This window comes from Paenibacillus sp. BT-177 (genome assembly GCF_025846815.2).
Classification (GTDB): Bacteria; Bacillota; Bacilli; order Paenibacillales; family Paenibacillaceae; genus Paenibacillus; species Paenibacillus polymyxa_C.
Map to the genome: position 1 here is coordinate 57,672 of NZ_JAOYTP010000002.1, position 115,343 is coordinate 173,014.

Annotated in this window: 116 protein-coding genes, 4 pseudogenes and 1 riboswitch (2 of these 121 cut by a window edge); of the genes and pseudogenes, 33 read left to right on the forward strand and 87 right to left on the reverse strand. The window is 43.0% G+C overall.

Annotated elements, in window-relative coordinates:
* The 3 genes from sufD to OIU26_RS06355 form a co-directional block, all read right to left on the reverse strand.
* Window positions 1-294, reverse strand: partial view of a Fe-S cluster assembly protein SufD gene (gene sufD / locus OIU26_RS06345; protein ID WP_264216295.1) — the beginning only. Its footprint begins 1,011 nt before the window's first position; only the first 294 of its 1,305 coding nucleotides appear in the window; the start codon lies at window positions 292-294; the stop codon falls past the left edge of the window.
* Between the two features lie 23 nt (window positions 295-317).
* Window positions 318-1,100 carry a Fe-S cluster assembly ATPase SufC gene (gene sufC, locus OIU26_RS06350; protein WP_013370290.1) on the reverse strand — a complete coding sequence of 261 codons (783 nt, stop codon included), beginning with the start codon at window positions 1,098-1,100 and terminating at the stop codon, window positions 318-320.
* A 386-nt stretch (window positions 1,101-1,486) separates the two neighbouring features.
* Window positions 1,487-1,957, reverse strand: coding sequence for a Dps family protein (locus OIU26_RS06355; protein WP_014599598.1), 471 nt, complete (start codon window positions 1,955-1,957; stop codon window positions 1,487-1,489).
* Between the two features lie 307 nt (window positions 1,958-2,264).
* On the opposite strand from OIU26_RS06355, the gene mtnK reads away from it, so the two are divergent.
* Both mtnK and mtnA read left to right on the forward strand, forming a co-directional pair.
* Window positions 2,265-3,497, forward strand: a complete 1,233-nt coding sequence (gene mtnK, locus OIU26_RS06360) for an S-methyl-5-thioribose kinase (RefSeq protein WP_264216296.1) — start codon at window positions 2,265-2,267, stop codon at window positions 3,495-3,497.
* A complete protein-coding gene (gene mtnA / locus OIU26_RS06365) occupies window positions 3,494-4,603 on the forward strand; it encodes an S-methyl-5-thioribose-1-phosphate isomerase (protein WP_264216297.1) in 1,110 nt (369 codons plus the stop codon). Before mtnK ends, mtnA begins: the two co-directional genes overlap by 4 nt.
* A 45-nt stretch (window positions 4,604-4,648) precedes the next feature.
* Here mtnA and OIU26_RS06370 read toward each other — a convergent pair.
* The 17 genes and pseudogenes from OIU26_RS06370 to OIU26_RS06450 form a co-directional block, all read right to left on the reverse strand.
* A pseudogene (locus OIU26_RS06370) lies at window positions 4,649-5,646 on the reverse strand (IS3 family transposase).
* Window positions 5,647-5,785: 139 nt separating this feature from the next.
* Entirely contained in the window at window positions 5,786-6,088 is a 303-nt protein-coding gene (locus OIU26_RS06375) for a YunC family protein (protein WP_017425931.1), read from the reverse strand.
* A gap of 196 nt (window positions 6,089-6,284) precedes the next feature.
* Window positions 6,285-6,833, reverse strand: coding sequence for an RNA 2'-phosphotransferase (locus tag OIU26_RS06380; protein ID WP_264216298.1), 549 nt, complete (start codon window positions 6,831-6,833; stop codon window positions 6,285-6,287).
* Between the two features lie 306 nt (window positions 6,834-7,139).
* On the reverse strand, window positions 7,140-7,391 hold the full coding sequence (locus OIU26_RS06385; protein WP_264216299.1) for a hypothetical protein: 252 nt from the start codon (window positions 7,389-7,391) through the stop codon (window positions 7,140-7,142).
* Window positions 7,392-7,809: 418 nt separating this feature from the next.
* Window positions 7,810-8,058, reverse strand: a pseudogene (locus tag OIU26_RS06390) (WXG100 family type VII secretion target); the annotation flags it as partial.
* 112 nt (window positions 8,059-8,170) lie between these two features.
* Complete coding sequence (locus tag OIU26_RS06395) at window positions 8,171-8,494, reverse strand: hypothetical protein (RefSeq protein WP_264216300.1); 324 nt, start codon at window positions 8,492-8,494, stop codon at window positions 8,171-8,173.
* 198 nt (window positions 8,495-8,692) lie between these two features.
* The gene (locus OIU26_RS06400; protein ID WP_264216301.1) at window positions 8,693-8,971 is read right to left on the reverse strand and encodes a hypothetical protein; all 279 of its coding nucleotides are present in this window, start codon (window positions 8,969-8,971) and stop codon (window positions 8,693-8,695) included.
* A gap of 18 nt (window positions 8,972-8,989) precedes the next feature.
* The gene (locus tag OIU26_RS06405) at window positions 8,990-10,162 is read right to left on the reverse strand and encodes a hypothetical protein (RefSeq protein WP_264216302.1); all 1,173 of its coding nucleotides are present in this window, start codon (window positions 10,160-10,162) and stop codon (window positions 8,990-8,992) included.
* A 64-nt stretch (window positions 10,163-10,226) separates the two neighbouring features.
* Window positions 10,227-10,958 (reverse strand): YiiX/YebB-like N1pC/P60 family cysteine hydrolase, encoded by a 732-nt coding sequence (locus OIU26_RS06410; protein WP_264216303.1) that lies wholly within the window; start codon window positions 10,956-10,958, stop codon window positions 10,227-10,229.
* Window positions 10,959-12,089: 1,131 nt separating this feature from the next.
* A complete protein-coding gene (locus OIU26_RS06415; protein WP_264216304.1) occupies window positions 12,090-12,266 on the reverse strand; it encodes a helix-turn-helix domain-containing protein in 177 nt (58 codons plus the stop codon).
* A 38-nt stretch (window positions 12,267-12,304) separates the two neighbouring features.
* Complete coding sequence (locus tag OIU26_RS06420) at window positions 12,305-12,574, reverse strand: hypothetical protein (RefSeq protein ID WP_264216305.1); 270 nt, start codon at window positions 12,572-12,574, stop codon at window positions 12,305-12,307.
* A complete protein-coding gene (locus OIU26_RS06425) occupies window positions 12,546-12,686 on the reverse strand; it encodes a hypothetical protein (protein WP_264216306.1) in 141 nt (46 codons plus the stop codon). The genes OIU26_RS06420 and OIU26_RS06425 overlap by 29 nt, the downstream gene beginning before the upstream one ends.
* A 1-nt stretch (window position 12,687) precedes the next feature.
* Entirely contained in the window at window positions 12,688-13,299 is a 612-nt protein-coding gene (locus OIU26_RS06430; RefSeq protein ID WP_264216307.1) for a hypothetical protein, read from the reverse strand.
* Between the two features lie 33 nt (window positions 13,300-13,332).
* Window positions 13,333-13,869 (reverse strand): 3'-5' exonuclease, encoded by a 537-nt coding sequence (locus tag OIU26_RS06435; RefSeq protein ID WP_264216308.1) that lies wholly within the window; start codon window positions 13,867-13,869, stop codon window positions 13,333-13,335.
* Between the two features lie 65 nt (window positions 13,870-13,934).
* Window positions 13,935-14,246, reverse strand: a complete 312-nt coding sequence (locus OIU26_RS06440; protein ID WP_013370248.1) for a hypothetical protein — start codon at window positions 14,244-14,246, stop codon at window positions 13,935-13,937.
* Between the two features lie 423 nt (window positions 14,247-14,669).
* Window positions 14,670-14,921, reverse strand: a complete 252-nt coding sequence (locus OIU26_RS06445; RefSeq protein WP_264216309.1) for a hypothetical protein — start codon at window positions 14,919-14,921, stop codon at window positions 14,670-14,672.
* Between the two features lie 345 nt (window positions 14,922-15,266).
* Window positions 15,267-15,812, reverse strand: a complete 546-nt coding sequence (locus OIU26_RS06450; RefSeq protein ID WP_264216310.1) for a hypothetical protein — start codon at window positions 15,810-15,812, stop codon at window positions 15,267-15,269.
* A gap of 128 nt (window positions 15,813-15,940) precedes the next feature.
* Here OIU26_RS06450 and OIU26_RS06455 point away from each other — a divergent pair, with 128 nt between their 5' ends.
* On the forward strand, window positions 15,941-16,264 hold the full coding sequence (locus OIU26_RS06455; protein ID WP_264216311.1) for a DUF3139 domain-containing protein: 324 nt from the start codon (window positions 15,941-15,943) through the stop codon (window positions 16,262-16,264).
* A 54-nt stretch (window positions 16,265-16,318) separates the two neighbouring features.
* Here the strand turns inward: OIU26_RS06455 and OIU26_RS06460 are convergent, their stop codons facing one another.
* From OIU26_RS06460 to OIU26_RS06470, 3 genes are all read right to left on the reverse strand, one after another.
* Window positions 16,319-16,648: a hypothetical protein gene (locus OIU26_RS06460; RefSeq protein ID WP_264216312.1), complete on the reverse strand. Its 330-nt coding sequence runs from the start codon at window positions 16,646-16,648 to the stop codon at window positions 16,319-16,321.
* Window positions 16,649-16,886: 238 nt separating this feature from the next.
* Window positions 16,887-17,129: a DUF1871 family protein gene (locus OIU26_RS06465; protein ID WP_264216313.1), complete on the reverse strand. Its 243-nt coding sequence runs from the start codon at window positions 17,127-17,129 to the stop codon at window positions 16,887-16,889.
* 217 nt (window positions 17,130-17,346) lie between these two features.
* The gene (locus OIU26_RS06470; protein WP_264216314.1) at window positions 17,347-17,820 is read right to left on the reverse strand and encodes a copper amine oxidase N-terminal domain-containing protein; all 474 of its coding nucleotides are present in this window, start codon (window positions 17,818-17,820) and stop codon (window positions 17,347-17,349) included.
* Window positions 17,821-18,036: 216 nt separating this feature from the next.
* Between OIU26_RS06470 and secA2 the strand changes: the two genes are divergently transcribed.
* Together secA2 and OIU26_RS06480 are read left to right on the forward strand one after the other, a co-directional pair.
* Window positions 18,037-20,313 (forward strand): accessory Sec system translocase SecA2, encoded by a 2,277-nt coding sequence (gene secA2, locus OIU26_RS06475; RefSeq protein WP_264216315.1) that lies wholly within the window; start codon window positions 18,037-18,039, stop codon window positions 20,311-20,313.
* 669 nt (window positions 20,314-20,982) lie between these two features.
* Window positions 20,983-22,227 (forward strand): copper amine oxidase N-terminal domain-containing protein, encoded by a 1,245-nt coding sequence (locus OIU26_RS06480; protein WP_264216316.1) that lies wholly within the window; start codon window positions 20,983-20,985, stop codon window positions 22,225-22,227.
* 1,123 nt (window positions 22,228-23,350) lie between these two features.
* Here the strand turns inward: OIU26_RS06480 and OIU26_RS06485 are convergent.
* From OIU26_RS06485 to OIU26_RS06550, 14 genes and pseudogenes are all read right to left on the reverse strand, one after another.
* Window positions 23,351-23,470, reverse strand: a pseudogene (locus OIU26_RS06485) (DUF1805 domain-containing protein); the annotation flags it as partial.
* A gap of 195 nt (window positions 23,471-23,665) precedes the next feature.
* Window positions 23,666-24,142 (reverse strand): RNA 2'-phosphotransferase, encoded by a 477-nt coding sequence (locus OIU26_RS06490; RefSeq protein ID WP_264216318.1) that lies wholly within the window; start codon window positions 24,140-24,142, stop codon window positions 23,666-23,668.
* A 447-nt stretch (window positions 24,143-24,589) separates the two neighbouring features.
* Window positions 24,590-24,754, reverse strand: coding sequence for a hypothetical protein (locus OIU26_RS06495; protein WP_155271686.1), 165 nt, complete (start codon window positions 24,752-24,754; stop codon window positions 24,590-24,592).
* Window positions 24,755-24,903: 149 nt separating this feature from the next.
* Complete coding sequence (locus OIU26_RS06500; RefSeq protein ID WP_264216319.1) at window positions 24,904-25,683, reverse strand: hypothetical protein; 780 nt, start codon at window positions 25,681-25,683, stop codon at window positions 24,904-24,906.
* A gap of 701 nt (window positions 25,684-26,384) precedes the next feature.
* The gene (locus OIU26_RS06505) at window positions 26,385-26,789 is read right to left on the reverse strand and encodes a hypothetical protein (protein WP_264216320.1); all 405 of its coding nucleotides are present in this window, start codon (window positions 26,787-26,789) and stop codon (window positions 26,385-26,387) included.
* 160 nt (window positions 26,790-26,949) lie between these two features.
* Window positions 26,950-28,320 (reverse strand): helix-turn-helix domain-containing protein, encoded by a 1,371-nt coding sequence (locus OIU26_RS06510; protein ID WP_090736018.1) that lies wholly within the window; start codon window positions 28,318-28,320, stop codon window positions 26,950-26,952.
* A gap of 449 nt (window positions 28,321-28,769) precedes the next feature.
* On the reverse strand, window positions 28,770-30,101 hold the full coding sequence (locus OIU26_RS06515) for a helix-turn-helix domain-containing protein (protein WP_090739123.1): 1,332 nt from the start codon (window positions 30,099-30,101) through the stop codon (window positions 28,770-28,772).
* A 223-nt stretch (window positions 30,102-30,324) separates the two neighbouring features.
* Window positions 30,325-30,780, reverse strand: coding sequence for a GNAT family N-acetyltransferase (locus tag OIU26_RS06520; RefSeq protein WP_264216321.1), 456 nt, complete (start codon window positions 30,778-30,780; stop codon window positions 30,325-30,327).
* Between the two features lie 100 nt (window positions 30,781-30,880).
* On the reverse strand, window positions 30,881-31,555 hold the full coding sequence (locus OIU26_RS06525; RefSeq protein WP_264216322.1) for a VOC family protein: 675 nt from the start codon (window positions 31,553-31,555) through the stop codon (window positions 30,881-30,883).
* A 273-nt stretch (window positions 31,556-31,828) separates the two neighbouring features.
* Window positions 31,829-32,173 (reverse strand): hypothetical protein, encoded by a 345-nt coding sequence (locus OIU26_RS06530; RefSeq protein WP_264216323.1) that lies wholly within the window; start codon window positions 32,171-32,173, stop codon window positions 31,829-31,831.
* Window positions 32,174-32,405: 232 nt separating this feature from the next.
* Window positions 32,406-33,581, reverse strand: a complete 1,176-nt coding sequence (locus tag OIU26_RS06535; RefSeq protein ID WP_264216324.1) for an MFS transporter — start codon at window positions 33,579-33,581, stop codon at window positions 32,406-32,408.
* 74 nt (window positions 33,582-33,655) lie between these two features.
* Window positions 33,656-33,967, reverse strand: a complete 312-nt coding sequence (locus OIU26_RS06540) for an ArsR/SmtB family transcription factor (protein ID WP_014599587.1) — start codon at window positions 33,965-33,967, stop codon at window positions 33,656-33,658.
* 139 nt (window positions 33,968-34,106) lie between these two features.
* Window positions 34,107-36,155: an iron ABC transporter permease gene (locus tag OIU26_RS06545; RefSeq protein WP_264216325.1), complete on the reverse strand. Its 2,049-nt coding sequence runs from the start codon at window positions 36,153-36,155 to the stop codon at window positions 34,107-34,109.
* Window positions 36,152-37,147 (reverse strand): ABC transporter substrate-binding protein, encoded by a 996-nt coding sequence (locus tag OIU26_RS06550; RefSeq protein WP_013370192.1) that lies wholly within the window; start codon window positions 37,145-37,147, stop codon window positions 36,152-36,154. Before OIU26_RS06550 ends, OIU26_RS06545 begins: the two co-directional genes overlap by 4 nt.
* Window positions 37,148-37,319: 172 nt before the next feature.
* Here OIU26_RS06550 and infC point away from each other — a divergent pair, with 172 nt between their 5' ends.
* From infC to OIU26_RS06565, 3 genes are all read left to right on the forward strand, one after another.
* Complete coding sequence (gene infC / locus OIU26_RS06555; protein WP_264216326.1) at window positions 37,320-37,835, forward strand: translation initiation factor IF-3; 516 nt, start codon at window positions 37,320-37,322, stop codon at window positions 37,833-37,835.
* A gap of 156 nt (window positions 37,836-37,991) precedes the next feature.
* On the forward strand, window positions 37,992-38,762 hold the full coding sequence (locus OIU26_RS06560; protein WP_264216327.1) for an ANT(4')-I family aminoglycoside nucleotidyltransferase: 771 nt from the start codon (window positions 37,992-37,994) through the stop codon (window positions 38,760-38,762).
* Window positions 38,763-39,200: 438 nt separating this feature from the next.
* Window positions 39,201-39,749 (forward strand): hypothetical protein, encoded by a 549-nt coding sequence (locus OIU26_RS06565; RefSeq protein WP_058829284.1) that lies wholly within the window; start codon window positions 39,201-39,203, stop codon window positions 39,747-39,749.
* A 105-nt stretch (window positions 39,750-39,854) separates the two neighbouring features.
* Here OIU26_RS06565 and OIU26_RS06570 read toward each other — a convergent pair whose 3' ends face one another.
* Entirely contained in the window at window positions 39,855-40,238 is a 384-nt protein-coding gene (locus tag OIU26_RS06570; RefSeq protein WP_040101759.1) for a DUF423 domain-containing protein, read from the reverse strand.
* A gap of 219 nt (window positions 40,239-40,457) precedes the next feature.
* On the opposite strand from OIU26_RS06570, the gene OIU26_RS06575 reads away from it, so the two are divergent.
* The 3 genes from OIU26_RS06575 (at window position 40,458) to OIU26_RS06585 (ending at window position 43,596) form a co-directional block, all read left to right on the forward strand.
* Window positions 40,458-40,931: a hypothetical protein gene (locus tag OIU26_RS06575; protein ID WP_025676418.1), complete on the forward strand. Its 474-nt coding sequence runs from the start codon at window positions 40,458-40,460 to the stop codon at window positions 40,929-40,931.
* 32 nt (window positions 40,932-40,963) lie between these two features.
* Window positions 40,964-41,815, forward strand: coding sequence for a DegV family protein (locus OIU26_RS06580; RefSeq protein WP_058829282.1), 852 nt, complete (start codon window positions 40,964-40,966; stop codon window positions 41,813-41,815).
* A 155-nt stretch (window positions 41,816-41,970) separates the two neighbouring features.
* Complete coding sequence (locus OIU26_RS06585) at window positions 41,971-43,596, forward strand: S-layer homology domain-containing protein (RefSeq protein WP_107733906.1); 1,626 nt, start codon at window positions 41,971-41,973, stop codon at window positions 43,594-43,596.
* A gap of 70 nt (window positions 43,597-43,666) precedes the next feature.
* Here the strand turns inward: OIU26_RS06585 and OIU26_RS06590 are convergent, their stop codons facing one another.
* Window positions 43,667-45,256 (reverse strand): amidohydrolase, encoded by a 1,590-nt coding sequence (locus tag OIU26_RS06590; protein WP_264216328.1) that lies wholly within the window; start codon window positions 45,254-45,256, stop codon window positions 43,667-43,669.
* A 47-nt stretch (window positions 45,257-45,303) separates the two neighbouring features.
* The gene (locus OIU26_RS06595; RefSeq protein ID WP_264216329.1) at window positions 45,304-46,002 is read right to left on the reverse strand and encodes a 4'-phosphopantetheinyl transferase superfamily protein; all 699 of its coding nucleotides are present in this window, start codon (window positions 46,000-46,002) and stop codon (window positions 45,304-45,306) included.
* Between the two features lie 226 nt (window positions 46,003-46,228).
* Between OIU26_RS06595 and OIU26_RS06600 the strand changes: the two genes are divergently transcribed.
* The gene (locus tag OIU26_RS06600; protein ID WP_264216330.1) at window positions 46,229-47,695 is read left to right on the forward strand and encodes an RICIN domain-containing protein; all 1,467 of its coding nucleotides are present in this window, start codon (window positions 46,229-46,231) and stop codon (window positions 47,693-47,695) included.
* A 108-nt stretch (window positions 47,696-47,803) separates the two neighbouring features.
* Here OIU26_RS06600 and OIU26_RS06605 read toward each other — a convergent pair whose 3' ends face one another.
* Both OIU26_RS06605 and OIU26_RS06610 read right to left on the reverse strand, forming a co-directional pair.
* The gene (locus OIU26_RS06605) at window positions 47,804-48,319 is read right to left on the reverse strand and encodes an acyl-CoA thioesterase (protein ID WP_014599583.1); all 516 of its coding nucleotides are present in this window, start codon (window positions 48,317-48,319) and stop codon (window positions 47,804-47,806) included.
* A gap of 99 nt (window positions 48,320-48,418) precedes the next feature.
* Window positions 48,419-48,967, reverse strand: coding sequence for a helix-turn-helix domain-containing protein (locus tag OIU26_RS06610; RefSeq protein ID WP_264216331.1), 549 nt, complete (start codon window positions 48,965-48,967; stop codon window positions 48,419-48,421).
* 279 nt (window positions 48,968-49,246) lie between these two features.
* On the opposite strand from OIU26_RS06610, the gene OIU26_RS06615 reads away from it, so the two are divergent.
* The 3 genes from OIU26_RS06615 (at window position 49,247) to OIU26_RS06625 (ending at window position 51,881) form a co-directional block, all read left to right on the forward strand.
* On the forward strand, window positions 49,247-50,485 hold the full coding sequence (locus tag OIU26_RS06615; protein WP_040101765.1) for an MFS transporter: 1,239 nt from the start codon (window positions 49,247-49,249) through the stop codon (window positions 50,483-50,485).
* Between the two features lie 344 nt (window positions 50,486-50,829).
* Entirely contained in the window at window positions 50,830-51,555 is a 726-nt protein-coding gene (locus OIU26_RS06620; RefSeq protein ID WP_264216332.1) for an AzlC family ABC transporter permease, read from the forward strand.
* Window positions 51,552-51,881, forward strand: coding sequence for an AzlD domain-containing protein (locus tag OIU26_RS06625; protein WP_264216333.1), 330 nt, complete (start codon window positions 51,552-51,554; stop codon window positions 51,879-51,881). Before OIU26_RS06620 ends, OIU26_RS06625 begins: the two co-directional genes overlap by 4 nt.
* Window positions 51,882-51,923: 42 nt before the next feature.
* On the opposite strand, the gene OIU26_RS06630 is transcribed toward OIU26_RS06625, so the two are convergent.
* The 8 genes and pseudogenes from OIU26_RS06630 to OIU26_RS06665 form a co-directional block, all read right to left on the reverse strand.
* A complete protein-coding gene (locus OIU26_RS06630) occupies window positions 51,924-53,645 on the reverse strand; it encodes an ABC transporter ATP-binding protein (RefSeq protein ID WP_264216334.1) in 1,722 nt (573 codons plus the stop codon).
* 24 nt (window positions 53,646-53,669) lie between these two features.
* Complete coding sequence (locus tag OIU26_RS06635; RefSeq protein WP_264216335.1) at window positions 53,670-54,254, reverse strand: response regulator transcription factor; 585 nt, start codon at window positions 54,252-54,254, stop codon at window positions 53,670-53,672.
* Window positions 54,244-54,843, reverse strand: coding sequence for a hypothetical protein (locus tag OIU26_RS06640; protein ID WP_155742255.1), 600 nt, complete (start codon window positions 54,841-54,843; stop codon window positions 54,244-54,246). The genes OIU26_RS06635 and OIU26_RS06640 overlap by 11 nt, the downstream gene beginning before the upstream one ends.
* 231 nt (window positions 54,844-55,074) lie before the next feature.
* Window positions 55,075-56,334 carry a radical SAM/SPASM domain-containing protein gene (locus tag OIU26_RS06645; RefSeq protein ID WP_264216336.1) on the reverse strand — a complete coding sequence of 420 codons (1,260 nt, stop codon included), beginning with the start codon at window positions 56,332-56,334 and terminating at the stop codon, window positions 55,075-55,077.
* Between the two features lie 17 nt (window positions 56,335-56,351).
* On the reverse strand, window positions 56,352-57,044 hold the full coding sequence (locus tag OIU26_RS06650; protein ID WP_264216767.1) for an ABC transporter ATP-binding protein: 693 nt from the start codon (window positions 57,042-57,044) through the stop codon (window positions 56,352-56,354).
* Between the two features lie 242 nt (window positions 57,045-57,286).
* Window positions 57,287-58,021 carry an ABC transporter permease gene (locus OIU26_RS06655; protein ID WP_165081493.1) on the reverse strand — a complete coding sequence of 245 codons (735 nt, stop codon included), beginning with the start codon at window positions 58,019-58,021 and terminating at the stop codon, window positions 57,287-57,289.
* Between the two features lie 14 nt (window positions 58,022-58,035).
* Window positions 58,036-58,506 (reverse strand): ABC transporter permease, encoded by a 471-nt coding sequence (locus OIU26_RS06660; RefSeq protein ID WP_238791042.1) that lies wholly within the window; start codon window positions 58,504-58,506, stop codon window positions 58,036-58,038.
* Window positions 58,488-58,703: pseudogene (locus tag OIU26_RS06665) on the reverse strand (response regulator); the annotation flags it as partial. The pseudogene OIU26_RS06665 and the gene OIU26_RS06660, both read right to left, overlap by 19 nt.
* A gap of 163 nt (window positions 58,704-58,866) precedes the next feature.
* On the opposite strand from OIU26_RS06665, the gene yhbH reads away from it, so the two are divergent.
* Both yhbH and OIU26_RS06675 read left to right on the forward strand, forming a co-directional pair.
* Window positions 58,867-60,033, forward strand: a complete 1,167-nt coding sequence (yhbH, locus tag OIU26_RS06670; RefSeq protein ID WP_264216337.1) for a sporulation protein YhbH — start codon at window positions 58,867-58,869, stop codon at window positions 60,031-60,033.
* Window positions 60,030-61,472: a SpoVR family protein gene (locus OIU26_RS06675; protein WP_264216338.1), complete on the forward strand. Its 1,443-nt coding sequence runs from the start codon at window positions 60,030-60,032 to the stop codon at window positions 61,470-61,472. The genes yhbH and OIU26_RS06675 overlap by 4 nt, the downstream gene beginning before the upstream one ends.
* Window positions 61,473-61,539: 67 nt before the next feature.
* On the opposite strand, the gene OIU26_RS06680 is transcribed toward OIU26_RS06675, so the two are convergent.
* The 4 genes from OIU26_RS06680 to OIU26_RS06695 all read right to left on the reverse strand — a co-directional run bounded on the left by OIU26_RS06680 (window position 61,540) and on the right by OIU26_RS06695 (window position 65,336).
* On the reverse strand, window positions 61,540-62,724 hold the full coding sequence (locus OIU26_RS06680) for a WD40 repeat domain-containing protein (RefSeq protein WP_264216339.1): 1,185 nt from the start codon (window positions 62,722-62,724) through the stop codon (window positions 61,540-61,542).
* Between the two features lie 125 nt (window positions 62,725-62,849).
* Window positions 62,850-64,433 carry a sensor histidine kinase gene (locus OIU26_RS06685; protein ID WP_264216340.1) on the reverse strand — a complete coding sequence of 528 codons (1,584 nt, stop codon included), beginning with the start codon at window positions 64,431-64,433 and terminating at the stop codon, window positions 62,850-62,852.
* Window positions 64,430-65,116, reverse strand: a complete 687-nt coding sequence (locus tag OIU26_RS06690; protein ID WP_264216341.1) for a response regulator transcription factor — start codon at window positions 65,114-65,116, stop codon at window positions 64,430-64,432. The genes OIU26_RS06685 and OIU26_RS06690 overlap by 4 nt, the downstream gene beginning before the upstream one ends.
* The gene (locus tag OIU26_RS06695; protein WP_264216342.1) at window positions 65,109-65,336 is read right to left on the reverse strand and encodes a protein aroM; all 228 of its coding nucleotides are present in this window, start codon (window positions 65,334-65,336) and stop codon (window positions 65,109-65,111) included. The genes OIU26_RS06690 and OIU26_RS06695 overlap by 8 nt, the downstream gene beginning before the upstream one ends.
* 396 nt (window positions 65,337-65,732) lie before the next feature.
* Between OIU26_RS06695 and OIU26_RS06700 the strand changes: the two genes are divergently transcribed.
* From OIU26_RS06700 to OIU26_RS06730, 7 genes are all read left to right on the forward strand, one after another.
* Entirely contained in the window at window positions 65,733-66,434 is a 702-nt protein-coding gene (locus OIU26_RS06700) for a response regulator transcription factor (protein ID WP_165081481.1), read from the forward strand.
* Complete coding sequence (locus OIU26_RS06705; protein WP_264216343.1) at window positions 66,431-67,792, forward strand: sensor histidine kinase; 1,362 nt, start codon at window positions 66,431-66,433, stop codon at window positions 67,790-67,792. Before OIU26_RS06700 ends, OIU26_RS06705 begins: the two co-directional genes overlap by 4 nt.
* Window positions 67,793-67,814: 22 nt before the next feature.
* Complete coding sequence (locus OIU26_RS06710; protein ID WP_264216344.1) at window positions 67,815-68,408, forward strand: PepSY domain-containing protein; 594 nt, start codon at window positions 67,815-67,817, stop codon at window positions 68,406-68,408.
* Between the two features lie 115 nt (window positions 68,409-68,523).
* Complete coding sequence (locus tag OIU26_RS06715; RefSeq protein WP_058829268.1) at window positions 68,524-69,075, forward strand: PepSY domain-containing protein; 552 nt, start codon at window positions 68,524-68,526, stop codon at window positions 69,073-69,075.
* 206 nt (window positions 69,076-69,281) lie between these two features.
* On the forward strand, window positions 69,282-70,292 hold the full coding sequence (locus tag OIU26_RS06720; RefSeq protein ID WP_013370149.1) for an aminoglycoside phosphotransferase family protein: 1,011 nt from the start codon (window positions 69,282-69,284) through the stop codon (window positions 70,290-70,292).
* A gap of 18 nt (window positions 70,293-70,310) precedes the next feature.
* Window positions 70,311-71,207 (forward strand): phosphotransferase, encoded by an 897-nt coding sequence (locus tag OIU26_RS06725; RefSeq protein WP_264216345.1) that lies wholly within the window; start codon window positions 70,311-70,313, stop codon window positions 71,205-71,207.
* Window positions 71,208-71,447: 240 nt separating this feature from the next.
* Window positions 71,448-72,314 (forward strand): arylamine N-acetyltransferase, encoded by an 867-nt coding sequence (locus OIU26_RS06730; protein ID WP_264216346.1) that lies wholly within the window; start codon window positions 71,448-71,450, stop codon window positions 72,312-72,314.
* Between the two features lie 195 nt (window positions 72,315-72,509).
* Here the strand turns inward: OIU26_RS06730 and OIU26_RS06735 are convergent, their stop codons facing one another.
* Together OIU26_RS06735 and OIU26_RS06740 are read right to left on the reverse strand one after the other, a co-directional pair.
* On the reverse strand, window positions 72,510-73,532 hold the full coding sequence (locus tag OIU26_RS06735; protein WP_264216347.1) for a globin-coupled sensor protein: 1,023 nt from the start codon (window positions 73,530-73,532) through the stop codon (window positions 72,510-72,512).
* A gap of 248 nt (window positions 73,533-73,780) precedes the next feature.
* Window positions 73,781-75,676: a PrkA family serine protein kinase gene (locus OIU26_RS06740; RefSeq protein ID WP_013370145.1), complete on the reverse strand. Its 1,896-nt coding sequence runs from the start codon at window positions 75,674-75,676 to the stop codon at window positions 73,781-73,783.
* 282 nt (window positions 75,677-75,958) lie between these two features.
* Here OIU26_RS06740 and OIU26_RS06745 point away from each other — a divergent pair, with 282 nt between their 5' ends.
* The gene (locus tag OIU26_RS06745; protein ID WP_264216348.1) at window positions 75,959-76,792 is read left to right on the forward strand and encodes a DUF2161 family putative PD-(D/E)XK-type phosphodiesterase; all 834 of its coding nucleotides are present in this window, start codon (window positions 75,959-75,961) and stop codon (window positions 76,790-76,792) included.
* 18 nt (window positions 76,793-76,810) lie between these two features.
* Here the strand turns inward: OIU26_RS06745 and OIU26_RS06750 are convergent, their stop codons facing one another.
* Complete coding sequence (locus OIU26_RS06750) at window positions 76,811-78,064, reverse strand: PLP-dependent aminotransferase family protein (protein WP_264216349.1); 1,254 nt, start codon at window positions 78,062-78,064, stop codon at window positions 76,811-76,813.
* A gap of 48 nt (window positions 78,065-78,112) precedes the next feature.
* Window positions 78,113-78,769 (reverse strand): response regulator transcription factor, encoded by a 657-nt coding sequence (locus tag OIU26_RS06755; RefSeq protein WP_013370141.1) that lies wholly within the window; start codon window positions 78,767-78,769, stop codon window positions 78,113-78,115.
* A gap of 271 nt (window positions 78,770-79,040) precedes the next feature.
* Between OIU26_RS06755 and OIU26_RS06760 the strand changes: the two genes are divergently transcribed.
* Both OIU26_RS06760 and OIU26_RS06765 read left to right on the forward strand, forming a co-directional pair.
* The gene (locus tag OIU26_RS06760) at window positions 79,041-79,448 is read left to right on the forward strand and encodes a hypothetical protein (RefSeq protein ID WP_013370140.1); all 408 of its coding nucleotides are present in this window, start codon (window positions 79,041-79,043) and stop codon (window positions 79,446-79,448) included.
* Entirely contained in the window at window positions 79,445-80,512 is a 1,068-nt protein-coding gene (locus OIU26_RS06765; protein WP_264216350.1) for a phosphodiester glycosidase family protein, read from the forward strand. The genes OIU26_RS06760 and OIU26_RS06765 overlap by 4 nt, the downstream gene beginning before the upstream one ends.
* A gap of 99 nt (window positions 80,513-80,611) precedes the next feature.
* Here OIU26_RS06765 and OIU26_RS06770 read toward each other — a convergent pair whose 3' ends face one another.
* The 12 genes from OIU26_RS06770 to OIU26_RS06825 form a co-directional block, all read right to left on the reverse strand.
* Window positions 80,612-80,860 (reverse strand): AbrB/MazE/SpoVT family DNA-binding domain-containing protein, encoded by a 249-nt coding sequence (locus tag OIU26_RS06770; protein WP_014599574.1) that lies wholly within the window; start codon window positions 80,858-80,860, stop codon window positions 80,612-80,614.
* Between the two features lie 376 nt (window positions 80,861-81,236).
* The gene (gene trmL, locus OIU26_RS06775; RefSeq protein ID WP_025676392.1) at window positions 81,237-81,701 is read right to left on the reverse strand and encodes a tRNA (uridine(34)/cytosine(34)/5-carboxymethylaminomethyluridine(34)-2'-O)-methyltransferase TrmL; all 465 of its coding nucleotides are present in this window, start codon (window positions 81,699-81,701) and stop codon (window positions 81,237-81,239) included.
* Between the two features lie 244 nt (window positions 81,702-81,945).
* Window positions 81,946-83,037 (reverse strand): 3-phosphoserine/phosphohydroxythreonine transaminase, encoded by a 1,092-nt coding sequence (gene serC, locus OIU26_RS06780; protein WP_013370136.1) that lies wholly within the window; start codon window positions 83,035-83,037, stop codon window positions 81,946-81,948.
* Window positions 83,038-83,306: 269 nt separating this feature from the next.
* The gene (gene glnA, locus OIU26_RS06785) at window positions 83,307-84,731 is read right to left on the reverse strand and encodes a type I glutamate--ammonia ligase (RefSeq protein WP_216976305.1); all 1,425 of its coding nucleotides are present in this window, start codon (window positions 84,729-84,731) and stop codon (window positions 83,307-83,309) included.
* Window positions 84,732-84,997: 266 nt separating this feature from the next.
* Window positions 84,998-86,041, reverse strand: a complete 1,044-nt coding sequence (gene aroF / locus OIU26_RS06790) for a 3-deoxy-7-phosphoheptulonate synthase (RefSeq protein WP_264216351.1) — start codon at window positions 86,039-86,041, stop codon at window positions 84,998-85,000.
* A 266-nt stretch (window positions 86,042-86,307) separates the two neighbouring features.
* Window positions 86,308-87,264: a 4-hydroxy-3-methylbut-2-enyl diphosphate reductase gene (locus OIU26_RS06795; protein WP_014599573.1), complete on the reverse strand. Its 957-nt coding sequence runs from the start codon at window positions 87,262-87,264 to the stop codon at window positions 86,308-86,310.
* Window positions 87,265-87,375: 111 nt separating this feature from the next.
* Complete coding sequence (locus OIU26_RS06800; protein WP_013370130.1) at window positions 87,376-88,854, reverse strand: sensor histidine kinase; 1,479 nt, start codon at window positions 88,852-88,854, stop codon at window positions 87,376-87,378.
* 1 nt (window position 88,855) lies between these two features.
* Entirely contained in the window at window positions 88,856-89,545 is a 690-nt protein-coding gene (locus tag OIU26_RS06805) for a response regulator transcription factor (protein WP_013370129.1), read from the reverse strand.
* A gap of 150 nt (window positions 89,546-89,695) precedes the next feature.
* The gene (locus tag OIU26_RS06810; RefSeq protein ID WP_025676389.1) at window positions 89,696-91,279 is read right to left on the reverse strand and encodes a S1C family serine protease; all 1,584 of its coding nucleotides are present in this window, start codon (window positions 91,277-91,279) and stop codon (window positions 89,696-89,698) included.
* 196 nt (window positions 91,280-91,475) lie between these two features.
* Window positions 91,476-91,784, reverse strand: a complete 309-nt coding sequence (locus OIU26_RS06815; protein ID WP_013370127.1) for a hypothetical protein — start codon at window positions 91,782-91,784, stop codon at window positions 91,476-91,478.
* An 85-nt stretch (window positions 91,785-91,869) separates the two neighbouring features.
* Window positions 91,870-92,445, reverse strand: a complete 576-nt coding sequence (locus OIU26_RS06820) for a 3D domain-containing protein (protein ID WP_064963904.1) — start codon at window positions 92,443-92,445, stop codon at window positions 91,870-91,872.
* Between the two features lie 61 nt (window positions 92,446-92,506).
* Window positions 92,507-93,388 carry a putative sporulation protein YtxC gene (locus OIU26_RS06825; RefSeq protein ID WP_025364455.1) on the reverse strand — a complete coding sequence of 294 codons (882 nt, stop codon included), beginning with the start codon at window positions 93,386-93,388 and terminating at the stop codon, window positions 92,507-92,509.
* Window positions 93,389-93,627: 239 nt separating this feature from the next.
* Here OIU26_RS06825 and OIU26_RS06830 point away from each other — a divergent pair, with 239 nt between their 5' ends.
* The 4 genes from OIU26_RS06830 to OIU26_RS06845 all read left to right on the forward strand — a co-directional run bounded on the left by OIU26_RS06830 (window position 93,628) and on the right by OIU26_RS06845 (window position 96,892).
* The gene (locus tag OIU26_RS06830; protein WP_263560104.1) at window positions 93,628-94,023 is read left to right on the forward strand and encodes a hypothetical protein; all 396 of its coding nucleotides are present in this window, start codon (window positions 93,628-93,630) and stop codon (window positions 94,021-94,023) included.
* A 198-nt stretch (window positions 94,024-94,221) separates the two neighbouring features.
* Window positions 94,222-94,716, forward strand: a complete 495-nt coding sequence (locus OIU26_RS06835) for a cation:proton antiporter regulatory subunit (protein ID WP_017426654.1) — start codon at window positions 94,222-94,224, stop codon at window positions 94,714-94,716.
* Between the two features lie 4 nt (window positions 94,717-94,720).
* On the forward strand, window positions 94,721-95,947 hold the full coding sequence (locus OIU26_RS06840; protein ID WP_264216352.1) for a cation:proton antiporter: 1,227 nt from the start codon (window positions 94,721-94,723) through the stop codon (window positions 95,945-95,947).
* An 84-nt stretch (window positions 95,948-96,031) separates the two neighbouring features.
* Window positions 96,032-96,892 (forward strand): YitT family protein, encoded by an 861-nt coding sequence (locus tag OIU26_RS06845; protein WP_264216353.1) that lies wholly within the window; start codon window positions 96,032-96,034, stop codon window positions 96,890-96,892.
* A gap of 334 nt (window positions 96,893-97,226) precedes the next feature.
* Here the strand turns inward: OIU26_RS06845 and mqnC are convergent, their stop codons facing one another.
* From mqnC to metA, 4 genes are all read right to left on the reverse strand, one after another.
* Window positions 97,227-98,360 carry a cyclic dehypoxanthinyl futalosine synthase gene (mqnC, locus tag OIU26_RS06850; RefSeq protein ID WP_264216354.1) on the reverse strand — a complete coding sequence of 378 codons (1,134 nt, stop codon included), beginning with the start codon at window positions 98,358-98,360 and terminating at the stop codon, window positions 97,227-97,229.
* A 341-nt stretch (window positions 98,361-98,701) separates the two neighbouring features.
* Entirely contained in the window at window positions 98,702-99,880 is a 1,179-nt protein-coding gene (locus OIU26_RS06855; protein ID WP_264216355.1) for a PLP-dependent transferase, read from the reverse strand.
* Entirely contained in the window at window positions 99,877-101,061 is a 1,185-nt protein-coding gene (locus OIU26_RS06860; RefSeq protein ID WP_264216356.1) for a PLP-dependent transferase, read from the reverse strand. The genes OIU26_RS06855 and OIU26_RS06860 overlap by 4 nt, the downstream gene beginning before the upstream one ends.
* Window positions 101,062-101,185: 124 nt before the next feature.
* The gene (metA, locus tag OIU26_RS06865; protein ID WP_040101786.1) at window positions 101,186-102,103 is read right to left on the reverse strand and encodes a homoserine O-acetyltransferase MetA; all 918 of its coding nucleotides are present in this window, start codon (window positions 102,101-102,103) and stop codon (window positions 101,186-101,188) included.
* 117 nt (window positions 102,104-102,220) lie between these two features.
* A riboswitch (SAM riboswitch) is annotated at window positions 102,221-102,347 on the reverse strand.
* Between the two features lie 549 nt (window positions 102,348-102,896).
* Between metA and corA the strand changes: the two genes are divergently transcribed.
* A complete protein-coding gene (gene corA / locus OIU26_RS06870) occupies window positions 102,897-103,832 on the forward strand; it encodes a magnesium/cobalt transporter CorA (RefSeq protein WP_013370115.1) in 936 nt (311 codons plus the stop codon).
* 157 nt (window positions 103,833-103,989) lie between these two features.
* On the opposite strand, the gene OIU26_RS06875 is transcribed toward corA, so the two are convergent.
* The 12 genes from OIU26_RS06875 to OIU26_RS06930 form a co-directional block, all read right to left on the reverse strand.
* On the reverse strand, window positions 103,990-104,997 hold the full coding sequence (locus tag OIU26_RS06875) for an HRDC domain-containing protein (RefSeq protein ID WP_264216357.1): 1,008 nt from the start codon (window positions 104,995-104,997) through the stop codon (window positions 103,990-103,992).
* A gap of 164 nt (window positions 104,998-105,161) precedes the next feature.
* A complete protein-coding gene (locus OIU26_RS06880) occupies window positions 105,162-106,040 on the reverse strand; it encodes an ROK family protein (protein ID WP_172800007.1) in 879 nt (292 codons plus the stop codon).
* A gap of 219 nt (window positions 106,041-106,259) precedes the next feature.
* Window positions 106,260-107,156: a 5'-3' exonuclease H3TH domain-containing protein gene (locus OIU26_RS06885; RefSeq protein ID WP_264216358.1), complete on the reverse strand. Its 897-nt coding sequence runs from the start codon at window positions 107,154-107,156 to the stop codon at window positions 106,260-106,262.
* A gap of 72 nt (window positions 107,157-107,228) precedes the next feature.
* A complete protein-coding gene (locus OIU26_RS06890; protein WP_040101789.1) occupies window positions 107,229-107,594 on the reverse strand; it encodes an arsenate reductase family protein in 366 nt (121 codons plus the stop codon).
* 44 nt (window positions 107,595-107,638) lie between these two features.
* Entirely contained in the window at window positions 107,639-108,598 is a 960-nt protein-coding gene (locus OIU26_RS06895) for an RluA family pseudouridine synthase (protein WP_264216768.1), read from the reverse strand.
* 21 nt (window positions 108,599-108,619) lie between these two features.
* On the reverse strand, window positions 108,620-109,183 hold the full coding sequence (locus OIU26_RS06900; protein ID WP_013370109.1) for a cob(I)yrinic acid a,c-diamide adenosyltransferase: 564 nt from the start codon (window positions 109,181-109,183) through the stop codon (window positions 108,620-108,622).
* An 18-nt stretch (window positions 109,184-109,201) separates the two neighbouring features.
* Window positions 109,202-109,771: a hypothetical protein gene (locus tag OIU26_RS06905; RefSeq protein ID WP_264216359.1), complete on the reverse strand. Its 570-nt coding sequence runs from the start codon at window positions 109,769-109,771 to the stop codon at window positions 109,202-109,204.
* A 100-nt stretch (window positions 109,772-109,871) separates the two neighbouring features.
* Window positions 109,872-110,078: an aspartyl-phosphate phosphatase Spo0E family protein gene (locus OIU26_RS06910; protein WP_013370107.1), complete on the reverse strand. Its 207-nt coding sequence runs from the start codon at window positions 110,076-110,078 to the stop codon at window positions 109,872-109,874.
* Between the two features lie 114 nt (window positions 110,079-110,192).
* Window positions 110,193-111,404: an aminotransferase class I/II-fold pyridoxal phosphate-dependent enzyme gene (locus OIU26_RS06915; RefSeq protein ID WP_081317831.1), complete on the reverse strand. Its 1,212-nt coding sequence runs from the start codon at window positions 111,402-111,404 to the stop codon at window positions 110,193-110,195.
* 12 nt (window positions 111,405-111,416) lie between these two features.
* Window positions 111,417-111,917, reverse strand: coding sequence for an Lrp/AsnC family transcriptional regulator (locus OIU26_RS06920; protein WP_013370105.1), 501 nt, complete (start codon window positions 111,915-111,917; stop codon window positions 111,417-111,419).
* Between the two features lie 143 nt (window positions 111,918-112,060).
* Entirely contained in the window at window positions 112,061-112,447 is a 387-nt protein-coding gene (locus tag OIU26_RS06925) for a spore coat protein (RefSeq protein WP_025676375.1), read from the reverse strand.
* A 32-nt stretch (window positions 112,448-112,479) separates the two neighbouring features.
* Window positions 112,480-112,716 carry a hypothetical protein gene (locus OIU26_RS06930; protein ID WP_013370103.1) on the reverse strand — a complete coding sequence of 79 codons (237 nt, stop codon included), beginning with the start codon at window positions 112,714-112,716 and terminating at the stop codon, window positions 112,480-112,482.
* A 114-nt stretch (window positions 112,717-112,830) separates the two neighbouring features.
* Here OIU26_RS06930 and OIU26_RS06935 point away from each other — a divergent pair, with 114 nt between their 5' ends.
* The gene (locus OIU26_RS06935; protein ID WP_264216360.1) at window positions 112,831-114,069 is read left to right on the forward strand and encodes an FAD-dependent oxidoreductase; all 1,239 of its coding nucleotides are present in this window, start codon (window positions 112,831-112,833) and stop codon (window positions 114,067-114,069) included.
* 68 nt (window positions 114,070-114,137) lie between these two features.
* Here the strand turns inward: OIU26_RS06935 and OIU26_RS06940 are convergent, their stop codons facing one another.
* A protein-coding gene (locus OIU26_RS06940; RefSeq protein WP_264216361.1) for an MFS transporter crosses the window boundary here: on the reverse strand, window positions 114,138-115,343 show its 3' portion. Its footprint extends 48 nt past the window's final position; only the last 1,206 of its 1,254 coding nucleotides appear in the window; its start codon lies beyond the right edge, outside the window; the stop codon is at window positions 114,138-114,140.

A 115,343-nucleotide genomic window follows, 5' to 3' on the forward strand; every position in this document is an offset into this window, starting at 1 on the left:
CGCACCGGAGTTGCGCTGGATGATCAGACCGCCCTCCTGTTGTTCTTTGACCAGATCAGCAATGGCTGCAGGAACCTGACCTACAGATGCAATGACCTCGCTCAGTTTATGTTGACCGTAATCGTTTAAATTCCAACGCTCGATTTTTGTTTTTTCAAATACCGGAAGCTCCAGTTGGCCTGCAAGCTCAAGTGCTTTTTGTCTGTCTTCGGCTAGCCAAGTTGGCTCGCCTTTACGTTCGGACAGAACACGCAGTTGCTCGGAATCTACCGGAAGGATTGTTTGTGTTGTCATCAGTTTTCCTCCTCGCTTCCGGCTTACGCCTCTTGTCCTACAGTTTCATCAACGATACCCAGCTCTTCCTTGATCCAGTCGTAACCGTCCGCTTCCAGACGCTCTGCAAGCTCAGGACCACCGGATTTAACGATACGTCCTTGCATCATCACGTGTACATAATCTGGTTTAATGTAGTTCAACAGACGTTGGTAGTGAGTAATCACAAGGAAGCCACGGTCTTCAGAACGCATAGCGTTTACACCGTTAGCTACAATTCTCAAAGCATCGATATCCAGACCGGAGTCAATTTCGTCCAGAACGACAATTTTCGGATCAAGCATCATCATTTGCAGAATTTCATTCCGCTTTTTCTCACCACCGGAAAAACCTTCGTTCAGGTAACGGTGAGCAAACTCAGGATTCATTTCAAGCTCTTTCATTTTGCTTTCCATTTGGCGGATAAACTTAATCAGGGAAATCTCTTGTCCTTCTTCACGGCGTGCGTTGATTGCACTACGCAAAAAGTCGGAGTTTGTTACCCCTGCAATTTCACTTGGATACTGCATCGCCAGGAACAATCCTGCACGTGCACGCTCATCCACTTCCATATCCAGCACGTCTTCTCCATCCAAAGTTACTTTGCCATCTGTGACTTCATATTTAGGATGACCCATCAAAGCAGATGCGAGTGTACTTTTACCCGTTCCGTTAGGACCCATGATAGCGTGGATTTCTCCGCCCTTCATTTCGAGGTTAATACCCTTCAAAATTTCTTTACCTTCAATGGTCGCTTTGAGACCTTCAATCTTAAAGTTTGTAGCCATATTCGCAATACCCTCCAAAAAATGTAGTGTGGTGTCGAAATCAGAAAGTATATTTAAACAGGGGAGCCCCCTGATTTCAAGCAATATTTAAAAATTTATTTATAATCATTCTAAACTGATTCTCAATGATTCTCAAGTTATTTTATAATAAATATCTTTAAGGGTGCAACCAACAGACACACGTTATCCAACTTTCTTCATAAAATGTTCATCCTACCAAGCGCACAAATGACTAAATACATCCTGCGAATGATTATATAGTTATAGTGTAGTACAAAAAACCATGGGATACATCATCTCTTTTTTAGCCATAAAAACGCTACTGACAGCATGCGTCAGTAGCGTTTTACATGTAAAGGGTTATTTTAGAACGAAAGCTTGAGGAGTTAGCCCAAATAAGAGCGCAGCATCCACATATGTTTCTCCAGATCCGCTTTATAACCGATTAGCAAATCTGCAGTAGGCTGATCGGAATTACTTTCCGCCAATTCGATACCTTCCTGAAACTCCTCACATATAGTCGCAAAATCCTCGATCAAAGTTTGTACCATCTTAGGAGCATCTTCATTGCCAGTGGCCTCGTCAATTGAGGACAGCTCTAGGTATTCCTTTAATGTTGCAGAAGGAGAACCTTTCAAGGCGAGCAAACGCTCGGCAATCTCATCCATTTTCAATGTCACTTCATTGTATAATTCTTCGAATTTAACATGGAGTGTATAAAAACTGGAGCCTTTCACGTACCAGTGATAGTTATGAATTTTCACATATAACACATTGAGGTTAGCGACTTGACGGTTTAAAAGTTCCTCCACCGATTTGGTTTGCGTATTTTTCGAGTTACTTGTTGTTTTAGCCATCATAAATCCCTTCCTTTTTCATCAAATTGACTTTCAGAAGCGTTTACGTATCCATCACCGTCACTGCTGACGGTAAGACGCCAGCGGGCATTTGAGTATCACCTGCCGGACGTCTGTTTCATATTTACCCTTTCTATACAGAGACGAAACAAAAAGAAGAGTTCTCTCTTTTCCAATCCATCATAAAAAAAATATACAAAAATTCAGTGATTTTCGTTATACTTTCTCTATCCTATCAAAATACTTGGTTTAATATTGTGATATTTTTTTAACATTTACATGTGCACAATTTACGGAGGTGACCTCATTGTCCAAATATCATCCCTTAACGACCGAAGAAGCAATCGAATTCGTGAAGAACATCCCCGGATTTTTCAGTCAGGAAGCCCAGCTGGAATGCCGAGAAATCGGTGATGGCAACTTAAATCTGGTTTTTCATATTACAGATTCCAAATCTAATAAGAGTATCATTGCCAAGCAGGCACTTCCCTATGTAAAAATTGTGGGTGAATCCTGGCCGTTGTCGCTGGATCGTGCCCGTATTGAACGTGAGGCACTTCAGCAGGAACACCAGCTTTGCCCCGAATTGGTTCCTGCGGTACTGGGCTATGACGATGAGCTTGCGCTAACCGTGATGGAGGATCTTAGCTCACACACAATCATGCGCAAGGGACTAATAGAAGGCAACACATATCCCCTTTTTGCTAATCATATTGGGGAGTTTCTGGCACGCACGCTCTTTTTCACCTCAGATTTAGGCATGAATCAGCAGGATAAAAAAGAGCTGGTTAAACGCTTTATTAATCCTGAACTTTGTAAAATAACTGAGGATCTGATTTTGGATGAGCCCTACCGGTTTTCAGATAATAACAACTATGGTGTGTACATTGAAGACGAAGCAGAGGCACTCCGTACAGATCAGGTGCTTCACCTGGAAGTGGCCTTACTGCGAGAAAGGTTTATAACACGAACAGAAGCACTGCTACACGGCGACCTCCATACAGGCAGTATTTTTGTAACGGCTGAATCGACTAAAGTCATTGATCCTGAATTTGCCTTCTACGGACCCATGGGGTTTGATATCGGAGCAGTCATCGCCAATCTGCTGTTGAACTACGCAGCACAGCCCGGATGGACTTCTGGCGAGAAGCCCCTAAAGGAAAAACGTGACTGGCTTCTGGAGACTGCCATTCAAGTATGGGAGCAGTTTGAAAGCAGGTTCCGTACACTGTGGGACGAGCACGTCACCGATCATTTGGCACGAACGCCCGGATATCAGGACTTATATCTCCAGAAAGTGCTGCAAGATACGATTGGTTTTGCAGGGTGCAAAGTGATCCGCCGGATCATCAGCCTGTCGCATGTGGCGGATATCGATACCATTGCCGATCCTAATATCAAGGAAGCTGCGGAACGTCTCGCGTTAGCGATCGGAAAAGCCCTGGTTCTCTGCAATCGCAAGCTTCATTCAATTCGGGAGCTGAGGGATATTGTCCGGACAGCAACAGCGATCCAAACTAAAGGAGCATCACGAATATGAGTGAAAATAAAGAATGGACGCCCGCATCCTCCCGAGAAGCATCTGCGACCGGACAGCCTCTATCTTCGCTGGTGTGGAAGGGTAACCACTTGTCCATGCTGGATCAGCGTCTACTGCCCGAAACGATAGTCATGCTGGATTTATTCACGACCGAGGAAGTATGGGAGGGCATCCATGCCATGAAGGTACGGGGTGCCCCCGCCATCGGGATGGCTGCAGCCTACGGTGTTGTGCTGGGCGCTATCTCCTATCGCGGCAACGACGCTGCTGGATGGCTGGAGCATGTACACGCAGTGTGCGGACATTTGGCTACCTCACGGCCGACTGCCGTAAATCTGTTCTGGGCTCTGGACCGCATGAAGAAGCGAGCCGGCGAACTTGTCACAGAGGCTGAGGTAAGTCAGATCGAAGACTGGAATGCTGGGCTGGAGCGTGAAGCTATAGCCATTCAGGCGGAGGATGAAGAAGTTTGTCGCCAAATCGGTATTCATGCATTACCTCTGTTCGAGGACGGGATGGGCGTACTCACTCATTGCAATGCAGGCGGCTTGGCAACAGCCAAATACGGAACAGCGCTCGCGCCTATGTATTTAGCTCAGGAGAACGGTATCCACCTGAAAGTATTTGCTGACGAAACTCGCCCCGTATTACAGGGTGCGCGTCTGACCGCCTTTGAGCTTCAGCAGGCAGGCATAGATGTAACCTTGCTCTGTGACAATATGGCAGGCATGGTGATGTCCAAAGGATGGGTGCAGGCGGTCATTGTCGGCACAGACAGAGTCGCTGCTAATGGGGATGTGGCCAACAAAATCGGCACCTATAGCCTGGCAGTGCTGGCGAAAGCGCATGGTATACCTTTTTACGTTGCTTCGCCACTATCTACCATTGATTTACAGACCGCTACAGGCGCAGATATTCCGATTGAGGAACGTTCTGCAGAAGAAGTTACCGAGAGCTTTGGTAAAAGAACTGCCCCTCAAGGCATCAAAGTTTACAACCCGGCTTTCGACGTTACACCTCATAAGTACATTACCGCCATCATTACCGAAAAAGGAATTGTCCAAGCTCCCTTTAGCGAGAACCTCACCGCTTTGTTTGCCGATTAATTGTGGTCATACCCCTGTCAAGTAGACAGAACTAAAAAGACATCTTTAAGCAGCAACCGTTTCTCGGTATTCAATCGGGGAACGGTTGTTTAATTTTTTCTGAAATCTATTTTCATTATAAAAAGAAATGTACTCCTGTACGTGTTGTTCTACCTCCGCTAGGGTTCCGGGTTTCGTTAAATAAATCTTCTCTGTTTTAAGATGGGAGAAGAAGGATTCTATACAGGCATTGTCTAGGCAATTTCCACGCCTTGAATGGCTCCCAAGTATTCCAAGCCGCTTAAGTTTGCGGTTAAACGGCTTGGAGGTATACTGAAAACCCTGGTCTGAATGGAGAATGACACCCTCCATGTTCACGTTCTTACTTAGAACGTCTAGCGTCTCGCTAACTAGAGCAAGGTCATTTCGTTCCGAAAGACGCCAAGCCACGATTTCATTGTTAAACAGATCTTGAATGACAGAGAGATATACAAACCGCTCTCCAGCTCGTATGTATGTAATATCGGTAACCAGCTTGGATAAAGGAGCATCTGCCTGAAATTGTCGATCTAATCGGTTGGCATTTACCACAGATGCCTGTTTGCCAAAGAAGCGCCGCTTCTTTCGAATGACGGAACGGATCCCTAATTTCTTCATTAGGCGGTACACCTTTTTGTGATTGACCAAGATACCTTCTCTACGTAAAGCAACGGTCATCCGCAGATAACCAAAATAGGGATGGATCCGGTGGATCGACAACATATGCGATTCCAGAAGCTCTTCTTCTTGCTTACGCTGCTGGGTTGTTTGCTGAGTCTTTCCCCATTTATAATATCCTGCCCGAGAAACATGGGCTAATTCAAGTAACCATTTCAACGAATGTCGTGTTCGCATTCCCTCAATAATTTCAAACCTCGCTTCTTTCCTCGTCACTCCTTGTGTAGATTTGGATACTGCTTTTTTAAATATTCACGAATACTCATATGTTCTTCGTTCACCAACCGGACTGCCTCCATCTTTACATCTAAGGAGTATTGCCGGAATGATTGTCCCTTTTTAGCCATGAAAAATCCCCTCCGTTCAACAAGATTAAGTCCATCTTAACAGATGTCTTTTCTCTCTTGTCTACTAGAAGGGGATAATACCAGTAGCACCCGGTTTTTTAATTTTTTTGCTTTTATCCAACAACTATTACTAGGCTTCCTACACCAATTTTAATAGTGCTTCATAGCCTGGCATCCCTGGCTTAATTCCAAGTTGCTCGGCTTCAGTCGTCACTGACTCCATCGGTGCTTCCAACAGTTCCTTTAATGTTTTTACCCCCACAGCTCGTGCAGCAAGAATTTTCCGATCCGCCAGCCGTTCATTGAGCAATCCGACATCCAGCGCACCACACATGATGTAACCACGGGAGTTAGAGATCGTCAATAGCGTTGTTTTAGGCAGTTTGACCTCGACTCCGATAAATGTATGCTCACCCACTTGAATGGGTTCCATGTGTATCATGGTTATTACATGCACCTCCTCTTTGTTCATCCGGGATATTTTATGCGGCATTTGCGGGTAAGTGTGGACACCCGTGGATACATTCAAAATATTAGGAGGGGAATGTATGTACAGTAAAATAGACGATAGCAAAAAGACCAGACGAATTTTTTCTCATCTAGTCTCGGTGATCATCGTTAACGGTCTGGGTTACGCTTTATTCAAACTTTTTTAAGTACTGTGGCGGCACAAGGTCGGCAAGCCAAACACCGTGGTTGGCTTTATAAAACTTCACTTGATTAGCCAATGCCTTTTCTGTATCTACTTCAAGGATCACCAATTCCCCACGTCTTTTGCCTGCTAAAATTGCAAACTCAAGAGATTCAGACAAATGCGCATACTTTCTGCCCATTGGCTTAATTCCTTCGGTGAAAATGTTTTGGATTACCTTTGTGTTTGTACCGTGATAGAGAATTGTTGGTGGAGTAGCTTCCTCATAATTTAATCTGCCTGCACTGTGTCCATAATTAGCTCTTATGTACCCATTTACCATCTCATATCTTTGTTTTGGACAATGGCTTACTACTTGCTTGATATCCGATTCACTGACATCAGACCATCTATCCTCTGATCTTATTCCTCGAAGCAGGTCTTGAATGTCACAATAACCCTCATGGTCTAGCTCAAGACCAAACTGTTCTGGTGTATGCCTAAGAATCTTACTCATAAATTTGCTTAGGCTCTCTTCTTGTTTTGGCGTTAACATGGTATGCTCCTTCTAATAAAATATTTGTCTATCTATATTGAGTGTTGGAATTTTAAGTATAGATATCCAATTCTTTGAACAGTCGGCCATGATTGAAAGTACCAAGCCTTCAACGAATTGAGGGACCATGCGTTGAAAGTTATTACGTCCAACTAACCGTGTAATTGAAGGTTCTTCTATTTAAACATCGTCTCTTAATTCTAGGGTGCTTGGAAATTTCCCTCTTTATCAGATAGATTACTGTAAAAAAGCTTACTCTCATCTTATTATCAAAAGAGCAAGCTCGGTTCGTATTCTTGAACTACTTTATGATTCAAATGTCATCTCGTCGGGAAATATACCATCTTCTTTAACGAAGCAACGTGCCATCCGCTGTGCAGCCCTATCAAAATAAAATTTATTTGAATGACTCGGATCTGATAAAGGTTCAATTTCAGAGAACAACTTAGTCTCCTTGTTCAATTGAATTTTCCCCATAATGTGTTCATTTGGGCCATATCTATAAATAACTACTGTCTCATCTTCATGTTCTTTAAAAAGTAAAACAAATGCCCCCATTATAAAATCTCCTCTAGTCTGTTTTAAAATATACTCTCAAATCGGGATTCAAACAATTCATGGTTAAGCAAATCCATATCTCTTTTTGTGTTTGTAATCCTTTTTGTAATCTATCCCATGCTTGAGCTATTTCGTAATCAGAATGAAATCTGCCATAACCGCTTGACTTCATGTGTTCGTTTATGAAAACGTGTTCTTTGATTCTTTGAACTCTACTTTCTTTCATCACAGAATTTTCAGCTATTGCTCTGACATCACTATCAGAAGCACTGATTTGATCTTATATCTCATCTGCTTTAGTTTCTCTACGATAATATTCATCAATTGAAAGATCGTTTCTTCCACCTGGTTGTACTTCTGTTTTAGGTTCAGTTTCTATTGAATTACCCACTTTTGAATTTGTATTATTCTTTGGAATCTCATACTTAATGGATGATTTCAATCCAAGCTTGGGTTTGATCACTGAGCTAACTCCTCCAAACAATCCTACTGTACCGATCATATTAGCCCAGTGTTCCTTTGATCAAGCATTGTTTGGGTTAAATGCCTCTTGAATCATACCCCTTACTCCAAATGTACCGAAATTAAGCATGTCATTCCATGAATCATGTTGTTTAGCCGCCCGTTCCATGTACCCTTGATACATTCCTTATGGGATACCAAATGACAAAGTGTTGGAAAAGATTTGGCTAAATTGAGCATAATAAAAAGGGCAACCGAAGTCGCCCTAGATATTCCAATTATACAACTTAACTTTTCAAATGCTTTAGTACACAAATCTATTTACTGTCTTCTTCCTTGATGTAAGTAGCGTCATATTGAATGATTGCTTTAGTTTCATCAGTAGTCTTTGAAACGTCGTAGACTACTTCATCTTGACTGAACTTATCTTCATCATGGATAGATTGCGGTTTTTTTACAAATAATCCATCTTTAGTATAAATTTTATCAGGATGATTAAGTTCTTCTAATACACTGTCAGGGACTATTGCTTTTGTAACGCCCTTCATTTCTTCAGAAGTATCGTCACTAGCAAAAACATTATTACCAATAACTACAGCAAACGTAACAGTAAGGGTCAAAAATTTTAATATAGCCTTCACTTCTTCCTAACCTTTCATTAATTAATTTGTATAACCATTCCCAGAAAATTTAATCGGGTAACCAGACCCATCATTTTCGGAATGATTTCCAATTAGCAAATAAACTGGATTGAAAGCGAGAGATGCATCGTTGTATGTTACACCTAAGTTAGTGTGCGAAAAGTTATCGTGGTGACTATTGATAATAGTGTGAAAAAATTAACTCGATTTTCCTAACTGTGAAAATGCTATCTTATAAGCCACAAACGTAATAATTGCGTAGATAAAACCATATAAAATCCAAGCATCTATATTAACTGCAATGGTTTCTAAATTGGTGGCAATAAATATAAGAGGCAGTAACAAGGCTAGAATTAATCCTAAGTAGATGTTTCCTTTGAAATAGGCGAAAAATACTCCGATCAAGATTGCAAGAATGGGGCAAAGTAAAAAAGTAGGGAGGAGAGGATTAAGTTTTGGAAATAACCAATAAATCATAATAATCACTCCTTAAAGTTATTTAGTCAGAAAAAAACGAATCATTTCTTTGTTTGATTTAAATGCTAGAGGAATGACATGTAATTCTTTGCCTGTCAATAAGTCATATTCTCTTATTTCTCTTATTCTATCAACAGGAGAATTTTTGACATAATCATATAGGACAAAAACAGATCCTGCAAGATACTGTACTCCAGATATTATTCCTTTCTCATTTTGTATTTTTTCGGATACAGAATTGCTTTGTTTTAATCTCAGCTTTTTAGGATTTTTGTTGAGGTCATTGAAAATAGTATAATTTAAGTCTTCAGAGAGAATATATAATTTATCGTTGTAAATTTGGCTATCATAAAACAAAAATGAAGTATCTGACAATGATGTTTCATTTTCTAACTTACCATTTTTAGGGTCAATTATCTGCATTATAGGATGAAATTGTGTATCAGATGTATTGCCATCAAGAAATACAATAAGCTTGCCTTTAAATATTTGTAGTGATGCTCCATTCTGGCCTACCGGAAAGTATTCTTTTAAACCATGTAAACGATTTTCTATAGTGAATTGTTTGATCTTCTTTGATGTTTTTAAATCAATGACATAAATGCCTACAGAATTATCATTATTGTTCACATATAAAGTGTATGCCAAATTATTGTATTCAACGGTTGATAATAAATATCCATTCAAAAGAATATTTCTATATTCCAAATTTTTTTTATCGAAATAAACCAATTCATTCGTGTACTGTGTGGGAGAATAACTCGGATTAATACCCACGTTCATGGAGAAAAATAGATGATTGTCGCTTTCTTTTAAAAATGAAGTTCCGATATTCCTATCTTTTCCATACTTATTAGGTCCAAAAAATGGTTGAAGAATTCCATTTTGATTAAGTATGTAATGTCTATTTTTTCGTTCAGACATTAAATAATAGTCATTCTTTACTTTGGCAAAATAATAAAGTGACTGGGCATTAACTAAGTTTTTTTTGTCTAAAATCTCGCCTTTATTGCTGTATTTCACAATTTCTGCACCGTCATCCATTGCATTAGAATAAACAACAGTAAATGTCTCGGATTTTGTTATATTTTTCAATGAATGATGTGTTGCAGTAAACCAAAACGTTGAAACTGCTAATCCAAGTAAAAATAAAGTTGCAAAAATAATTCTTATTCTTTTTTTAAAGAGCATAATGTCCCCCCTTAGTGAAATCACTCACAGGAAAAATATATATTCCTGTGAGTGATTAGGTTTGTTAGTTACTATAGTAAATTGAAGTATTACCGGATTTAGCTATCTCCATTGGGGTAACAATAGGATCAATTGTTATATAATCAACATCAATCCCCTGAGTTTTCCAAGCCTTCCATACCAACTGTGAACAATAAAATTTAGCTTCTGTCCATGGATTAACAAAATTCCAGTTATAGGGTTTTCCAATTTGATTAGCTGCATATTGTGCAGCTGCCCTATATTGGGAACCCGAAGCCCCTTTAACGCTCATTCCATAAACATTTGAGCGACCTCTCCAATCATTTGTGTGATATTGAACTCCATCAGCTGGGAACGATTCTACTGTTTTACCACTTAGTAAGGAAACAATAGCAGCATGTCCTGGATATCCGAAATCAATACCCCACGAACTTGCGTTATAGGCAACCAAAATATCACCGACTGTTCCTAAACTTGATGCTGCTAACCTAGGATTCTCCGAGCTATCAGTGAGCGATTGGCTAGTTTTTTGGTCATTCAATGCCTTCTCTTCCAATTCCCCGCTTTTTATGATACGAAGGTCATTTTCATTATGTTTACGGAGTAACTCAATATCATCATCACTCATTCCAGCATCTTTCATTTTCTGATAAGAATTGTCATTAACACTGAAGGAAGGCGATGTTTCATCGGCGGCATAAATGTTTGCACTGGGAAGAAGAAGGATACTTAGAGCAAGACTAGCGGAAAAAGCTAAACTAAGAACTTTTTTCATGATTATACCTCCAAATGGGATTTAATTGATATAAGAGAATACTTGTTCAAAGTTTGTCTACATATTTATCCATACTTCATTTTTTTGTCCCTCCATATGACAGAGTCTCGTATGTCTATTTTTTGGAGGATGATGTATGTTAAATTTAGTTAGTTAGCTCCATAAGTCAAATAGAAATACGAGCTTACGCAATCACCTTCTAAGTAAGAAGTAGCAATTGCGAATATATTGTTTATGTCCGGCAGAGTAACCGTCCAATAACAATCAATTATTTAAGGCTAAATACAGAGCTTTATGTTAAAAAAGTATGTAATGGTAAATATAGATTTGGGCGATCTATACATGTGCTATAATCTCTAATTTTGATTAAAAATGTATAAGCTTTTGGATAAGAATGCCTATCCAATATATTCAAATTATATACATAGATTCAATAAAAGTCAATTTGATCTACTTTTTTTCAAGCTACTTGTAATCATAGTTTGAAAGTAATATTTTGATGTTCTCAGTAAAGTGGATAGGAAGTTGACGCTGTTTCAACCATATGAGGGTTTCACCAACTTTGGAGGCACTGTAGAGATAGCCTGTAACTACACCCGTATCGAAGTTCAATCGTAAAAATTGCTCATATGTGCATAAATACTATATTCCATATGGCTTTTTGAGCCATTATGGTTCAAAATGATGCCTGAATATATTTACATCGTTGCCGTATCGAGAAAATAGCTAAAACATAGGTGGGATAAGGACTTTGGGTAAATATGATCAACATCGTAATGTGTATCGTGAATATCGGAGAAAAATGTTCAAAAAAGCTTGATGAATCAAGGGGTTTTTAAGTTTTTTGAAATTAAATTGTATAACACTAAAATTCGAAAAAACATTTATATTTCTATGTTTTTAAAAACAGCAAACCTCTATCGTGGATCGTAACAAGAATCGCGGAGTGGAAGTGTTATTGGTGTTATTTTTATGTTCTTTCACTTTAATAGGCTAACTCAATTCATATATGTATGCCATCTCTAGGACAAAATGTCCCAAAGACTTTTAAGAAAGTAAACTTTTATTTTGTATCATCATACTTTAAAATTCTACTTGTTAGTTCCTCAACTGTCGTATTCAGTATCGAGGCTACAATTTCTCAATACTAATTCTTATTTCCGCTCCCTCATATCGATGAACAGTTTTCTTGGTTACTCCTATCTTGTCAGCCAGTGATTGTAAGCTATCGTTTTGAAGTTTACGATATTTTTCAATATTTCCACCTACGACTACATAAAAACCTTGAGCATTAAGATCATTAGCCATTTAATGTCCAACTTTCATATTTGAATAAAGGAAAGATTTCATCTGTTCTCATAACGAATCAACTTTTCAATTACATCAGTAAGCATCATTTTAAATTCCAAGGAACAGTTTTTTGCCAGTGATAATTGTTCGTCTAGTTTCTTGTTACAAATTAGTTCGTTTATTTCCTTGATCAATAATGCATCCTTTCTCTTATCGTCAAATAATGGATTTACTTTCAAAAGACCGGGGACTCTGCTTATCAATTCTAGTGAAAGTGCATCAAATAAATCCAGCAATTCAATGCTGCCATTTTTCTTTACCTTCACGGACAAAGTTGTGATCAAGACTACACCCCATTTCTGTAAAAGGAAAATTCATCCGATTTGCTGCCTTCACAGTAACACCTTTAATTGATATTACCTTTTCACCAAATTTCATTTCATCTTTCCTTTGAGTTTTTATACGCCTCAACGAGATCTTCAATATATACCTTGCGATGATTTTTCTTTATTAATATAACCGAAAGGTCAAATTGTGGCATTTTCGATAAGTACTCCTCTGGTAAGTTCACGCATATTTCATCTACTACTTCATCAACAATCTTATCAAAGTCATACTTTTCATCGTGGCGGTTGTCATGGAACCATGTTCTATAGTAGTCTTCGTAAAGCTGTCTATACTTTATATCGAACGGCACACATCCCATTAAACCAAATGTAGAGTAACCTTCAGAGTACTTTCCGTTTCGAGTATCCTCGTCGGATTTCCATTTAATTTTGTCTTGATATCTCTCTTTAAGCTCATCCAATCTTGAATCATCGTTCCAGTATAAACACAAGACATAACCACTTGAGAGTGTCATAGGTTCATCGACTACTTTAGCCCAATAGAATCCATTTTGCTTTATCTCTATTTCAGCTATTTGGATCAGTGAGCCTCTATCGTTTGAGAAGAATAGATACTTTCCCTGCGTTGCTTTATTGATATTCTTGTCTTTATAACTGCCAGAATAAATGTGCTGCCATCTACCATGTTGCTTATATTTCAGCACTTTCGTCGCTTCCTTTGCGATAAAATGTACGATTTATCCAAACTTCAAATGGTCAAATATCTTAACAAAAATCCTTGAGATATTCTTTGCATCATCAATTCCTCTATGATGAGTACCCTCCAATGGCAAATTAAGCATCTTTAAAGCTCTCTCCATACCAACTCCACGATCATTTCCAATCAGTTTTCCATGCTGATGTTTAATACTTATATGATTTCTAATCCATTCAGTTCTGATTTTATGTAACTCACAGTCCTTCTTCAGTTGACTCTTATCATAAAATCCCCAAGAACAAAGATAATAGGGTTCTTCACCAATCCATTCTTGAAACTTATAGATAGCTTGTGGAAAATATGTTGCCATATCAATATCTTGCTGCGAAATTGAAGTTAGACTCTTACAGAAGTCAGATAATTGTGAGTTCAATTTAGGTTTAATAAAAGTTTGAAATTCGCCTATGATCTCTAAATTTACATTTACTTTGACAGCACCAATTTCAATAATTTCATTCTGCTTTGTTCGATCATTCTCCCAGCAGGTAGCTTCTAAATCAAAGATTATGTAGTTCATTATTTATCCTTTCTCATGTCAAATCTTGTTTTACTCTCACCATATATAGCTAGGTTAGCCATCTTTCAAGCCAATGAGCCATTTGCAAGTATTTTATGCAAGACTTGATAAGCTCTGATTGTTATATTTACTTCGTCAGCGATAATGATGATGGAATCATAGAAATAAGAAGCGATAATTCGAATGGTAAATTCTATGTCGTTTTCATATAGGTATACCTGGTAAATCACTTTTTCTTTACTGTTGTGCTCATTAATCACTTGCGCATCCTTGAATTCCTCGCGAATAATATCAGGTATCAGAGTGACAGCCTTTTTCTTGAATTCAAAAAAAATTAATTTGTTCTTATGAAATTCTAGTGTCAACCCTTCTTTCATTACAATCGCCCTCCTCATGGACAGAAAAATTCATTTTGATTCTTCCCAAGCTTTTATATATTTCCAAGATAATTATTAAATACTAATCCCAACGATCAATCTTGATGAGTCGTGCGAAGTTGCCTGATGTTACTTTCACAATCAAATTCCACTCACTATCCTTAGAGTATCCCACTTCTAGCGAAAGAAATCTTGGTCAGCCTCACTCTAATGGACGGGATTATATGTCAGTTACGCTTCCAACAGAAAAAGTTGGAATTTTAGATATAGCTTCTCATTTTTTAAACAGTCCACCATGATTGAAAGTATTGAGCATTTCACCGAATTGAGGGATCATGCGTTAAAAGTTATTGCGTTTAACTAACCGTGTAATTGAATTAAACGTCAACAGGCAAAGATAGTAATTGAACTTCTTGAACTACTTTATGATTCAAATGTCATCTCGTCGGGAAATATACCATTTTCTTTAACGAAGCAACGTGCCATCTGCTGTGCAGCCCTATCAAAATAAAATTTATTTGAATGACTCGGATCTGATAAAGGTTCAATTTCAGAGAACAACTTAGTCTCCTTGTTCAATTGAACTTTCCCCATAATGTGTTCATTTGGGCCATATCTATAAATAACTACTGTCTCATCTTCATGTTCTTTAAAAAGTAAAACAAATGCCCCCATTATAAAATCTCCTCTAGCTTGTTTTAAATATACTCTCAAATGGGGATTCAAACAATTCATGGTTAAGGAAATCCATATCTTTTTGTGTTTGTAATCCTTTTTGTAATCTATCCCATGCTTGAGCTATTTCGTAATCAGAATGAAATCTGCCATAACCGCTTGACTTCATGTGTTCGTTTATGAAAACGTGTTTTTTTGATTCTTTGAACTCTACTTTCTTTCATCCCAGAATTTTCAGCTATTGCTCTTACATCATTATCAGAAGCTCTGATTTGGTCATATTAGAAACAAAAAAAGAGTCTAAATTAAAAAGGCAACAGGTAATACCTGCTGCCTTACTCCCTATTATTCAGCTTCCGTTAATGTTTTTAAAGCTTCAGTAAATGAATTGCCGATCGACATAATTTCTCCATTAACTTGCTTGCTAAATTGAGACTCCGTAAGTTTATCTTTTCCTGCCGTGTGATTCTTAATGAATTTTATAAGGTCTGCTTTCTGTTTTGCAATATCCTTTAAAACTTGGTCACTTTCTCGCTTGTAATTTTTAATACTTTTACTTAGTTCAACCTTCGCCACGCTGAGTTGCTTCTTTAATTTATCGCAATCAGCCTTCGCTTGAGCTATTACCGCTTTACTAGACTTATTTTTCACTTCATTTTTATAACGTGCAGAGGCTTGGTTTAATCTCTGAGTTAGCTCACGAACTTCTGCCCCTAGAACAGCATTAAGCTTTTTTTGTGCAGCTTTAATTTCTTTTACACGATCTTTATAATTCTCAAAGTATAATTTTTCGATTTCACTTGTTGACATAGCTTTTGTAGATGTTGCTGCCAATACTTGTGATGGAATTAAAACAACAAACATTAATATTAATAAAATAGCTTTCTTCATATATATCCCCTTATCTGCTAGTATTACAATTATCATAAGGGAAATAAAGGTAAGAGTAAATATAATTAAAAAGCATTAGAAGAAAAACTGAATTACTTCTATTTTTTTAATTAAAAAGGGAGATCGTTATGAAGAAATATGGAATAGCAATCTTTATAGCAACTCTATTTGCGAGCATTTGGATACTTAGTAGTTACACTAAAAGTTATACCCAAAACAAAGTATTCAGCTATCTTATAAAAGATCAAGGATACAAACCATCTGAAATTTATTCAGTTGAAACTCAAATAGCTAAAGCTCCCTTAATTAGTACACAAGTTATATTTAAGGACGAAATCAATGCAAGGTATTTTTATAAAAAGGAGCAAGGTAAAATTATTCAGTATAACCAAGCCCCTATTAAGGGAATAGATGATGGTGCTTATATTTATAAACATCATGAAAACAAATAAAAACGAAAGATCATCCTCAATTCAGTGAAAAAACTCAATTGAGGATGGCCTAAGCTATTCATTTTTCCAGATAATATACCCATCTGAAGATGTAATCGTGCTAGGGGGATCGTCATGGAGAGAAATTTCAATAAAGGAGCTTTTTCCTTTTTGTAACCATTTATATATACTTCCTTCATCGTTAATCGGCTTAGATACTATTTTTTTAACTTCAATAACTGCAGCATCATATTCAAGGAACCCATTATCATCTTCATCTAAACCATTGTTTGTTTCATAGATGGTGTCCCTAGTGCCAATAATCTTTAATCCATTCCCCCAATGAATAGTTAATTCATCTTTTGGTACAGAAATAATAGCTTTAATTAAAGAATCATATCCCATATACTCCTCCTTGGTTTAAGGCTCTTCTCGTCTTCAAATTCAATGGTAACGCTAGTGTTTCGCTATAAATAAACCATTGTCCCAATTCCTTATTAACCTATCCAGGCACAACCATCTTATCATGGATGATATTGTTGTTTGCTGTATTCAAAAACTCGTGTCCTTTATTTGATTGACCAATTATGCAAAAATAAGCCTACCCCCATTTTATTGTTAAAGGAGCAAGCTCATAAATAAATTATTTTGTAATATTAATTATCTTCTCGGCAATTAACTGACAATCTTCAATGCTTTTGTCGAATTCCTTTTTAAAAGATTGAGCGAATACAGAATGGATCTGGTTTGCTAATTCTCCAATAGAGTTTGTTTCCATGCTTTTTTCATGAATTTTACGTATTTCTGAATAATATTCATCTTCTAATAGAGGATATATTTCGACTGGGTTCCATTCATTAATCATTTGTACAATATCATCGTTCATTTCTATAGACTCCTATTCTCCAAATAACGATTTAGATAGTGCTTTATATTCATCATCATACTTACTCTTAGGAATAACTGTAACAAGTGTCCCCTCGTTAGCAACTACAGCAGCACCTTTTTTTAAAAAAAACAAATGCTTGACGATGAAAATATATTTAATCAATTAAATGAGGAAAAACCGCCGCATAAATAGGATAGTCTAGTTTCAAGAATTACTAATTAGAGGTTGTAATGTTCACATTTAATGTTTCACCTATTTTTTTGGTATCCACTTTAGCTCCCAACACTTCAGAAACGATTCTTAAAGGAACTTGAACACGAGTTGTGGGAATCTGCGGTGCCGCCAGCATAATTTTCTTTTCATCGTTGACATACGCAATCTTACTACCGATCGCCAATTTAATTATAGTTCCATTCTTTGATTCAATGGTGACTTGTTGTAAAGTTTTGTCCCAGTCTCTTACTCTCCCTCCTAGATTTTCAGAAACGAAGCGAAGAGGAACAAAAGCTGTATTTGTAGCATTTTCAATATAAGGAGGTGAATCTGAATTAGTTCCAAAATTAATAGGAACACCGTTTACCTGTACATTAATTGTGTAACTATAAGGATGTTTTGTTGCACTGGCTTGTACGCTTAATACAAGTGAAAAAATAAGAAATACGGAAACCGTAAAGAATCTTTTCATCATACATTCATCTCTCCCTTTGTTAAAATTAACAATTTACTGAAAATATATCTTTCTAACCTCCAAGATGTACTTTTCCTATGAATCATACATCGTTGCCTAATAATAAGAATGAAGCAAGGAAGTTTTTTATTCCAAACTTTGCTATTGTTATAGAGTTTGATTATACTTTAGCCACTATAGAATTGCGTGTTTCTACCGAGGAGGGATCAAATTCCAATGAATTTAGCCGTCAAGTTGATGCAAAAATTCAAAGACCACGATACCCAGAATAAGCTGAAAGGCTATCGGGACAAAGCAGAGCTCATTAGGAAACGGAATTTGGAAGCATGGGACGATCAGCGGCTGAAAGCGGAATCTCTCCGGCTGAAAAAAGAAGCAAAATTGGGTACGCCTTTGGATGAGCTGCTTGTCGATGCTTATGCGTTAGTCTGCGAGGCAGCGAAGAGAAAGCTCGGATTACAGCCTTATGATGTCCAGATCATGGCTGCCATCGCTCTGCACGAGAGATTTGTGATTGAGCAGCATACCGGCGAAGGAAAAACTCTCTCTGCTGTTATGCCTGCTTATCTAAATGCGCTGACCGGCGAAGGCGTTCATGTGCTCACTTTTAACGATTATTTGGCAAATCGGGATGCGGAGTGGATGGGTCCGATCTATCGTTTCCTCGGATTAACGGTAAAATCGGTTCAAGCGAGCATGAGCTTGTCCGAGAAACGAGAAGCGTACGCCGCGGATATAACCTATGTTACGGCCAAAGAAGCGGGATTCGATTATTTGCGCGACACGATTACACTAAGCGAAGCCGATACCGTGCATCGTCCTTTCCACTACGTTATCGTCGACGAAGCGGATTCACTGCTTCTCGACGAAGCTCGGGTGCCGCTAGTCATCGCTGGCGAGCCGGATTCTTCCGGCAACGACGTAATTCGTTTCGCAGATGTGACTAGACAGCTTGAGCAAGATAAGTATTACGACTTCGACGAGTTCAAGCGGAACGTTTATTTGAATGAGGCGGGCGCTGCGAAAGCGGAGTCGCTGCTGGGATGCGGTAATTTGTACGAAAGCCATAATAGTCATTTGTTGTCGTCGTTAAATTGCGCGTTGTATGCGGAAACGTTATTGAAAAAAGACGTCGATTACATCGTCCGGGACGGTAAAATCAAGCTGATAGACGAATATACCGGCCGCGTGGCGGAGAACAGGCATTTGCCAGAAGGACTGCAAGCCGCGCTTGCAGCCAAAGAAGGGCTGCACTCGAAAGCCGGCGGGAAAATTCTCGGAACGATCACCCTTCAACACTTCATTAGCCTGTATCCAAAAATTTGCGGAATGACGGCTACCGCGTACGCTTCCGCAATGGAATTCAAAGAGATTTATGCGCTGCAGGTCGTGCAAATTCCACCGAACCGGCCAAACATACGGATCGACCAACCGCATCGAATTTATACCCATAAGGAAGCCAAGCTTAAGGCGCTTGTCCAAGAAATCTCGTCCGTCCATGCGATGGGACGGCCGATTCTCATTGGTACGTCAAGCGTGGAGGAGTCGGACATGCTGGCAAAGGCGCTAGCGGTTGCCGGCGTACCCTGCCATGTTCTGAATGCGAAAAACGACGTAGAAGAAGCCGAGGTCATTGCAAGAGCGGGAGAAATCGGCGCCGTGACGGTGTCTACGAATATGGCGGGACGCGGCGTCGACATTCGGCTCGGCGGTGGTAACCCTACGCAAGCAGAAGTTGTCGCCAAGCTGGGAGGGTTATACGTGATTGGTACACATGTAAACGAAAGTGTGCGGATCGACGACCAACTGCGCGGGCGTTCTGGACGCCAAGGCGACCCTGGAGCTTCCGTATTTTTCGTAAGCTTGGAGGACGAGTTGTTACTTCGGTTCGGCATCGATAAAGCGATTCGTGCCCACAGGCAGGATGAGACTCTCGAAGACCCGGTGCTACGCAGCAAAATCGCGCATATTCAGCGCGTTATTATGGGCCAGAACTTCGATATCCACCAGGAACTAAACCGTTATTCGGATATGGTGGAGGAACAGAGACGTATTCTATACGAGGAGCGGCTCGCAATTTTGAAAGGAGAGACGCCGATGAGCCCTTCGGAGCAGCGCGTACGGCTTTATTATATTGACAAGTTCTGGGCTGACCATCTGGCATACGTTTCTTACCTTCGCGAAGGCATCCACTTGGAGAGCCTTGCTAGCCGCAATCCGATCGACGAATTTCATGAGCAAATCATCCAAGCATACGAGCAAATTCCAGCTAAAATAAATAGTGAGTCAGCGAATATGCTTGTAAGGCTCGGAAGTTCGAATGATCCGGCCAAGTGGGAAGCGTTCGGTCTGAAGAGCCCTTCTTCCACTCGGACTTATATAATCAACGATCAATACATCCAGAATATGCGCAGCTCATGGACCGCAATGACTGTATTTGCTTTTGGGATTCGCAAGATTTTGAGGCCGATATTCAAACTGTCAAAATTTTGATGCAGCGTAGCTTTTTCGAGAATGATCGGGACGAATAAGAGCAAACGCTCGATTCATCCTGCGCTGAAAAAGTTGAAGCGAAGCATTGACTCCGTGTTGACTTTGGACGTCCGCTTGGATTTCTCAACTTTATAATCGGTATAAACATACCAATCACGGCCGCCAAAGCTATGGCGGCTTTTTTGCACTCATTTTGAGGAGGGATTGATATGCCAATGGCAACAAGCGTAGCCGCTATAAAGCAGACATTCTCATTGAATGTAACCGCCATCGGATGTTGGGCTAATAGTCAAGCCTGATTTTGAGATTGATCCGTTATTCTTCTCTTTTTCTCAGCAATAAGTAAACCTAGTAGTACATATCCTCTGTACACTAATCCAATTAAAAGCACTCCGCCAGCAATAGAAAGGAGGATAACTAAAATATTAAGTATAAATAGAAATAACTCCAAACAGACACCTCCAAAGTAAATTAGTCTTTTTTATCTTATAGTAAAAGTCGTGTCGAAGTATCATAAAGCTTGTCATAAAACAAAATAAGAAAGTAGTTGAATGAAAGAACTAAGTTATTTAAAAAGGCTAATGGTCAGAATAAAATACTTATATCTGTGCAACTTTTTTTCGTTTTTCTGGTATATATGATAAAAAAATGAAATCAGGTGTTTATTCAATGAGACGAATTTTTGTTTCTCTACTTGTATCTTCCTGCCTTCTAATTTCTGGCCTGCTTCCAACGGCTCTGAGTTATGCGGAGAATTCAACTTCCAATCTTCCCGTTGTAGTAGAGGATGCGGCTGTGTTCTATCTGGTTCCGCACCAACTGACTGCCGAATTGAACAAATCTTCTTTATCGCTGGATTTCGTCTCCATAAAGACCGCTCCCCTGCTGAAAAGAAATAATCACTTATATTTCCCGTTCAAATGGCTGGAAACAGCTCATTTGGCAACCATCAAGTGGGATGCAAAGACAGGCAGTACGTGGGCGGAGTTTAACACTGGGAACTCGGTACCATTTTCCTCATTACGATTGATGCCTAACCAATCAAAGATTTACAGTTACTTCGACGGAAAAATGACAGCACTAGATGAGTCAATTCCTAAAACGTTTATGAAAAACGGCCAATTGTATATTCCAGTGTCATTCCTGTCTAAGATGGGAATAATTTATACATGGAATAATGGTATCATGCACTGGACCTGGAACGATAAAATAATCAAAGCGCTTCACCCAACGTACACAACGGATAAGGAAAATATCACTTTTAGCGCATTAGTGCAAAAAGAGTTCGGGCATGCTTATCTTATGGTGAATACAGGAGACGGTGGCATGACAAGCTCTATCGGAGGTAGCATTAGCACGTTTAAGGGAAAAGAAAAAAACATTGGAAAGCCGATTATAATGAATGGACAAACATTTCAGCGGATTGAATACTCAGTAGAACTTCGTCCCGGTCCAAATCCATTAGAAATTCACACCAATGATAAAGGATCTGTTAAGATAATGGTCCATCGCAAAGTATTAAACCCATCATCCATTCCTATCAGATACAATCATGCCGGTAACGAGCAAGACATCCGCTTTACCAAACCGAGCCAGGGATATCTCCGTGTAAAGGCTGGAGATTCAATAGCAATTGCTGGAGTCGTGATGGACACGTATATCCAAAGCAATGAAGTTTCTTTTGGTTTAGCAGCATTTCAAAACGGCAATTTTGTTGAAGATAAAAAAAAGACTGTGATCCCCCTCAAACAGGATAAATCCTTTAGCGGTTCTGTCGTTATTCAAAAACCTGGTACTTATTTGGTCAATATTCTAAGCCCAGATGTATTCGTGGGAGGAAGTTCACCGTACGGCTCTGTCAAATGGGCTGAGATAGCAGTCGAAGTATTGCCTAAAACCAAGAAAAAACCATAATTCTTCTCTTCCAGATCTAACACCAGCTAAATATGGACCAGTCTATTAAAGGGAACAGCAGCGGACACAAGACTTGATAAATAAAGTCTTGAAACCCCACTGTTGTCATTGAACTAATGTTTCTCGTTAGCTTAACAAGGATTTCTCTTAATTACCAGGCTTTCCCTATACTAATTTGAATGGTTTCATAGTACAAAAATTATCCTTTTCCATAAACCTTATTGGAGGCTAGTAAATGAGTAAATTTGAAAAAAATCTAATTAAGTATTTGTCTTACGGTTTTATTGTAGGAATATACTATTCCTTTATTAAAGGGCCAACAACAACGAGTACTCCGATCAACGGTATGTTTGAATTTTATACGGTACCCACTTCTACTTTTATTTTTAGAACATTATCAACCTCGTTTCTACTAAGCCTCTTTGCTGGAGTAGTGTATACAATTACTTTTTTGTGTATAAGAGGAAATAAGTAGATTCTTTGAATAACTCCAAAGCAAAAGAAGCTGTCCAAATCGCAACGGCTCCTTTTCTTAAGTAACGGTTCGAAGCAAATATTACGTCATTGGTAGCGCTACTTTAGCTTGCTCCAACAAAGAAGATAGTTATAAGAAAATATGGAATAGCAATTTTTATAGTAATGATATTCGCAAGCGTTTGGACGCTTAGTAGTTACACTAAAAGTGATACTCAAAATAAGGTATTCGATTATCTTGTAAAAATTCAAGGATACAAACCATCTAAAATTTATTCAGTTAAAACTCAAATAGGTAAAGCTACCTTAGTTAGTACACAAGTTATTTTTAAGGACGAAACCAATGCAAGGTATTTTAAAAGAGCAAGATAAAATTATTCAGCGTAGCTAAGCCCCCATTAAAGGAGTAGATGATGGGGCGTATAATTATTCTTTGAAGGATTATAACGGAAATGCAATGCACAGTCACATGCTTGTTCCCCTTCAAAAGGTCACAAATGCGGTCACAAAATTCAGTCATTTATAAGATTTTAATAGAATAAATCAGTACAGATCAGTAAATTGAAAATTGCTATGAAAGCTTGTCCCGTTTGACTTTACGGCTTAAACAGCGAAAAATTTCACTGCCCCAAATTCGGTACATCTTAGACGCACCACACATGATGTAACCACGGGAGTTAGAGATCGTCAACAGCGTTGTTTTAGGCAGTCTGACCTCGACTCCGATAAATGTATGCTCACCCACTTGAATGGGTTCCATGTGTATCATGGTTATTACATGCACCTCCTCTTTATTCATCCGGGATATTTTATGCGGCATTTGCGGGTAAGTGTGGACACTCGTGGATACGTTCAAAATATTAAAAATCTTATTTATGTACAGCAAAACAGGCGAAATCAAAAAGACTAGACGAATCATTCCATCTAGTCTCTTGATCATAAGTTAATGTACTAGGTCTACGCTTTATTCTAACTTTTTTAAGTACTGTGACGGCACAAGGTCAGCAAGCCAAACACCATGGTTGGCTTTATAAAATTTCACTTGATTAGCTAATGCCTTTTCTGTGTCTACATACTTTCTGCCCATTGGCTTAATTCCTTCATTGAAAATATTATGGATTACCTTTGTGTTTGTACCGTGATAGAGAATGGTTGGTGGAGTAGCTTCCTTATAATCTAACCTGTCTGTACTGTGACCATAATTAGCTCTTATGTACCCATTAACAATCTCATATCTTTGCTTTGAACAATGGTTTACTACTTGCTTGATATCCAACTCACTAACATCGGCCCATCTATTCTCTGATCTTATCCCTTGAATCAGGTCTTGAATGTCACAATAACCCTCATGGTCTAGCTCAAGACCAAACTGTTCTGGTGTATGCCTAAGAATCTTACTCATAAACCTACTGAGGCTCTCTTCTTGTTTTAGTGTTAACATTGTATACTCCTTTAATAAAATATTTGTCTATCTATAATAACCTATCCGATGATTCATAGCGCCTTGTGAAGTAAAGCCCCAAACCTCCGGTAAGGAAAAATGTAGCACCAATTAAAAAACCTCTTAGACTGTATCTGTTATAAGCCTCCAATATTTTTGCAAGTCCCCCACAATGAAAATAACCGAAAATACCTCTTATCAAATCCATGATAAAAAATTTCCGATTCTTAAATCCTTCCTATCTAATAGTTGTCCGATGAAAATAAAGATTTAGACTGGATTTGTTGGTCCTAAGCTGATTCTGAATTGCTAAATCGTCAGACTTGGAATAATAAGTTTTAGACTGACCCAAATATAAAACCAGCGGCAGTCAAGGACCTGAAAATAAAGTCCTAGACTGCCGCTGGTTTATTGAACTAACGTTCTCTGTTAGCGTAACAAGTGGTGCTAAATTATTTCATGCGATATATCTACAACCGTTTCGGTGCTGCCGATCGGCTTACCGTCAGTAAGAAACACCGAGGCGATAAATTCTCCCTGAATCGCTAGGCTTCCAATCGCCTTAAATCGTTCTACCTCTATTGGTTTTGCCGAAATAATCGGCTGGATCAACGTCTTCCATCAGTCCCCATTCGACCATATCTGGCGTACGGGTCAGCACTTTCCGATGCGACTGTCGAGAATCCTCTCTATCGCTGGATATTCCTCGAATCTTCGTTCAATGAAATGTTGAATAACCACCCCGTAAAGGGGCGGTTTTCTTATGCTTGCATGAATGCTTCTAACGGCTCCAGAGTCGCGAACGTCTTCTTTGCATCCTTCTTCCGTTGCTCATCATAGAGTTTGGTCAACTCTTCGAATGATTTAGCTTTAATCTTCGTATAACTCGATTTGGTGTATCTGATTATGTACGTCTTTTGCCCTTCCTCTTCAACCCATTGGTAAACGACGTCATATTTTTCCCTCAGATTCTTCAAATGAAGTGCCTGGCGCAACACTGCATAGTGTTCTTCAATGGCTTCATCGCATTCCTCCATAATCTTCTCGTATGCGCAGCCAACTCGCATCAGAATCTCCAATGCCCGTTCATCGCCGTATCTCGCGAGAAATTCCTTCAACGAAACCAGCGCATATAGCGTTATTTGTTCCTTGTCATTCGGATCCCTGTATTCATAACAGCCTACAACCAAATTGCGGTCGGTCATTTCCTCCTTACTGAATTGCATCTTGAACAAATACTCGAGTGACTTCTGCTTCATAACGGTTTCCAGCATCTGTTCTTTATCAATCTTGATGCCCGTTGTCACCCACGGAAACGGTAGTTGACCGTTACTTTCACGCGATAAGCTACCCCTAATATTCAAAATCGGTAGACCTGTAGCAATTGCGTACGACCTGTTATATCCTTTGCCCGCGAATATTTCCTGTTCTTCTCGCATGTGTCCTACCCCTCCTTTTAGTACCAAGTTCCATTCGGCGCGTAGTGCCACCAGTTGTCTGCGAAGTGAATCTCCGCTCGATTCCAGCGAATTGCGATCCAAATTATCCTCCGCATTTTCCAGTAATTTCTTGGTTAAGCTATACTTCTCCGTTCGTATTATGAGCTGTGACCTACGCTTACGGGCTTTGCCACTTCACTTCCGCTCTTCCAATCCCGCTCTGTCCATTGTCAGACAACACTTTTACTTCCATCTCTCCAGGCACTTCATGAATCTCCGTTACAATCGGTTCAGACGAACCGAGAATAAGATCCTATAGTAAACTATTGCATATCCATAAAACTACCACTTTTTTGTGTTGGTCTCCTATTAGTTCATCACCGCTGCTTTTCATTAACCCGCGAAGATACTTCTGGAATAAATTGTATCAAACGAGAACCATAAGTCCATCTAATGGTTGCGTTATCCTGCCCGTTGGCTAATGCCGGCTGCCAGTCTACAACTTTATTTTTCACGGTCTAATGCTTTGTTTTTCAGTCTAACACTTTATTCTCACAGAACAATAGTCTCATTAGACTATTTTGTTCTTCACATAATTTTAAGAATGTATCATACTTCATAACATTCACGCACCTTCCGTATACTTTACCCATATGGCTAAGTTAGTAGCCTGATTGAAGACTCTCCTGTTTAAACCCGCCTCTTAATTCTTAGGTGCATGCAAATTATCTTCTTTATCAGATAAATTACTATGAAAAAAGCTTGCTCCCATTTTATTGTTAAAGGAGCAAGCTTATAAAATATTAATCATACTCAATGAACACATTGCCGTTTCCATTGACGGCTTTTTGTAACAATATAATTATATCGTTCTTAAGATCAGGAAGTACAGGTAATATATTAGTCAAACTTTTCGCTTCTTCCTCGGTCAAATATTTAATATCAAATGAACCAAACAATTGTAGGGTCTCTCTAATATTTTCCACTTCCCATGGACTTTCCTCATACCAGCCTTCGTGAGCATAATATTCACTTAGTATATTACTTTGTGCAGATTCTAGTTGAACCAAACAATCCATTAATGTATCAAAGTATCCATTCCATATCTTCAATACATAGCTTTTATCTGAATTTGTATAAATCAATCTTATTTCTGGTTCTCCTTCAAATCCAGCATAGTAGGTATCATTTATTTTATCTGTCTTCATACTCTTACTCCTTCTAATGGCTGTGATTTTGAACTTGAGAGCATTTTATTCTCAGACTGCCACGTGGTGACCCGTTGGCCTGTAATTCGAGCCATTCTCTCAATGCTCAATAGGAGGTGCCTCCACTGCTGCTAACATAAACTGGAATGGTGGGATCAGCTTACTCTTCCTCTTCGTTAACCGCTTTAATCAGATCTCCGTAGACTTCCTTCGTGTGAGCAGATGCATGTTCTTTAAAATGTGTAAACAATCTCATACATCTGATTGCTTGTATTCTATTATTAGATTCAGCAGACTTTTCCAAACAACTGAACAAAAATGTGAACCCATCTGAAAACTTCCCTTTACGCAAATGATAGATTGCCAACCCCCTTGATAAATGAATAAAACGTTCTGAACTGATTTGTTGAGTATATACGCCTACCTGATTTTGTTCATTCAAAAAAGATTGAATTTCTGTTTTAAACATTTCAAGGATGTGATCTACATTAATATTATATCGATTAGCCGCCTCAATTATATTATCTATTGCAGGGAGTATTTCATCTTTCTTTGAAGAGAAATAAGCAACATAATCAGGGATTACACCTAAGTCGCCTGACATAAGCCTATTTACATAAATATTAGCAGTTGCCCATTCTTTAAATTGGCTTTTCCATTTTAGGGTCGTTTCATCTTTCTCTTCTACCCAGCTTAAATCGGCATATCTCTGGATATGTTGGAGCGCTGCATCATAATCTTTATTAGCATCACAAACTTCAGCTCGTATTAAATGCGAAAATGCCCAGTAGACAAATGGAGGGTATAGCGGCTTCTTTGTATATTTATTATTTTCATGATGCTGTTGATCAATTTTGTATTGTATTTTTGCTTTATTTCCTAATACTTTGGCAAACGCATCCAATTTAGCCCATTTTCGTAGAGAACGATATGTATTCACCAACGCCCTTAATGCATCAAGTTGATCTACCTCATCTAACCGTTCAACGTAAGGCTCAAATTGAATGGCTGCATCATAGTTTTTCTCTTGATCGTCTCCAATACGAATCGTAAACAATCGATACTGGCAAACCGCCAAACGTTCTGAATACTGATACTTTTCCCCTTCTGCCACATTTTCATAAAGGAACGCTGCTGCTTCAGTATTACCCTTTTTAAAAGAATCCTCGGCTACTTCAAAAAGTGAAGGAAGATAAACAGGATTATCTAGCAACATACCTACAACTCTTCGCAAGCAATCAAGTCGTCCTAACTCCACGCAGCGGTACAAAAAAGGGCTGATTCTTCGCCAGTTGAGCGGTTCTTCCTCAATACATTCTTCAATATAACGTTCATAAAAATAATCCGGTGGTAAATCCATTCCCATAGTGATGCGATCTAGCTGGTGAACAGAAATAGACCGGTTGCCCGTCACAATGCCACTAACTGTACCTACATTCAAATCAATCATGTGACCAAACTCGGTCATGGTTAAGCTTTTCCGTATCAGATAGGTTTGTACTTCTGCTCTAATCGTAGGTGTGATCTCCATAGATAAACCACCCTTTCAACATAAACTCGACATATAATACATAATTAAACTATGTAATGAGAAACAGTTAGTAAAAATTACTTTATCCCATCATTGTCTTTTGGAACAAAGTCATATACCCTTCGTTGTTTACAACAGCACACATTACATTTTTGCACTTTTTACATATATTCCTCAAAAGAGGATTTCCTCATTTTGCTTATGTACAGCAAAACGCGCAATAAAAAGGCTAGACGGATCATTCCATCTAACCTGTTCCATTATCCATTTGGTTTAATATTCTGCCCCATTTAATTGCATTAAATATCAAGCATCTTTTTCCTGTTAGAAATAATTACATTTCGCCATGATATGTTGGTTGATAACTAGACTCTTGATCATGAAATTGTAAGGAAGCAGTCGCTATCGTTACTAACATGAAGCTGGTTGCTAAAAAGGCTAGAATTATTTTACATTTCATCTACATCCACCTCATTAATCAATTTTCTGTACGCTTTCTTAGTCTCAAGGGATGCATACTCTTGAAAAGACTCATACAGTCTCATACATTTAATTATATATGATTTATTATTGATTAATGTAGATTTTTCCAAACAACTTAATAAAAATTTAAAGCCATCAGAAAATCTTCCTTTAGTCAAAAAGTAGACTGATAATTCCTTAGAAAAATGTATAAAACGCTCTGTTATGAATCGTTGAGTATAAAAGCCTTCAATTTCTTGTTGTTCTAAATAAGATGAAATGTCCTCCTTGAATTGCCCTAAAATATCATCTACATCAAATTGGTATCGATTAGCCGCCTCGAAGATATTATCAAGTGCGGGAAGAACCTCATCTTTCCTTGAAGAAATATAAGCTACATACTCGGGAAGTACGCTCTCTTCGCCTGAAAGAAGCTTATTTACATAAGTATTTACTACCGCCCAATCCTCATATTTATTTTTCCATTTCAATGTTTCTTCATCTGTATCCAAAACCCAGCTTAAATCAGCATATTTTTTGATATGATGAAACGCACGTTCATAGTCTTTTCTTTCACCACAGACTTGTGTGCGAAGTAAATGAGAAAAAGCCCAATAAGCAAACAGAGGAAAGCTTGGTTTCTTTGCATTTTCTTTTTTGGAAGGATGCCGTTGTTGCTCCATGTTATATTGAATTTTTGCCTTGTCTCCCAAAGCTTTTGCGAATAATTCTACTTTGTCCCATTTTCGTAACGAACGGTATGTATTCGCCAGATCTTTTAAGGCATCTAACTGTTCTATCTCATCTAGTCGATCAACGTATATTTCAAATTGAACGGCTGCTTCATAGTTTTTCTCTTGATTATCTCCTTGCCTTGTATGGAACAAACGGTACTGACACATAGCCAGACGTTCTGAATATTGCTTTTTCTCACTTAGAGCCACATTCTCATATAGAATAGTTGCCGCTTCGTAAAGCCCTTCTCTAAAAAGTTCTTCGGCAAGCTCAAATAAAGATTCTGAATAGCCTAGTTTATCCATCAATAAATTAACCACATCATGAATGCAGTCCAATTTATTGAGTCTCGCACAATTATGTATGAAAGGACTCATCCGACGCCAGTTCGGATTAGCCTCTGCTAAATACTCAGACACATAGCGTTCATAGTAGTAACCAACGGGGTAGCCCATCGCTTGTGTAATTCGATCTAACTGATCCACTGAAAGTGTGCGGTTCCCATTAATAATACTGCTCATGGTGCCCGGATTCATTTCGGCTGCTCGAGCTAAATCACTTAGGATTAAATCATGATCTCTCATATGTTTTGCTATCTCTGTGAGTATCGTGGTTGTTGTGTTGTACAAAGTAACCACCCCTTATCAGGAACTTATTAGGATATCAACTCATTAAAAAAGGACTATTGCAATCCAATGATTGTATAGCCTTTCCGCAATTCATTGTACCATCTTTTGGCACAATATCATATACCTTTCAGAACCTTACTTAAGATACCTTTGAAGGGTTTGTAAAGAAAATTAAGCTCTATAAATCCTGAGACATACGAATCATATCTCTACACTGTATGCCATTCTCATAAATTTCTTCTACATAGTTATGTCTGATAAAGAAATCTAGATCTACACCCACAATTCTGAAACCACATTTTTGGTAGAGAGCTAACTGTCCAATGCTAGAGTTTCCTGTACCAATTTCTAACGTTTTATAGCCTTGTGACCGGGCTGTTTCAATGGCATGTGTCACTAATTGTCTGCCTATTCCTTTACCATGCATATCTTCTGATACTGCTATATTCACTAACTCAACTGTTTCAGGTCTTGTAGGTAAAAGCACATAGATTCCCACAATTTGATGGTCAATTTCTGCTACAAAACACTGCCCTCTTTTCAAATATTCCTCAACAAGTTGGCGCGAAGGATCAGCTAGTAGCAAGAGCTCTATTGGATATTTTTCATTTGAATTAAGTAGTCTAATATTCATATATTCTCTCCTGAATGTATTATGGCCCCCGGATTTCCCCCCTTATCGTAAGCTTTATTCCAGAAATCCGGGGGCGATGGCGATGAGATGAAGCCTTAACTCAGGTTGACCTCAATTCATACAAACCATTATGCAGTGAAAGACGGACAGAGTATGGACCTTCAAACAAGACACTGGTATTAAATACGGCCGGAAGCCTATCATCAGGAAACCAAGGCCGTTGCTTGTCTATGACTATAAATGATCCTTCTACATTCCCTAGCGGCGCGAACTTTTGTCCAGCCCCTCCCCATGGATCAAGTTGGAACGTTTCGGTGATTAGCCTAGATACTTCAGGGACATCATCGACAGGAAGACCGATCTCGCTTATACGAAGTAGAGAGTTGGGCCCGAAAGCTTCAGTGACTGCATTGTCGAGTGTATGGTGAGCGATGAACTCGACGAGGTTATGATCCGGATCATAGAAGTAAAGCGCGGTTGCATTCCAGTTTTCGAAAAAAAACTCATCTTCTTGGAGTCTTGAAATCAATGAAATTCCACGGTCGATTACCCACTGTTTTGCTTCTGTGAATTTATTTGTTGGAATCGTAAATGCAATATGGTAAAACTCATTTTCCATATGGGAGGATTCCTGAAAAGCAAGAGCCGATTCCCCTACTTGAAACGACAGCCGCGAAGGGCTTTCCTCCGCAACCTGCAAATCCAAGAGAGAGCCGTAAAAAGCTTTTATCGCTTCGAAACTATGGGTGCCTAAGAGCACTTCTTTTAATTTCAATGCACTGGTCCTCCCCACAAATAATTTTGATACCCATTGTCCGTCTAATCCATATCAGCATTTTATCTCAGACTATATGAGGTCATTACAATGTTTGTTTATTATCCTTTAAGTCGCTTAAAAATTTGGCGTTCACATCTAACGCCGCAAATTGAAGTAGTATATCCTGTTCATCTAGAGCTTTACTTTTTGCTATTTCGAGATAAAGCTTGGGCTGGTCCCGAAACGCTCTTGCCCTCCCAATCGAGTATGCCTTCTGGAGATATTCATGAGCTAATACAGGTTTGCTCTGATGAAGAAGTGTTTCCGCCATCTGAATATAAGGTTCAGCATGTATAATGCGTACCCTGTACCTTCCAAATCTAAAATCTCCTCATTTAAAAGCTCTACTGATCGCTGAGTATGCTCGTTATAATTGAGAATTTGAACGTATTGATGCAAGGTTACACCTGTGATGCCCCATTTATGCTTAGGCTCGGGTATTAGATCCCAAGCCTTCTGGGCTTTTTCCACAGCCAAGTTGCTATCTAATGGGAGTGTATGAGCTGCATCCTCTCCAAGCTCCCAAATCTCTTCTTCCAATTGAGCCTCCAGATCGTGGTACATTCGAATATTCATCTATTCCTCCCAATTGGATAATATAAGTTCAACACATAGAGATGTCTACTCCTCATTGCGTTTAGCGAAAACGCTTAATTAAGGATATCACTCCCCAGATGAGCAACGCGAAGATTCCACTGACTATTAAAAATGTTATTAAAACCGAAGTCCATTCAATATGCAATTAACCTCACCCCATGCATCATTTTATGGTCATCGTGTAGAGTCTCTTTTAATGTCTCTCCATATTTTAACGCACGTTCACTTCTGTTGCATTTGAATTGAACAATTTTATTTTTATAATCATAGATAAGAATGCCAGCAGCGCAAACATCATTCCGCTCCAGATGAGCTGGTGTATTCCCAGATGAGAGATAAACCATCCGCCTATAGCAGATCCTATCGTAATACCCAGATTAGAAAATGAGACAAACAGGCTGTTACCGAACTCTGGAGCTTCTTTCGCTTCAGTAGTTAACCATGTTTGGCTAATAATAAGCCCTCCTGAATGCACAGCTCCCCAAATGAGCACAACTACAATCATCGCTAGGAAAGATGTACCCAGAGCATAAGTGAATACGTAAACGACCATATATAGCAACGGGAACATGATGACGGTCTTGATCAGATTTTTATGTAATAACCCTCCAAATAAAAAGTTCCCAAAAATCATAACGATTCCAAAGACCATCAGCATCATGCTGATCCATGATCCGTTCATAAGAGTTATTACTCCAAGATATTCAGCAAAATAGCTATACACTGAAAACATAGCCGCAAAGATAAAAATAACAGACACAATATTGAACCATAATTGAGGCTTGCGTAATATACCAAGCTGTTTGCCATAAGACATCTTTTGCTGGACAGGTAGAGAAGGAAGCCATATGAGGATTCCTACAAATGCAATCATGCTTACGACAGCTCCAAACCAGAAAGCAGCTTCTAACGCTATCTTCTCAGCAAGATAAGAAGTCAAGGGCACACCAAAAGCAAATCCTACTGTAATCCCGGCGAAAACCTTGGTGACGGCTTTACTGCTCTTTTCAGGGGGGACAAGATGAGATGCGGTCACGAGGGCAACTGAAAAAAAGACAGGGTGAAATATAGCAGGGAGAACACGAAAAATGAGCATGACCTCAAAATGAGTAGTATAGGCATAGACAATATTTGAAATAACAAAACTGAATACAGCTATTAATAGAGTAACTTTACGGTTCATGCCAGAAACGAGTAAGGTCAAAAACGGGCCTGAGATGGCCACAACTACAGAAAATATACTGACGAGCCAACCAGCCTGGGAAGCTGATACATTGAATTTTTGAGTGACTTGGGGAAGAACACCTATAATCCCCATTTCCGTTGTAATAATGCCGAACACGCCCAAAGCTAGAATGATAATAAGTAACGGGTTAACCTTTTTCATATTAAGTATAAGCCTCCAATTAATTATATATATAGATTCGTAGATATGTTATGTGAAAAAAAACTCCTTTCTGTTTATAGTTCTTTTTGGATGTACTCGGCAAATTCCTGTATTGTTTTTTCATTCCGACGATAGTACGTCCACTTTCCTACTCGCTCAGACTCTAACAAACCGGATTTTTGCATCGTTAATAAATAACTTGAAATTACAGACTGTGCCAGTCCCGATTTGGCCTGAATATCTCCCACGCATACACCAATTTGAAAATTAAGCCCTTGCTTTAAATAAGCCTGTTCATCAAAATAATCTTCCGGTTTTTTTAACCACTGCATAATTAGACGACGAGTCTCGTTGGACAAAGCTTTATAAATCAATGACGGTTCCATACATCACATTATATCTACTTTATTAGATTTGTAAATATTTAATTCAGATGATTACTCAGATGATTACATAATAAAATATAATAAAGGCTGCTTCCTCACGGAGAATCCGCTTGGAAACAGCCTGTTCGTGTCATCTCAACTACACAGATTTACTCTTATTCGAGCGGTACATCAAATACAGAAAATACGGTGCACCGATCAATGCAATCAGCAATCCAGAAGGAATTTCGGTCGGTGCAAGCACGGTCCGTCCAATCGTATCCGCCAGCACCAGCATGACCGCTCCCAAGATGCTCGACAGAACAATGGAACGGCGTACATGGTGCCCGATCAACGTACGCACAATATGCGGAGCAATTAGCCCGATGAAGCCAATTGTACCCACACAGGCTACTGCTCCACCTGCCAGCAGCACACCCACTACCATCGCCAGCAGCCGGGTGCGACGCACCGGAAGTCCCAGACCCATGGCACTGCTATCGTCAAATACCAAAAGATCGAAACGACGAGCCAGCCACCACGCTACTGGCAACAACACGAGCAGAAAGGCCAGAATGGTCGCCACCTGCCCCCAGTTTCGAGCGTAGGTACTACCAGTCAGCCAGATATAGCCTGTGCTACCCCAAAGTGAACCTTGGATGATCAACACCTGAATACCGGCTGATCCGATGGCAGATACGGCAATACCAAGCAGGATGACCACAGACGGATTGAGTTGCTTGTTCCACGATAAAAAGAAGATTACCGCTGCCGATACCGTCGCTCCGGCAATTGCCGCGATGGGCAACATATAAATAGGCAGCCCAGGCCACACGATAATCACTGCAAGCGCCCCGAAACCAGCCCCCGAAGAAACCCCGATGATTGAGGCATCCGCCAAAGGATTACGAACCGCTAGTTGGATCAAGACGCCGCTGATCGCAAGCGCGATACCAGCCCCGGCTGCCACCAACGTGCGTGGTATTCTAAATTGTAGCAAAGCCGAATTCGCGTTCTCCCCGCCAAACAGGCCAGACAGCAGATCCCCCACCGGAATGCGCATGCCTCCAAACATTAGACTGAATACCGTTAACAGCACGGCACAGCAAGCAAATATTGTAACCAGTCTGCCAAACGGTAATTTCCGAGAGCGTACACCTATGTTCATTGAAGACTGTCCACCGATACCGGAAGGCAGCTTCATCTTCCACAAAATCAGCCAAATCAACCAAGGTGCCCCGATCAAGGCCATGACCGCTCCGGTTGGCAAATCCATACTTGATTTGTGAACCATTTTCGCCAACACGTCTGCGCCTATCAACAGCAGTGCCCCCCATAGGAAGGAACCGGGTAGTACCCAACGATGCATTTTCAGCCCGCTTAAGCGAACCAAATGCGGAGCCACCAAACCTACAAATCCGATGGGACCAATGACGCTGACTGTAATGGTCGATAGCAGAACCGCCAGCACAATTCCCACCGCCCGGGTTAAGCTAACCTTTTGTCCAAGGGATGTGGATGTGGACTCATCCAGATCCAGCACATCAAACTGCCTTGACAGCATAACAGCAATAACCGAGAGTCCTACTACCCAAGGCCAAGCGTAAGTCGTCCCACTCCAATCATTTTGCACCAGTGAGCCCGAACCCCAGAGAAACAGCCCCTGTGTTTCAAATGAATAAAAGATATGCAACGCTCCGGTAAATGAACCAAGAACCATGGATACGATCAGGCCGGCAAGCGCCAACCGAATCGGTGTTCCTGCTCTTCCTCCACCCATAAAATAAGCTAGCACCGCTGCCAACAGCCCGCCAGCGGCGGCAAATAGAAATGGCGCCTGGTGCAGCAAGCCAGGAAACATCACTGCACCAAGTACGACCACAAAGTAGGCACCAGCGTTTATCCCTAGGGTATCAGAAGCCGCCAGTGGATTTTTGGTGATGGCCTGAAGCAAAGCACCGGCAATAGCCAGCGCGCCGCCAGCCAGGATTCCAATAACCGTACGCGGCATCCGAAGATCCCACACCATGTTATGCTCAAGCGTATCCTGACGCTGGGTCAACGCCTCGATGACTGTATGCAGCGGGATCGAAGCTTCCCCATAACACAAGCTTACAAAAAAAAGCACGATGAGGACGAGCAAACCGCCCCCAAAGATGCTTCCTATACGCCAAGTCTTCGATAAACCCGTTGTGTCCGTTCGGGTCATTTCGTCAGAGCTCCGACTACTTGATCAACCAGTACTTTGGATGAGATTGGGCCACCGAATGTCCATGTTGTGCCGTCTAGCGGGTAGGTCCGTTTCTCTTTAACAAAGTTCAGTCCGTTCCATACCGTGTTGTTCTTCATCGCGGCGCCAAATATATCGTCCGTCTTTTGCGTAATGTAGATAAAATTACTGTCCTGTACAGCTGGAAGAGCTTCGATTCCAACGGTACTAAATCCGTACTTCTCAGTCTGGTCCGACTTCCAGTCATTCACCATACCGATTTTCGCAAGTGTTCCCACTACAACCGAATTTTCTTTGAACATTCGCAGACTGGCAGCATTTTGAGATGTAAAGGCTTGTGTCAGCGCATAGTGAAAGTCTGCTTTGCCCGCTTTTTCCAATGTAGCCTTTGCTTCTACATAGTGCTGGTCAAGTTCGCTTAAGACTTTATCAGCCTGTTCCGTTTTACCGGTAGCCACAGCAACTTGCTTGAAAATTTCAACCATACGATCGTAATCATAGCCGTTCCCCTTGTAAGGATCGAACTCTATCGTTGGTGCAATTCCCTTAAGCTGCGCATAAATCGCTGCATTGTTATCGGCGTTAGAGATAATAAGGTCTGGCTTGAGCGCCGCAATCGCTTCGAGATTGGGTTCGCCCCGTGTGCCGATATCCGTTACGGTATCAGCCAGCTTCGCCTCCGGTGTTACCCACAGCTTGTAGTTTTCATTGTCCGCATTGCCGACCGGCTGTACGCCAAGGGCAATCAGATCTTCGGTAAACGTCCATTCGAGTACAACGACACGTTCCGCTGGCTTGTCCAGCTTGACTTCTCCATGGTCGTCCTTAACCGTAACTGGACCAGCCGCTGTAGATGTCTGCTCAGATCCTGCAGCACCTTCCGTCTTTGAGCTATCCCCAGCCGAACCGCAACCTGCCAATACAATCGCGAAAACTACAAATAACAATAGGCCATTCAACATCTTTTTCATTTCTCTCAATCACCCCTGTATGTATATGCATCGGAAAATGATAATCATTATCAGTAAAAGAGTATAGGGGTTAGTGATTTTTGTCAATAAGGATATATCGAAGTTCAATTGAATCGCACACAGGTTCCGTATATGATAGCTTTATCATTGTTTTAAGGGAGGCTACATTGAAGTGGCAGTATTAATCAACGAGCAAATTAAAGCTGATGAGGTGGTGCTCACTGGACTCTCAGGGGAGAACCTCGGCGTTGTTTCCAAGTCAGAAGCCTTGGCTATGGCCCGATCCAAAGGAGTGGATCTGGTCTGCACCTCACTGATGAGTAGTCCACCACCGTGCAGTTTGGTTGCAAAAGGCAAAGGAAAAGCACTTGCGCAAAAAAAAGCCGCAGCAAGCAAAACAAACAACGGACGAGCCGCAGGAAGCAGCGGCAAAGAAAAGGTCAAGGAGCTCCGCTTCACCGCTCACATTGAGGATCATGATTACGACACGAAGCTGCGTCAGGCGGACAAACAGCTTCGTTCTGGTAAGCCGGTACAGTTGGTCGTTAAGGCGTCAGGCGCAAAAGAAGCACCTGTCGCCAAAGCGGTGCTGGAGCGTCTACTGGGTGATCTGAAGGAAGTCGGCGTAAAGGAAACTGGAATCCAGACGGGCGGCAAGGGCTCACAGGTAAAATTAAACCCTCGCTGAATGGCGAATCGTTAGATTGGGCAAGTCTCTTCGTCCGTATGAAAATCCCTTGGGAGGAATTGGAATGCATCGAAAAAATGTCCCTCGTTAAGCCCGTTCTCCTCCATCCATGTGTTAGTTTCAACTCACCCCAACAAATCGGAGGGAGAATCACTAATGAACATGAATGGACCTATTCACATTTCTCGAATTGAAAGATTTCAGACTTGCCACGAAATAGCTACTAGGTTGCATGAGGTATATAGAGACAAAATTTTGGCTATAGGGGTCTATGGATCTGTTGCCAAAGGTACGGACGGCCCTTTCTCAGATATTGAAATGTTTTGTGTATTAAGTGAATCCAACGCTCCTGTAGATTTTAGCCATGAATGGTCGGCGGGTCCCTGGAAAGCTGAGGTGAACGTCTGTAGTTCAGACATTCTTCTGAAAACCGCCTCTACCGTTGAGGGCGACTGGCCGTTGACACATGGACCCTTCTTTTCCCCACTTCGTCTGTATGATCCTAAAGACTTTTTTTCTATATTAAAGGAAGCTGCCGAATCCCCAACAAAGGAAGATTTCAGGCATGCCATCAACGAAGTGCTTGTAGGTGAAATGTATGAGTTTATTGGAAAGCTTAGAAATGTCAGTATAAATGGCCCTCGTACTTACTTGCCGTACTTGATCATGCAGTTTGCCCAATATGGGGCTATGTTAGTTGGGTTACACAATCAGAAGCTTTTCTCAACGGGCTCAATGGTTCTACCGGAAGCACTGGAACTGCCGAGTCGTCCACAAGGATTTGATTATCTGGTTAAGATGGTCATGTCCGGTGACTTAGCGGAATCCACAAAGATCATTTTAGCCTGTGAAAATTTCTGGAGTGGTCTTGTGAGCTGGGCAGTCGAACATGACTATCATATGAACTCACAACGAATCCCATTTTAATCGGAAATTAAAGTCCGCTTTAATTTCGCTTACTATAATGCCCTATTTTCGCTATGCCAAATCCCCCTTTCGTTAAGGGGGATTTTCATTTTTCTTCTGAGCGGATGAGATCCTTTTTACAGACATGTTACGTTATATTTTTTTGTAAAATATTTTAAATTTAAATTACTTGATTTCATCCCCCACCTCGCTTATTCTCGGTATATGCATACTTTGGCTCTATTAATCTTCTCATATACAGTCCTTGTTCATGTACACATGCCAGAATGTATATTTCCTGTGTTTTCAGAGAAAATGTAATGCATAGGTCTTTATATAGAGCTAATTTTTGTTAATATCCAATAACAGGGCCCTAGGCCCTATGACAGATTACATTTTAATGATATATTGATAGATACTACAAAAGACTAATTACCCAGGGCTTGGGCTGGAGGATGTATGAAAAAGGAATCAAATCAAGACGAAACCAGTTATTTATTTAATGTTGATGTATTAGTTAAAGGTCGTTCGAACGTAGAGGCCCTTCAGTTCCTGCTTAATCTCTTGAGCCAAAACGAACAAATTGCAGATAGTCGGATTCAATCTGGTATCGAACTTGGCAATTTAATTGAAGCTGCATTATATCTAAAAAAACAGTCGGCTGTTAATAGCCCATCTGATGCAGCCGCTACGCTTGCGGAAAGATTCTCCAAAAAGAAATCAGCCGCAATTCCGAACAAGACACCCGTTGTTCAAGAGATCAAACAATCCCACGTACAGCCAAAGCCTGCAATACAACAAGACCTTAGTACGTACGAATGGATCAAACGCTATATACATGATAATACGCTTGTACGGTTAATTGTGAACCGCTATGGAGGACAGCGCAGCATTCCTTGCCGCATACTCAACCTGGACCATGATAATAACCTGCTGAGTGTGTATCATGTCGATGAGAAGCAAGTATACTCCTTTAAAATGAATGAGATCGACGAAATCACATCATAAGTGTAACATCTCACTAAAACAACAAAGCATGAAAAAAGAGAATCGGTGGAAAAACATTGCGTCTTTCCTGCCGGTTCTCTTTTTTAATATGGACCGATAAGTTTTCTAAGCCTCTTTCTTTAGACCAGCAGCAGCCCATGCCAGGAATATCCATCCTGCAATAAAACATACGCCCCCTAATGGGGTGATCGCACCCAGCACACGGATTCCGGTTAAACTCAGCACATACAGACTGCCGGAAAACAAAATGATACCCGTGAACAACAGCCGCGCGGCCCATCTTAAGCGGGTCGAAGGGCCCCATTGTCCGGCAGCCAATGCAATGATCAGCAAACCGACAGCGTGAATCATATGGTATTTCACACCGGTTTCATATATAGCCAATGCATCCGCGTCGATCCGTGCTTTTACAATATGCGCTCCGAAGGCTCCAATGGCTACCGCCAACATCATCATTATAGATCCTACCATTATCCATCTTCGTTGCATGTTTTTTTTACTCCTTTTCACTGTTCCTTTTACCCGAATGTTCTTCTTATTTTATCGGAACAGCATGAAGTTTACCAGCCAGTGTGTGTAAACAAACCACATACGAAATTCGATGATTAAGCCCTGTCTATTGGAGGGTAATATGTAAAGTGGCTTGCTTTTTTGTTTATTTTGTGGAAAATTAGTACCTGTTCGGACTATGTTCAAGGAGTTGAAAAAATGAGTTACCAAGATCCTAATTTGCAAAAGCCTGCTGCGTCTGAGGAGCACCCTGTTTTTTCAGAAGCTCCTGTGTTTCAGCCTCCGGTCAAGCTCAAGCATTCCGGTCCCGGAATTGCTTCTTTTATTATGTCGCTCGTCAGTCTGATCGGATATATTATCTTGGCTATTATGGTCATTAATCTGATGGCTCATTTCAGCCAATACCAAACAATGAACCCGGAAGTCGCTTTGCAGCAAACCGGAACGATGCTGATTCCCTTTATTTTTTTAGCCAGCCTGCTGCTCAATTGTAGCGGACTTGTGGTCGGGATCATCGGCATTGCGTTAAAAAACCGCAAAAAAACCTTTGCTATTACTGGATTAATCATTAATGCACTCATTATTGTAGGTTTTATTGCACTACTTGCCATCGGTCTTTCGATTCCGAATAGCACAGCGGATATTTATCCTTCCTCTGTGCAATCTTTATGATTTTTCTGCATCTCACAGAGAGGATTTAATGTATGAACAAAATTAAAATTTTTGCAGACAGTACCAGTGATGTTCCTGCCCACTGGCGTCAACAGTACGAGATTAGCATTGTACCATTGTATACAGTATTTGGTGATGAAGCATTGCAAGATGGGGTGAACATTCACCCGGAACAATTATTTCAGCGTGTCAGCCGCGAGGGACGCTTACCTCGTACCGCCGCACCTTCTCCGGCAGATTTTATTCAAGCCTTTACGCCCTACATAGAACAAGGAGATGACATTTTATATATCAGTCTGTCCTCCGAGCTATCATCGACATACCAGAATGCGCTGCTCGCTGCCTCCGAATTTCCAGAAGGTCGCATTACGGTTTTTGATTCCCTAAATTTGTCGTGCGGCTTTGGCCTGCTTGTGATGAAAGCTGCTCGCGCAGCAGCTAACGGTAGTACGATAGAGCAGATTGTAGACATGTTGACGGCAACCAGACCGCTAATCGACACGGAATTTGTGATTGATACACTCGAATACCTATATAAAGGCGGAAGATGCTCAGGAATGCAAAACCTGATCGGCAGTCTGCTCAAAATTCGTCCGGTAATCAAAGTGATTGACGGAAAAATGACGCCCGCCTACAAGGTTCGCGGCAAACGTGAAAAAGCACTAGAACAAATGCTGCAAAATGCCCTGAACCATCGGGATTTGATGGATAACGATATGATTATTGTCGTGCACGCTTTGGCTGAGGAAGATGCGCTGATGCTGCAAGCACGTCTGAAAGAGGAAACAAACGCACAAGAGGTACTGCTAACAACAGCAGGCTGTGTTATATCCAGTCATTGTGGTCCACAAACGATCGGTATTATGTATACCAAAAAAGCATAGTTTATCCAATATCAAACCTGTTACCCATTGGTAGCGGGTTTTTTGGTATTTTTCCAGCAATTTAGCAATGAATAACTTTCCTCTTTTTGATAGTATTATTCGTCGAGTAACAATATATACACTTACAATCTATCATAAAAAGAAGGTTATTGGAGATGAGTTCCAAACGATCGCGTTGGCTAACCAGGTTTACTCTATCGGCAACTACAGCCATTACAATATTTACAACATTCACTTCATATTTAGCTGCCCCGGCAGCAGCATCCGGCGTAGCTTTTCGGGATATTGCACACAGCTACGCCTATCAGTCTATTATTTCCCTGCATGCTAAAGGAATTTTGAATGGTACACAACCTGGTTACTTTTCTCCTAAAAAGGCCGTTACCAGAGCTGAATGGGTTACCGCATTGGACCGTACACTCGGGCTAGAACCTGTACAAGCAGTTGTTTCCTCCTATCGGGATGTTCCCAAACAGGCGTGGTACTACGGTTGGATTGAGGCGGCTTCGCAGCTTGATATCGTACAGGGAGGTTCTTCCGCTACATTTCAACCCAATAGTCCTATAACCCGGCAAGAAGCAGCCTTAATGATTGCACGTCTCATCCGCTCTTCGGGCGGATCAGGTAACGCCATTTCCTCTTTCATAGATCGTGATGAAATTGCTGATTGGGCTCTTGAAGGGGTAACCACCGTGAATCGTTACGGCTTTATGAAAGGTGAAAACAACTATTTTCGCCCGGCATCTTCTCTCACTCGTGAAGAAACAGCGGCATTATTGGAGCGTCTGCTGACGTATTCAGCACAGCATGCTCGCCAAGCTGCTTCCACTGCTTCTTCCATTCGATTAGGCTGGCAATATGACCAAACCGTTCAGCAGTTTGAAAATACGGTGCTTCAATCCAACATCAACACCCTCTCACCACGCTGGTTTTTTCTGAACGAAACAGGCAGTATCAGCGATTACACCAATTCTTCGCTGCTTACCTGGTCCAAACAGCATCAAAAAAAAATCTGGGCTATGGTAGGCAACCGCTCCAATCTGGCGCTAACGCACCAAATTCTGTCCAGTGAGGTTCTACGGGCTACAACCATAACTCAACTTGCCAATGCTGTGTCTGTACATGGTTTGGACGGGCTTGTCATTGATTTTGAAAATGTAGATGGTCAGGATCGTGCCTACCTTACATTGTTCGTCCAACAATTAAAGGCTAAGTTGAAAAGTCAAAATGCGGTACTGGCGCTTTGTGTATCTCCTGATTACGGAACGGACTGGACTGCCGCTTTTGATTATCAAAAGCTTGGCGCTGTGGCAGACTATCTAATCCTGATGGGATATGACGAGCATTGGGGAGGGAGCTCGATCCCCGGCTCCGTGTCCTCACTGCCATGGCTGCGTGAAAGCGTGCGGCGCTTTGTACAAACCACCGATCCGGAGAAAGCGATTTTGGCGTTGCCCTTATTTACACGGAATTGGACACTTAACACTAGCGGACAGTCAATCGCTTCCTCTGATATTTCATTAGACCAGCAAAATCAGCTAGTATCCCGTATCTCTTCCAAACCGATCTGGAACGAGGATATTCAGCAGTATACCGTATCATACAAAGATACTCAGCTTCATAAGCTATGGCTGGAAGAAGGGCGATCCTTTACTCGTAAGTACCGCTTGGGCCAGGATGAAGGATTTGCCGGCTTCGCCTATTGGTATTCAGGCGGCGCAAGCTCTGATCTGTGGTCCAGTGTGAAGAATGCGGACCGCTTTATACAGCGTGGCTTGTAAAAGTCAAAAGCCTTCAACCTCACGTAAAAAGTGAAGTTGAAGGCTTTTGCCATACATACGTATTATCAGCCTACGACCGATATGCAACTTGCCCGTTCACAACGGTCATCCGCACCTTAACATCAAGTAAATCCTGGTGACTTTCCGATACATCGCGGTCAATAACGGTAAAGTCAGCAGCTTTGCCTTCAGCGATTGTCCCTCTTTCATTAGCTTCCCCAGCGGCTACTGCGCTTCCCATAGTAAACAGATGAATGGCTTCGTGAACATCCAACTTCTCAGCGGGAAGATAGCCCTCATGCGTTTCTTCCGGCTTGGCGCGAGTCACTGCCGCATGTATACCCAGAAATGGGTTTAATGGCTCAATCGGCGCATCACTGCCTCCAGCGCACGGAATGCCTGCTTGCAGCAGCTTTTTCCAGGCATACAAATATTCGCTCCGTTCTTTCCCAACTCGATCCAGCACCCAGGGAAAGTCACTGGCGACAAAACGAGGCTGGATGTCCGCAATCAGCGGCAGCTTCGCCATTCTTTTGACCAAATCAGCCCTTAGCACCTGCCCATGAATCAGACGATCCGGCAACCCGCTTTCCTCCGTTAATCCATGAGCCTCCATCGCTGTCAAAATCATATGCGCCGCTTCATCTCCGATGGCATGTACAGCCACTGGAAAGCCTGCAGCTCTGGCTGCTGCCACCATCTGATTTAGCTCTGACTGTGGTTGGATGGCCATTCCACACGTATGTGGAGCATCACTATAAGGTTCGGATAATAAAGCCGTTCTTCCACCAATAGCGCCATCAGCAAACATTTTAATCGCACCGATTTTGAACCACTCATTTCCGGTACCTGCACGCAGCTCCTGTACTTTCACTTCTTCCATAAATGGATGATAGATGAGCTGGTGTGTGCGAAATGCAAGACCTTCTTCTCTCAGCTCTCTGTAAATTCGCTGCATTGTCTCCACGCTGCCCAAAAAACGTAAATCCTCCGTATGCGCAGCAGTCAGCCCCAGCCGTAGCGCATCCAGACAAGCTCGCCGGATCGTATCCTTCTTCACCGAATAATCCGGCTCTGGCTGCACGCTTGTAAAGGCAAAGGATGCTTCCTCATAAATCAGTCCATTTAATCGACCCTCTGCGTCCCGTCCATAGGCTCCTGAAGCCGGATCAGGGGTGTTCTCGTTAATACCTGCACGCCGAAATGCCTCTGAATTGGCTAAAAACGTATGAAAACACGTACGAGTCAGATATACCGGGTGCTGATCTGTAATGGCATCTAGCTCAGCTATATTCGGAATTTCAACAGGATTAAACGCATTTTCGTTCCAATTAAGTCCTAAAATCCACTCTCCCGGCGGTGTTACAGCGACCCGCTTGCGCAGCATAGCCAGCATCTCGTCCTTGGAAGTAGCTGATGTTAAATCCAGCATAGCTAGCTTCATACCATGCATAGACAAATGCATATGGGCATCGGTTAAACCCGGCAATACATTGGCTCCCTCCCAATCCACGGTTTCATACTCCTTACCAGATAACTGCAATTCAAGCTCCCGAGCATTTCCAATGGCCTGTATGCGGCCATGCTGTACAACGATGGAGTCTCCTTTGGTAGCCCAGTCCCCATATAACCTGCCGTGCTTGAACAAAACGAATGTCAACGCCACTCATCTCCTTTTTTCCAACTATACGCTTGATCTGCTGCATATTACGCCAGGGTTGCTACTTCCAAACGTAGTGTATTTATATCTACCTGCTGTACCACCTGTGCAAAGTCATCATGAGCTGCACAGACAGCCATTTTATAATCTGGGTCTAGCTCATACTGCTTAAAATGACAATACTCCGTAGTAAAGCCCTCTGTCGTGAAACCTATAGACGGTTGTGTTTCCAACTCGAATGAAAAAGACTTTAACGGCAGCGTTAGCCCCTGTCCTTCGGCCTTCACAAAACTTTCCTTAAGCGTCCAAAGATCGTAAAAATAGGATAAACGACTCTCTGCATCCTGATGCATTAATGCATCATACTCTGTGTCCGAGAAGCACACCCTGCCTACTTCAAAATCAATAGGACGGAGCTGTTCAATGTCAATACCAAGCGGATGATCATCGATAGCGCATACTACCCATTTTCCCGAATGGGAAACATTAAAATGAAATGCCGGCGCATTCAACAAGGAGGGCTTGCCAAAAACATTGTATGTAAACTGAAGGCTGGCATTCGGTATTTTTAATTGTCGACAAGCCAACCATCTTAACAACACATCAGCGTATAACCCCCTCAAAGCGTCTTCCCGATGTAAAAAACGATCCAACTTGTGCTGTTTTGCCAGCGAAACCCGATTTACCAGTAATTCGTAATGATTCTCAGCCTCTGGCTTGCTCGTATCAATCGCGTATATTTCCATGGTCGCCTCCCGTATATCCTAATGAATATAATACGTTTGTAACACTCACTATTCGATTGAAGTCTGTCAAATTTGGATGACGCTTGCCATATACATGGTCAATATACTACTCTAGCACTTTCAATTCAATATGGATACAATTGGGATAAGCAGCTCTTCAAAGCTACTCTATAGAACCCACTAATGAAAGCGCTTTAAAATAACACATACAGAGGAGGACGAAACAATGAAATATGATTTTGCCCGCTTGCTGTGTATTATGCTCACTATTTTGCTTTCGTTAAGCATTTTTCAGATGTTCTCACCTAAGATTGCTTCAGCTGCTTCAGCGAATGTAGTAAATGGAATTCAGTTTAAAGATACAGATGGAAACGTGGTCCATGCCCATGGGGGCGGAATGATTAAAGTGGACGGTTATTATTATTGGTTTGGTGAAAATCGTAATCCGAATGGAACGTTCAAGGCGGTATCCGCTTATCGTTCCTCGGATTTAAAAAACTGGGAGTTTCGTAAAAACGTGCTGACCAGCAGCTCGGCCGTAGAGCTGAATGTATCGAATATTGAACGTCCGAAAGTAATTTATAATGAAAAAACACGCAAATACGTATTATGGATGCACAAGGAAAACGGGATTAATTACAACGAAGCCCGAGTGGCAGTTGCCTCATCTGATACTGTAGACGGCGATTATACGTATCAGGGCAGCTTCCGTCCGCTGGATTATGATTCGCGCGATATGACTGTATACAACGATAACGGTACTGCATACCTGATATCGGCTACCCGTGTAAACGCCGATCTGAACATTTATCGCCTGACACCGGATTTTCTTCAAGTTGAATCGCTGGTGGCTACACTCTGGCCAGGACAATATCGTGAAGCTCCGGCGATGTTCAAAAAAGGAGACGTCTACTTCCTGATTACATCCGGGGCAACTGGCTGGAATCCCAATCAGGCCAAGTATGCTACTGCGTCCAGCATTGAAGGAACCTGGAGCAATACGATGAACTTCGGGGACGGGACGACTTACGGTTCACAGTCGGCCTACGTCATTCCTGTTGAAGGTACGCAGACGACCTCATATCTGTATTTGGGCGACCGTTGGGCTGGGGCGTGGAGCGGTCCTGTGCAGGATTCGCAATATGTGTGGTTGCCACTGCGTTTTCCAACTGCAACTTCATTGGCCATGGATTGGTTCGACAGCATTAACGTTGATACCGCCAGTGGTGTGGTTGAGGGCGTAACCACGCCGATGGTCATCGACCCGGATGCTTATTATCAGCTGGTAAGTCGCAAGAGCAACAAGCCGCTAGGCATCATTGGCAATGCGACGATAGACGGAGCAGATCTAGAGCAGCGTGCGAATTCCGGAGCACCAAGCCAGCAATGGCAGCTTAAGGATGCAGGCGGCGGATACTATAAAATTGTGAATCGGAACAGCGGGAAGCTGATTGGTGTTGAAAGCGGTGCTACAGCGGACGGCGCAGTGATCGAACAGTGGAATGATGGAGGCTGGTCCAGCCAGCATTGGCAGCTCGTATCCGTAACCGGGGGCTATTACAAGCTGAAAAATCGGGCAACTGGCAAGCTGATCGACATTTCCGAAGGCGCCACTGGCGATGGAGCCAAAGCCATTCAATGGGGCGATAATGGCGGGACGAATCAGCATTTCCGTGTAGTTAAAGTAGAATAGCTTAAATCCTTACCAAAAGGAGCCGTCATCCGAACAGATCTTAGTGATCATAACGGAAAAACGACTCCTTTTTACGCAAAAACGATAAGATGGGTGATGTCTAGTACACTACACTTCCCACGGAAAATCTGTCGTCAGAAAACTGGCCAGTTGCTTGCTTTCTTCCCTCCGCTGACGCCGTATGGCTGCGCGCGATGGAGCTGTCTGGTGTAATTGTATTTGCTCCTCTGTTTCCGGAATCACCTGTGGGACGGTCACTTTACGATTGTTCTCGTCCAATGCCACAAAGGTCAGGAAGGCGGTGGCTGCAATTTTGCGGTCGCCTGTCATTAATCCTTCGCGAATCACTTTTACGAATACCTCCATCGAGCTGCGGCCTGTCCAAGTTACGAACGCTTCCAGCGTGACAGAATCGCTCGGGTGGATAGGCAGCAAAAAATCCACCGAATCTGTAGAGGCTGTAACTGTGTTCGTACGGCACAGCTTGGCGGCAGCTATAGATGCGATATCGTCGATATACGACATCAACCGACCTCCGAAAAGCGTGTTATGATTGTTGATATCGTTGGGAAATACTCGGGACGTCTTAAAGCAGTAGGTTTCTCGGATGTACTTGCTTTCCATGGGTTCTTTCCTCTCTTTTCCTCGTTACTCTCTTTTTATATCTCAGAATTCTGCAGAATCCTGTGTCGAAGTCTGTTGTAGACTATGTTAATCATCCCACTAATCCGCATAATAAATCAATACATAAAAATCGGCATCCTCATCCGAATCATTACGATAGGTATGGAAATCAGATCCTTGAAATTGCACGGCGTCCCCTGAACTCAGTTTGAGCTGTTGCCCCTGCATTTCAAAGTACATTTCCCCACGGATCATGAGAATCGTTTCCTCTCCCAGATGCTCTTCTGCCTTGTGTGTAAAGCCTGGCTTCAGACTTACCGTGAATACCTCAAACTTCTTTTCCGAGTGATACGGGAAGACAGGGTAAACAAAATAGTTACCGTCCTCATCAATAACTGGATGCAAATCTGCTCTCCGAATCTTCGTGATTTGCGGCGGGTCTTCTTTAAGAAAGGTCGAGAAGGATACGTGCAAGCCGTTCGCAATCTTCCAAAGCGTGGTTACCGTAGGATTGGATTTCCCCTTCTCAATTTGAGCCAACATCCCTTTGCTAACCCCTGTCAGTTCAGCCACCTTATCCAAACTAAGTCCTCTAGTCTTCCTGATTTGAGCCAAATTAGAACCAATAATATATTGCATTGAATCCACCGAATTATACCTCCTCATATCCAAAAGTCTATATATGAAGAATACACAAAAGTACCCGCTGTAGCTACAATTTACTCTATTATGGTCAGGTTCCTCGTTTACTTCAACATGCCAATTAAAACATTGACATTGAATATAAATGTCCTTAAACTTCACTTATTAAAATGTTTTTCAAAACTGTTGTAATATCTTGAAAGGGGTTGCTATCCTATGTCTTTTCCGTCCCTGAACACCCAACAGGTGAGAAAATCAACGTTAACTATCTAGGAGGGACTAAATTTGAATCCGCAAACCCGCAAGTCCCGCCACATGTACACGATGCAGCTGGCGACAATTTTTATTGGCTTTATTGTATTTGGTATCTCGGAAAATATTAAAGGCCCTGCCATTCCACGCATTCAATTCGACTTCAATCTGGATGAACAGCAGCTCGGAACATTGTTGTCTCTAAACGCACTTGGGTATTTGATTGCCTGCTCGTTCACCGCCGTCCTTGTCCGTAAGTGGGGAATCAAGGCGGTCAGCATTATTTCCTTTGCTTCCATGATCATCTCGGGAGTATTCATTTATCTGTCGCACACGTATCCATTCTTCGCCTCGTCCTACTTCTTGATGTATATCGGGAACGGCATGCTGGAGATTGCACTCGCAATTTTGGGGGCGAGGATTTTTGTAAAAAATACCGGCACGATGATGAATTTGTCCCACTTTTTCTATGGGCTTAGCTCAACAGTCGCCCCTTTGCTGGCGACGGGAGTCATGTCACTGACGGTATTTGGACATACGCTGGACTGGCGAGGGATGTATCTGGCTATGTTGTCGCTCTGTCTGCTGCCGATTGTGGCCGCACTGCTCAGCACCTTCCCGGGAGACGATCTGCAGCATGAGGAACGGACCTCACTCAAGACCCTAACCCGCGATCCGGCACTCTGGATGATGGTAATGATCCTATCGTTTGGAGTAGTCTCCGAGCTGGCAGTTGGAGGCTGGCTAGTTAACTTTTTAGAGAAAGCGTATTCATGGAGTACAGTAAAGGCGTCCAGCATGCTCTCCGCGTTCTTTCTTACCTTCTCGTTGGGGCGCCTGTTGCTTGGTCCGCTCACAGACCGAATGGGGTTTGTGCTTTCGACGATTTTATTCTCCGCCTTCTCAGCGATATGTACGTTCGCAGCAATCGCGGGTGGGGAGAGACTGGCGTTTCTCTTTGCCGCATCGGGTGCAGGCATTGCAATGATCTATCCGACCGTGATGGCGTTCATTGCACGGAGATATCCTAAGGACAGTGATACAGCTATTACGTTCGTCGTCACGCTGATGGGCATAGGTAGTGTCATTGGCAACTATGTGATCGGCTGGGTAATCGAAGGGGTCAAGATAGTCTACGGCGCAACCACTGAGCTTGGCATATTGCGCGGGCTTCAGGCGGGATATGGAGTTATTGGCCTATGCGCAGCCATCTGCGCGGTCTCGGGAATTATTCTCTACGGATATCTGAAAAAACGGCAGGAGCTTATATAAGCCACCACTTTAGGGTTGTCCCATAAGTCATGAACTGACTGGGGCGCCCTTTTTTTACGAACTCCCCGTTCAGTCAAAACAGTCCTTGTATGAACACATCCGAGCTGCTTTGACTAATCATCAGCTTTTGTCCGTTTGCCATTTTGAAGGGCTCAAGGCAATTCTCCTGTAGTCTACTTTATTAGACTGTTTCTGATTAGAAGAGTGTGGCCGAGAGTGTACAATAAGACTACGTGTTCGCTATAGGAGATATTCAATATAACATACAAACGTATAATATATTGATGCTTTACAACTTCCGTTATATACTATTATAAAATTTATACACTGGGGGTAAGGTTGAAATGTCCATAGCTTCGGAGTTGAGTGGAACAAAGCGCGATTCACTCAGCTTTTTACAAGGGGTTAAAGATTGTATTCCTACACTGCTTGGTTATGTATGTATTGGATTCGCGGCAGGCATTGTAGGCGCTTCATCAGGGGTTAGCACCATGGAAATTGGTCTGATGTCAGCGCTTGTATACGCAGGCGCCTCCCAGTTTATTATGTGCTCGATGCTGGCTGCAGCCAGTCCTCCATCTGTCATTATTTTAACGACATTTATTGTGAATGCCCGCCACCTGCTGTTAAGTGCATCATTGGCTCCTTACTTTTCTAAATATTCACTGCGGAAAAACATAGGCATCGGTATCCTTTTAACGGATGAATCCTTTGGGGTAGCGTCGGATAAATTGGCTAAAGGCGGGCAGGTCAGTGACCGCTGGATGAACGGACTTAATATTACAGCTTATCTCGCTTGGATTGCTTCCTGTGTGGCTGGTGGAGTGCTCGGGAATTGGATTTCCCAGCCGGAAGCTTTTGGTCTGGACTTTGCCTTACCTGCAATGTTTCTGGCCCTACTCATTTCTCAGCTCCAAAGTGTCCAGACCTCCAAACTCAAGCATCGCCTGCTGCTTGTGCTATGTATGGCCGTTCTAATGTACCTTTTATCCTGGTGGGTGCCATCACATATCGCCGTCATTGTAGCGACCATGATCACCGCAACGATTGGAGTGTTAACCGACAAATGAATATTAATCCCAATGTGCTATATATCATTATCGGTGCGATGATTGTCACAGCCATCCCAAGGATCATTCCCTTTGTCGTGCTGCAAAAACTGACGCTACCCAAACCCGTGTTGCAGTGGCTGTCCTACATCCCCATTTGCATTTTCACGGCACTGGTCATGGAAAACCTGCTCGTACGAACCGAAACCTCGGTCACTCTTAATGGGCAAGTGCTTATAGCGGTCCTTCCTACGCTGATGACCGCTTTGTGGAGTAAAAATTTGCTGGCTACTGTGGTTGTCGGTATTGTGAGTATGGCTGTAGTTCGACTTTTGTGGATGGGGTAGATCAAAAAAGGGTGTAGAACTAACTATAGTTAAATCGTGAAATCAAGTATATATAGGTTGTGTCTGATTTATTGAAGAATCATTTACAAATTTATATAAATGATAAAAATAACCTTTATTCTCTATTAAATAATCAAAGGAACCTTCTTCTACTACTCTTCCATCTGACATAACAAATATCTTATCATATTGCTGCAATGCAGCTTTAGACAAACGATGCGTTACTACCAAACATGTAATAGTTTCGAGACCTAATATCACCTCTTCAATGGCATTCGCCGTTTCACTATCCAAAGATGAAGTTGCTTCATCAAGGAGTAATAACGGTGTTTGCCTAATTAAGGTTCTGGCAATCGCAATTCTTTGTTTTTCTCCCCCTGATAGCCTCCCTCCTTTTTCACCAATCTGTGTGTCCAAACCATAAGGCAATTTATCGATTAGTTTATTAAGCCCAGAGGCACTTATCACATTGGATAGAATCTCATCTTGGAACGATTGATACATTGTAATATTTTCTTTAATACTGCTATCGAATAAAAAAACGTCTTGCTGCACAACCGATTCTAACCGACACCAATCCTCAGCAGATATGAACTTTAAATCCAAATCATCTACATAAATAATTCCATCATAATCATCATATTGTTTCATTAGGAGCTTAAGCAAAGTAGACTTCCCAGACCCGCTAGGCCCTACAAGGGCATATTTTCCCCCTTTATTCAAAACCATGTTAATATCATGTAAATTTGGGTGATTTCGGGCATAACCAAAGCTCACATTTGTAAAACGAACAGAGTGTTCTATTGATGTTTTTTTTATATATTGGTTACCATCCTGATCTTCGTGTAAAATTTCTAATATTTTAGCCGAAATATCACGCAATGCCCTAATTTGAGTTATGTATTGAATACTCATATATACTGGATTGACAACTTTATTAGTCAACTGTACACAAGCGATCATAGTACCTAGTGTGATAGCTCCTCGAATAGATAAAAAACTGCCAACAAGAAATACAGAGATAAACATTACTCCTCCAAATACATCGCTCAATGAGCTTACATAAGCATTTAATTTAAAAAATAAATACTTATTATTTTCAACGACCGTATTATTAAAACGAAATTGCTGCTCCACATGTTGCTCTACTCCATAGCTTTTAATAACAGCAAATCCAGAAAAAATATCATTTATTTTTATCGTAAATTTTTCTAAAGCATCTGCAATATTTCGTTTTCTGGTTCGGATTTTTTTTTCAAAAATACGTGGAATTAAAATGGATATTAGTGTAAGTAAAAGTAATATAACAACAATACTAGGACTCAAAACAAACATAGCAAAAAGAGCCGCCAAAAACGAAACTCCTGTGCTGGTCAAAGAAAATATATTTTTCAAGTAATCATCCTCAATCATTTTAATATCATTATTCATGATCGAAATGTACTTTGCACTATGGTTTGAAGTAAACTGAGAATGGTCTTTATATAGAATATGTTGGAAAACAATCTCTTTTAAAAACAACACCGTCTTACAGAGATAAGAAGATTGCGATAAATTGGAAAACATTTTTACGAGAGAGTTAATTATAATAAAGCCTATTGCAATTAAGGAAGTTTCAATAAACTGCTTTTCCCCCTGCGATGTGGCGGTGTCTATTAAACTTTTGAATATAAAGGCTAGATAAATATCGAGCAAACTAGCGAGACTGATCATAAAAATGACTACAAAAAACCTATATTTATATTTAAATAGAAATAAAGTCATTTTCCTGCCTCCAGAAAAAAGTATTCACACATGAATTATTCCTTTAGACTTAGCTGCCATTACTGCCTCAGTTCTTGTATGAACGTTGAATTTACTAAATATATGTGTCAAATGATATTCGACTGTCCTCTGGCTAACATATAAAAGGGCTGCTAGCTCTTTGTTGCTTTTTCCTAATGCTAACCCTTCTAGAATTGAGCGTTCCTTAGGGCTGATTAATATATCATCATATTCTGGAATGGTATGTAAGCTTCGAAATAATTCCATTGGTAACGTAGCCAATCCATCTAAAGCATTACGAATGGTCCGCATCAATTGTGCCGATGTAGCTGTCTTATACACAATGCCGGAGATACCAAGTTTCAATAACTGCTTTATTTTGGGAGACTTATGGTTTGAAATGCTTATTATTATTGGTCTATCTCTTCTGTATATGGGCTCCAGCTCATCCAAACTAATTAATTCTATATCACAAACTAATAGTTGATAATCCTCAAATATACCTTTTTCAATAAAATCAGTATACGATCTAAAAAAAAATGCATACATGTCCTTTTCCGGCTCAATCCATACTTTGAGTTTGTTTTGCCAAGCCAATTTATTTACCATAAATTTCATACCTTTTTGAATTAAATAATAAAGCTGCAAAACTTCCTGAAATTATTGTAACAATTACATTCATTACGACTGAATCCCAATGAATTGTTTCTTTAATGTCGGGAAAGGTTGGACGATTGGAAAAGGTACTTATTGTAAGCATATTGGCGTACTGTTTAAACGATTCTAGTGATGATGTTCCAATGCTCCAATGCCAAGACCCTTTTATAATTAAAGCAAATTGAAAGCCGATTACTGCAATAAAAATAAAGGCAATCAATAGGTGACCTGTTGCTACCTTTTTACTCACCCATTTTGCTAAAGAGATTGCAAACCCCATCAATGAAAGCCCACTTAACATTCCAAAAAACTTTGAACAAAATAAATATAAAATACCCTCGGAAGGACTAGTTGACTGCACAATGCGCGTTAAGTATAACCCTTGCGGATTAAGAAAAATCTCTATGAGAGTTGCCCCCCATACAACCATAATTCCAATTAAAAATACTATTGATTTAATAAAGAATAGACTTGATGTTTTGAGTGGTAGCATATGATTAAGTGTCATTTTTCCTAAAAAAAACTCATTGTAAAAGTCCATAAATATGTAAATGGGTATCAATATCCCTATAACCATATTGATTAGTAGATAAGAGAATGCTAATTGTTGATGATTATTAATTAAAAAATGAAGACTAAATATACCGCTTAAGATCGTAAGAATTGCAAACACCATAAAATGTCTTTTGATTTCCACTTTAAATATATGAGAAAATAACATATTAAGCCCCTTTTCAATGAAATAGCCGCCTGTTTAGTAAAAAACAGGCGGTTATTTAAATTCTCTACAAACAGGCTGCTTCTCTTCACTTTCAAATGCTTGCTGAGCGCATCCTCCACCACATAAAGGTAAAAAATTACAATCTCTACATTTTTCGAATTTGTAAGGAGAATAATCCATCCATTTGTTAGAATTAAGTTGTTCAATACTAAAATTTTCGCTAATATGTCCAATTAAATAGTTCTTATTTCCAACAGTATTCCAACACTTCTGAATACCTCCATCTGGCTGAATGATCATAGAGTTAGCTGCGATTGCTGCGCAAGCAACCGGTTCATACTGAGGATAGTAAGATATATTCAATCCTTTTTCTAATGCACTTTCGTATAACTTTATTATTACCTTTGAAAAATCTTTATTCGCATAACAACTGCTGTTGCTGACGCACCCCCCTGCACTATACTCAGTAGTTGCTGAAAAATAAATGCTTACTTTCTCTTTGAAAAGTTGCCTCCCCATATATTCCATATACTCATTCATAAAATGAATATTATCCAAATCCACATTTGTTCTAATCGTAATGTGGATAAATTCACATGATTTATTAATATTTTCTATTATCTTATCAAAAGTGCCTTCTTTATTAGCTAATATCCTTCTTTGATCGTGGCTTTTTTTTGACCCATCTATTGTAATTTGAATTCTTTTAACACCTAATTCTTTCAATTTCTTAGCCCGGTCAGGTGTAAGCAAGTATCCATTACTTACCATAAAATGATCAATGGATATTTTATTTTTATTAGCGATAAAGTTTATACGCTCCATAAGACTGGTTATATTTTTAAATTCAAGTAATGGTTCACCACCTGTCCAATTCACTATGATGCGTTTAAAATGTAATTCTTCAATTGACTTTTCTATATAAGTCAGAATTTCATTCTGTATTTTTTGAGAAAAAGCTCTCTTCCCTGATTTAGACGTCAAATTTTCAAAACAATAAGAACATCTAAAATTACAGCTAAATGTAGGCAAAATAGTTAAGTTCAAGGTCTGATCTTGGTTTCTAAATATTTTAAACTGTTCCTCCATCTGGTCTAGTTCTTTTATGGGCTGAACATATAGGAACTGACCTTGCAGTAATTGTTCTTTCTCTGTACAATGTTCAAGATAGTCCATATCTTTTTGAATAAAGGCATTATACAAATCCTTATGTATTTCACCGAATCCATTCGATAAGCTGTTATAAATTAAATAACTTTCCTCATCCGAATCATTTAATAGCAAATATTCGTTGTAAGATGAAATTTGCAAGATTACTCCTCCTCATCTTAGATCATAGACTTGAATATTTCCTCTATAGACTGTTTATATTCGTCTCTTATATCTCTTACATTTCCTTGTAGCAGTATCTTTCCGTCATTCACAAATGCTACATCAGTAAATAATTTTTCAACATCATTAATTAAGTGAGTACTTATAATAACAGCACTAGTAGGATCAAAGTTATCAAGTATAATTTGTATAATCTTATCCCGTGTAGAAGGATCCACAGCAGCCAAAGGTTCATCCAAAATATACAGCGCTGCTTTCCTTGCAAAAGCCAAGGAAATACTTAATCTTTCCTGCATTCCTTTAGATAAAGATTTAATTTTGTCGTTTATATCCAAACCCAATGATTTCACCATTTTGTATGCTAAACCTCGGTTAAAATCGACAAAAGAATGTTCAAAAAAAGCAATAGCTTGCTCGATGGTCATCCACTGGTAAAGAAATTCTCTGTCAGGCAAATAAGAAACGATCTTCTTCGTTTCAACACTAGGTTTCAAACCTTTAATACGAATTTCACCTCTATAATCCCTCAGCAGAGATACGATGAGTTTCATTAATGTCGTTTTCCCTGCTCCATTAGGGCCAAGAAGTCCTAAGATAGTTCCAGGCTTTATTGAAAGAGTTAACGAGTCAAGAGCTTTTTTACTACCATACTTCTTTGTAACATTATTACAATTCAATATATAAACCACCAATATACCAACCCCTTATAGAGTATCCTATAATATTATTTAAAACTTTTTTATTTTCACATTTTTTCCAAAAGGAGTGCTCTTTCTTCTATATATTACTATCTGATTTGAAAGTAAACAACGCAATTTTTCCGCAAGATTTTGTCGTTATTTTTGTAATCATTGTTTATTTCAATTAACTTGTCGACTGAAAGGATCACTTAAAATGGATACTTATGAATTACAGCCTCATGATATCCTAGCTACAACCAGTCCCTATTCACAAACATTTTTCTTCCACCATATAGATAGGCTAAAAACGTAAAAAGTACAATCAAACCAAGACTATAAGGCTCCACTCTGGGAGCATAGCTCGCTGTTTGCGGCAACATAATATAATAAGGAATCGTAAAGGGAAACCATGCTCCTATAGAAGAGTGAAAGCCTGTCATAACAATATTAGGCACTACACAGCAAATAGCCATTCCTAGTGAAGCTCCGAAATTGCGGATTTTTACCGAAAGCATAAGCTGGAGGGCTGCCAATGGAAGAATTCCGAACCACCCTCCCCATCCGGTAGAAAGGACGAGAGTCCAAGGGATTTCTCCTGGAGCACCTGCTATATACCCACCTGCAAAATATCCTACTATGAATGTAAGCTGATCAAGAAACAGTATGAGAATGAGCAATATATATTTTGCATAATAGATTCGCTGACGGGGATACGGGCTGCTCAATAAAATCTTCCATCCCCCATCTCGATGTTCGTATGCACACAAAAGAGAAGCAATAATTCCACAATAAAACGGATAAAAAAACATCGAGTGAAAATGCGCCGCATAGGTGTATAACATTAACCAGCTAGGCTCATAAAACTGCTTCAAATCGTTCAGTTCCAGGACTCCCATTAAAGAATTGATAACCGCATCCAATATAATGAGAATCCATACCATGACCCATTGAAGCTTCATCGCTTCCACGCGTAAAATGGATCCCATGCAGATTCCCCTCTCTATTTGAATTCATGCTTTGTAAACTGTAGAGTACCGAGTCCTGTGAAGATGATCCCTGCACCTAAAGCAATGACCACCCACATTACGTATTCCTTAATCAGAGGACTTGATAGTGCCGGATACGACCAAGGTAATAATTTAATCCAAAAAATACTTGTTCGTGCCAAAAACAAACTGGCAATAGAACCAAATATGCCAAACGCTAACGGAAATGCCTGATTAGTAAAAAGGGTAGACCACCAAAGTTGAATTGCAAGTACAGGCAGGGTAGCCAAGCTGGCATTAATCGGCTGCAGCAGCATAACTCGCCAAGGAATGGGCTCGTTTGTATACAACACCCAGATGAGACTCATCCCTGCTATCGTGATCAAGGCGGTGCCAAGCTGCAAAATCACGATCCACACTATTTTGGATACATAAATATAGCTTCTAGGAACAGGCATGGCCATCATAGACGCATCTGACGACATACCTCAAATCCATCGTTATCAGGGAGCATAACATCAAGCACAATCACATCAATACGAGATTCCATCACGATTTGCAGCGCTTCGTGGCCCGTGGCTGCATGCTTAACATGAAGAAATCCTTCTTTTTTTAATACTTTTGTCAGCATATCTCGCAGTCCCTGTTCATCGTCTACGATAAGCACTGCAATTTCTTCCATAACCAAGGTTCTCCATTCTTTTTTTACATTTTTTACTTTCATTATAAAAGCAATCGGGCAGAATTAAAATCGAGTTCCATCACATATCGTACATCCCCGTGAATATACTTAATAACCAACAAGGCCAAACTGTGCCGTGTATCCACTTGGGGGGTGCCTAACAATGACGGAACCACGCCAGCCATATTCATTCGTCGTATCCCGCGAAGATTGGTCGCTGCATCGCAAAGGGTACCAGGACCAGCAACGCCATCAGCAGAAGGTCAAAGATGTCATTAAGCAAAATCTACCCGATCTGATTACGGAAGAAAATATTATAATGTCGGACGGTCAACAGATTATCAAAGTGCCCATTCGCAGTCTGGATGAATATCGCTTCATTTATAACTACCAAAAGCAAAAGCATGTAGGCCAAGGGGATGGCGACAGTCAGGTGGGAGATGTCATCGGACGTGATCCTGCTTCCCAAAAGCCAGGTAAAGGTGAGAAAGCAGGCGACCAACCGGGACACGATATTATGGAAACAGAAGTCAGCATAGAAGAACTCGAAGATATGCTGTTTGAGGAAATGGAATTGCCGCATTTGCAGCAAAAAGATAAGGATCAAATTGAGGTTGAATCTATCGTATTCAATGATATACGCAAAAAAGGCATGCAAGCGAACATTGACAAGAAACGAACGATTCTCGAAAATCTGCGCCGCAACGCGCGTGAGGGGAATCCGGGCATTCATCATATTAGTCCGGACGATCTTCGCTACAAAACATGGGAAGAGAAGACCATTCCCCAATCCAATGCGGTAATTATCGCTATGATGGACACCTCAGGCAGTATGGGATCTTTTGAAAAATATTGCGCCCGCAGCTTCTTTTTCTGGATGACCCGCTTTTTGCGTCGCCAATATGAAAAGGTAGAAATTGTTTTTCTTGCGCATCATACCGAAGCCAAGGAGGTTACGGAGGAAGAATTTTTTACTCGCGGTGAAAGTGGCGGCACAATCTGCTCTTCTGCCTATTTGAAAGCATTGGAGATTATCGATAAACGCTATCCTCCTTCGACTTATAATATTTATCCCTTCCATTTCTCCGATGGCGATAACCTAAGCTCAGACAATGAACGGTGTGTGAAACTAATCGAGGAGCTTATGAAGCGCAGCAATATATTCGGCTATGGAGAGGTGAACCAATATAATCGCAGCAGTACGCTGATGTCAGCCTACAAGAATATTAAAACGGATCAGTTTATGTACTACGTCATCAAGGAAAAAGGTGAGGTATACCAAGCCTTACGTACCTTTTTTCGCAAACGGGAAGGGGGAACGGTAGGATGAGCACCGATCAGAAAGAGCTTGAGTACGCGATATCAGAAATTATGGAGATTGCAGATGGATTCGGGCTCGACTACTACCCGATGCGGTATGAGATTTGTCCGGCGGATATTGTATACACATTCGGGGCGTATGGTATGCCCACGCGCTTCAGCCACTGGAGTTTCGGAAAAACATTTCACAAGATGAAAATGCAGTACGATTTTGGATTGAGTAAAATCTATGAGCTGGTCATTAACTCCAATCCCTGCTACGCTTTCCTGCTGGATGGAAATTCTTTGGTGCAAAATAAACTGATTGTCGCCCATGTACTGGCACACTGCGATTTTTTTAAACACAACGCCCGCTTCTCGACCTCCAACCGCAATATGGTAGAGAGCATGTCTGCCACCGCAGAACGGATCAGCAGCTATGAAATGGAGTACGGCTCAAAGGCCGTGGAATCCTTCATTGACTCTGTACTGGCGATACAGGAACATGTAGACCCACAGCTCATCAAACCAAGGCATCTGGATAAACAACGCTACATGGAACTCAAAATCAAGGAGCAAAAAGAACCTAAAAAACACCAGCGTCCCATCGGACCTTACGATGATCTGTGGTCACTGGACACAGTAAAGCAGCATGATTCAGCCGAGACCGAGGGTATTAAGGTACGCCAGTTCCCACCGGAACCTGAAAAAGATATTGTCTGGTTTATTCAGGAATTCTCCGAGGTATTGGAGGACTGGCAGCGGGACATCATGACGATGCTGCGGGACGAAATGCTGTATTTCTGGCCCCAAATGGAGACCAAAATCATGAATGAAGGCTGGGCCTCCTATTGGCATCAACGGATTGTCAGAGAACTGGATTTGACTGGGGATGAAACCGTTGAATTTGCCATGCTGAATGCTTCCGTTGTGCAGCCTTCCAAGCAAAGCTTGAATCCGTATTATTTGGGACTGAAAATATTTGAAGATATTGAAAAGCGATGGGATAACCCGACCCGCGAGGAGCAAGAGCGCCAAGGACGCAAACCGGGCGAAGGTCGAGCTAAAATATTCGAGGTGCGAGAGTTTGACTCGGATACCTCCTTTATACGCAATTACATGACCAAGCAACTAACGGAGGATTTGGATCTGTACGTGTTTGAGAAACGGGGACCGGATTGGAAAATTACCGATAAATCCTGGGAAAACATACGGGATCAGCTTGTGTTCTCACGTGTAAATGGAGGCTCCCCTTATATCGTTGTTGAAGACGGAGATTATCTGCATACAGGTGAATTAAAACTCAAGCACCAGTATGAAGGCATTGAACTGGATTTAAAATATATGGAGCGTACGCTTCCGTATGTATATCAGCTATGGGGGCGCACCGTTCATTTGGAAACAATGATTGAAGGTAAGCTCGCCTTATTTTCATATGACGGTAAGAAACACCATCGCAAATTTGTATAGTGATACACAATCGAATAACCAGCCTAATTAAAAAAGGTGCATTCCGAAGAAGGAAATGCGCCTTTTTTTACTGCTTTTTCTTAAATTCGACGATGTAGCTCTGATTCAGTTGTTTTCCACCTTCCGAAATGTTCTGGTACATGGATAAAAACCGGGCGGAAGTGCTCCACACTGTTGGACTGTCATAGGACTGGATATCGGTCGTAACGGGAGTGGTTTTACCCGTGGATTGGTCAAACACATACAACCCTCTCATACCTTGCTGATCCTCATCATAAATGGAAAAAGCAAGCTTGAACCCGTCGCTGGACCAGCTTCCACGACTCATTAAAGTCCCTTGACCCACGATCCCTTTCTCTTTGCCTTGTTCATCCAAAATGATCATACGAGCAGGTTCGGATGTATTCCATTTCCGCTTTTCAATAGCAATAGATTTACCATCAAGCGACACGGCAAAAGACATGGCCCCCTCTGCAATGGTCACAGCTTGAGGATGATTGAGAGTGAACCGATTCAGCACCGGATACCCTTGTTTATCATTGCCTGTATAAAATATGGCGTTACCCACTTTTTCGACATGAGCAATTAATTCTGAGTGATTTGGATCTTGAAAACTCAATTCTTCAGCTTTGCCGTTCAGTCCAATCAGATGTATCTTACCGTCTGGTGTACCTGTAATGAGATGATCCTTATCGCCCCAGCTCACTTCGTTAGTCATGTCCAGCTGGCCAACCGATGTAACCTTGCCGCTGCTTAGCTCTAAGATATAGCCCTGAATATCATACTTGCTGCTGGTGCTGCCCTCCGTAAAAAAGACATGGCGCTGATCCGGAGAAACCACAGCAAGTAACTGTAGAGCCTTACGACCTGGTGTTAAAACTCGTTCCTTATTGGTCTTTACATTATGAATCCATAACTGATTTTGACGTTCCACAATCAGCTCTTCATCACTCAGCCATGACCTCGCGTAGACATCTCCCAGCTTGTCGATGGACTGTACCACCAGCTCGTCCGATACTTGCTGCCGAGCTGCCTCCATGTCAATCACAGTAAGCTTTTGCCCCGGTTTCATACCGGATGTTGGAATTGTCTCTCCTGCGCTTTTTATGCCGCAGCCGCCGAGCAATCCTCCAGCGATCAAGCCAGTCATGAGCAATCCTGTGACTTTGTGTCTGAAAAAGCGTGCATAGGGATGTTTGAGACGAGGAAAGCCGTTCTTTTGCCCGTGGCTGTCTAGGTTTTTCTTCATCATGTACAACGGCCTCCTTGTTAACGTTACCCCCAGCTTAATGCCTGAACATCTCGTGAATACATCGAATTGTTTCCAAATTGTAAATAAGCCAACATTTCCAGTTCTATAGCTATCAAGCGGTCCAACTACTGGAAGCCATCGTGAACCAACAGGGGTAGCCTGAGCGAAAATTCATTGCCACTTGCACCTGAATGACCATTGCCATTTTCCAACCCGGTTTCGTCTGAAGCTGTGAGCTGCAACTCTCCACCCATGCGCTCCGCCAGTCTGCGTGCCAGAGGCAGGCCAAGTCCCGTGCCACTGTCTTGACGAGAACGATCACGACTTAAGGTAGCAAACGGCTCAAAAATCATGTCCCATTTTTCCCGAGGAATCCATGGACCGGAATTGCGTATATACACTATCACGGTGTCCTTTTCCACTCGATTAGATAACGTAATCCAGCCTTCGTCCTGATTGTATTTTACTGCATTATCCAGCAAATTCAGCACAATATGCATCAGATGCTTAGGGTCTCCACACACCTTGGCTGGAATGGTATCCATCGAAAAATTCAGTCCACGCGCCGCAGCTTTCCCCCGGATTCGGCTACCTGCATCTTCGAGCAGCAAATGCAGCTCCACTTCCTCCGTATGTAATTCAAAATCATATTTGTCCAGCACAGATAGTCTCAGTGAATCCTCGACAAGCTCATACAACCGTTTGGTTTCCTTACCGATACTTTCTCTGGCTTCACGCACCAATTCGGGATCATCCCCATACATATCCAGCAAATCAGCGTAAGCCTGAATAGAGGTCAACGGAGTCTTCAGTTCATGGCTGATATTGCCAATAAAGGTCTTTTGCTGCTGCTCTAGCTCTCTCAAACGCCGAACCGCTTCTTCCAGCCGAAGCTTTTCATTTTCGAGCGCGGTAATACTTGCCCGGATCACATGACTCATCTGGAGCATCCCTTCATCCAGCCTTCCCAGCTCGTCCTGCCGTCGCAGCAATCTGGCTTCTGGATAGTGCCCTGCCGAGATCTGCTCAGAAGCGCGAGTCAGTCGTCCGATGTCCCTCGTCTGGCGGCTGACATAGCCTAAGCCAAGAATAAAGCTTAAGACCAGCACCGCACCTCCTGTCCATAAAAACAAGCGGGCAATGTCCTGGTAAAACTGCTGCTGTGCTTCTATTGAGCTATGAAGCTGTATCACTCCCAGCAAGCCGTCTGGACCTTGAAGCGGAGCTAGATAGGTCACTGAGCTACCTTCTGTAATATACGCAATTTTCCCTTGGAGCGCATAAGAAAGCGCCTGACTGATATCTGTTCTATAAGCCAGTGGTAGAGAATTCCCGACCTCATGTCCCCGGCCATCATATAAAATAACGCGCATATTACTGGACACACCGAGTTCCACGGCAAGCTGTGGCGCTTGCTTTTTCATGAAGTCTTCGGGTGATTGGCCAGCTCCCAACAGGTAAGACTGTTTGACGCGCATCTCCACGATTTCCGCCTGACGCTTTAAGCCGCGTTCCATTTGGTCTGTCTGATTGGCACGAATACCAGTAAGCACGAGCCAGCTCAGCACACCGACAGTAAACAGCAGTAAAGCCGCCAGGACCAGCGGAAATTTCCAGCGCAGGCTCAAGCCTGTACGCTTACGTTTGCGCTTCTGCGGGTCAGTGGACTGCAATCTTTCTTGTAAATGGAGTGAATGATGTTCGTTCACGTCATTTTCTCCGCCTTATAGCCGATTCCATATACGGTCTGCAGCATCGACTGATGCGGTTCCAATTTTTTGCGCAAGCGCTGAATATGAATATCCACCGTCCGCGTTCCTCCCACATAATCAATGCCCCATACTTGTTCCAACAGATCGTCCCTTGTATACACCCTCCCAGTATGGGACACCAGCAGAGCCAGTACATCAAACTCCTTGGGGGTCAGATCCAATGCTTTTACTCCGAGTTCGGCCGTTCGGCTAGATGGACGCACTCGTAATGGACCCAGTATTACCTCCGTTCCTTCCGGCGCAGGTGCTCCTTCTCGTTCCAGTCTCCGTACTAATGCCTTAATACGTGCGAGCAGTTCTCTCAGGTCAAACGGCTTGCTCATAAAATCGTCTGCTCCCAGCTCCAGTCCAAGCACCTTATCGACGATATCATTTTTGGCGGTTAGCAGTAGAATACCAACGCCCTTCCGGCTTTCCAAACGGCGACACACCTCATATCCGCCCAGTTTGGGCATCATCACATCCAATATAAGCACATCCGGGTGGAACAAATGTACTTTTTCCAATGCATCCTCCCCATCCACGGCAGTTTCCACCAAAAAACCTTCCCGCTTTAACGCATAGGCCAGTGCATTCCGGATACTCGCCTCATCGTCCGCTATCAGTACTCTTTTATCCATGTCCTCCCCTCCCTGCCCAAAAAACGTTCATGAACATATCATCGGTCATGCCAAGCATAGTTGCCAGGCGAGCTCCAGCCGCTGCCCCAAGTGTCTTCACCAGCTCGGTCCGTCCTTCTAATGCCCTTTCTACGATAGGGGCTACATCTGACCGAAGAAGGGATTGTCCAATCGTAATCTTTCCAAGCTTATACATCTTGAATCCCTGCTTTCGCTTCATTTTATTTTACGCTCCTGATGACAAAGGGCAAGCCTGCCGCCTGCCCTTATCAGGTGTTTCCATAAGATAGGAGCTTAAATTGGAATGAGCAGGCTATTGGCCGTTCCGAAAGTAGCTGAAGAAATCGCAGTTTTCACCAATTGATGAGTTTTAGTTTATGTTAATGCAACTTTTCTAGCATAACAATGTTCATTTCGGCCAAAACATGGATCTTTTTCTTGTGCTCACAGGATAAAAAAACAAACTTATAGCGCTATTATCATTTTTTAATGTCGATAAATATAACACACTATACTAATCTCTTTCTCTCCCAGCCCTGTGTTTTGAAGTGTCTTACCTGTCCGTATATGCTAAAATACTTCCGTATCGGCTATTCGCCTACAGGAGGGCATGATTATGAACCAATCCATTTTGATCGTAGAAGACGAAGAGAAGATTGCCCGACTTCTAGAGATCGAACTTGAATTTGAAGGCTATCAAGTAAGTAAAGAAAAGAACGGGATTGATGGGCTGGAGACCTATTGTAAAGGTAGTTGGGATCTAGTTTTGCTGGATATTATGATTCCTGGTATCAATGGCATCGAACTCCTTCGGAGGATTCGTAAACATGATGCGAACGTTCCTGTCATTTTACTGACGGCTAAAAGTTCCATTGCGGATAAGGTCGAGGGACTCGATTTGGGAGCCAATGACTATGTTACCAAACCTTTTGTGATCGAAGAGCTGCTTGCACGTGTAAGGGCCGCGCTCAGGGTAGGTGCAACGAAAGACATGGCTTCACAAGTAGCAGATCAATGGCTTAGTGCCGGAGATTTACGTCTTCATGAGGGTACACGTGAAGTGCTTCGGGGAGAGCACAACATTGAGCTTACGCCGCGAGAGTTTGACTTGCTCGTTCATTTACTCCGACATCAGCGGCAGGTCCTTAGTCGTGAACAATTACTGGAAAATGTATGGGGCATTGATTATATCGGTGATACCAATGTCGTCGATGTGTATATTCGCTACGTACGCAATAAAATTGACCCCACGCGCCAGCTCCCTGAGCTGATTCATACAGTGCGCGGTATTGGTTATGTTCTGAAGGAATCGTTATGAAGCTGCAGAACAAAATCCATACGTACACCTCGTTATTATTCGGGATTTTACTTGTGGCTATTAATTTCTCAGTCTATTTTCTATTCAGCCAACTTTTAATAGACAGTCGAAAAAACCAGGTAGAGGCCGCAGCAGAGAACATGATTCATGGCATTCAACGTGCTCCAGTATCCATAGCCGCTGAGGATCTGCTACGAGCCTATGTGCCTCTGGACGGCATGCTTCGTCTGATGAGACCGGAAGGCGATTTTCTTGCTCCTATCACCTCTTCATCAGAGCAGTCTCTCAGCTTGATGAAGGGCGTTTTTAATGAAACACGGCAGGTTCGCATCATTACCCATGAAAGCAACCGTTATATTCTCGTTTCGGTCCCCATGATTTGGTCGAATGGAGAGGTTGTCAATCTTCAGGTGACCGAAAGTCTGCAACCGACGATGCAGACGCTCCAGGTACTCAAAATCGTACTTATTGCAGTCACAGGAATTGCTCTTATTCCTGTCGTCATATCGGGAAGACTGCTGGGCAGACTGATTACACATCCAATTACATCCATGATTAGCACGATGAAAGAGATTCAACGTAGCGGGAAATTCAAACGTCTTCCGCTCAATTCGTCATCACGTGACGAGTTAGTCGAAATGGGAGAAACGTTTAATGACATGATTGAATTGCTGGAGCGGAATTTCGTTCGCCAAGAACAATTCGTTTCGAATGCGTCCCATGAATTGAAAACACCTCTAACCATTATTGAAAGTTATGCTAGTTTGCTTAAACGACGGGGATTGCAGAATCCCAGTATTTTTGCCGAATCCGTTGAAGCAATCCATTCTGAGGCGATCCGAATGAAGGATATGGCAGAACAGCTTCTTCTGTTGGCCAGAAACGAAGAACAATGGAATGTCGTGTTAGAACCTGTACGCTTGACCAAAGTAGGGACAGAACTGAAAGCTACATTTGAAAATGCTTTCGCCCGACAAATTCAACTGGATGTACAGACAGACTGCACTGCCTATACGGACGAGAATAAACTAAAACAACTTCTATTTATATTTTTGGATAATGCACGCAAATACAGTGACGAGCCGATACACCTGATGATTGATATTGTGGGCGGTACGGTTCAACCTTGCATAAGAATCACAGATCAAGGAATTGGAATTCCTGAAGAAAAGTTATCTAAAGTTTTCGACCGCTTTTATCGTGTGGACGAAGCCAGAAGCCGCGAGGAAGGTGGGGCCGGGCTAGGCTTATCATTAGCTACAGGAATTGCTCAAGCTATTCAAGCACAAATTGGGCTAGAAAGCATAGAGGGAAGCGGAACAACTGCAACGATCATCCTCCCTGCTGTTCCAAAATAATAAGCCAAAGGAGGGAAAACCGATGAAAACGATCTATGCCTGGATGATTGGAGGTACGGTAGCGGCTGTATTGATCACCATTTGCCTTTTACAGTGGCCCTGGGCACAATCGTTAGCAGCTTCGCCCTTGGAAGAAAAAGCCGTGGTCCAATCTGTATTGCATCAGTATCCCGGCGAGGTACTCGAATCCCAACGTTTGGATAATTTTTATGTGATCAAGCTAGAACGCGCCAAAGGGAAGTACGAAATAAAAGTCAACGCCTATGATGGTGTCATCCAATCCATAAAGCGGACACAGATGTATACAGATGCAAAGCAGGAACCCCAAGATCACACGCCCGGTTCCTCAGAGCCCAGTGACCAATCAAATCCAATCCATAAAACTGACCCGGCTTCTCTTGTCATTACAGAGAATGAAGCAGCCAAGCTTGCTGCAAAAGCAGTGAATGGAACATCCGATGACATTGAACTGCACCGCAATGACAAAGGCCTCTATTATCTTGTTGAGGTTGAGATACACGATGGGCGTGAGGCTGTGGTGCAGATCAATGCAGTATCAGGCTCAATCGACTCTATCACTTGGGAAAAAGAAAAACAGGATCACGACGAATCATGACGTCCTGATGATCTTGCTTATGTCTTCTCATTGTTTTCTCATGATTCTATTATGTTCCTCTCATGTTCAAGGGTTAAGCTGTATTCAAGCATACAGCTCAAGGAGGAATTATGTAATGAAAAAAAACTATACATTAGGAATAATAGCAGCCACGGTTCTGCTTGGAGTTACGGCTACAGGTGTCTCGGCAAATGCCGTATGGGCTGCTAAGCCTACAGGACTAATTGGAGCGACTACTGCTGCCAATATTGCCAAAAAAGCTGTGGGAGATCATGCGCAAGTTGAGGATGTCGAACTGGAGCGCAAGAACGGAAAAGTCTACTATGAAGTGGATCTTCAGCAAGGAGATAAAGATTGGGATATAGAGGTTGATGCTTATACTGGGAAAACCATCCGTTCCCATTCCGAGCTTGATCATGACTCGAATGACGAGTCTTCCCTTTACAAACCCAACCACGTCACTCTAACTGAAAAGCAGGCTGGACAAATTGCACTTAAGCATGTGCCTGGGAGTACCCTTCTGTCTTCTAAATTAGATAAGGAAGATGGACAGTTCATCTATGAGGTCAAGGTACTCACCAACGAAGGAACTGTTGAGCTTGAAATCCATGCATCATCTGGAGCGATCGTGGATACAGACGAAGATGATGACAACAACGATAACTAATCACCCACCATTCATGACCAGACTTGCATAATACAGTGTTAATTAAAACGGAGCAGCGAACTTTCGCTGCTCCGTTTTTTTGACTAACGTGAACAGGAAAAGAACGAGAATAGCCCATAAAACTGCACCTATTATTTCCTCATGAATAGACTGATAACTAACAGAGGATTACCTTTTTCTTCAATTAAAAATCAAGTGAGGTTCTTATGGCGAAATCCTATACAAAAGCACAGATTCGCGAAATCACCCGTCGTTTCGGCCTGATCCCCTTAAAATCAAGCTTAGTCTCATCACTATACCGAAAGAATGCAGTAATCCAAGTAAAAACGAAAAAGGGAACTTATGCATTAAAACCCTTTAGTCGTTCAAAGATGGCTCGTTCAAATACGATTCAACAGATGGAACGAGCTGCGAGCTATATAAGGCTTTTGAAAAAGAGAAAGTATACCTATATGCCCACATGGCTCCCCACTCATTCCGGCAAGCTATGGACTTTGTATCAAGAGACGCCATTTTATGTAAGTCAGTGGATCAAAGGACGGGGACTGGAGACCGCTGAAGATTTCGAAAAACTGGGGTTGGCTCTTGCCACACTTCACGCTACATCCACGGGCTTGCATCGGATGGAGAAAGGAAAGTCCCCTCCGACCATTCAACAATTGCGGATATGGAAAAACCAAGATCGTCTTTTCCAAAAAAAAATGATAAAAATCAGCCGCCAGAATAAAGAGTACCGCAACTGGTACAACACTCATGGCAAGGACTGTAAACGTTTATCCAGACGTGCATGGAAGGATTTGCAGGACGCATCCATTATAAGACTGCTTCGGACGGAACGTCGGCACCCCTCCTTGATACACAGTGATATCACCACCCCGAATGTCATTATTTCAGATGATGGTCATCTTAAAATCATTGATTGGGATCGGGCTAAGATTGGCTCAGTCTATGCTGATTTGGCAAAGGCTCTTATGAATACAACTCAATTCAATCCTGAATTTGTGCAATCCTTGTTGAGGGGATACCAAAAACGCAAGCCACTCAGCCGAACTGAGCGGAAGATTGTTACAGCTTTATATAAACTGCCACGAGAGGCTTGGCATGCTTCCCGACATCCAAATCGTTCAAGAGACCGCGAAATCCTAGACAACTGGGATCAGTCGTGGCCTCTTCGATTACAAATCATCCATATTTTGCAGGAGTGGGCCCGTGTATAAAAGAAAGTGAGGAGCAAAATGTCGATTTTATCGAATGTTGAGCAAATGTACGGAATCAAAATTCAGCGTAGCCGTCAAATGAAGGACATTCACAAGATTGAAACTGCCAATACAACTTACTGCTTAAAACCCTATAAATTCCCGGAAGAAGAGATTCGTTTTATTACACGTGTCTTGTCCTACCTGGATGAACGCGGGTTTACACGTAGCCAAAAGGTCTATCCAACCGTACAGCAAACAGCCTATATGACCTATGAAGGCGTTTCGTATACATTAACCAATTGGGTTCATGGACCCAGGCCGGAATTCACAAAAAGAATAGACTTCAAAAAAGGAATTTCTACTTTAGCCAAATTCCACACCAGTGCCGTAGGCTTTCCTGTCACGGAAGCGCCGCCTTCCAGAATCCGTTATGAAGGCTTGAGCGATGAAATAGCTGAATATAAAAAGCGCCTCAGTCCTTACAAAGGCACAGCACATCTCCTAGCTCTTTGTGAAGAAGTGTTATATCGTCTACAGCAACCCAAAGTTCGAGCAGCAATCCAGCAGGAGCAAAGAGCAGCTGCATTAATACACGGTGACTATAACTATCCCAATCTGGTCAAAGACAGGCAGCTCAAAATCCATTTGATCGACTTCGAAAATTGTTCCCTACATGTAAGGATGAAGGATCTCTCCCATCTTCTTCATCGGAATTGTCTATGGAACGCGACAAAGATGCTGCGCGCGATAGAATTTTATCAGCGATATCGACCGTTGAGCACTCAGGATTTGCATCTGCTTCATACGCTATTGATCTCTCCCTATCATGTGGTCCGCAACCTTAGAATAGGTGGCTTCCGTTCTGCGAAGCGAGTCATTCCATCGTTCGTGCATTTGAACAAATACCGACGTGAACTTAGATCACTGCTATAATTAGTTAGCTTGAAAATAAAAAAAACAGACCCGATAATCAGGTCTGTTTTTTTGTGTTCTGACAGCCATCTACGGGAAATCGACATGTTACTAAACGAATCGATTTGCTGATTGTACCGGTACAGCCATAAATTTATAGCATTGTACACAGCACGCCCCCCTTTTACAATGATGCTAAGACTCAATGCTCAATTGTTTCGAGAAGAGAATTTGGCAAACTAACAATAGAGGTGACTGTACATGTACACCATGACAAAAGAAGAAATAAAAGCTTATTTGAACAGAATCGGAATTCCCGAAGTTCAGCCTCCTACCCTATTCTATTTAGTCGAGTTGCATAAGGCACATGTAAAACATCTTTCATGGCAAACGTTAGACATTTTTGCAAGAAAGCCGGCTGCCATTGGTTTTCAAGAATCTGTTCAACTCATTCTACATGGGAGAAGTGGTTATTGTTTTCATCTGAATGGTGCCTTTAGTGCGCTACTACATTCACTAGGGTACAAAGTTTCTCTGCATCATGCTGGGGTACAACCTTTAGGAGCTGAGCCACGCATTAATTCATTTCATCTTGGATTAACAGTGAACTTGCTAAATGAGCAGCAAGAAGATGAAGTATGGATTGTAGATGTCGGACTGGGCGATATGCCATATGAGCCTCTTCCACTCCTGATGGGGACTTATGAACAACCCCCACTTCGTTATAAAGTTATGGAATCTGAAGTTGTTACTAATGGTTGGCGTTTAGAACACGACCCGCTTGCTTCATTTGTTGGCGTTGATTTTGCCCCTACGGTTGTTCAGGATTTGGACGAATTCAGGCCGAAACATCATTTCTATAGCCGCTCCGTGGAATCTCCATGGTTTAACCTGTTTCTAATTCGGCAAAGGCAAGCATTAGAAGCGAATGAACTCAGAGGATGTATTTGGAAAAAACGTGGGCTAAACGGTTTGGAAAAAATAGAGCTGGATAAGAAGTCGCAGTGGCTGGAAGTATTGGCAGATGTATTTGGTGAGCCGCTCGTTAACTACAGTCATCAGGAACGGGACGAGTTATGGAAAAGAGTACTTGCGGCTCATATGGAATGGAAAAAAATCTTTGACTGAAGCGTTACAATAGAGAAGCTTCCTCTAATTCCTTGTTCAAAGATTCATTCATTCTTTCATAGGAATATGCACTACCTCTGTTGCCTCTGTTGCGTTGATTGGACTGCCACACAGGAAGAGCATCGCTTTGCCAGTATCCAGCCAGCTAACGCCCAAAACTTCCAGTTCCCCACGATATACCGCTCAAACTACATCTCACACCTCCAGCATTTCCGGGGAGTGCTGAAGCATTTCCAATTCCTTCACCATGTTTTCAATCAGCTTTGTGAATGAAGCCAATTCTTCCGAGCTGGAGGCCTGTTGCCGGGCACTGGCTGTTGTGGTAGCGGTCTCGGACTGCACACTGTCAAGCATACGGGCAATATCCAGCACCTTGCGCTGAATTTGCTCCTGTGCTTGCTTTGAATTAGATGCCAGCTTTCGCACTTCCTGCGCCACCACTTGAAATCCACGCCCTGCTTCTTGCGCATGGGCTGCCTCAATCGCCGCATTCAGTCCTAGCAGATGAGTCTGATCGGACAATTCTCGAATGGTACTGCTCATCTGTTCAATATGCTTAATCTCGTCACTCAATTGCAATACTAGTTCCTCTGTATGTTCCTGCGAAGAAGCAGTATTGCAGGCACTCTCCGCGATATTATCGGTATTTTCCCTAAGTTCGGCAATCATCCCCGTCAAATTTTGTGCAATTCGGGACACCACAGTCAGCATCTGCGTTTGTTCATCGGCGAGCTCGTTAATCTGCTCCTTTTCCTTTTCCTGATAAGCTTCCAGCACAAGCTGAGAATCCAGATTGAACATTTTGGAAAGAGCGTGCACAATAGAATACCAGTCCTCTATCCCCGAACGCTTTAAAATGTCTACTGCAATATCCAGATAAGCAATGTACGTACCCAAATAATAATCGGAAGACAATCCGATCCGGGAATGTACCTGCCCCACAAAAAGGCGGTGTTCGATAAACTGATCATCTATTTTCCCATCTGCAAGAGAAAGCCAGTATTCACGTTGTGTTTGCTTTAGTCGCTCAATATTCGACCATTTAGAGATAATCGACATGAGATGGGGAACCTTTTCTACATGCTCATAAAAACGGTCCACTACCTCATTTACAATAGATTGGAATAGCCCCTGATAGTGGTGCAATAAAGCCAAATCACCATCAGTAATACCAATATATTGTATCTGTTTTAATCTACTCTCAGCGACATGAATCATAAGTTCCTCCAAATAATAGTTTACATAGATTTTACATTACCATATTTATCGGCAACTTTTTAGAAAATGTTAAAAAAGAAGAAGATTGATTGTGATTTTTTTCATATTAATTTCAGTGAATTTTATAAACACAACTCCCTAATAATACAAAAAAAGAACCCGCCAGCACCTCAAACGCTCTGTGCCTGCCGGATTCTCTTCACCATCCATTTCAATCCATAGCTTCATACACAATTGTTTATTTCCCCTTACCGATTCAGAAGGCTACCTACATACCTCAATAGATCGTTGGCGCTGGCTCCAGTGTAGCCATGCTCCTCAATCAGCCGCTTAATCACCTCATTCATCCGTTTGAGCTGATTAGCATCAGGCGTTTTGGTCGAAGTAGTGATCTTCACAATATCCTTCAAATCAGCGAACAGCTTCTTTTCAATGGCTTCTCGCAGCCGATCATGATGATGATACTCAAACTTTCGCCCCTTGCGGGAATAGGCGGAAATACGGATTAATATTTCCTCACGGAATGCCTTTTTCGCATTTTCCGACACCCCGATTTGCTCCTCGATGGAGCGCATAAGCCGCTCATCCGGGTCGAGTTCCTCATCTGTGAGCGGATCGCGGATTTTCGCCCAATTGCAAAAAGCTTCGATGTTATCCAAATAGTTATCAAACAGCGTCTTGGCTGATTCTTCGAAAGAGTACACAAAGGCCTTTTGTACTTCTTTTTTCGCCAATTCATCATATTCCTTACGAGCCACCGAAATGAAATTCAGATAACGCTCCCGCTCTTCCTTGGTGATGGAAGCGTGTTGGTCTAAACCATCCTTAATGGCTCGTAAAATATCCAGAGCATTGATGGACTCCACATTTTGCTTAATCAGGGCACTGGAAATACGATTAATGACGTACCTTGGGTCTACGCCGGACATGCCTTCTTCCAGAAACTCATGTTGCATCTCCTTCAGATCGGCCTCCTTATAGCCTTCGACCTCCTCACCGTCATACATGCGCATCTTTTTAACCAGATCCATACCCTGCTTCTTGGTTTCTTTCAACCGGGTGAGCACAGAGAAAATGGCAGCCGTTCGCAGCGCATGAGGAGCGATGTGAATATGACGCATGTCACTTTGCTCAATGAGTTTGGCATAAATCTTTTCTTCCTCGGACACTTTCAGATTATAGGGAATGGGCATTACAATCATCCGCGATTGCAACGCCTCGTTCTTTTTATTCGCAATAAAGCTTTTATACTCCGATTCATTCGTGTGAGCTACGATCAATTCATCTGCACTGATGAGCGCAAACCGTCCGGCCTTGAAATTTCCCTCCTGGGTCAGAGACAATAAATTCCATAAAAATTTCTCATCGCATTTCAGCATTTCCTGAAATTCCATCAGTCCGCGATTCGCTTTATTCAGTTCTCCGTCAAATCGATAGGCGCGCGGATCAGATTCCGAACCATACTCCGTAATGGTGGAAAAGTCGATGCTGCCTGTCAAATCGGCAATATCCTGTGACTTTGGATCAGAAGGACTGAACGTACCTATGCCGATCCGGTTTTCTTCCGATATAAAGACCCGCTCCACACGCACCTTTTCGATGTCGCCATCAAATTCCGTACGCAATCTCATCTGGCAGGATGGGCACAGATTACCTTCAATGCGTACACCCAGTTCCTTTTCAAATTCGGGACGCAACTCATGAGGAATAAGATGAAGGGGATCTTCATGCATAGGGCAGCCCTCTATAGCATACACAGCTCCCTGATCTGTTCTTGAAAACTTCTCCAGCCCACGCTTTAGCAAGGTGACCAGTGTCGATTTCCCTCCGCTAACAGGTCCCATCAAAAGAAGGATACGCTTGCGGACATCGAGCCGCCTGGCTGAGGAATGGAAGTACTCCTCCACCAGCTTCTCCAGTGCACGATCCAGCCCAAAAATCTCCTGCTCAAAAAATTTATATCGCTTATGTCCCCCAACCTCTTCTACACCAAAAGATTCAATCATTTTGTAAACCCGTGCATGAGCGGTCATCGCCGGTGTCGGGTCTTTCTTGAGTATCTCGATATACTCTCTAAAAGTGCCGTTCCAGGCCAAGCGGTTGTTCTCCGCTCGGTACTCCGCAAGGCGGTCAAAAATATTCATGCTCGGTTCCTCCCATGACTGCGTAATGACTATCCTCCACTCTTGATGATTATGGCTACACTCGTCACGCCTTTCAGGATATGATGCGATCCTCTTAAAAAAAGTGTAATACATACCTATGCAGATTGATTTCAGAATTGACCTATTTTTTGTGACAGGTCTCTACGCTTTTTCCAAAAACAAAGGGATTCACTATGTTAAAATAGACAACAACGACGCGGACCTGACGCATTATGGTACAATATAAGCTCGGAATAATGGGATAAAGGAGCGGGAGAATCCATGGCGGTTCGGCATGAGACGGAGCTGTACGCTCCAGTCAAAGCCTTTTTTGAAAATTTAGGATATGAAGTCAAAGGAGAAGTGCGTAACTGCGATTTGGTGGGAATCAAGCCAGGGCAGCAAACGCCACTGATTGTGGAGATAAAAAAGACGTTTAACCTGGCGCTGGTACTGCAAGGTATGCAGCGCTTGAAGCTAAGCAGCAATGTATATGTAGCCGTAGAACGGAACCGTGCCAAAAAAGGGGCGGTGAATCAACGCTGGAATGAGCTGATCGGACTGTGCCGCCAGTTGGGGCTTGGCTTGCTCACCGTCACGCATTTTAAAACAAAGCCTCCGCTCGTTGAGGTGCTGTGTAAGCCCGTGGCATCTAGTGATGATGTTTACAAAACGACTGCCATTCGTCGCGGCTCGCGCAAGGAAAAGCTGCTGCGGGAATTCCACGCACGCAGCGGTGACCACAATGTCGGCGGTAGCACCCGGCGCAAGCTGGTCACTGCCTACCGGGAAAAGGCGCTGCGCGTAGCCGCTGCTTTGCAGGGCTTGGGAGAAGCCGCCCCAGCGCAGCTTGCCCGTACAGCAGCCGTCAGCGATGCTGCTGCCGTGCTCCAGCGCAATTACTACGGATGGTTTGAACGTGTAGCTCGCGGCCGCTATCGGCTGACTCCGTTCGGTGAAGCCGCCCTGAGCGAGTATGCGGAAGTGCTGCAGCAGCAGGGGATTGAAACTGCCGCTGGAATGGCGGCAGAGTTTAACGAGAGTAGCGAGCAATTGCAGATTGCGGACGCATCCGTCGGTTACTCCACCATTGTAGCGGTAGCAGAGGATGACTGACCCTCGGAGTTGTTTTGACTAGCTTCGCGCAGTAAATTCTCCGATCGTCTCACCGATTAGATTCATGCCCATAAGCAGCTGTTCTCGGCCTGGGTGGCTAAAGTTAAGGCGAATATGGGACGCACCTTCATCGCCAACCGCACACAACGCACCTGGCATAAAGGCTACGCCCTTGGGTAGCGCCGCTTTGAGCAGCAAGGCGCTGTCCAGCCCAGCGGGCAATTTCACCCACACATACATCCCACCAGATGGAATATGATACGTCACATCTTTCCAAAACGGACGCTTGAGCAGCTCCAAGAGTAATTGGAGCCGAGTTGAATATTCCTTGTTTAACATTGCCAAGTGCTCGTGCCATTGAAAACGCGAGTTGGTAAGCAATTGGAATAGCAGCCGTTGATTCATCGTACTGGATTGCACGTCAGCCAGCTGCTTCAAGGCGTACATCCCTTCAATCAGCGGCGCAGGACCAGCCGCCCAGCCAGTTCGCAGTGCAGGGGCAACTGTTTTATTAAATGAACCGATATATAGCACTTGACCGCCCTGACCCGCATGATCCAGCGCGAATAGTGAGGGATAAGCCTCTGCAAACTTTCGGCTCTGGGCATGCGGACTCTTATCATAAGTTTCGTGTTTTGTTTTAAAATGCAATTCACCGTAAGAATCGTCTTCAACGACCAACACCTCATGATGACTGCACAGATCCAAAATTTCCTGCCGTCTAGCCGCGCTCCATAAGGAGCCTGTCGGATTCGTAAACGTTGGCGTAGCAAAAAAAAGCTTGGGGCGATAACGGATCATTAAAGCTTCAAGCTTATCGGGAATAACGCCCTCTCCATCTGATTCTACAGGAACGACCTGCGCCCCTTGCATAGATAGCACCTGCAAACATCCAGGGGATGTCGGGTTCTCGACCAATACCGGATCACGCTCATCCACCATCAGCCTTACGATCAAGTCAATAGCCTGCTGGCTACCTGTGGTGAGAAGGATTTGACCTGGAGGTACTCTTACTCCTTTACGCTGTTCCCACTCTCCCGCAAGCCATGCCCGCAACGGAAAATAACCCTCCGGTTCACCATACTGGAGGGCGTCAGGGCCGGAGCCAAACACATCATGAGCCGCTTCCTCCAATAGTTTCACCGGAAACAGCTCTTGTGCGGGCAATTCTTCAGCCAAAGATATAAAGGAATGTCTTCTCGCATTTTCCCGGATATGACGCACTGGAGAAGCCAACATCGCAGCCGTTCGTGAAGCAAAGGAATATTGCATGAACATCCTCCTTCTCCTGAAAATAGTCATGATCTCCGGGCTGACGCGTCAAGCATATAACTGCTTCATCTGACGCGCATATAAGGCATAACGTTCAATCGCCTGCGCCCGGCTGGACACACCTAATTTCGCATAAATTTTACGTAAATAATTATCAATGGAGCGCCGACTAACTTCAATCTCGACAGCAATTTTGTCATATGTAATTCCCTGTACAATACGTTCCATAATAAAAACTTCGGTTTGCGTCAATTCGTCAAAAGGCTCCGAAGCCATTAACGGCATAAATGGCCAGTTTCCACAACGAATCCAATCCATCGGTAATGAAGCAAATCCTTCGCGCAAACCGTTGATCAGGTGAATTAACTGGCTCGGTGATGCCTGCTTGGATAGCATTCCATTTGCACCAAGCGAGATTAACTGCTGGAACAACGTAATATTGTCCTCATCCGTCATAATAACAATATGGCTGTCCGGAGACAAGACCCGCATTTGTGTCAAAAACGGTTCCGCCGTTCCCTCAGGCAACCTATAGTCCATTAAAATAATTTCCGGGCGAATGGAGCAAACCAGCTCCAGGCCTTCTGTGCCGGAGGAAGACATCCCTCTAACAAGCAAATCCTGCTGGTCTTCCAAAATAAGCTTTGTTCCCAGCATACTTGTAGGATGAATATCTATGATGACCACCTGCCATACTTTTCTCATATCTAAACCTCCTGATTTACAAAAAAATACATATTTAACGAAAATAATCATAAAACTAAAGAATGCTTATGTAGAAATTGCGTAAATGTGAACGTATAGGAAGCGAAAACGATTTAAGGAAATTGTATCCTAGGACTTCCTTCCGATGCAATCTCTTTTTCCAATATTTTTATATGACTATTTCGCTTTTGCGAAATAAATAGGCCCATGATAGAATTGGTACTGCAAATAAAGACTGGAAATTTGAATTTACACGGGAGTTGAAAATCGCATGCAAGCTTCACCTGAACGTCCTCCTGCCGAAGCCCGGCGGAGCAATTCAAGAAAGGGGTTGCCCGTAAAGACTTTTCTGCTATTTTGGTTCATTCTTATTATACTAGGTGCTCTCGCAACCTATCTGTATAGCAATCACTTGAAGCAGCAAATGCTAAACGAAATGCAAACCCATACAGACCAACAGATTCAGGCACTCAAATCCGACTATGAAAAGCAACTGACTGCACTTTCCAAGGAAGTTAGCGGATTGCAGGGCAAAGTTCAGTCCTTCAACGAACTACTGACCTTTACAAAGGATAATGCCAATAACAAGACCGATAATAGCAATAAACTGTATACTCAATTAAATGAAGTCAAGCAGCAACTCAATACACTTCAGAAAAAAATGGACTTGCTAAAATGAATGTAGATGCAAAGCTAGTAAACCGGTTCTTTATGTTGGCCCTTGCTCCTTTTATCGGTTTGTTAGGGTGTATTTTGTTAGTGCATCCCCCTTTGAGCTTTCCTGAATCTACATCTCCGAGTCTGCAAAAAGCCGAAATCACTCTACAAGCGCAATCAGTAGGCAAGCAGCTTGATGAAGCCAAGCAAACAGCAACGTATACCTTATCTACGATTCGCCGGACGTCTGAGCTTTACAAACAAACGACCCAAACGATGAATCAGCTTGTCGTGACTGCCTCTGCGCAGTCCAAGCGACCCGCGGTTATCTATAATCGGCGCATCACTGCCAAACTGGGTGTTCCCTATTACCAGGTAGATAGCAACCGGATTACCATCGAATTGTTTAAAGTAAACCCGGGAATTTATCACGGATACGCTATGAAAGTCAAACTTAAAGATCCTACGGCAATGAAAATGTCTTTGGGAAATGACAAGTTGGGTGGCTCAGAAACGACCATGCGTGCAGTCTTGAGACACGGAGCTATTGCAGGCATCAACGCAGGCGGCTTTGCCGATGGAGACGGCAAACGCTATCCATTAAGCACTACTGTCTTGAACGGCCGCTACCTTACTGGCTTTCAGTCGAGTTTCAAGGACTTGTCATTCGTTGGATTGAGTAACGACGGCAAGCTTATTGGGGGCAAATTTTACAATCAAGGTGCTCTTGACAGCTTAAAACCTGCCTTTGGAGCTACCTTCGTTCCCGTTCTGTTACAAAGGGGACAAAAAGTGCCTATTCCTGATAAATGGAAAGTCTCTCCCAAGCGGGCTCCACGTACAGTCATTGGCAACTATAAAGATGATCAGTTGCTCATTATTGTCGTAGACGGCTACAATGAAAGTGGGGGTTCAGGTGCAACGCTCGAAGAACTCCAAGGGAAGATGTTCAATCTGGGTGTTCAAGATGCTTATAATTTGGACGGCGGCGGTTCCTCGTCCCTTATACTAAACGGCAGAATCGTAAACAAACCGTCAGATGGTAATTTGCGTCCAGTCCCTACTCATTTTTTGTTCTATAAATAGTTAGGTGTAGTTTACTATCCAATTAAATATATGCTGTTCAGGCATAACTCTATCCGAAAAAAAGCATCACGAACGAATGTCGTGATGCTTTTGCCTCATTTAGGAGGAGTACTGTGTCATTTCTGTCAGGCATTGAGCACAAATATAACGTTCTTTGAAATCGTTCACTTGTTCTATTGAGCCGCAGAATACACATTTTGGACGATAACGCTCCAAAATAATATGGTCGCCCTGAACCAAAATTTCGACAGGATCTCCCTCATTCATTTGATATCTTTTACGTAGTGACTTAGGCAGAACTATTCTCCCCAACTGATCAACTTTACGTACCACACCGGCAGGTTTCATCGTGATCGTACACCTCTCCTATTGAGTATTAGCTTTCAAATTTCTTTCCAGGCGAAAAACTAGGTACAAAGACACTATTCTTTATGTAGTATTCGCTGTCTTTTTGTCGAATCCTGCTGATCGCAGGAAATTTTATTACATTTTTTCATAAAATCATGAACCATATCAAAGTATGGTACAGAATGTCTATAATATTTTTATCGACCGGAAAGCTAATTATCATTAGCTTTCACAGAGAATTTCCGCAAATTTATGACCATATATCCTTTATTCAAGCTCTACTGTCATGTACTTTCGAGCAATAATAGTGCAACTTTTATCAGCAACTAAGGTCCTGGTTCTTTATTCGCATTTATACTTGATCGATTGATGTTTATTACGATAAACCTGGAAAATCCAATTGTCTCAGCGCTTCATATACAATAATCGCAGCGGAATTCGACAAGTTTAGAGATCTTACTTTATCTGACATTGGCATCTTGATACATGTATCAGGATTAGCAGCTAGCAGCTCAGGAGGCAAACCTTTCGTTTCTTTACCAAATACCAAAAAGTCTCCATCCTGAAATTCAATATCACTATACTGCTGTTTCGCCTTTGTCGTCGCATAAAAAAAGCGACCTGCTTGATATTTCTCTTGTACTTCAGCAAAAGACTCGTGATACTCAATGTGGACAGCATACCAATAATCAAGCCCAGCCCGTTTTAACGTAGCATCATCGGTACGAAAACCCAGTGGCTTAACCAGATGCAGATGAGTTCCGGTTGCAGCACATGTTCTGGCAATATTCCCTGTGTTAGCTGGAATTTCCGGCTCGACAAGCACAATATGTAATGGCATCAGTTTTTCATTCCTTTCATCATTAAATTCATCAGACAAATCACCGAAAGTCTAACCAAAATGTGTACGCTGAAAGCATGCACTCTCTTCATTTTAACAAAATCAGAGGGATATAGACATCAAACAACAAAAAAATATCATTTTCCCTACACCACTAAAAGCCTTCCCCTATACACATTCAGGGAAGGCTTTATTTTTACTTTTCGATTTCAAATATCGTGTATCGAAATATATGTCTGTGTAATCAACTGTTACGTTGCTTAAATCCATCCATAAACTCGGCTAATGCTTGACAGTTCTCCAGTGGAACCGCATTGTAGATCGAGGCGCGAAGCCCTCCTACACTGCGATGCCCCTTCAATCCGATGAAACCGGCTTGTTCGGATTCTTTAATAAATTGTTTTTCCAGATCCTCATTTGCAAGGCGGAAGGTTACGTTCATAATAGAACGATCAGCGCTGTCCACACAGCCACGATAGAAGCCTTCGCTTCTGTCAATACGATCGTATAGCAGAGCAGCTTTCTGCTGATTCACACGCTCGATGCCTTCTAAACCGCCTTCCTCCTGGATCCATTTGAGCACTTCATTCACCATGTATATGGCAAAGGATGGGGGAGTATTGTAGAGAGAGTTATTCTTTTGATAAGTACTGTAACGCAGCATTGTAGGAATATTACCTGGTGAGGAAGCCAGTAGCTCTTCACGGGCAACCACGACCGTTACACCAGAAGGTCCCAGATTTTTTTGCGCACCAGCATAAATCAATCCAAATTGAGTAACATCAAAAGGTTTGCAAAAAATATCACTGGACATGTCCACAATCAGCGGTACGGAACCCGTATCCGGGAATTGCTTAAATTGTGTACCTTCAATCGTCTCATTGGATGTCATATGCACATATGCAGTATTCTCAGGCAAGTCCAAGGAATCCACATTCGGAAGACGCATGTATTTCTCATCAGCGGAGGAGGCGGCAATGTGAGCCTTGCCCAATAGCTTAGCTTCTTTATATGCCTTGTCCGACCAGCTACCTGTCATTACATAGCTTCCGATCTGCTCTTCACTCAAGAAATTTAAAGGCAGCATGGCAAACTGCGTACTTGCGCCCCCTTGGAGGAACAACACCTTGTAGCCTTGTGGGTTGCCCAGCAGAGATAACAAACGTTCCTGCGCCTCATTATGAACAGATTCATACACGGCTCCACGGTGAGACATTTCCATGATGGACATCCCTGTTCCCTGGAAATCTACGAATTCAGCTTGTACACGTTCCAGTACTTTAAGCGGCAATGCCGCCGGTCCTGCATTAAAATTGTAGGCTCTCTTACTCAACAATTTCCCATCCCTTCTCTACTCTGGTGTGGATATTATCGCTATGATAGCAGTATTCATAAATGCGTTCAAGACTTGTATAAAAATGTTTCCGAATTCCTTTACGATGTGACAAAGCTGTGAATGTTAATATATTTAACATCTTCATTTTGTAATATTCTTCTTAATGGTAAAAGGTCTCCGGCGTGAGACCGGAGACCTATCTTGAACAACAACTATTCCCCGCAGGCTAATGAGCGTTATTCAAAAGCAGCTATGCTATCGATGCAGTATTAGCAGTCAAAATACAAGCTGTATTCATGTGGATGAACACGGATATTCACCGATTTAGCTTCAGAACGTTTGAACTCTACATAGTTATCAATAAAGTCCTTCGTAAATACGCCGCCCTCAGTCAGGAATTCGTAATCGGCTTCCAGAGCGTCCAGAGCTTCATCCAGTGTACCAGGTACACTGCGGATTTTGCCTTTATCAGCATCAGACAGCTCATAGATGTTAGTGTCGAGTGGACCATAGCCCAATTCGATTGGGTTCAGTTTGCGCTTGATGCCATCCAGACCTGCCATCAGCATTGCTGAGAAGGCGAGGTAAGGGTTAGCTGTGGAGTCCGGTGTACGGAACTCGATCCGACAGCCTTTAGGAGTAACAGCCGCTACTGGAATACGTACAGCCGCAGAACGGTTACCTTTGGAGAATACCAGGTTAACCGGCGCTTCGTAACCAGGAACGAGACGTTTGAACGAGTTGGTACTTGGGTTGGTCAAAGCGATCAACGCAGGTGCGTGGTACAGAATACCACCAATGTAATGAAGAGCCATTTCGCTCAGATTAGCATAACCACCTTTTTCGTAGAACAAAGGAGTATCGCCGTCAAAAATAGATTGGTGAACGTGCATACCACTTCCGTTGTCCCCGAAAATTGGTTTCGGCATGAATGTTGCCACTTTACCATATTGACGAGCTGTGTTGTGTACAATGTATTTATAAACGAGCAGGTTATCTGCTGTTTTCTTGAGTGTATCAAAACGGAAGTTGATTTCCGCTTGGCCTGCTGTAGCCACCTCATGGTGATGGCGCTCAATTCTCAGACCTGCTTCTTCAAGCAAACGGCACATTTCACTACGAATGTCTTGTTGGGTGTCTACTGGTGCTACAGGTACATAGCCGCCCTTCACTCCCACTTTAAAGCCCAGGTTGCCGCCTTCTTCCTTGCGGTTCGTGTTCCAAGCTGCTTCCTCGGAATCTACGAAGAAGGAGGAGCTGTTCATGCCGCTTTCGTAGCGAACATCATCAAAGATGAAAAATTCAGATTCAGGTGCAAAGAATGCCGCTGTGCCCACTCCTGCGGATTGCAGAAATTCCTCAGCTTTTTTGGCAATGCCACGAGGATCACGGTCATATTTTTCGCCGTCTGGCGTAGCAATGTCACACAGGATATTCAGTGTAGGATGCTGAGTGAAAGGGTCGATAAAAACCGCTTCTGGATCGGGCAGCATAACCATGTCGGATTCCTCAATGCCACGATAGCCGGGAATGGAAGAACCGTCGAAAGCAACACCGTTAACAAATGTTTCTTCATCTACTTCGGAAGCTGGCAACGAAATATGGTGAGCACGACCAGACAAATCTACAAAACGAAAATCTACCCACTCAATATTATTTTCTTGAATTGTTTTCAATACGTTTTCAACGGACATGTCTTCTTCCTCCCAATTTTTCCGAACATTAAGTCTTATACAACCCTGAAATGTTCATGATCGAATGTTTTTTTCTGTCGTCATTATAAATCTCAAACATGACACGGGTCAATAGCTATGTAAGGTATTTTTTAAACTAATGTTAGATATGCTTACGCCCTTGATAACATTTGAACAATACAAAAAGCCCGAAACATCGGGCTTTTAAGTGATTTTACTCTCATTTACTGCATTGCGGCAAAACTTTTATGCATTAATGTTAATAATTAGTTTTTAGATACGATACTAGGCGTGTGGAATGTTTTACCAATTGCAGGGGCTAACAGTTCCAAATCTTTTAGTAAATCTGCAAATTGATCCGGGAATAGGGACTGTACACCATCACCCGTCATCGAGTTGTCAGGGTCTGTATGCATTTCAATAATTAAACCATCCGCTCCGGCAGCTACCGAAGCCTTCGTCATAGGAACAACCAGTTCACGTCTACCTGTGCCGTGGCTAGGATCGGAAATGACCGGTAAATGGCTCAACTGTTGCAAAACAGGGATCGCGGACAAGTCGAGCGTATTTCTCGTGTAAGTTTCGAATGTACGGATACCGCGCTCACACAACATAACATTCGGATTGCCGCCTGCCAAGATGTACTCAGCAGCATTCAAGAACTCGTCATAAGTCGAGCTGAAACCGCGTTTGAGCAATACTGGCTTGCCGCAAGTACCCAGCTTGCGCAGCAAATCAAAGTTTTGCATATTACGTGTACCTACTTGCAGAATATCAGCGTATTCCGCGCAAATGTCTACGTATTCAGGTGTCATGACCTCTGTGATGGTCAAGAGATCGTGCTTCTGACCCGCCTCAGCCATCATGATTAAACCTTCTACACCCGTTCCTTGGAAGCTGTATGGCCCTGTACGCGGCTTAAAAGCACCTCCACGAAGGACTTGCGCTCCTGCAGCTTTGACCAATCCGGCAATTTCATCGATCTGTGCAGCAGACTCAACAGCACATGGTCCCCCCATAACGACAAGCTCGCCCCCGCCGATATTTACACCTTTGATGGAGATCACTGTATTTTCCGGATGAAAATCACGGCTGGCCAATTTGTAGGACTTCGAAATTTTAACCACATTCTCTACACCCTTCATTTGGCGTAGATGTTCTGCCAGCTTCGGCTCTACGCTTCCAATCAGCCCGATAATCGTACGATCCGATCCTCGCGATATATGAGCCTGCAATCCTTCTTTTTCAATAACTTCAACAATAGCTTGAATATGTTCTTCAGGTGTTTGAACACCAGCGATAACGATCATTTTTTTCTCCCTCTCTAAAAACCATATTTTACAATCACATAGATGATATTATGACACTTAGACGCTTGTTCGCTTTTAAGCTTTTATTCGTTAAAGCAACTATACCTGTTTTAGCTCGACTCGTCAAGGCTTAATTATCCCGACTTGTTCTATTTTTTTTGAATTAGTGTAGCTGGTCTAATTGGATAATATCGGCACTTAAACAGTTTAAAAAAAGCCGCTACCCGGACGTTTGTATCCGAATAACGGCTGTAATCAATCACATACTATTTCGTCGTTTTTGACTTTTCTCGTACAGGAGGCAATAGTTTTTTCATATCAATGGTTCGCCGAATCTCCCATGTTTCCGGGTTATCCGCATCATACTGTTCCAAATACGTAATGACCTCTTTGGTAATCAGCGTAGGTGTTGAAGCCCCGGAGGTCACAGCTACTTTGGCTACGCCCTCAAGCCACTCCCTCTTCAGCTCGGTTATATCAGAAATACGATAAGCCGTGGTACCAGCTATTTCTTCCGACACCTGAGCCAATCGGTTGGAATTGTTGCTTCGCGGGTCACCGACCACGATTACCAGATCCGCCTGTCCTGCCTGCTCAGCTACCGCTTCCTGACGTACCTGCGTTGCCAAACAGATTTCATTGTGTATCTCGGCACCTGGGTACTTCTCCAGCAGCTTCTTCATAATGTGCTTGATGTCCCATTGACTCATGGTTGTCTGGTTCGTAATCAGGATTTTGTCTGCTGACAGTGTAAGACCGTCAATCTCTTCTTCCTTTTCAATCAGATGAACATGGTCAGGAGCAATACCGATAGCTCCCTCTGGCTCTGGATGATTCTTTTTGCCAATATAAACAATCTGATAGCCTTCGGCTGACTTCTCCCGAATCAGATCATGTGTCTTCGTCACGTCAGGACAGGTTGCATCAACCGTAGTCAATCCCTTATCCCGTGCCAGCTTGCGAACCTCTGGTGATACGCCATGAGCAGTGAAGATGACAGTACCACTCTCTACCTGGCTTAAAATCTCCATGCGGTTCGGTCCGTCCAATGTAATGATCCCTTCGTCTTCAAAGGAATTGGTAACATGACTGTTATGAACAATCATGCCTAGTATATAAATAGGCCGGGGTAAATCCAAATTTCTGGCTGCCTGACGAGCCAATACCATGGCATCGACTACGCCGTAGCAGTAACCCCGGGGCGAAATTCTGAGTACCTCCAAAAATAGCCCCCACTTTCTTCGACACAGTATACAGCTCCAATAACTGGACAGCTGTGGGCTTTTATGCCTCTACCGGCCAATTCTATGATGTAGTTCCCCTCCTATTATAGCCTATTCCAAAGGCGCGGAAAAGCTGACTGGAAGCCAAATGACAAAGGTCGTTCCTTCTCCTTGGCGCGTAACCACTTCCACAGACCCCTGATGTTCATCAATAATCCACTTGGCAATCGATAATCCCAAGCCAATTCCCTCTGTCACGCCGCGTGACTCATCTGCCCGGTAAAACCGGTCAAAAATAAAGGGAACCTCACTTTTGTCCATACCAATGCCTGTATCACTGATTCGTAGCCCCACCTGTCCCTGATATACAATCGCATCAAATCGGACTGTGCCTTCAGGTGTATATTTAAAAGCATTATCAATGAAAATGAATAGCATTTGCTGCAAATAATCTTTGCTTCCGTCCATATAAATACCATTCAACAATGAAAAGTCGCCCACATTCCATTCGGCTGTTCGCTCCAAAAACTGAGCTCGACGAGCAACCTCGTTTACGAGCGGCTCTAGCGCAACAGGCATCTTATCGAACGTTTTCCCTGTGTCCGCTCTTGCGAGTGACAACATATCGCTCACCAAGCGGCTCATTCGTTTGCCTTCATCCGCCATGTCATTCAGCGCCTCCATGGAAAGCTCGCGAATCATCGCTTCATCCATATTCGGCCGCTCGCCCGGTTCAGTAGTCCACATTTTGAGCAGAAAATCAACGTTGCCACGAATCGTCGTCAAGGGTGTGCGCAGTTCATGGGAAGCATCGGCCACAAAGCGGCGCTGCGCACCATATGCATCTTCAAGTTCCTTGTAGAACACTTCTGTACGCCCCAGCATGTTGTTAACTGTCCCGATCAATTGTCCTATTTCATCTGGCGGACCGTCATATTCAATCCGAACACTCAAATCATTGCTCGATTGAATCTGATTGGCCCCCTCAATGACCTTAACCAGCGGCTTCATAGATTTACGAGCCAGGAAGAGACCAGAGGTCGCAGCAGCCAGTAAGGCAAATAACGAACCGTACACAAGCACATTTTGTAACCTGTTCATGAGTCGGTCCTGAGAGCCCGTGAATTGCCCTACCTGTAGCAGCCCGACCACCAAGCCCAATTCCTCGGATTTAATCGACTGTTGATAAATCATAAAGGAATCACCATTTACGTTCACACGCCGAACTCCCTCATTTTGAACTGCTCCTGCCGCTGTAGACGGAACAGGGAAGGTGATACTAAGGTCTTTCATATTTTGGGTCGTTTTAGTTACACCGGACGTATAATTATAAATTTGAACATATAGCTGTGAGTCATCTATTCCACGCCCCTGCTCCAATCCAAGATCCAGGTTAGGGACCTCAAACAATCCCCCTTTTATAATAAGGCGTAATTGCTTGTTAATCTGTGGCGCCTGAGTCATAAGCTGACTTTTCACTTCATTATATGTGTAGTAATATACTAGTCCGTAAATAGCCAGACCAAAAATGACAAGCACTATAGCCAAGATGCTCGAATACCAAGCTGTCAGCCGCCACCGAATAGACATATTACACATCACCTCTTAAAATATAGCCAGCTCCCCGAATGGTACGAATAAGCCGTTTGCCACCATCCTGCTCGGTTTTTTGTCGCAACATGGCAATATATACTTCCAGCACATTCGATTCCCCGCTATAGTCATAGCCCCAAATTTTATCCATAATCAGATCACGCGACAGAACGCGTTTCGGGTTTTGCATGAACAAATGGAGCAGTTCAAATTCTTTGGCCGTCAGTTCCAAGCGTTTGCCACCACGAACCACTTCACGCGATTCATTATCCAGTTGTAAATCCTCGAAGGTAAGCCGGTTCCCATTATTGTCCTGCTGTTCAGTTTTACGCCGCAAAAGCGCTCGCACTCGTGCCAGCAACTCCTCCAGAGCAAACGGCTTCACGAGATAATCATCAGCCCCCAGATCCAGACCCTTCACCCGGTTCTCCACCTCATCCTTGGCTGTAAGCATTAGGACAGGTACCGTGCTTCCTCCCTCTCGCATACGCCGGCAAACCTCAAAACCATCGACCTGCGGCATCATTACATCCAGTACGACCAAATCAGGCTCAGCTGTTAGCATTTTATTTAATCCCTCTGCTCCATTGGTGGCTGTCAGCACTTCATATCCTTCAAAAGCCAGCCCTCTGCGCAGCATGGATACGATTTTTTCATCGTCATCAATGATCAGAATAGTAGAACGCATACACGATCAAACTCCTTTATCTCTTCTTCTTTTCCCTCTATTGTAGCAGGAGTAGACGCGTGTAGCATCTTGCCACCGCATACAGCAAGAAACGGAAGGGGCGTCTTCCTTCCGTTTCTTACGTTCATGTTCAATTTTAGAGTTATTCTCTTACTGCTGAAGAGTCGAGCTAAAATCATTTTTGTTGCCTATTTTCAGCTGAATATCTTTTTTCTGCCCGGCTCGTTCGATGTTAAGCGTAAGTGCTGTACCCACTTTTTGTTTTTGGATAAATTGAATTAACTCCTGTGATGTGCTATAAGGCGTGCCATTAGCTCCGATAATTACATCGTAAGGACGCAGATCGGCCTGATAAGCTGGTGATTTGTAAATAATATCCCGAACAACCGAGCCTTCGGTCAGAGATGTACCCAATTCCTTGGCTACTTCAGGGCTCAAGTTTAGCAGACTTGCACCAATGAAAGGTACAGGTTCTTTCGGAATAGGTTGGTTATTTTTCAGCTTATCGACGACTTCCAAAATCGTATTGGACGGAATCGCAAACCCGATCCCTTGTGCATCTGCACTCACAGCTACGTTCATACCGATAACCTGCCCTTGAAGATTTAACAACGGTCCGCCAGAGTTACCAGGATTAATGGAGGCATCCGTCTGAATGAGATGCTTGTATTGCGTCGGTTTTCCAGTTGATTCACTGTTAATGGTGATAGTACGCTCTTTCGCACTTAGCACACCGGCTGTTACTGAATGTTCAAAGCCTTCTGGGTTACCGATTGCAACCATCCACTCGCCGACCTTAGCGTTATCGGAGTCTCCCAAGGTTACGGTAGGGAAGTTATTTTTTCCTTCAATTTTAAGAACTGCCAAATCTAGATCTGCATTTTTGCCCAAGACCTTGGCTTCGTAAGGCTTGTTGGTTCCTTCTACTGTAACCTGAACCACACTCGCGCCTTCCACAACATGGTTGTTGGTCAGGACGTAACCCGATTTATCAAAAATAAAACCGGAACCAATACCCAGCGGAGTCAGCTGTCCACTGTTGCTACCTTCATTTTCGTTACTATTGCCGCTGCTGCCACTATCGCCATACTGATTACCGAAAAAGTATTGATACAGCGGGTCATTGTAATAAGGGCTGCTTTGTCTGCCGCTGCCAGCACTCGATTGCTTGGCAAGCGTTTCAATTTTGACGACTGCCGGACCAGCCTTGGCCACAACAGATTGAACATCAGCCGTACCTGAAGGCATCACAGCTGGAACTGCGCTTGGAGACGAGTTAGTGGTTCCCGAATTCGTCGTTTCTCCGCTTTCAGCTGCCGCCGAAGTCAACGCTGTCTCCGGTGTGAACATATTGGTTCGGTCAGCTGTATACATCAATACCGTAATGACCAGCATTCCGGCTAAAAAAGATAATAAGATCGTTTTTACCTGCGACTTGGGTTTATTGGGTTTAAATTGCCAATTTCCACTATTCCGACCAGAACCATCCTGTTGCTCAGGCATAGCACGTTGATAAGAGGAAGGAAGCGGTCTCACTGCCTGCGGTGGCGTAATCTCAACGTCCTCCACCGACTGCCCTTCCCTGCGTTGTCCGTCCGACTGCACTGAGGAAAAAGGGCCATAGGAATAATAATATGAGGAACCGTTTGAATCGTTTTGCCGAGTTGCTTTATCGTTATCAACCTGATCATTGTCGTTCCGGCGCCCGGAATTATTATTTTTAAATTCGTCCATTGTATATCTCCTCCCAAACCCTATGCTTCAAGGTGGTGTTGTTTAACTGACTTTATTTTGCACTTTAAACCTTAATTCCACCTTAAAAAAAATTAAAAAGGAGATAAAACCTCAGACCTATTGTATCTAGCCACTTTTACTCAACGCGAAATGCTCCGGAATTCAATCCGGAGCATTTCGCGTTGAGTATGCTTTTTTATTTTGTGTTAAAGTTCTCGTCGAATTTTTCGTTCGGTGTTTGTGCATTGCTTTGAATTTTGCTGCGACTGGAGTTTTGAACTTTTTGCGCTACTGCACTTGTACCGCCTTGATCTGTCGCAAATTCTTCGTCATACTTCTCATTTGGTGTTTGGAAGTTGTCTTGAATTTTATTTTGTTCAGACTGCTTTACCTTTTGAGAAACGACGCCTACCGTATCGTCTTGTGCAAATTCCGCTTTGAACTGATTTCCTGTGTTTGCCTTGAAGCCTTTGTTCGTGAAAGAACTTCCGCCTTGATTTGGCATATTCCTCAACCTCCCAGTATGGTTTTGCGGGATAAGCTCATCCCGAAACATAGTATGTGAAGTCAGGAAAAACAATATTCAAGGATTATATGGAAGCATCCAGTGTCTCGGGCGGAATGGTCTTATGCGTTTCTATCGCCTTTTGCAGCGATTTTATCATTTTTTCTGTACACTTTCCGTTTCCTTTTTTTATGATTTGAACATCCACATCTTTCTTGCCCCATTCAGAATACACCTGCCGGATTGTTTTAAAATACAAGTCAATTTTATTGCCTTTAATCGCTGAACCTGTATCTGCTACAATCCCGTAGCCGTAACCTGGAATGTACAATATGCTGCCCAAAGGAAACATCTTCGGATCAGCCGCAATCGTGGACAGTGTATTTTTGTCACGACGCACTTTTACACCGGAATACGTAATACCGTAACCGGGATGATTCGGCCGTTTGCCAGTGGATTCATAGCCTGCTGTATATCCTGTTGCCGTGACCGTCATGGTCGTAATAACCTGCTCTTCGCGTGGAGCCAAAACAGGTGCAGACTGCCATTTCTTATGCTGGACCGGTTCTTTGTGACCGTAAACCTCATTGCCGGGCAATACCAGACAAATTGCGATTAACATGGTTCCCAAAACCCGTTTCCATACCAACATGGATCTCATAAAAAACCTCCCCTTGAGGCAAAGGCTTTCCAGAAATCCATGGGTTTATACGAACTATTGATTATTTTTGAACATCCTGCCCCGGATAAAGTCTGCTTAGCTTCACTTTATCTTCAAAAATATGCAGGAGCGTCCGCACAATAGGGGTGTGCTCATCGTCTGTGTGCAATATAATGGAAGCAGGAGATATCGAAATAAGGGTACTGACGATTCGATCTTCAACCTCCATCTCCAGTTCAATACCGGGCATTTCCACAATAATATCATCTGCATCAGGAGTCGGTATGGGCACCATGGCACTATCGAGAATGGTAAAATCATGCCCCCCTTGGTGAAGTACATGCACGAGTGGAACTTTGCTTTCCTGAAAAAACACAAAATATTTAAGCAGCCCCATAAATTCTTCGTATTGCCGATCTGCCCAGAATTCTTCCATGGCATAGTCAACGATTTCTTCAAGCTCTTTTTTATACGCATGCAGTCTGAATTGAATAAGCCCTTCCAAATTAATCACACGAAGCTCCTTGAAATCCTTTTCCAGGAGAGTGGTCAGCTTACCATGACGCTTTAAACGTCCTCGGGGACCATCATCATTTAACAGTGAGCGAATCATGCTACGAATTTGTTCAACGTCCTCTTTCTCCAGCAACGAGCAGGCTTTGTTGAGAATATGATCGAGAATCCCCCACTCCCTGACTTCGATAATATAATCCGCTATGGCCGAAGACATGATGCTGTATACACAGGGAAGAAAGCTTTCAAACGCTGAATTGCTTTCAGTGCCCTTGCAGGTCCATGCCACTTTGTTGTCCAGCTGTCTGAAAGTGAATCGAAATCCGCGCCGTGACATATGTAGTCCCTTGGTTCTACTTTTGACCACTTCGTAAAAACGGTCGGTTTCTTGATCTCCGTCTGTATTGGTCCACACTGTAAACAGTTCCATTGGCTCACTCCTTTCGATCACTGCTTTCAGTATATGGCGGCCTCTGAAGGGTTATACGAAGTGAACGACTGGAAACAAAAAGACATATGCAAAAGAGGCCGATCAGGTTTCAAAGAGACGTTAAGCGTGTTATAAACAATTACCGTGATTAGGTAAAAACCGAAAGACGTTTGAATATTTAGGGCGGGGTATGTTAAGGTTATAGTGATATGAATTTTTCACAAGAGGGAGGAGATAAGATGTCAACGATGCTGAACATGCTGCGCACATTCATGATCGTCATATTGAGCCTCGTTCAGATTTTGTCCCTTCCTGTGACGTTTCACGCGGAAGATACCACTCAATCCCTTCAGTTTACTTCGGGATCTTCATTTATGCTTCATGCTGATGTTACTTCGTTAGAAACGGATTCTCACGGTCTGGAACATCATTCCAAACCAGCGGTGCGCAAATCCTCCCCGTTACTTCATCTGGTGATTGCTGCGGCTAAATCACTTCCCTTTGTCATTTTGATAGCGCTTGTGCTGCTCATGAGCATTCCTAAGCTACGTCTGCCTTTTATTCCTGTCATCTGTAAGCTAAAGAAGCAATTATTCTTATTCCCCATCAAATTCACCTCTAGTTACGTGGCTTAACCTCCTTTTAGCATGCATATCACCACATTTGCATGTCTCTTTGCTAACTTTTCCTATTCATCTAATGCGTAAAATTTAATTTTCCATTTTTTAATTAAAATTTGATGAATTCTAATTTTATCATGTCACTCCCAAAGTATGTGATTTATTTCCCATATCATTCACTTAAATAAACGTATTATACAGGAGGCTTTATAAATGGATATTCGAGAGTCTATTTTGCCAGGAATCGGAATTAAGTATCGAATAGATGCGGAGAGTGGTGACCGAATTGTCATTATTATTCATGATGATGGCAGACGTGAACTATATCACTTTGATTACGAGGATCTGGAACAAAGCATTTCTATGACAACCCTGAATGATCAGGAAGCACGATTGGTAGCCTCTATCATCGGTGGTATGACTTATAAGCCCAAGCAGCTTGAAAGTGTAGAAATGACTTTTGACGATTTTATTATCGAATGGTATAGAGTGGAATCCCACTATGCAAGTGTTGGCAAATCCATCGGGGAACTGGATGTAAGGCAAAATTCGGGTGCCACGGTTATTGCCATTGTGGAGAAAAAGGGAAAAAAGTATGTAAATCCTGGCCCTGAAGTGATTATTAGCGATGATGCCACTGTAGTTGTTGTTGGAGAACGTGACCAGCAGAAACGCTTTAAACAAATCCTTATGAACGGAAGCGGGTGATTGGATGGATCATCTGGTATTTGAGGTTGGATTGGCTATTGCTCTAATCGCTGCAGTCGGGCTGATATCCTCCAAACTGCGCTTCTCGGTCATCCCTTTTTATATTCTGATCGGAATGGCAGTTGGACCGCATGCGATGGAGCTATGGCATTTTGATTTTCGGTTTATCGAAAGCGCCCCGTTTATTGATTTTATGGGGAGAATCGGAGTGCTGTTTCTTCTCTTCTACTTAGGGTTGGAGTTCTCAGTAGGTCGGTTGATTAAATCAGGTCGTTCCATTGCTATAGGCGGTACCATTTATATTGGCATCAATTTTACACTGGGGCTGGCTCTGGGCTTCCTGAGCGGCTTTCCTGTAGCAGAGACACTGGTTATTGCCGGAATTACGACAATATCATCCAGTGCTATTGCAGCCAAGGTGCTGGTCGATCTCAAGCGTACTGCTAATGCTGAAACAGAAATGATTTTAGGTATTATTATGTTTGAGGATGTTTTCCTCGCCGTCTACATCTCCATCCTCTCCGGATTGGTTCTTAGCGACTCTTCCTCGCTCGGGGGTGTATTGCTATCGGCACTCATTGCGCTTGGCTTTATGCTTGCAGTTATTATTATCGGTCGAAAGGCCGTCCCTCTGCTAAATCGGATTCTCCGTATCCGCTCCAATGAGGTATTCGGACTTGTTGTTTTTGGCTCACTGTTTCTGGTGGCTGGCTTTTCGGAAACAATTCATGTAGCGGAAGCTATTGGAGCCCTGCTGGTTGGTCTGGTACTGGCCGAAACGGAACACGCCAAACGGATTGAGCATTTAATTGTTCCTTTCCGTGATTTCTTCGGTGCCCTGTTCTTCTTCAGCTTCGGACTGTCCATTGATCCGCTGTCCTTAGGAGGTAACGCCATATGGCTTGCGCTGGCGGCAGTCCTCCTCACACTATTTGGTAATATTTGGGCGGGTATGCTGGCTGGGCGTACGGCGTCCTTATCTCCCAAAGCATCCGCAAATATCGGTTTAACTATTGTGGCGCGAGGCGAATTTTCGATCATCATGGCCAACTTGGGTAAAGAAGGCGGTTTGCTTGATATTGTTCAACCTTTTGCAGCCATCTATGTACTCATACTGGCAATTCTTGGACCACTTCTGACAAAGCAGTCAAAGCCTATCTTTAATATGCTAAACAAAATATTCAAATTTAAGGACCCTCGCTTACGAAAGGAAGAAAGCAAATCGGCGTAACTGTAAAAGCTGGATACGACAATCCATAGGAGGGAAGGCTATGCCGCACGCTGTAAAACATGCCGAAACTCTATGAGGCGGCTTGTGAAGCCCGCTTCAGGAGATGCGAGCAGGTTCCCTGTCTTTTATACGGTGATTGGCGGAATTACGGCATCCGTCGGTCTGGAATTGTTTTTACATCCGCACGATATGATCGCTGGAGGCGTTACAGGAATCTCCAGACTCATGTCGCTTTACACACAGGAGCATTTTGGATTGCTGCTATTCGTATTAAACTTGCCACTAATGCTTCTGTATTCTTTGTTTACTCACAAGCCCATGCTGCTTCGCGCACTCCCCGGCTTGTTTGCCTTTTCAGGCTCAGTCATCATTCTCTCGCCTTTTCCGGCAGTGAGCGGCCATCCGGTCGTATGTGCTTTGGGAGGCGGAATCTGTATTGGGCTTGGCGCAGCACTGACAGCTCGTCACGGGGGGCTGCTTGATTCACTAGGACTTAGCGAATCTGACGATGGCCGTCCATCCACTTTGGTACTAACCCATCGGAAAATTCCGTTAATACAGATTGTAATGTTGTGTAATGGCCTGCTGCTCATTACGGCTGGCTTTGTGTTAGGATGGGAGCCAGCCCTTTATTCCGCCTTATCCTGTCTCGCTGCTTACGAAACGACCCGGCTGATGTTTACTGGTCTGAGACGCACGGTCTGTATTGTCAGCAAAAAACAGCAAACTGTCGAAGATGCCATATATCGCAGGTTGCGTTTACACGGCACACCTATTGAAGGTTCTGCCCAGATAAAGGGTAAGATGAAAAGTGAATCAGATAAAAAAGAACAAATGGTCATCGTTTACAGCGTTCATCTTCTAGATTTGCAGCGCTTTAAGGCAGTCATCCAAATGGCAGACCCACAGGCTGAGATCATGCATATGAAGTGCTGGGAAACGTAGCAAAGCCCAATATATTAACCAAAATACGCTTTTACTCCATTGTTATGCGGATTGGCAATAATGATAAAATATAGCTAATATGTAGACACTAAAAAAGAGTAAGGATGTTGTAGCATCCCTACTCTTTAGCAACAGCCGCTTACAAGGGCGGTGGCAGTTCAAAGATTTGTTCACCGAAATAGACCGTATACCTTTGGAGAGGGCGGTCTATTTCTTTTTGTTGAAGGAAAGTTCTGTTGTTTCTAACAGACGACAAAGAACGCTTATCTACATCAATCCCTCCATTGGATTAGTGATAGATAAGCGTTCTGGTTATAGCGCCTAATAACAGGTCTTAATTTTGCATAATAAAGTCATGCTCAATACTGCTGGCACTGTCAAAAGTACGAATAATATCATAACGGGTATTGCGCTGTGCCGGAATGTGACCCGTCTCACGGATCAACTGTAAAATGGATTCAATGTTGACCTTATACGTTGCACCTGCAGCGGAAACTACGTTCTCCTCAATCATGGTGCTGCCAAAATCATCGCAACCGTAGTACAGCGATTTTTTACCGATTTCCGGTCCCATGGTTACCCATGAAGACTGGATATGCTTGATGTTATCCAAAACAAGACGACTGATCGCTACAGTTTTCAAATACTCCTCTGGCGTCTGGCGTTCCTTCTTCAGGTTGGTGTTGTCTGGTTGGAAGGTCCATGGAATAAAGGCCAAAAATCCTTCAGAGTTATACTTGTTTTCAATGCATTCGTCCTGAGCATCACGGACACGCAACAAATGCAGTGCACGCTCCTCCATCAACTCGCCAAAGCCGATAACCATCGTAGCTGTCGTGTTCATCCCAACCTTGTGAGCTGTTTGCATAACATCCATCCAATCACGCCAGGAGCCTTTGAGACGGCTAATTTTGCGGCGTGTGCGGTCGTCCAAAATTTCTCCGCCTCCGCCTGGCAGCGAATCCAACCCAGCTTCATGAATGGCCCGAATCGTTTCCTCCATGGATAGACCGGATTTTTCCTTCATTTTATGAATTTCAGCTGGTGAGAAGGAGTGCATCGTGATATCGGGAAAACGTTTCTTAATAGCTTTTAGCAAATCGGTATAATAGCTGAACGGCAGATTTGGATTTACACCGCCTTGCATTAGGATTTCGGTGCCACCTACTTCCTGCGTTTCCTTAATTTTTTGAAAAATTACCTCATCCGGCAAAACATAACCTTCATCGGAACCCGGTCTACGGTAAAAAGCGCAAAAGCGGCAGTATACGTCACACACGTTCGTATAGTTAATATTTCGTCCGATGACAAAGGTTTTTATGGGATCGGGATGCATGCGATTCATGACTTTATTTGCCGCATGACCTATTTTTTCAACCTCGTCTGATTCGAACAAAGCAACGGTATCCTCTAAATTCAGGCGTTCGCCGCGTAGGGCTTTATCTAAAATATGGTCGATTACACTCATGGTGTATCCTCCTTCGCTGTCACAGGGCGACGAAATGAAAGACAGGACTTATGAACGAGAATGCTTTCACAAACCTGCGTTCGAACCCTGCCGTAATGTATGTTCATGACTAGCCTTGTATGTTGTCTGTGCTATTTAGCATAGTAAAACCTAATGATAATACTAACATATCTTTAGGTAAGGAACCATACTTAGACTGAAAAGTGCCTTTTTTCACACTGTCTTTCATGTCATTCATATAGAAAACAGCAAGTCTCCTGAATACCGGAAACCTGCTGCTTAAGGCTGTACCTATTTGCTTCCTTCGTATAACGTTAAGCTGCTGCGGTTGTGCTAACGCTCTAGCGCAACGCCTCATCCAGATCACGGATCAGGTCATCAATGTCCTCCAGACCTACGGAAAAACGGAGTAGACCGTCCGTAATCCCGCGCTCCAACCGTACACTTTGCGGCATAGCCGCATGTGACATCATTGCCGGGTACGACAGGATACTTTCCACTGCTCCCAGACTCACCGCCACAATGGGAATACGTACACGACTGAGGACCTCTTTTGCACGCTCACCAGAACCCACATCAAACGATATCACTGCACCATAACCGCTCGATTGACTCTCATGAACTGCACGCCCTGGATGGTTCTCCAAACCCGGATAGTATACCGCTTCAATGTCATTGCGCTCGTTTAGCCAGTTTGCAAGCTTAGCTGCACTTTTTTCGCTGTGAGCCATACGCGCCTCCAGTGTCTTCATCCCACGCATAAGCAACCAAGACTCTTGCGGAGCCAGCACGGTACCCAATCCATTCTGCAGCTGCTTGATTTGTCTCCCCAATGATTCAGTACGAGCTACCGCAAGTCCTGCCAGTACATCACTGTGTCCACCCAAAAACTTGGTCGCACTGTGCAATACAATATCGACTCCCTGCTCAATCGGACGTTGATAATAAGGTGTCATAAAAGTATTATCCAATAACGTCAACAGCCCATTATCCCTTGCCCAAGAGGTTATTCCTACCACATCGCTAATTTTAAGTGTCGGATTAGAGGGGGTTTCCATATACACAGCCCTTGTATTTTCCTGCAACGCCTCTTTCACAAGGTTGAGATCCGTCATATCGACGAAGGTCGTTTCGATATTCATCCGTTTCAAGATGGAGGTCAGCAGTCGATATGTTCCTCCATATACGTCCTCCGAAACAATGACATGATCACCAGCAGATAAGAGCATAAATGTAGTGGAGATAGCAGCCATACCAGAAGCAAAGGCAAAACCGCAAGCTCCGCCTTCTAATAATGCGATATAATCTTCTAAAGCTTGTCGTGTCGGATTACCTGAGCGGCTATAATCATGCTGTGGAGGATTAAAAATATCATGATGGTGAAAGGTCGAAGCTTGATAGATCGGGACACTCGATGCCCCTGTAACACTGTCAATTTCAGAGCCAAAATGCAGCAGCTTGGTTGCGAATTTCCGCCCTTTGTCCTGATCCTCTCCGATCTTCCTCGCATCCTCTATCATTGCTGCTCCCCTCCTTCTACTTCTTGACGTGCCGCTTCCAGTGCCGAACGCAAATCTTCAATCAGGTCATCTGTATGCTCGATACCTACGGAGAAACGAAGCAACCTGTCATCTACCCCGACTGCATCCCGAATTTCTGCCGGTATGTCCGCATGTGTCTGCACAGCAGGATAAGTCATTAGCGATTCCACACCGCCCAGACTTTCGGCAAACGCAATAAGCTTAATATGACGAAGCAAAGGCTCCACATAACGAGCATCCTTTACTTTAAAGGAGAAAATCCCTGTGTTTCCGCTGGATTGTTTATTTTGTATCTCACGACCCGGATGACCTTCAAGCGCCGGGTAAAATACTTCCGCCACTGCCGGATGCGTCAGTAAATAATTAGACAACACCGTTGCATTATGCTCATGTCGATCCATGCGCAGCGCTAACGTCTTCATCCCCTTCATCAACTGATAACAGTCGCTCGGGGAAAGCACGGCCCCTATGGAATTGTGCAGGAAGGAAATTTCAGCTGACAGCTCTTTTCCTTTGGTTACAATCAACCCTGCCAGCACATCGTTGTGCCCGCCCAAATATTTGGTTGCGCTATGTACCACAATATCCGCACCCAGTTCCAATGGCCGCTGGAAATATGGTGTTAGCAGCGTATTATCTACAATAGTAAGCAAGTCATGTTGTGATGCCCATGAAGCTACCGCTTGAATATCAGTTATCATCATTAACGGGTTTGTAGGCGTTTCTATGAATACAGCTTTGGTACTCGGTCGACATGACTGTTGGAGTGCTTCAAGATCGTTTGTATCCACATAGCTTGCGGTCACACCAAATTTGGATAAAATACGCTCTAGCAAACGATAGGTCCCGCCATAAAGATCCAGCGATACAATGAGGTGGTCTCCCTGTCCAAACAATGCAAATACAGTTTGCAGCGCTGCCATACCTGAGCTGCAAGCAAAGCCTGCATCACCAGATTCAAGTGCAGCAGCAGCCTCTTCCAGTACCTTTCGGGTGGGATTAATCGTCCGAATGTAATCAAACCCAGTGCTTTGGCCCAGACGGGGATGGCGGAATGCCGTAGATTGGTAAATCGGGTAATTAACAGCCCCAGTTACTGGCTCCTCAATTGAACCAATTTGTGCCAATCTGCTTTCGATTTTCCACTGTTTCTCACTCATATGAATCCTCCTGTTCACTTCCATAGTAGGTGCTATAACATATGCTGCAAAAATGGATGTCCAAGACTATACTGCTGCGCTACTGCAAGGTGTTACTGTATAAGGGTAAACGACAAGCCCCTTTTTAAATCTGAGGTCCGATATCATAAGGTGTTTCTTGGTATACATAATAGTTAAGCCAATTTGAAAATAATAAATTGGCATGAGCTCGCCAGATAGAGGGTGGTATGCGTTCAGGATCATCGTTAGGAAAATAATTTTTGGGGACGTCAATATCCAGTCCTTTGGCCACATCGCGGTCGTATTCCCATTTCAGTGAAAGCGGGTCATATTCAGAATGCCCTGTTACAAAAATTTGTTTACCGTCAAGTGTGGCTACTAGGTATACTCCAGCTTCCTCGGATTCGGATAAGACTTCTAATTCGGCAATATGATCAATATCTTCCCGCCGAACTTCTGTATGTCTGGAGTGAGGAGCATAAAACAGTTCATCAAAGCCGCGTAGCAATTTTACTTTAGGTTTAATTACGGTGTGTGGAAATACGCCAAAGCATTTGGTGTCGAGCCCGTATTTAGGGACATCGAAATGATGGTATAAGCCTGCCTGTGAGGCCCAACAGATATGCATGGTCGAAGTTACATTCGTTTTCGTCCATTCAAAGATCTGCCGGATCTCTTCCCAGTAGTTCACATCCTCAAACTCAAGCTGTTCAACCGGAGCTCCTGTAATGACCATGCCGTCAAAACGACTGTTCTTGATCTCATCAAACGTTTTATAGAACATGTTCAAATATTCTTGCGATGTATTTTTGGATATATGAGACTTCATATGCACCAACGTGACATCTACTTGTAGCGGCGTATTACCGACTAAGCGCAACAGTTGGGTTTCCGTCGTTTCCTTGGTAGGCATTAAATTCAAAATGGCGATACGCAACGGACGAATATCCTGATGATAAGCCAAGCTTTCATCCATTACGAAAATATTTTCGCCCTCCAGCACTTCCTTGGCAGGCAGCGTGTCTGGGATTTTAATCGGCATGTAAACTCACTCCTTGATCGGTAAGTTGTGCGAAAATCGTCTGGTAGAGATGCCGGGCATATAATAAAAAGACCTTTCTCAGTTAGAGAAAGGTCATATTTGTATCCATATGCGCCTCTCTCATCTGTCAGGGCTACGCTTTTTTGTACAAAGCGCGAGTCCTGCAAGAATTAGCACCGTGCGATAAAAATCGCCGGTTGCCGGGTATCATCGGGCTAGTCCCTCCACCTGCTCTTGATAAGATTTCGCTATATTCATTTTGGGTTCACAAAGTTCTTGTTGTTCACTTTAATGCATCGGCTGGGCTTCGTCAAGATGGACTTATAAATTTGTGCCCTGCATTCACATTTTGTCTACCTTTTCCATAGGTTAAATCATATCCTCGCTGTCGCAGAAGCTCATATGACTGCTGTTGATTTTGCCCATGATTTTGCGCTTGAAAGGCCGTAGGCCGAGCGTTATACTATACAAGTGCTAATAGGCAAAAATATGGTGCAGCAGTGTAGATTAGAGTGTTTTCTGCGATACTGTGGCAATCTAAAAAAGAACATTTGTGAGGTGAATCCGGAATGGAAGGCGACCCGAGTCCGAATAGGCGGCGATCCCTGAACAACAGCATAGGAATGACTTCAGCTTGCCGAAAGACGGGACGCCAGGCTCTGCACGCTCCAAAAGCCTTCTGCTTTTGATGGTATGCACGCTTACCCGAACCGGCTAACTGGCTAACTGAGTCCATTCCTTATGCTTAAGGTAAACGTATTTCCGTTACGACGGAGCATAAGGAGTGACATATATGAAAATCCGTTTGGTTAACAACGGGGTTTTTACCCCTGTCGAAGAAATTGAAATGGCGCTCACTGCACCGGCAGAAGGCTTTTATTGGATTGATGCCGATGTCGAGGATCTGACAGTGCTCCAGCCCTTATTTTCTATGCATGATCTTGCAGTAGAAGACTGTTTGAGTGAAGAAGAACAGCGTCCAAAGATTGAAATTTATGAAAGCCATTATTTTATCGTTGTAAATAGTATTCGTTTTGATGATGAAGAAATATTTTTGCGTGCTTTGAACATTTTTCTCGGCCGCCATTTTATCATTACGGTGACCAAGCAGAAAATCAATGAGCTTCGTACTCTCAAGCCTATGCTGTGGGAGCAGGAAGTCAGCCAGCCTGACCGTTTTATGTATCTGTTGGTCGACTTGATCGTTGACAACTATTTTCTGGTTGGTGACCGGATTGAGGTTCGTATTGAAAAGCTGGAAGAAGACATTCTAATGCATACGAAAAAGTCGCACTTGAACGAAATCATCGGCTTGCGCAGTGAGATTCTATGGCTAAAAAAAGTGCTCGGCCCGCAAAAGGAAGTCATCAATACCCTGAACAAACGGGATTTGCGACTTATCGACGATCAACTACAAAAATATTTTAGCGACATTTATGAAAATGCTGTGAAAATTTCGGAGACTTTCGAAACTTATCGCGACTTGATGGGGAACCTTAGAGAAGCTTATCAGTCAAGTATCGCCAACCGTGCTAATGAAATCATGCGTGTGTTTACCGCCATTACAACCGTATTTATGCCGTTGACGGTCATTACCGGAATATATGGGATGAACTTTGATAATATGCCTGAGCTTCATACACGTTATGGTTATTTTGTCGTCATTGGGATTATGGTGGCACTAGGTGTCAGTATGTTCTGTATTTTCCGCAAGAAGGACTGGGTTTGAAAAGAAGAGAGTAAACCAAAACTACCAAGTTGGGTGATTACTCCAATTTTTCAAGCTTGGTCATCAAAAGCAGCAGCCGAGTCCTATGAAGAACTCGCTGCTGCTTTTTTATGTTGCACCTTATTTGTACTTTAGGACACTTCCAACCGTCTCTATATTATCCAACATGTCGGTCAGGTACCTCCTGATGGCGGAACCGTATACGAATCAGTCGCAATCGCTCATAAATTTGATCCAGTCCTGCTTCCGTCGCTTTTTCTTCTCCATACACTTTTAGCATAATGGGCTTGAGCAGCGTATCTCCCAACTCTGCATAAGCAGACCAGATGGCTACTTGCTCCTCCTCAGATACATGTGCCAATTCCTTGCAGATCAGCTTCTCCATATCCATTCCATCCCTATCCAAATGTTCCACAGCTTCAATCATTTCTCGACGGTGCAAGCCTGTCTTCATTCCGATATGCTCCAGTGAAAGACCGTCCGAAATGCCTTCGATAATCGCTCTAGTCAGGCTAAACTTGTTTAGTTCCTGTCTGTACTGGTTTTCTTTTTGCTTGTACAGCCATGACAAAAAAACTTCTTCTTCAAGTGCCTCTGTTACCCAGTTCAGCGGAAATGGCGTAGTCCGATCATTTTGCTTCGTAATAGCCAATAGCTCCGTCCCATATTGCGACACCTTACCCAGGCCCATACCAGGCAGTTCTAACAATTCTTCTTCGGTATGAGGAAGAAAGACACTGATGAGTCGAAGTAGTCGATTCGTAGCGATAAAATAAGGTGCTTTTCGCTCAGCTGCTGCCTTTTGCCGTCTCCACATTGTCAATTGTTCATACACCTCATCACGCGGAAACAAATCACTATAGCAATACAGCTTTTGTAGCGTTTGTCCACGTCCCGATGATCCTGCTTGTTCATGAAAAACGCCATGAATTAGAGGCCTGTAGCCCTCAGCCATCTTGAGCGCCAGCTCATGACGGTATACATGCAGTAATTCCTGCCACAAACTCCCCTCATACCAAAGATCGTCTATACTTTCATCTGGGACATGGTGTGTGCTCCAGCCTGCACTCCATCCCCCTTCATGTTGTCCAATCCATACCTGCGCAAAGTCCTCACAGCCCTGTTCATTCCGTTTGGACAAGCGATTTAAAAATACAATCTCCATGATTCTTCCTCCCTCATATAATTAGATTACTGACCCGCACAATACAAAACGCAAAAAAAAGCACCTATCCCGCGTATTCGCAAGAAAGGTGCTTCCCTTTTTGATCCGTACTATGCTGTTGCCTATATGATAACCGGACCTTGGAGTACCGTCAACCATAAATTCTAAGAATTCAGCTTTTCCTTGGCCAAAGCCAGAGCTCCGCACAATCCAGCATTGTCACCCAATCCTGGAGATACGATATATTGCTCAATTTCTGTAGTCAGACTTGAATGCTGTACATACCCGTTTAAAAGTTGTTGAAGCTTGGTACGAATGAGCGGGAACAGCTGATCCTGCTTCATTACTCCGCCGCCCATAATAATTTTTTGCGGTGAGAGGATTAAAATATAGCTCATTAGAGCCTGTGCCAGATAATGCGCCTCCATTTCCCAGGCAGGGTGATCCACAGAAAGCTCGTGTCCTTTAACCTTCCATCTTTTTTCGAGCGCCGGACCGGCTGCCAGTCCTTCCAGACAATCTCCATGATATGGACATGTGCCCTCATAGTTATCCTCTGGATGACGACGTACCAGAATGTGTCCCATTTCCGGGTGGGACAATCCATGTACCAGCTTTCCGCCAACCAAAGCACCCGCTCCGATGCCTGTACCTATTGTAATATACAGACAGTTGTCCAATCCTTTAGCAGCACCCCAAATGGATTCACCCAGTGCTGCTCCATTTACATCCGTATCAAACCCCATAGGTACATCGAAATGCTCCTTCAGTTTGCCAATCAGATTATAATTTCCCCAATGCGGCTTTGGCGTTGTTGTAATATAACCATATGTATCACTGCCTTCGATAGGATCAATTGGTCCGAATGAGCCTACACCCAGCGCTTCAATCCCTTTGCCTTCAAAAAATGCGATGACATTCTCCATGGTTTCTGCTGGAGTTGTTGTTGGAAAGCTTGCTCTTTCCAAGACCTCCCCACGTTCATTTCCGATTCCACATACGAATTTGGTGCCGCCTGCCTCAATTGCTCCCAATACTGTCATAGCTGTTGTAATCCCCTCTCCATGATCTCTCTTCACTATATTCACCTGAAACGAGCTTAAGGTCAATCCCCTTATCACAATTGTATAAAATCCTTCACATGGCTATATATCTTCGCTGGCATAATGGCATATAAATAAGGACACTCACGCACCAAGCGTCAGCATCCCTATATAACTTAGTCTACCTGAAATGTACATCCCCAGCCTAACAGCTCTTCATTATGATCCGGTTGCGACACCCATCAACGTACACAAGCTTTTCATTTCAAGTTGCTCAAATTTGTCGACAATTTGCACGTGATCCAGTGTCAACAGACAGCTGTCTAAAGCACATGCAACAGGCACATCACAGTGAATTTTAGCAAGTTTGCGTGAAAGATGCAGCATATCCAAATCACTCTCGATCTTTTTACGGACCGACGGTGTCAATTGATCTAGATTTTCCAGAATGCCTTCAATGCAGTCGTATTCCTGCACCAGCTTGAGGGCCGTTTTTTCACCAATTCCGCGTACTCCCGGGTAATTGTCACTTGCATCACCCATCAGACCTTTGAGATCCACCACTTGGCGCGGCTTAAGCCCTTTTTCAGACAACAGCGTCTCCGGGGTATATACCATGTAATTGCCATGTCCTTTTTTCATAATAATGACTTGTGTCCGCTCATCTACCAATTGAAGTAAATCATGATCTCCCGATAGAATCATGACATCCATGTCCTCATTTTGCGAATAATGGCGTGCGAGCGTACCGATGCAATCATCCGCTTCAAAGCCTTCCGCCCCAATGTTGGGAATGCCGAGGCTGTCCGTCACTTCACGGATCAAAGTAAATTGAGGAATCAAATCATCTGGTGCGTCGGCTCGGTTTCCCTTATACGCAGCAAAATGTTCCCCACGGAATGTCGTTCCGCCCATATCCCAGCAGCAAATGACGTGTGTAGGATTAAAGGTTTGGACTGCATCCCAAAAATATCGAATAAAACCATATATGGCGTTCGTTGGTACTCCAGCTTTTGTACGACGGATATAACCGTTTGCAGCGGTTGCATAATAAGCACGAAAAAGCAGGGCCATGCCGTCAACCAGCATTACGGATTGTTCATTGCGTTGTGTCACAGATTGTATTGCTCCCATTCATCATATTATTTAACCCCCACAGTATAACATATCATGGTGGTAAATTGGGCGTTACTGAGCTCCCCATGTCCCCTCAAATGTTTCCTCTTTGAATCCTACCGTTACTTTACTCCCGTCAGTTACAATTGGACGTTTGATTAATCTTCCATTCGAGGACAAAAGCGAAATTTGCTCTTCACGGCTCATGTTTCCAAGCTTATCTTTCAGCTTTAACTCTTTGTATACTTCACCACTTGTATTGAAAAACTTTTTCAACTCCAGCCCGCTTTTATTAATCAAGTCTTCCAGTTCCTCCGGGCCGGGCGGTTGTTCAAAAATAGGAATCAGTTCCGTCTCATGCCCCTTGTTTTGCAGCCATTTCACTGCATTACGACAGGTGCTGCATTTAGAATATTGATATACTTTCAGTTGGCTCATCGCTAGATTAACCTCCATTTAGTTTCAATCTATTATTGAATATTTTATTCTGGATGATATTGAGCTCTTAACAGCTCTTGCATTCCGATCATATCGTCCGGCAGAGGAGCGTAAAACGTCATCCGCTCCCCGGTCACAGGATGTACCAAGGACAATTCCGAAGCATGCAGGGCTTGTCGAGGCATCCTCGCATCAAGCTGATCATAGAGCTCACGCTGCACAGCGTCATTAGGTGTAATCCGGTACATTTTATCTCCGATCAACGGGCATCCGATATATGTCATGTGCACCCGAATTTGGTGCGTACGTCCAGATTCCAATTTTAAACCGATGCGGCTTCCTCCGCTCCACACTTCCTCCAGCTTATATAGCGTAAGAGCAGGATAACCATCCGGGGTCATCATGCGCAAATGCGGATTATCCGGGTTGCGGTCAATCGGTCCGTCCACCCTGCCTTCCTGCTGCTGAGGGCGTCCATGCACCAAGGCTGTATAGCGCTTGTCCACCGTTCCCGCAATCATCTGTTCGGAAATATGCTGATGAACATACGGATTTTTAGCTACAACTAGCACGCCCGTCGTCTCCTGATCAAGACGATGAACAGGACGAAACCGAAACAGCTCCCCCTTGGTCTGCCAATAATGCACAACCCCGTTAGCCAGCGTCCCTGTGTAATGGCCGTGAGTCGGGTGGACAATCATGCCCGCCGCCTTGTTCACCACTAACAGATGTTCATCCTCAAACAAAATCTCAAAAGGAATGGGTTCGGGTAAAATATCGTCGGAACGCTCGCGCTCCATGCGAATCTCTACTCGATCCCCGGACTTTACCTTTACGCTGATATACACACGTATCCCGTTCAGCATAATCCCCTGTTCGGTCAGCTTGAGTTTGGATATGAGCTTACGAGAAATGTTCATACGTTTTTGGAGAATGGTCTTCAACAACATGCCCTCCTCCTCAGGAGGGATCATATATACGATAGGTTCATAGTACAAGCTCATCACAAATTCCCGATTGCCTCCTTATTTGCGGAACACTTTTTTGCTGCGCACATATTCGACATCGGGCACACCCTGACGCACATTCGCTGTGCGAGCCACAACAAAGAAGTAGTCGGACAGGCGGTTCAAATACCGACGTACCGCGGGATTGATATCTGTGTGCTTACCAAGTGTAACCGCACGGCGTTCCGCGCGTCGGCAAACCGTGCGGCAAACATGAAGCGTCGAAGATAATGTGCTTCCTCCCGGGATAATAAAGCGCTCCACCTTTGGATTTTCCTCCTGGCATGCATCAATCCAGCCTTCCAACCGCTCTGCCAGCTCGTCTTTTACCTTATATTTACTTTCATTAATTTTAACAAACGCCAAATCCGAACCACAATCGAACAGCTCCTGCTGTATTTCTTCCAATTGAGTCCGAATGTCCGCAAACTTCTCCCCTTCGGCAAAGCTGATTGCTTGTCCTACAAAGCTGTTCAGCTCGTCAATGGTACCGTACGCCTCCACACGGTCGTCATCTTTGGACACTCGGCCGCCGATCACAGAAGTTTGTCCTTCATCGCCTGTTCTGGTATAAATACCCATATCATTCCATCCCCTTTATCATTCTGTGAGTGCTTTCAGTACCTTGATGGCTTCTTCCTTATTGCTAGTGCGTGGCGGTACAGTAGCAAATAATGTGTTTGAGTTATATTTTAGGTCCTTAAACATCTTCATCTGCTCCACCGGAATTCCGAACAAATGGGTTTCCTTGATTACATCCGTTCCTTCTTCCCCTTGCTCCTTTTTCTTAAATACGCCGCCCTCGAACACACCCCGGGCATACGTCTTTTTGTCAAAGGCATCATCTAACGGTAGATTCGAGCCATTCTGTCCATACAACTTCATGTCCTCTTCCGGCAAAAGAAACAAATCATGCTCTCCGGCCGCATATTCTACGACCAGTTTCTGCTGGTTATACAACGGGCTGACTGAAATCTCGATCGTCGGAGCCTGTTCGCCCAGCTTATCCTTAAGCTTTTGTGCCAGCTTGTCACGAATAACTGATGCATCCCCTTTATCCATAATAAATATGGAGAAGCTGTCCTTGTCCCGTCCCCCACATCCAGCCAATAGTACAAGTGCTATGATTCCGATAATCCATGGCGATATCCTTTTTAGCCCTGCTCTCATATGTACGCCCCCTCTTCCATGCCACTAATATATCATAAGTTGTGAATGCAAAAAAAGAAGGCCCTGCGGCCTTCTTCGTAGCTACGGTGACTTCACACAGTTACACTCTGCATTCCATACCGTACAGCTTCATGTATTCATTGATTTTCAAATCAAGCTTGCAGCTGATCTCGATGACAAGATCAGAGGTGAAGGACTGCTCTTCCTGAAACGTCCGCATCATCTCATTGCGCAGGAACAAAATTTCATCTTCCAGGGAAATGTCGTATCCTATTGAACTCGGCGACTTATATCCAACATATGACATGAGCACTCCTCCTGTAATTGAAAAATTGAACTTCCTGCTTCCGATTTCAAATTATAGCATAGAAATTTAGAAATAAAAGACTATTTTTTATGAATTACCCATAAAAAAATAATTTTAACCTTCTTTTTTAACTTTTTCAACAAAATGACCAATCCGATCCAGAGCTTCCGTCAGCTGAGTGACAGAAGTCGCATATGAGCACCGAAGATAGCCTTCGCCTCCCAAACCAAACACATTGCCCGGTACAGCTGCAACTTTGGCCTCTGCCAATAGGCGCTGCGCAAATTCATCCGAGCTGAGTCCTGTGCTTTGAATACTCGGGAAAACGTAAAAAGCTCCTCTTGGCTCGTGGCATTCCAGACCAATGTCACGGAATCCCTCAACCATCAGACGACGACGCTGATTATAGGCTTCTACCATTCGATCTTTCTCACCCATACCATTTCGCAAGCCTTCCAGTGCTGCAACTTGGCCCATAGAAGGCGCACACATAACAGTGTACTGATGGATTTTGAGCATAGCAGCAATCAAATCAGGATGCCCGCAGGTATATCCAATACGCCAGCCAGTCATGGCGAAGGCTTTGGAGAAACCACTGACGAGAATCGTACGATCCATCATACCCGGTACCGAAGCAAAGCTGACATGCTTGTCGCCATAATTCAATTCGGCATAGATTTCATCAGAGATGACGATCAAATCATGCTTTTCCACGATTTCCGCAATCGGAAGCCAATCTTCATAAGTCATCGTAGCCCCGGTCGGGTTGCTCGGATAGCATAAAATCAGCACCTTGGATTTTGGTGTAATTTTTGCTTCTAGCGCCTCAGCCGTCAGCTTAAACTCATCCTTGGCAAACGTTTCAATGCCAACCGGAATTCCGCCTCCAATCGAAGTGATTGGAGAATAGGAAATGTAGCACGGCTCAGGCACGAGAATTTCATCACCAGGTACAATTAAGGCGCGCAACGCAAGATCAATTGCCTCGCTACCTCCTACTGTTACGATAATCTCATTTTTAGGATCATAGCGGACGTCAAATTGCTCATTCAGATACTCACTAATCGCTTCACGCAGTTCTGGCGTTCCCGCATTAGACGTATAGCTGGTGAAGCCTCGCTCCAATGAATAGACACAGGCTTCCCGCATATGCCAAGGGGTTGTAAAATCCGGTTCGCCTACCCCCAGGGTAATAATGTCCTTGTTACCACCCACCAGGTCAAAAAACTTACGGATACCCGATGATGGAATCTCGCGTACCAATGGGGATAAATAAGAACTCATGGCCTTGTTACTGTCGGTAAATGCTTCTGTTTTGAAATTCATCATGATCTTCCTTTACGGCGAAATCATCAGACGATTATCTTCCTGATGGTCCTCAAAGATAATTCCGTCCTGCTTGTATTTTTTAAGCGTAAAATTAGTCTTGGTAGACAATACCGAGTCAATAGGGGATAGCTTCTCCGACACAAAATTAGCGACCTCACGGAGATTTCGGCCTTCCACCTCTACCAGCAAGTCATATGCTCCGGACATGAGATAAACAGATTTAACTTGCGGATACAAATAAATCCGTTCTGCAATCCCTTCAAATCCTCTTCCACGCTCAGGTGTAATCTGCACTTCGATCAAAGCGGTAACCTTTTCGTCGTCGACTTTGTCCCAATTGACTACAGCGGCGTATTTGACGATCACATGTTGGTCTTCAAGCTCTTTAATTGAGGTGCGTACGTCTTGCTCGTCTACCCCCAGCATAGTAGCCAATAGAGTCGGTGTTCTTCTTGCATCTTCTTTTAACAATTCCAGCACTTTTAGTTTCAATTCATTCAGCTCTGTCATTCTACATAAGGCCTCCATCGAAAGAGATTACTATACATCATACAATACGCACTTTAAACCTGCAAAGAAAAACCGTCCGCCCCGGTAAACCCGGCAGACGGACGGCTGTTATGGGAAATTGCTTCAAAAACGGAAAATCCCGTTTACATATAATAAGGGTTGCTTTGATGAGTAGATTGGCCTTGCTGATGCATAGGTTGACCATATACTCCCGCGGATGACGACTTCTGCTGAATGAACTGTTGGCATTCCTGTTGGGTCTTGCGAGCTTCTTGAATCTGTTTATCCAAATCGATGCGCAGCGCTTTAGTCGGAGCAGTGTACATATTATTCTGGCTCATTAGATGATACAAATCACCTTGCAGACGCAATGTATCATTCGTGAGGTCGGTGAACATCTGACGCACAGACGGGCAATTGGATTCTGTCGTCGCTGTTGTGTACTCGCGCACTGTACGTTTCATATCAGCAAGAATGGTATAGAGCAAATCCTCTTCGGGCATAAATGACATATTGTTTTGTGAATACATTCTGTCAAACCTCCTTTATTAGTTAGTCCAAATTACTGCTGCGGCTGCATTGGAGCAAGCTGCTGATGCTGTTGAAGAGCATTAGAAAGCAGATTCAAGTGGTGCTCATGAGTTCTTGCCAGTTGCAAACAGGCTTGTTGGATGGCTGGATGCTGAATAGACGCCGCTGTGGCCGCACATTGTTTGAGTAGTAGTTCTTCATTGGAAATGGAGTCCACGATGTACTCCAGCTCTTTGCCTGACAAGGGTTGCATGTTCGTAGATTGCATAATCTCTGTGCCTCCTTAAATGTTTTGTTGCACGCTGGTTATCTTGTCCCTTTGGCGAAATACTATGTACGCATAAGAGATACTACATATTACCTATGAGGAGTGCTATTTTATATGGAGTTGATAATCGGGAAAACATATTGGCCTAATACCTTGGAGCAGACGCTGGGTTTTCCGCCTTTGGCAGAGGATTTAAATTGTGATGTATTGATTATCGGGGGAGGGATGAGCGGATCCATTTGCTCCAGGATATTGGGAGAACAACAGGTAGACACCGTGGTTATTGACAAGCGCAAGCTGGTACACGGAAGCTCTTTGGCCAATACAGGACTGCTGCAATATAGCAATGACAAGACCTTAACCTCTTGCATCCACACATTTGGTGAAACGAACGGCGTACTGTTTTACCGCATGTGCAAAGATGCTCTGGATCAGTTAGAAAAGCTGTCCACCACACTGGATACAGACCCTACCTTTATTCGGCGCAGCAGCCTGTACTATGCAAGTACGTGGGAGGATGTACTGATGCTTCAGGAAGAGTACGAACAGCTAACCCGGTTTGGATTTCCAGTGGAGTTCTGGGATGAGCAACAAGTTGCTGCCCGATTTCCTTTTCGAAAACCAGCGGCGTTGTACACACATGAAGATGCTGAAGTGAATCCATTTTGTTTTGCCCAGGGGCTGCTGCAATCTGCCAACCGTCTTGGTGTTCGCTTATATGAGCATACGGAAGCCAAGCATTTTGATTTCAACGATAATGAGGTCGTTTGTCATACCAGCGGTGGAATGATCCGAGCAAAAAAAGTTGTTTTTGCAACAGGTTATGAAACACAAGAGATTAAAGCCGATCGCGGGGCCGTTCTAGAGAGCTCTTATGCTATCGTCACCAATCCAATCGAAGATGCTCCCTTATGGCATGAGCAGTGTCTGATCTGGGAAACTGCTCGTCCTTATCTATATATGCGCTCCACACCGGAGGGACGGATCATTATTGGTGGTTTGGATGAACCTATATTGGACGCCAGCCAGCGTGAAATCAGGCTCTTACATCAACAGCAAAAGCTGCTACAATCGCTAAAGGAATTTTTTCCCGGTGTCCCATTTCAAATCGACTATGCTTGGGCAGCTGTATTTGGTTCCTCTCATGACGGCTTGCCGTATATTGGTCCACATCCGCGTTTTCCAAATTGCTACTTTTTGGAGGGTTACGGAGGGAATGGAGCAGTCACGAGTATGATGGCAGCACAGCTATTGGCTGATGAACTGACGGGCATACACCGACCTGAAATGGAGCTTTATTCTCTGACTCGTTCTACCAAACCCTCGCCCGAAACAACGGAACCGATGATTTAATTGGGATATAACAAAACCTCCTTTTCCTATATAAATGGATTTGGAGGTCATTTGTATGGAATTTTCAATTATTCGGTTTGCTTGTGCAAGCGTCGTGCATGGGAATCGGACTTGCTTTGCTTCGTTTTTTGTTCCATTTTGAGTACACTTCGCATGAAAATCCATCCAATCACTGGCATCAATGCAAGTCCAATCAACAACCAGATCATCGCCTCAGGGGCCTTGCTGATACTTAGGACACCCAAGAAAATCAGTGTTCCCGTTAACCGACCTATCATTAAGCATAGTTCGCGCAATACCACCAGTTCCACTCTCTGATTAGCGTCTCCTTCACTCGTACCCATTAGATCAAAGCTCGCAGAGATCATAGGAATTAAATACAAGGGCATGAATAAAGCGGTACCAATCCCCATAATCAGCAGCGTGCTATATTCCATACGCCACAATAGCGGTAAAAGCGCGATCACCAACAACACGGCACCCAACAACATACCAGCCGAGCGATAGTGTGGCTTGAGCCATTTTCCGACAGCCCAAAAGCTGAAAAATGAAACCCCCGATGTAATAAGTGAAAACTGTGCTAGCTTCCATTCCTGTTGAGTAACTACATACACAAGCAGCGTAATCAGGAAAGCAAACACCCCTTCGCGAATGCCCTGCGTAACAAGCGATAACGACAACGGACGCCACATACTTCCTTTTTGTGACAATCGCTGCTTAGGCTCTTTCCAATTGTAATTTCCTGTCGGTTTACGCTTGCGAAGAAAGAAACTTAGCCCCACTCCTACGACATAAAAGGCCAAGGAAATACTGAATATCACGCGATAACCCGCGTCATCCTCCATACGCGCAATAATCCAACCAGAGAGCCAAGGACCCACTATACCGGAAAATGAGCCCAGCAGGCCCACCCATCCGTTAAAATGATCGCGACTTCCCTGATCCGTGACTTCGAAAAAAATGACATTAAACGCCAGCCAAAATAAACCTAACGCTGCACCCAACAACATTCCGAGCGGCCATATGTAGTTTACAGCCTGCGGTCCCGTATACAACACGATTAGATAGAATAGACCGGACAATGCGGTTCCCACGCGCAGGGCATTCATTTTGTTATGTTCCTTGACCCACTTTCCAGCTACCCAGACCATAATTCCCAGCGCAATTTGTTGACTGACATTAAACCATCCGATCATCGCGTAATCTTGCCTGCTTTTCCACAAATACACATTAAGAAATGTGCCGGACAATGCTGCTGCAAACACAAACAATCC

Excerpts from the sequence above, each read along its gene's own strand:
- sufC (WP_013370290.1), bottom strand. The coding sequence starts at position 1,100 with ATGGCTACAAACTTTAAGATTGAAGGTCTCAAAGCGACCATTGAAGGT.
- OIU26_RS06355 (WP_014599598.1), bottom strand. The coding sequence starts at position 1,957 with ATGGCTAAAACAACAAGTAACTCGAAAAATACGCAAACCAAATCGGTG.
- mtnA (WP_264216297.1), top strand. The coding sequence starts at position 3,494 with ATGAGTGAAAATAAAGAATGGACGCCCGCATCCTCCCGAGAAGCATCT.
- OIU26_RS06375 (WP_017425931.1), bottom strand. The coding sequence starts at position 6,088 with ATGATACACATGGAACCCATTCAAGTGGGTGAGCATACATTTATCGGA.
- OIU26_RS06380 (WP_264216298.1), bottom strand. The coding sequence starts at position 6,833 with ATGTTAACGCCAAAACAAGAAGAGAGCCTAAGCAAATTTATGAGTAAG.
- OIU26_RS06385 (WP_264216299.1), bottom strand. The coding sequence starts at position 7,391 with ATGGGGGCATTTGTTTTACTTTTTAAAGAACATGAAGATGAGACAGTA.
- OIU26_RS06400 (WP_264216301.1), bottom strand. The coding sequence starts at position 8,971 with ATGATTTATTGGTTATTTCCAAAACTTAATCCTCTCCTCCCTACTTTT.
- OIU26_RS06405 (WP_264216302.1), bottom strand. The coding sequence starts at position 10,162 with ATGCTCTTTAAAAAAAGAATAAGAATTATTTTTGCAACTTTATTTTTA.
- OIU26_RS06410 (WP_264216303.1), bottom strand. The coding sequence starts at position 10,958 with ATGAAAAAAGTTCTTAGTTTAGCTTTTTCCGCTAGTCTTGCTCTAAGT.
- OIU26_RS06415 (WP_264216304.1), bottom strand. The coding sequence starts at position 12,266 with ATGGCTAATGATCTTAATGCTCAAGGTTTTTATGTAGTCGTAGGTGGA.
- OIU26_RS06425 (WP_264216306.1), bottom strand. The coding sequence starts at position 12,686 with ATGAAATTTGGTGAAAAGGTAATATCAATTAAAGGTGTTACTGTGAAG.
- OIU26_RS06435 (WP_264216308.1), bottom strand. The coding sequence starts at position 13,869 with ATGAACTACATAATCTTTGATTTAGAAGCTACCTGCTGGGAGAATGAT.
- OIU26_RS06440 (WP_013370248.1), bottom strand. The coding sequence starts at position 14,246 with ATGAAAGAAGGGTTGACACTAGAATTTCATAAGAACAAATTAATTTTT.
- OIU26_RS06445 (WP_264216309.1), bottom strand. The coding sequence starts at position 14,921 with ATGGGGGCATTTGTTTTACTTTTTAAAGAACATGAAGATGAGACAGTA.
- OIU26_RS06450 (WP_264216310.1), bottom strand. The coding sequence starts at position 15,812 with ATGAAGAAAGCTATTTTATTAATATTAATGTTTGTTGTTTTAATTCCA.
- OIU26_RS06455 (WP_264216311.1), top strand. The coding sequence starts at position 15,941 with ATGAAGAAATATGGAATAGCAATCTTTATAGCAACTCTATTTGCGAGC.
- OIU26_RS06460 (WP_264216312.1), bottom strand. The coding sequence starts at position 16,648 with ATGGGATATGATTCTTTAATTAAAGCTATTATTTCTGTACCAAAAGAT.
- OIU26_RS06465 (WP_264216313.1), bottom strand. The coding sequence starts at position 17,129 with ATGAACGATGATATTGTACAAATGATTAATGAATGGAACCCAGTCGAA.
- OIU26_RS06470 (WP_264216314.1), bottom strand. The coding sequence starts at position 17,820 with ATGATGAAAAGATTCTTTACGGTTTCCGTATTTCTTATTTTTTCACTT.
- secA2 (WP_264216315.1), top strand. The coding sequence starts at position 18,037 with ATGAATTTAGCCGTCAAGTTGATGCAAAAATTCAAAGACCACGATACC.
- OIU26_RS06480 (WP_264216316.1), top strand. The coding sequence starts at position 20,983 with ATGAGACGAATTTTTGTTTCTCTACTTGTATCTTCCTGCCTTCTAATT.
- OIU26_RS06490 (WP_264216318.1), bottom strand. The coding sequence starts at position 24,142 with ATGTTAACACTAAAACAAGAAGAGAGCCTCAGTAGGTTTATGAGTAAG.
- OIU26_RS06505 (WP_264216320.1), bottom strand. The coding sequence starts at position 26,789 with ATGAAGACAGATAAAATAAATGATACCTACTATGCTGGATTTGAAGGA.
- OIU26_RS06510 (WP_090736018.1), bottom strand. The coding sequence starts at position 28,320 with ATGGAGATCACACCTACGATTAGAGCAGAAGTACAAACCTATCTGATA.
- OIU26_RS06515 (WP_090739123.1), bottom strand. The coding sequence starts at position 30,101 with ATGAGAGATCATGATTTAATCCTAAGTGATTTAGCTCGAGCAGCCGAA.
- OIU26_RS06520 (WP_264216321.1), bottom strand. The coding sequence starts at position 30,780 with ATGAATATTAGACTACTTAATTCAAATGAAAAATATCCAATAGAGCTC.
- OIU26_RS06530 (WP_264216323.1), bottom strand. The coding sequence starts at position 32,173 with ATGAATATTCGAATGTACCACGATCTGGAGGCTCAATTGGAAGAAGAG.
- OIU26_RS06535 (WP_264216324.1), bottom strand. The coding sequence starts at position 33,581 with ATGAAAAAGGTTAACCCGTTACTTATTATCATTCTAGCTTTGGGCGTG.
- OIU26_RS06540 (WP_014599587.1), bottom strand. The coding sequence starts at position 33,967 with ATGGAACCGTCATTGATTTATAAAGCTTTGTCCAACGAGACTCGTCGT.
- OIU26_RS06545 (WP_264216325.1), bottom strand. The coding sequence starts at position 36,155 with ATGACCCGAACGGACACAACGGGTTTATCGAAGACTTGGCGTATAGGA.
- OIU26_RS06550 (WP_013370192.1), bottom strand. The coding sequence starts at position 37,147 with ATGAAAAAGATGTTGAATGGCCTATTGTTATTTGTAGTTTTCGCGATT.
- OIU26_RS06560 (WP_264216327.1), top strand. The coding sequence starts at position 37,992 with ATGAACATGAATGGACCTATTCACATTTCTCGAATTGAAAGATTTCAG.
- OIU26_RS06565 (WP_058829284.1), top strand. The coding sequence starts at position 39,201 with ATGAAAAAGGAATCAAATCAAGACGAAACCAGTTATTTATTTAATGTT.
- OIU26_RS06570 (WP_040101759.1), bottom strand. The coding sequence starts at position 40,238 with ATGCAACGAAGATGGATAATGGTAGGATCTATAATGATGATGTTGGCG.
- OIU26_RS06575 (WP_025676418.1), top strand. The coding sequence starts at position 40,458 with ATGAGTTACCAAGATCCTAATTTGCAAAAGCCTGCTGCGTCTGAGGAG.
- OIU26_RS06580 (WP_058829282.1), top strand. The coding sequence starts at position 40,964 with ATGAACAAAATTAAAATTTTTGCAGACAGTACCAGTGATGTTCCTGCC.
- OIU26_RS06585 (WP_107733906.1), top strand. The coding sequence starts at position 41,971 with ATGAGTTCCAAACGATCGCGTTGGCTAACCAGGTTTACTCTATCGGCA.
- OIU26_RS06595 (WP_264216329.1), bottom strand. The coding sequence starts at position 46,002 with ATGGAAATATACGCGATTGATACGAGCAAGCCAGAGGCTGAGAATCAT.
- OIU26_RS06600 (WP_264216330.1), top strand. The coding sequence starts at position 46,229 with ATGAAATATGATTTTGCCCGCTTGCTGTGTATTATGCTCACTATTTTG.
- OIU26_RS06605 (WP_014599583.1), bottom strand. The coding sequence starts at position 48,319 with ATGGAAAGCAAGTACATCCGAGAAACCTACTGCTTTAAGACGTCCCGA.
- OIU26_RS06620 (WP_264216332.1), top strand. The coding sequence starts at position 50,830 with ATGTCCATAGCTTCGGAGTTGAGTGGAACAAAGCGCGATTCACTCAGC.
- OIU26_RS06625 (WP_264216333.1), top strand. The coding sequence starts at position 51,552 with ATGAATATTAATCCCAATGTGCTATATATCATTATCGGTGCGATGATT.
- OIU26_RS06630 (WP_264216334.1), bottom strand. The coding sequence starts at position 53,645 with ATGACTTTATTTCTATTTAAATATAAATATAGGTTTTTTGTAGTCATT.
- OIU26_RS06635 (WP_264216335.1), bottom strand. The coding sequence starts at position 54,254 with ATGGTAAATAAATTGGCTTGGCAAAACAAACTCAAAGTATGGATTGAG.
- OIU26_RS06640 (WP_155742255.1), bottom strand. The coding sequence starts at position 54,843 with ATGGACTTTTACAATGAGTTTTTTTTAGGAAAAATGACACTTAATCAT.
- OIU26_RS06655 (WP_165081493.1), bottom strand. The coding sequence starts at position 58,021 with ATGGGATCCATTTTACGCGTGGAAGCGATGAAGCTTCAATGGGTCATG.
- OIU26_RS06660 (WP_238791042.1), bottom strand. The coding sequence starts at position 58,506 with ATGTCGTCAGATGCGTCTATGATGGCCATGCCTGTTCCTAGAAGCTAT.
- yhbH (WP_264216337.1), top strand. The coding sequence starts at position 58,867 with ATGACGGAACCACGCCAGCCATATTCATTCGTCGTATCCCGCGAAGAT.
- OIU26_RS06675 (WP_264216338.1), top strand. The coding sequence starts at position 60,030 with ATGAGCACCGATCAGAAAGAGCTTGAGTACGCGATATCAGAAATTATG.
- OIU26_RS06680 (WP_264216339.1), bottom strand. The coding sequence starts at position 62,724 with ATGATGAAGAAAAACCTAGACAGCCACGGGCAAAAGAACGGCTTTCCT.
- OIU26_RS06690 (WP_264216341.1), bottom strand. The coding sequence starts at position 65,116 with ATGGATAAAAGAGTACTGATAGCGGACGATGAGGCGAGTATCCGGAAT.
- OIU26_RS06695 (WP_264216342.1), bottom strand. The coding sequence starts at position 65,336 with ATGAAGCGAAAGCAGGGATTCAAGATGTATAAGCTTGGAAAGATTACG.
- OIU26_RS06700 (WP_165081481.1), top strand. The coding sequence starts at position 65,733 with ATGAACCAATCCATTTTGATCGTAGAAGACGAAGAGAAGATTGCCCGA.
- OIU26_RS06705 (WP_264216343.1), top strand. The coding sequence starts at position 66,431 with ATGAAGCTGCAGAACAAAATCCATACGTACACCTCGTTATTATTCGGG.
- OIU26_RS06710 (WP_264216344.1), top strand. The coding sequence starts at position 67,815 with ATGAAAACGATCTATGCCTGGATGATTGGAGGTACGGTAGCGGCTGTA.
- OIU26_RS06715 (WP_058829268.1), top strand. The coding sequence starts at position 68,524 with ATGAAAAAAAACTATACATTAGGAATAATAGCAGCCACGGTTCTGCTT.
- OIU26_RS06720 (WP_013370149.1), top strand. The coding sequence starts at position 69,282 with ATGGCGAAATCCTATACAAAAGCACAGATTCGCGAAATCACCCGTCGT.
- OIU26_RS06725 (WP_264216345.1), top strand. The coding sequence starts at position 70,311 with ATGTCGATTTTATCGAATGTTGAGCAAATGTACGGAATCAAAATTCAG.
- OIU26_RS06730 (WP_264216346.1), top strand. The coding sequence starts at position 71,448 with ATGTACACCATGACAAAAGAAGAAATAAAAGCTTATTTGAACAGAATC.
- OIU26_RS06735 (WP_264216347.1), bottom strand. The coding sequence starts at position 73,532 with ATGATTCATGTCGCTGAGAGTAGATTAAAACAGATACAATATATTGGT.
- OIU26_RS06740 (WP_013370145.1), bottom strand. The coding sequence starts at position 75,676 with ATGAATATTTTTGACCGCCTTGCGGAGTACCGAGCGGAGAACAACCGC.
- OIU26_RS06745 (WP_264216348.1), top strand. The coding sequence starts at position 75,959 with ATGGCGGTTCGGCATGAGACGGAGCTGTACGCTCCAGTCAAAGCCTTT.
- OIU26_RS06750 (WP_264216349.1), bottom strand. The coding sequence starts at position 78,064 with ATGCAATATTCCTTTGCTTCACGAACGGCTGCGATGTTGGCTTCTCCA.
- OIU26_RS06755 (WP_013370141.1), bottom strand. The coding sequence starts at position 78,769 with ATGAGAAAAGTATGGCAGGTGGTCATCATAGATATTCATCCTACAAGT.
- OIU26_RS06760 (WP_013370140.1), top strand. The coding sequence starts at position 79,041 with ATGCAAGCTTCACCTGAACGTCCTCCTGCCGAAGCCCGGCGGAGCAAT.
- OIU26_RS06765 (WP_264216350.1), top strand. The coding sequence starts at position 79,445 with ATGAATGTAGATGCAAAGCTAGTAAACCGGTTCTTTATGTTGGCCCTT.
- OIU26_RS06770 (WP_014599574.1), bottom strand. The coding sequence starts at position 80,860 with ATGAAACCTGCCGGTGTGGTACGTAAAGTTGATCAGTTGGGGAGAATA.
- trmL (WP_025676392.1), bottom strand. The coding sequence starts at position 81,701 with ATGCCATTACATATTGTGCTTGTCGAGCCGGAAATTCCAGCTAACACA.
- glnA (WP_216976305.1), bottom strand. The coding sequence starts at position 84,731 with ATGTCCGTTGAAAACGTATTGAAAACAATTCAAGAAAATAATATTGAG.
- aroF (WP_264216351.1), bottom strand. The coding sequence starts at position 86,041 with ATGATCGTTATCGCTGGTGTTCAAACACCTGAAGAACATATTCAAGCT.
- OIU26_RS06800 (WP_013370130.1), bottom strand. The coding sequence starts at position 88,854 with ATGTCTATTCGGTGGCGGCTGACAGCTTGGTATTCGAGCATCTTGGCT.
- OIU26_RS06805 (WP_013370129.1), bottom strand. The coding sequence starts at position 89,545 with ATGCGTTCTACTATTCTGATCATTGATGACGATGAAAAAATCGTATCC.
- OIU26_RS06810 (WP_025676389.1), bottom strand. The coding sequence starts at position 91,279 with ATGGACGAATTTAAAAATAATAATTCCGGGCGCCGGAACGACAATGAT.
- OIU26_RS06815 (WP_013370127.1), bottom strand. The coding sequence starts at position 91,784 with ATGCCAAATCAAGGCGGAAGTTCTTTCACGAACAAAGGCTTCAAGGCA.
- OIU26_RS06820 (WP_064963904.1), bottom strand. The coding sequence starts at position 92,445 with ATGAGATCCATGTTGGTATGGAAACGGGTTTTGGGAACCATGTTAATC.
- OIU26_RS06825 (WP_025364455.1), bottom strand. The coding sequence starts at position 93,388 with ATGGAACTGTTTACAGTGTGGACCAATACAGACGGAGATCAAGAAACC.
- OIU26_RS06830 (WP_263560104.1), top strand. The coding sequence starts at position 93,628 with ATGTCAACGATGCTGAACATGCTGCGCACATTCATGATCGTCATATTG.
- OIU26_RS06835 (WP_017426654.1), top strand. The coding sequence starts at position 94,222 with ATGGATATTCGAGAGTCTATTTTGCCAGGAATCGGAATTAAGTATCGA.
- OIU26_RS06840 (WP_264216352.1), top strand. The coding sequence starts at position 94,721 with ATGGATCATCTGGTATTTGAGGTTGGATTGGCTATTGCTCTAATCGCT.
- mqnC (WP_264216354.1), bottom strand. The coding sequence starts at position 98,360 with ATGAGTGTAATCGACCATATTTTAGATAAAGCCCTACGCGGCGAACGC.
- OIU26_RS06855 (WP_264216355.1), bottom strand. The coding sequence starts at position 99,880 with ATGATAGAGGATGCGAGGAAGATCGGAGAGGATCAGGACAAAGGGCGG.
- OIU26_RS06860 (WP_264216356.1), bottom strand. The coding sequence starts at position 101,061 with ATGAGTGAGAAACAGTGGAAAATCGAAAGCAGATTGGCACAAATTGGT.
- metA (WP_040101786.1), bottom strand. The coding sequence starts at position 102,103 with ATGCCGATTAAAATCCCAGACACGCTGCCTGCCAAGGAAGTGCTGGAG.
- corA (WP_013370115.1), top strand. The coding sequence starts at position 102,897 with ATGAAAATCCGTTTGGTTAACAACGGGGTTTTTACCCCTGTCGAAGAA.
- OIU26_RS06875 (WP_264216357.1), bottom strand. The coding sequence starts at position 104,997 with ATGGAGATTGTATTTTTAAATCGCTTGTCCAAACGGAATGAACAGGGC.
- OIU26_RS06880 (WP_172800007.1), bottom strand. The coding sequence starts at position 106,040 with ATGACAGTATTGGGAGCAATTGAGGCAGGCGGCACCAAATTCGTATGT.
- OIU26_RS06890 (WP_040101789.1), bottom strand. The coding sequence starts at position 107,594 with ATGAGCCAACTGAAAGTATATCAATATTCTAAATGCAGCACCTGTCGT.
- OIU26_RS06895 (WP_264216768.1), bottom strand. The coding sequence starts at position 108,598 with ATGAGCTTGTACTATGAACCTATCGTATATATGATCCCTCCTGAGGAG.
- OIU26_RS06900 (WP_013370109.1), bottom strand. The coding sequence starts at position 109,183 with ATGGGTATTTATACCAGAACAGGCGATGAAGGACAAACTTCTGTGATC.
- OIU26_RS06905 (WP_264216359.1), bottom strand. The coding sequence starts at position 109,771 with ATGAGAGCAGGGCTAAAAAGGATATCGCCATGGATTATCGGAATCATA.
- OIU26_RS06910 (WP_013370107.1), bottom strand. The coding sequence starts at position 110,078 with ATGTCATATGTTGGATATAAGTCGCCGAGTTCAATAGGATACGACATT.
- OIU26_RS06915 (WP_081317831.1), bottom strand. The coding sequence starts at position 111,404 with ATGAATTTCAAAACAGAAGCATTTACCGACAGTAACAAGGCCATGAGT.
- OIU26_RS06920 (WP_013370105.1), bottom strand. The coding sequence starts at position 111,917 with ATGACAGAGCTGAATGAATTGAAACTAAAAGTGCTGGAATTGTTAAAA.
- OIU26_RS06925 (WP_025676375.1), bottom strand. The coding sequence starts at position 112,447 with ATGTATTCACAAAACAATATGTCATTTATGCCCGAAGAGGATTTGCTC.
- OIU26_RS06930 (WP_013370103.1), bottom strand. The coding sequence starts at position 112,716 with ATGCAATCTACGAACATGCAACCCTTGTCAGGCAAAGAGCTGGAGTAC.
- OIU26_RS06935 (WP_264216360.1), top strand. The coding sequence starts at position 112,831 with ATGGAGTTGATAATCGGGAAAACATATTGGCCTAATACCTTGGAGCAG.